This window comes from Stenotrophomonas oahuensis (assembly GCF_031834595.1).
Taxonomy (GTDB): Bacteria; Pseudomonadota; Gammaproteobacteria; order Xanthomonadales; family Xanthomonadaceae; genus Stenotrophomonas; species Stenotrophomonas oahuensis.
On record NZ_CP115541.1, the window covers coordinates 3,689,108 to 3,804,211 of the forward strand.

Here is a 115,104-nt window from a genome sequence, read left to right on the forward strand (position 1 = left end):
TCCGGATTCGGCGTCTTCATTCTGGGTCTGACGGCTGCGACGGGCACCGATGTCGTCCATCTCGCGCTGGTCGCGACGGTCTACCAGGACCTTTTCCTGGGCGCGATAACTGGCGGCAAGCTGTTCAAGCACGGCCTTGTCGCGGCTGGCCAGGATCAGGCGGGCGCGCTCGGCCTCGACCTTTTCGCGGTTGCTGTCCACGGTCTGGCTTTGCTGGGCGACGGCGCTGTCGAGCCGGTCGAGGAACGCGCGGCGATTGAGTAACTGTGCGGGGCTGGTCGCGGCCATCTGCGCGTTGGCGTATTCCTCGGCGTAGCGACGCAGTTCTTCCAGACGGGCCAGATGGGTGTCGAGCACGCGCTGGCGTTCGGCCAGGTCGCGGGCGACGGCGTCTTCATGGTCCTGGGCCCGCTTCAGCAGCGGGTCGATGCGCTTGGACTGGATCATGCTTGAGTCTCTCTTTCCACCAATTGCTTCAGTGCGGCCTGGCTGTGCGGCAGGTCGGCGGCTTTGCCGACGTCCTGGCCCAGGAATTCAACGATCTCCGACCAGCGCTCCAGCGCTTCGTCGGTGGCCGGGTCATTGCCGCGCTGATACGCGCCAATGGCGATCAGGTCGCGGTTGGCCGAGTACGCCGAGACCAGGCGTTTGAGTTTGCGGATGCGCAGGCGCCAGGGTTCGTCGGCGATTTCCGTGACCACGCGGCTGACCGACGATTCGACGTCGATGGCGGGGTACAGACCACTGTCCGCAACCCGGCGCGAAAGCAGGATGTGGCCGTCGAGAATGGCGCGGGCGGCATCGGCGATGGGGTCCTGCGGATCGTCGCCTTCGGTCAGCACGGTGTAGAACGCGGTGATGGAACCGCGGCCCTTGGCCCCGTTGCCGGCGCGCTCGACCAGGGCGGGCAGCTTGGCGAACACCGAGGGTGGATAGCCGCGGGTAGTGGGCGGCTCGCCGACCGACAAGCCGATTTCGCGCTGTGCCTGCGCGAAGCGGGTCAGCGAATCCATCAGCAGCAGCACGTTCAGGCCCTGGTCGCGGAACCATTCGGCGATGGCGGTGGCGCGGTAGGCACCGTGCAGGCGCGCCAGCGGTGGCCGGTCGGCCGGGCTGGCAACCACCACGGCGCGGCGCAGGCCTTCTTCGCCCAGGGTGCTTTCGACGAAATCACGGACTTCGCGGCCACGTTCGCCGATCAGTCCGACCACGATCACGTCGGCCGAGGTGTAACGGGTCATCATGCCGAGCAGGGTGGATTTACCGACGCCGGAACCGGCGAACAGGCCGACACGCTGGCCCCGGCCGATCGGCAGCAGCGCGTTGATCGCGCGGACGCCGACGTCCAGCGGCTGGGTGATGGGCTCGCGGGCCAGCGGATTGATCGCCACGCCGGCCATGCCGACGGTGCCCTCGGCGCGGATCGGGCCCTTGCCGTCCAACGGCACGCCGTCGCTGTCGATCACCCGGCCGAGCAGACCTTCGCCGACTTCAACACCGCCGCGGCCCAGTACGGGCACCACGCGGGCGTTCGGCAGCAGGCCGTGCAGTTCGGCACTGGGCATCAGGTAGGTGCGTTCGCCGGCGAAACCGACCACTTCGGCATCGACCCAGGCACCACCGGCCACTTCGACCTTGCAGCTGGCTCCCATCGGCGATTCGCAGCCGACCGCTTCCAGGGTGAGGCCGACCGCGCGGCGCAGCACGCCTTCGCGGATGAGGCCGCGACCATGCGTGGCATCGGGCTTGATCCCGTCGAGCCGGGCTGCCAGGCGCAGATTGCGGGCGGCGGCCCAGTCGGCCGGCGGCGGGGGCAGGGGTTCGGTGTTCATGCGCCGGCTCCAGTGGTGCGCAGCACGGCGTCCAGCGCACCGCGCAGACGCGCTTCCAGGGTGCCGTCCACACGCACGGCTTCGGCGTGCACGCGCAGGTCGCCGCGGCTCAGGCTGAGATCAGGCACCAGACGCTGCTGCGGGGAAAGCTGCAGCAGCGGTGCGAGCGCGGCAATGTCGTCCGGGTGCAGGCGCACTTCGACCTCGCGGCTGGCTCCGCCCACCGCGTCGACCGCTTCATGCACGAGCTGGCCGAGCAGGGCCGGGTCGGCCTCATAGGCGCGGCCGACCAGGGTGCCGGCGATGCGCACGGCGAGCTCGCCCAGCGCGGCGACCACCTCGTTTTCCAGCCGCACCAGCGGCCGGCTGAAGTTGTCGAGGATGCCTTCGATCTGCGCGACCAGGCGACGCACTTCGGCCTGGCCCTGGGCATGGCCTTCGGCATGGCCGCGCTCGAAGCCTTCCTTTTCGGCGGCGTCCTGGATCTGCTGGATTTCTTCCAGCGTCGGCGGTTGCAGGACCGGTTCGGGCTCGTGTTCGGGGTCGAGCCCGGTGAGTTCGAAGTCTTCGTCCTGCGGCAGCCCGGGTTGCGCCAGCAGGTCCGGGGCCATCCAGCGTACGGCATTGTTCACAGCATGGCCTCCGCGCTGCCACCCAGGGTAACGGTACCTTCATCGGCCATGCGCTTGACGATGGCCAGGATTTCGCGCTGCGCGGCTTCGACGTCGGACAGACGCACCGGGCCACGCGCTTCCATGTCTTCCAGCAGGATCTCGGCGGCGCGCTGGGACATGTTGCGGGTGATCTTGTCGCGCACCTTGATGTCGGCACCGCGCAGGGCCAGGCCCAGGCGTTCGCCGCTGACTTCGCGCAGCACCAGCTGCATTTCGCGGTCTTCCAGGTCGATCAGGTCGTCGAACACGAACATCTTTTCCTGGATGCGCGCACTGAGCGGGGCGTCGATGCGCGAGATCTCGCCGAGGATCGCCTGGTCCTGGCCACTGTCCATGAAGTTCAGGATGTTGGCCGCACACTGCACGCCGCCGATGTTGGACGACTTCAGGTTCTGGTTGCCGGCGAACTGGCGCTCCATGATCTCGTTGAGCTCATTGAGGGCGTTCGGCGGAATACCGTCCAGGGTGGCAATGCGCAGCAGCACGTCGACACGGGTACGCTCGGGCAGCAGCTTCAGCGCGTCGGCGGCCTGGTCGGTTTCCAGGTGGGCCATGACGATGGCGATGATCTGCGGGTGCTCGTTGCGAACCAGGTCGGCCACCGCGCGCGGGTCCATCCACTTCAGCGCGTCCAGGCCGGTGGTGTTGCGGCCGAGCAGGATGCGGTCGATCAGGTTGCCGGCCTTCTCGCTGCCCAGCGCCTGCACCAGCATGTTGCGGATGTAGTCGTCCGAGCCCACGCCGAGCGAGGTCTTGGAGCCCAGCTCGGTGTTGAACTGGTCCATCACACGTTCGACCTGCTCGCGGGTGATGTCGCTCATGGTCGCCATGGCGATGCCGATCTTCTGCACTTCCTTGGGTTCCATGTGGCGCAGCACTTCGGCCGCCTCCAGCTCACCCAGGGACAGCAGCAGCACGGCGGCGCGCTGCACGCCGCTCAACGATGCGGGCGTCTCAATCATTGGCCACCCACCCCTTGACCACCTGGGCCACGCGCTTGGAATCCGTCTTTACCGCTTCACGCGCCATGCGCAGTCGTTCCTCGTAGCTGTCCACCGGCAAGGCCAGCGGCTCGTTGCCGGACAGGTTGACCCGGTCGCCGGCCAGCAGCGGCAGGCCTTCGCCATCGTCTACCAGCTGCACGTCGGCGCTGTGCGGTTCCTGCGACAGTTCCTTGACCGGCTTGGCTGGACCGGTGATCGAGCGCAGCGCCGGGCGCAGCACGCCGAACAGCAGGGCCAGCACCACGATCGCCCCCAGCAGCAGGCGCAGGCCGTCCTGCACCTGCGGCAGTTCCCACCACTTCGGCGCTTCCACCGGGGTGGTCTCGCGAACGAACGGGGCGTTCATCACACTGACCGTGTCGCCGCGCTCGGCATTGAAGCCGACGGCTTGTTTCACCAGCGCTTCGACGCGGGTGAGTTCAGCCGCCGACAGCGGCTGTTCCACGGTCTTGCCGTTGGCACCGGGGCGCGGCACGTTGTCCAGCAGCACCGCCACCGACACGCGCTTGATCCGGCCAGCCGGCTGGCGGGTGTGCTGCAGGGTGCGGTCCAGCTCGTAGTTGCGGGTGGCGTTGCGCGAGGTTTCCGTCGGCGTCTGCGCGGTCGGCGGGGCGGCGGCCGCGCCCGGCGGGGTGTTGCTGGCGGCACCGGGGACGCCCTGCGGGCCGGCTTCGGTGCTGGTGTTTTCGCTGGTCTGCTCGCTGCGCAGCTTCTGCGGCTCGCCGTTGTACAGCTCACGCGCTTCTTCGGTGACCGAGAAGTCCATGTCCACGCTGACTTCCGGATTGACCCGGCCGGGGCCGGTCATCGGTTCCAGCAGTTCGCGGATACGCTGGTTGAACGAGGTTTCCTGGCGGCGCACCTGCTCGAACTGGGCGGCATTCACCGCCGCTTCGCTGTTCGGGTCGGACACGCTGAGCATGCGGCCGCTCTGGTCGACCACGGTCACGCGCTCGGCGGCGAGATCGGGAATGCTGGCGGCGACCATGTGCACGATCGCGTCGATCTGGCCGCGTTCCAGCTGCTGGCCGCCGCGCAGTTCCAGCACCACCGAGGCGCTGGCCACGTCACGCTGGCGGGTGAAAGCGCTGGGCTTGGGAATGGCCAGGTGCACGCGCGAATCGCGCACCGGGCGCAGGGTGTTGATGGTGCGCGACAGCTCGGTTTCCAGCGAGTGCTGGTAACGGGCGTTCTCCATGAACTGGCTGACGCCGAAGCCCGGGTCACGCTCCATCAGTTCGAAGCCGAGGCGGCCACTGTCAGTGAGGCCCGAGCCAGCCAGTTTCAGGCGGGCATCGTGCAGGTTCTTTTCCGGTACGGTGATGCCACCAGTGGCCGGATCGAGCTCGAACGGAATCTGCGCCGCGCGCAGCAGGTCGGTGGCTTCGGCCGTGGCCTTCTGGTCCAGCCCGGTGTACAGCGGCACCATGCCGGGCTTCTGCGACCAGAAGAACACGAACAGGCCTGCCGCCACAGCCACGGCGATCATCGCCATCAGGCCGAGCCGACGGGTGATCTGCAGGCTTTGCAGCCGGTCAAACCACTGGCCCGCCTTTTCGGCGTTCAGGGATTCCTTGGTGAGCGTCAGGGCCATGCGGGTCTATCCTTACAGCGGCATGTTCATCACGTCCTGGTAAGCCTGGACGAGACGGTTGCGGACTTCCACGGTGGCGCGGAAGGCGATCTGGGACTGCTGCGAGGCGACCATGACCTTGGCCAGGTCGGCACCGGGTTCGCCCAGTTCAAACGCGCGCGCCAGCGCGCCGGATTTCTGCTGGGCCTCGTTGACACCGGCCAGTGCACCCTTGAGGGTGTCGGTGAAGCTGGGAGCCTGTACGTCCTGGGTGCCGGCCAGCCCCTGCAGCGCATTGGTCTGCGGGGTTTCGGCCAGCGGGTTGACCGCGGTGGTCCCCATCTGGGTTTGATAGGTGCGGATCTGGGACAGGATCGAAGTGACGGAATGTGACATCTGGAGCGTTCCGAAAACAGGGATGGGGGAGTACACCCGGATACCTTGCAAGGCCCGTGCCGAAATCGCTGAGTGGTTCAGATTTGTGGTGATGTGAAGATGTGTGAGGCAGCGTACCGGGGCCAAGTCAGCGAGTTGGCGCGAAAATTGTGACGTAGTTCCGCTGCGACGCCCGGTCGCAGCCGGCGCGCCGGAACCCCGGCGTCGAAAATCTGGCGGTCACATACGTCGACGCCCGGGACGGGCCCGGGCGTCGAGGTTCCCCAACGGCGTGGATTACCAGGTGAAGCCGAGGCCACCAGCGTAGGTGCGCTCATTGCCGGCGCTGGACACGCCGAGCGAGCCGGCGACGCGTTCGGAGAAGCGACGCCGGTAACCGACCGCGATGGCCTGTTCGCCGTCGGTTGAGCCGACGCCCAAGCCCAGCCAGTTTTCACCAACATCGGGCATGCCCAGGCTGTGGGCTACGGCTGCCGCCATAGCGCCTTGGCGGCTGATGCGGCGATCAACTTTGCGAAGCTGCTCGTCAATGGCATCAAGGCGCGCATCGACGCCGGCGAATCGATCATCGACGCCGGCGAAGCGGTCATTCATCTCGGCGCGAAGTTGGTCCAGGTCAGCAGCCGCAACGCCACCACCACCGCCGCCGCCGAGCAGGGCGATCTGCTGGTCGGTGTAGCTGTTGGCCTGCTGCAGGGCACCGTCGGTATAGGTGTTGGCCTGCTGCAGGGTGGTCGCGGCGGTGTCATTGAGCTGGCTGACGTTGACGCCGTCGGTGTCGGCGGTGCCCGCGGCGACGTTGGTGACCCGGCGCTCGGCACCGGCGGCACCGACGGACACGGTGTTGTCCTGGTCGGCGACCGAGTTGGCACCGATGGCCACTGCGTTGGTGGCAGTGACGGACGTGTTGTAGCCCAGCGCCGTGCTGGCGTCACCGCTGGCGTTGGCGCTTCGGCCAAAAGCGCTGGCGAACTCGCCAGCCGAATTTGAGAGGACGCCAACTGCACTGGAGTTGACACCACTGGCCGTCGCCTGCGTGCCAAACGCAGCGCTGGTGCCGCCTGAGGCAACTGCGCCGTCGCCACAGGCATAATCACTGCCGCCGCTAGCGGTAGGCGCAACCCCACCGGTCTGGTCACACACAGACTGCGCCAATACTGGTGCGGCGCAGAACGCCAGGCCGAGGGCCAGGGTGAGACGAGTGGGGGAGAGGAAGGCGGCAAGCGGACGCACGCCGCGCGCAGAACGGGTATCCCTGGAACGTGCCATGGTCGAGGTCTCCGTCAGCAGCGCGCCCCGGCCTGTGTTGGGAGGCCGGTGTGGCTGCAAGAATCCCCCGATTCCCCGCAGACCGGACAGCAGCGGTAACGCCCCTGCCGGCATGCAGCTGTGGGCGACCGTAGTCGCCCTTGCGTCATGGTGCTGTGAAATCTGCGATTGGTATATGTGCGGTGTGTCGCAGATCAGCCGGCCAGTTCGGTCTGGTCGCGTTCGATGCCGTACTTGCGCAGCTTTTCCACCAAGGTGGTGCGGCGCAGGCCGAGAAGCTGGGCGGCGTGGGCGACCACGCCCTGGGTGCGTTCCAGTGCTTCGTTGATCAACGTCAGCTCGATGTTGGCCATGTGGTTGCGCAGATCCAGGCCGTCGTCGGGCAGGGCGGGTGTGCGTGCAGCGGCCGGATCCTGGGCGGACGGCGCGGTGCCGGTGCCGGTGCCCGGGGTATGGAACGAGAAACTGCGCAGGTCCAGGCGTTCGTCACTGCCGGCTGCCGGTGCCGGCGCAGCCACCGGTGCTGCGGGATTGAAATCGCCGCGGTAACGCGCCGGCAGGTCCTGCACCCGCACCGTGCCACCGGGATGCAGCACGGCCAGGCGCTCGACCAGGTTGGTCAGTTCGCGCACATTGCCCGGCCACTCGTAGGCGGCCAGCGCCTGCAGGGCTTCCGGGCTGAAACGCACTTCACCACGCCCGGTGCGCGCCAGCTGTGCGGCGATGGTGCCGACCAGGGCAGGAAGGTCTTCGGTGCGGTCGCGCAGCGAGGGCACTTCAATCGGGAACACGTTGAGGCGGTAGAACAGATCCTCGCGGAACTTGCCTTCGGCAATGCGCGATTCCAGATCACGGTGGGTTGCCGCGACCACGCGCACGTTGCAGCGGATGGTCTGGTTGCCGCCCACGCGTTCGAAGCTGCGCTCCTGCAGCACACGCAGCAGTTTCACCTGCATCGGCAGGCTCATGTCGCCGATTTCGTCGAGCAGCAGGGTGCCGCCCTCGGCCATCTCAAAGCGGCCTTTGCGCGCACTCAGCGCGCCGGTGAAGGCCCCTTTTTCGTGACCAAACAGTTCACTTTCCAGCAGATCTGCCGGAATCGCGCCACAGTTGATTGCCACGAACGGGCCGTCGCGTCGCGGCGAGCGTTGATGGATGGAGCGCGACACCACTTCCTTGCCGGTGCCCGATTCGCCGAGGACCAGCACCGTCGTGTCGAATGCCGCCACCTGCTCGATCATCTGACGCAGTTCGGTCACTGCCGCACCGTCACCGGTGGGGCCGTTGTCCTGTGCGGCACCGGCCTGGTGTTCGGCGTCCAGCCGCTTCAGGCTGGCGCGGCGGAGCAGGGCTTCCATCTGCGCGTGGCGCAGCGGCGCCTCCAGTGGCCAGACATTGGCTTCGTGCAGGCCGTGACGCTGCGCGAAAGCGGCGGTATCACCGTCGATCAGCATCACCGGCGGCGGCAGCGTGCCGTGGCCGGCCCATGCAAACAGCGCGTCGGTGGCAGGGCTCTGCTCGAGACTGCCGATGATGACGGCCATCCAGTCATTGCTGCGCTGGCGGCTGCTGTCGAAATCGCCGGCATCGACCACCCAGCGCGGATTGAAATCCATGAACTCCAGAAGGGCGACGGTGCGCTCGGCGCGCACGGCGTCGTTGTCCAGTACCAGGATGCGCGACTCGCTCATGCCGGTACTCCCTTCAGCCCCTCCAGTATCGGCATGACCTCCTGGATGTAGGACAGCTTGCTGACGAAGTTGTCCGCACCGGCGCGCAGGGCATGCTCGCGGTGCTCGGCGTCATCGAAGTGGCTGGCAATGACGATGTAGGGTGCATCGTCCTGGGTTTTGATCAGACGCGTGGCCTGCAGCCCGCCCATTTCGGGCATGGCCAGGTCCATCAGCACCACCTGCGGGCGCAGTGACTCTGAACTGGCAATCGCTTCCAGGCCATTTCCGGCGCTGCCCACGATCTCCAGCCAGTCGACCTTGCGGAAGTGGCGCATCGCGGCGTTGATGAAGCCCTCATGGTCGTCGACCAGCAGGACGGTGAGCTTGTTCATGGCGTGTACTTCCTTCAGCCCACCCGGGCCAATAGCGGGGACCGGGCGCCGGCCCGGCGGCGCTCGCGGGCCGGGGCAATGTCCAGTTGTTCGCGGTATTTTGCAACGGTACGGCGGGCAATGTTCACTCCCTGACGTGACAGAAGTCCCGCAATCGCTTCATCAGCCAGCGGGCGGCCTGCCGGTTCAGCATCGATCAGGCGGCGCACCATGGCTTTGACCGCCTGTCCGGAGACGCTGGCCCCTTCCAGGCGCACCGCGAAGAAGTGCTTCAGTTCCAGGGTGCCACGCGGGGTCTGCAGGTACTTTCCGGTGGTGATGCGCGAAACCGTGGATTCGTGCATGCCGATGGCGTCGGCCACTTCCTTCAGGGTCAGCGGGGCCATGGCCTCTTCACCGCGGGTGAGGAAGCCGGCCTGGCGCTCGATGATCACCGCGGTGGTGCGCAGCAGGGTGTCGTAGCGCATCGACAGACCGCGGGTCAGCCAGCGCGCTTCCTGCAGCATGTCACGCAGCGGCTGGGCGGCATCGCCGGCGTCGGCCAGCGCCTGTTCATAGCCCGGGTTGACGCTGAGGCGGCGGCTGGTGGCCGGGTTCAAGGCCACGCGCCACTGGCCGTCGGCATGCCAGGCGATGACATCGGGGATGACGGCACCGTTGCTGTCCGGCAGCAGGCTTTCGCCTGGGCGTGGCTGCAGCGAGAGAATCAGGCGCACCGCCTCATGGATGTCGGCGACCTCCGCGTCGAGCTGACGGGCCAGTGCGTCGTAGTCGTGACCGGCCAGCAGGGCCAGGCCGTGATCCAACACGCGCTGGGCCAGGTGACGGGCCGGGACGCGGCCATGCAGCGCCTGCAGCTGCGCCGACAGGCATTCGTGCAGGTCGCGCGCGGCCAGACCGGCCGGGTCGCCGTGCAGGATCTGCTGGCGTACGGCTTCCACCGCGGCCGTATCCATGTCGCTGCGGGCGCTGGCGAGCAGTTGCAGCTGTTCCAGCGGCGCAGTCAGGTAGCCGGCGTCGTCGCAGTGTTCCAGCCAGAAGCCGGCGACGTCGAGCTGGCGGGCGTCCAGATCCAGCGACAGGCGCTGCAGGGCGCGCAGCTGCGGATCGCTGGATTCGTCAGCGGCAATGCGCTGCATGCGGTCGTCGTCACCGTCGTTCCAGCTGGCCCCGGCCACGTCCCACAGGCCGCTTTCGGGCAGCTCGTCGAACGCGGCGACCTCGACCTGGGTGGTGTCGACTGTGGTGGGGGCGGCGTCCTGCTCAGGCGCTTCTTCCAGCTCCAGCAGCGGGTTGGTCTCCAGCGCACGGCGGATTTCCAGCTCCAGCTGCAGGCCATCGAGCTGCAGCAGTCGGATCGACTGCAGCAATTGCGGCGTGAGGTGAAGTTGCTGACCCAGCTGGGTCGACAGTGTCGGCTTCATGCGTGTTCCCCGTCGCACCGCGTCCCCGGTGCGTTCTGGAACACATCTTGCTTGTACCGCGTCAGGGGGGAAATCAGGGGGTTCCTGAGTGTGGTCGTTCAATTCCTGACGGGGTGTAGGGGTATTCCTTACATGAACGCGGCAATTTGACGCTGGTGGCGTCCAAGTGACTGATTCCGGGTGCGCGTGAAGAGGGTGAATCGTTCGGAATTCCGACGGTGAACGGTCGTGGCGGGCGTGTGCGTCGGGGAATTGTCGCCAAGCAGCGGGGCGAGCCCCGCTCTACCGCTATTCGAGTTCGTGCTGGTGGCGGGCGGCCAGCAGCAGCAGGTCGTTGGCGCGGCGGCAGCCCAGCGACTCCATCATGCGCGCGCGGTGCGTCTCGACGGTCTTCACGCTGATGCCGAGATCGGCGGCGATTTCCTTGTTGCTTTCACCTTTGCCGATCTGGCGCAGGATTTCGCGCTGGCGCGGGGACAGCGCGGCAATACCGACCGGCTTCTCCCGGCCCAGCATGGGCGCGAGCATCTTGGCCGAGATCTGCGGGCTGAGGAACACCTGGCCGGCATGGGCAGCGCGCAATGCCAGTTCCAGTTCCTGCGGGGCGGCGTCTTTGACAACGAAGCCGACTGCGCCGCGATCCAGCGCGTCGCGCACGTGTACGGCATCGTCATGCATGGTCATCATCACCACCCGGGTGCCGGGCGCGCGCATCAGGATGTCGCTCAACGCTTCCAGCCCGGTGCGGCCGGGCAGGGACAGGTCCATCAGGATCACATCGGGCGAGTGCTGCAGGGCCAGCTGCAAGGCCTGCTCGGCGTTGCTGGCCTCGGCCACCACGGCCACATCGGCGAAGGTCTGCAGCAGCCGGCCAAGGCCAGCCCGGACCAGAGTGTGATCGTCGACGATGAGAACGCGCACAGGAATGTGTGTGAGGAAAGGTGAGGACAAGTCCTTCACATTACCCGGTCGCGGCCGGCTCGCCAAGCGTACGTAATGTCAATAAGGACGTTTCTGTCAGGATTCCCGACCGCGACGGCTCTCTGCGATCTGGCGGCGGTGCAGTCGGAACAGGTGCCGTTCCAGTGCCATCTCCAGGGCGTCGCTGACTGGCTCAAAGCGCAGCCACAGGTAGTAGGCCCCGCTGCCGGTGGCGGCCTCGGCCAGGACCGAGACCGGTAGATCGATATGGTCGGGCAGCCAGTCGCAGGGCTGCAGGCGGATCACGCCCAGGTTGCCCGGGACAGCCGAGCTGCGATTGCCCAGTTCCAGACGGATGCCCCGTCGCGACCAGCGCAGCGGACGCAGTGGCAGGTCCTGGGCTCCCTGGCGGACCAGCCGGCCCAGCAGCACCATCACCAGGTCCAGCTTGGCTTCCAGCCGCAGCAGATGCTGGCTGGATTCGCCGCGTTCGTCGTGGCCATCGTCGCTGCGGCTGTCTTCGACCAGGGCGACGCTGCGCAGCAGGGTTTCGGCACTGCCCGGGCGGATGACCGCGCTGCCCAGACGGAACTCAGCGGGCAGGGCGACGTCGCAGCTCAGGGTTTCGTCGAACAGCGCGCTTTCGGCGGGATGCAGGACTTCGCTGGCGCGGGGGTCGTTCATGCCAGTGATTCTGCGCGCAGGTATGCGAGCGAGGCGCGAACGGCGCGTCGGCCGGCGGTGATGTGTTCGCCTGCCTCGTCGCGGCGGGCGGCCATGCGGATGCTCAGCTGCTGCTGGCGGGCGATCAGCCCGTGCAGGGCACCGGCGTCGATCTGCCCCTGGTCGCCGTCGAGCCAGGCGCGAACCTGGCCGTCGTAGCGGTCCATCAGGCGCTGGGTGAGGTCGTGGTCCTCACCTTCGACGGCGGCGGACAGCTCGTCCAGCGCTGCATGCAGCAGCTGCACGTCATCGATGGCGAGCGCGGCGTTCATCAGGCACCCACCGCAGCGGGCTGGCGCTGGTCATGCGGGATGGCGTTCCAGGCAGCGTCGATCTCGCTCAACAGCTGCAGCGACTCCTGCAGGGCTGTGGCATCGTTGTGCAGGTTGGCATGGGTCAGGCGCTGCATGACGTAGTCGTACAGGGCCGACAGATTGCCGGCGATGTCGCCGCCCGCCTCATGGTCAAGCGAGCCGTTGAGGTGGCCGACGATGGCGCAGGCCTCGCCGATGGCCTTGCCTTTGCGCGCCTGGTCGTTACGCGCCAGGCAGGCCTCGGCCAGACGGACGCGCTCGCAGGCCCCGGCCAGCAGCAGCGCAACCAGCTTGTGCGGGTCGGCGTCGGTGACGGCGGTGGCAACGCCCACCTTGCGGTACTGCTCTGCGTACTGACGGCTGGAACCGTACATTCGAAACTTCTCCTCTCTTACCGGAACCCGCATTGGCTGCGGTTCCTGGTGGTGCCGGGCGCTGCCCGGTCAGCCCCATCGCGCGGTAATGGCGGTGGGTGTTGCCCTCAATATCGGCGCTGATGGGTGCAAACTTGAGGAACGGTGTGAGAAACGGTGATCAGCTGCTGGTCTTCTTCGCCAGGGCCTGGGTGAGGCTGTCGCTGGTGGTCTGCATCTGGGTCACCAGCGTTTCCATGGCGGTGAACTGCTTGGTATAGCGGTCGGAGACCTTCTCCATGCGTGCATCAAGCGCGTCCAGGCGGCTCTCCAGGTCCTTGATCTGCTTGTCCAGTGAGTTCTTGCGCTGGGTAAGGGTGCCGGTTTCCTTGTCCAGGTTGCTCTTGATCAGGCTGTCCATGGACTTGCCGATGCTGCCCTCGGCCCCGAACAGCTTGGAGACGGCGTCCGGGTTCTTGCCGATCGCGGTTTCCATCTTGGCGCTGTCGAGCGTCAGGGTGCCGTCGGCGGCCATCGTGACGCCCATGTCCTTGAGCGCGTTGATGTTGGTGCTGAACTGGCTGCGCAGCTGCTGCTGCAGGCCGCGGACCATGGCATCGCCGGTCAGGGCGGAGGCGGTATTGGTACTGGTGTTGTAGGCGCTGGACGACTTCAGCGCGCTGTTCATGGCGTTGTAAGCGGCCACGAAGGCGGCCATGTCGGTCTTCAGCGACGTGTTGTCACGGGCTATGGTGAGGGTCTGGGTCTTGCCCGCCTCGGTACCGGCCTTGGTCAGGGTGAGGTTCACCCCGGGCACGATGTCGCTGATGGTGTTGGAGCTGGAGGTGCGGGTGAAGCCGTCGACGATGACAACGGCATCCTTGGGCTCCACGGTCTGGGTCATGCCCGAGCCGGCGGTGCCGTCATAGGTAAGATCGGCCAGTCCGCCGTTGCCGCCGCTGGTGCTGACGGTGATGGCACCGGCCAGGCCGGTATCGGTAGCACTGAGCACCAGGTGCTGGCCGTCGTCGGCGGTGATGACGCTGGCGGTGACGCCCTTGCCGCCGGCGGCCTTGTTGATGGCGGCGGCGATGTCGGACAGCTTGCTGTCCTCCTTGATGGTGACATCAAGGGTGGTCTCGCCGTACTTGAGGGTCAGGGTGCCGTCGCCGACCACGGTGTCCTTGGCGAAGCCCTTGGAGCTGAGCTTCTGGCCCTGCGCCAGCGATTTGACTTCCACCTGGTGGGTACCGGCAGCGGCGCTGGCGGCACCGTCAGAGGTGTCGATGCTGGCGCTGAAGTTGGAATCGGTGACGGTGGTGGCCTTGAATGCCGGCTTGTCGGCATTCTTCATCAGGCTGGTCAGGGTGGTCTGCAGGTTGGTCATGCCACTGGTGAGCGTGGCGATCGCCGACAATTTGGCGCTGGCAGCGGTGCCGGCGGCATTGATCTGGTTTTCCTGCGGCTCGCGCTCCTTGGCGACCAGCTGGGCCACCAGGGTGGGGATGTCGAGGCCGGTACCGATGGTTCCAATCGCCATGTCTGCAGTCCTGTATTCGTAACGGTGGGCACGCAACCGCCTGCTGTGCCTGCAGGGGGTATCGGCCCGAAACGGGAAGTCTTGAACCAGGCGGCTGTGGGCTGCCTGGTGATGCCGTGCTTGATGCAAGCCTTGTGCCATGGCTTGGTCGGCATTCGACGGTTTACGGGTCGCCGGGCGGTGCCCGGCTGCTGTTGGATTCGGGCGAGCAGCCGGTCGTCACGTGAATCCGTGTTTGGGCGTACCGGGGTGGGTTTGCGGGACCGTCAAAAACATCCATGTTTTTGACGGTCCCGCAAACCCACCCCGGCACGCCCCAGACAGAGGGTCGGTAGCCATGGGAAATGCCAGATCAACGGCGATCTCGATACGGGGTCATGCGTTACCGAATGTTGGCCGTTTCACGGCGATCGTCTGTCGACCGATCCCACCGAAGCTGCGAATGGGTTTTGATCTTCGATGGCCACCGCCGCACTGTCGTGGCGGCTCGGGGTGGGCTGGAGGGGGCATGAGCCGCATGGATGCGGCGACTGAGCCTACAGGGACGTACTTGCGGCGTCCCCCGGAACGCCCATTCCGAGCCGCCAAACCAGGGATACGAGGACCACCGGCTGTTCGCCCAAATCCAGCAGCAGCCGGGCGACGCCGGGCGACACGTAGATCGTCGAATGCCAACCAGCGACGAGCAACAAAAAACCCGGCCGAAGCCGGGTTTTTCGCATTACGCGTGAAGCAACAACTTACTGCAGCAGGCTCATCACGCTGGACGGCGACTGGTTGGCCTGGGCCAGCATCGCGGTACCGGCCTGCTGCAGGATCTGCGTGCGGGTCAGTTCGGCGGTTTCCTTGGCGTAGTCGGTGTCGCGGATACGGCTGCGCGAGGCCGACAGGTTTTCCGAGGTGGTGTTCAGGTTGGCAATCGTCGAGGTGAAACGGTTCTGGATCGCACCCATGTCGGCGCGCGAGCTGTTCACTGCGGTCAGGGCCTTGTCGACGATCGACAGCGCCTGCTGTGCACCGGCCACCGAGGAGATGTCGAGGTCGCTGGCGAAGTTGTTGGTCAGCGCGGCACCCTGGGCAGCGGTGGTGGCGGTGTAGGCACCCGGGGCGGTGACGCCGCCGGTATAGGTGCCCGCGGTCAGGCCGATGGCGTTGAAGGTACCTTCCGCATCAACGCTGTTCTGCACCGAGGTCATGTTGATCTTGCCCGCGGTGGTACCGTCGACCGAAGCGTACACGCCGGTCTGGTCCATCTTTTCGTTGATGGCAGCAGCAACAGCCGCGGCGGTCGCCTTCTGCGTGGCGGCTGCGTCGACGCCCGCCTTCACGTTGATCTCGCCCAGCGTGTACGACTTGCCGTCAGCACCGGTGATCGCCATGCCCGTGATCTTGACGTCGGCGTTGTTCGCGTCCGTCTCGGCACCGATGGTGAAGCTGTTGCTGTCGAACTTGGCACCGCCCAGCGCATTCGCGCTGGCGTTGACGATGCTGTTGATGCCGATGGTCTGGCCCGAATCAGCGCCGACCTGGAACAGCGCACCACCGAACGAACCGTCCAGCAGCTTGGTGCCGTTGAAGTTGGTCTGGCGGCTGACGCGGTCGATTTCCGAGACCAGCTGCTTCACTTCCGCGTTCAGTGCGTCACGGTCGCTGTCGGAGTTGGTGGCGTTGGCGGACTGCACCGACAGCTCACGGATACGCTGCAGGTTGTTGCCGATTTCGACCATCGCGCCTTCGGCGGTCTGGGCCAGCGAGATGCCATCGTTGGCGTTGCGCACGGCAACGTCCAGGCCGCGGATCTGGGTGCTGAAACGCTCGGAGATCGCCAGACCGGCGGCGTCGTCCTTGGCGCTGTTGATGCGCAGACCCGACGACAGACGCTGGATCGTCGTGGCCAGGCTGGAGCCGCTGGTCGACAGATTGCGCTGCGCGTTGAGCGACATCACATTGGTGTTGATGACTTGTGCCATTTTCATGCTCCTGGTGGCGAAGATGTTGTCGCCGGGGTGTGGAGGTGTTTCCTCTTGCAGAGGGGCCACGCAAGGTATTCATTTCGTGGCTGATATAGATAACGACGCAGTGTCAACAACCTTTAGTTTGCTGCATGAGGAAATGTCGTGTAGTTCACGTTTTTGGTGCGAAAAAAAACCCGGCCGGAGCCGGGTTTTTGCTTTGCATATGAAGCAGGAGCTTACTGCAGCAGGCTCATCACGCTGGACGGCGACTGGTTGGCCTGGGCCAGCATCGCGGTACCGGCCTGCTGCAGGATCTGCGTGCGGGTCAGTTCGGCGGTTTCCTTGGCATAGTCGGTGTCGCGGATACGGCTGCGCGACGCCGACAGGTTTTCCGAGGTGGTGTTGAGGTTGGCGATGGTCGAGGTGAAGCGGTTCTGGATCGCACCCATGTCGGCGCGCGAACTGTTCACCGAGGTCAGCGCCTTGTCGACGATCGACAGAGCCTGCTGCGCACCAGCCACCGAGGAGATGTCCAGGTCGCTGGCAAACTTGCTGGCCAGAGCGGCACCCGCAGCGGCAGTGGTCGGGGTGGCCGGGGTCGGTGCGGTGATGCCAGTCCAGGTGCCTGCAGTGACGGTGATGGCGTTGAACGTGCCGGTGTCACTGACGTTGTTCTGTACCGAGGTCAGGTCAAGACGACCGGTGGTGGTGCTGACGGTCGCGTAGACACCCGACTGGTCCATCTTCTCGTTGATGGCGGACGCCACTGCGGCGACGGTCGCCTTCTGGGTGGCGGCGGCGTCAACGCCGGCCTTCACGGTGATGTCCGACAGGGTGTAGGCAGTGCCGTCGGCACCCTTGACGGTCATGCCCTTGATGGTGACGTCGCCGTTGGTGCCCGGTGCGGCGATGTCCAGCGTGCTGGTGTCGAACTTGACGCCACCCAGTGCGTTGGCGCTGGAGTTGACGATGTTGTCGATGCCGATGGTCTGGCCCGAGTTGGCACCGACCTGGAACAGGGCACCCTGGAACGAACCGTCCAGCAGCTTGGTGCCGTTGAAGTTGGTCTGGCGGCTGACGCGGTCGATTTCCGAAACCAGCTGCTTCACTTCCGAGTTCAGCGCTTCACGGTCGCTGTCGGAGTTGGTGGCATTGGCCGACTGCACCGACAGCTCACGGATACGCTGCAGGTTGTTGCCGATTTCGACCATCGCGCCTTCGGCGGTCTGGGCCAGCGAGATACCGTCGTTGGCGTTGCGCACGGCAACGTCGAGGCCGCGGATCTGGGTGCTGAAACGCTCGGAGATCGCCAGGCCGGCGGCGTCGTCCTTGGCGCTGTTGATGCGCAGACCCGACGACAGACGCTGGATCGTCGTGGCCAGGCTGGAGCCGCTGGTCGACAGATTGCGCTGGGCGTTCAACGACATCACATTGGTGTTGATGACTTGTGCCATTTTCGTGCTCCTGGTGGCGAGGGTGAGGTCGCCGGGTGATGGAGATGTGGCTCCTTGCGGAGGTGCCACGAAAGGTGTTCATGTCGCGGCTGAGATCAATAACGACAAATTGTCAATAACCTTTAGCTGATTTTTATCGGAACGCTTGCAGCCAACAAAAAACCCGGCCGGAGCCGGGTTTTTGGGGTTGCACCTGGAGCGGCGGCTTATCCCTGCAGCAGGCTCATCACGCTGGACGGCGACTGGTTGGCCTGGGCCAGCATCGCGGTACCGGCCTGCTGCAGGATCTGCGTGCGGGTCAGTTCAGCGGTTTCCTTGGCGTAGTCGGTGTCACGGATACGGCTGCGTGAGGCCGACAGGTTTTCCGAGGTGGTGCCGAGGTTGGCGATGGTCGAGGTGAAGCGGTTCTGGATCGCACCCATGTCGGCACGCGAGCTGTTCACCGCGGTCAGTGCCTTGTCGACGATGGACAGGGCCTGCTGGGCACCGGTGAAGCTGGAGATGTCCAGGTTGCTGGCGTACTGTGCGGTCAGGCCGGTGGCGTCGGCAGTCGGGGTCGGTGCGGTCGGGGCGGTGGCACCGGTCCAGGTGCCCATGGTCACTTCGATGGCATTGAAGCTGCCATCGGCGGCGACGTTGCTCTGCACCGAGGTCAGGTCCAGCTTGCCGGCGGTGGCGGCATCAACCGAGGCATAGACGCCGGTCTGGTCCATCTTGGCGTTGATGGCGGCGGCGATGGCAGCAGTGGTGGCCTTGCGGGTGGCAGCGATGTCGACGCCAGCCTTCACTTCAATTTTGTCCAGCTTGTACGAGGTACCGTCGGCACCCTGGATTTCCATGCCTTCGATGGTGACGTCACCATTGGCGGCGGGAGCGGCGACCGTGAAGGTGTTGCTGTCAAACTTGGCACCGCCCAGTGAGCCGGCGCTGGCGTCTACGATGGCGTTGATGCCGATGGTCTGGCCCGAGTCGGCACCGACCTGGAACAGGGCACCCTGGAACGAACCGTCCAGCAGCTTGGTGCCGTTGAAGTTGGTCTGGCGGCTGACACGGTCGATTTCCGAGACCAGCTGCTTCACTTCGGCGTTCAGTGCCTCACGATCGCTGTCGGAGTTGGTGGCGTTGGCCGACTGCACCGACAGCTCACGGATACGCTGCAGGTTGTTGCCGATTTCGACCATCGCGCCTTCGGCGGTCTGGGCCAGCGAGATGCCGTCGTTGGCGTTGCGGACGGCGACGTCCAGGCCGCGGATCTGGGTGCTGAAACGCTCGGAGATGGCCAGGCCGGCGGCATCGTCCTTGGCGCTGTTGATACGCAGGCCGGAGGACAGGCGCTGAATCGTGGTGGCCAGGCTGGAGCCGCTGGTCGACAGGTTGCGCTGTGCGTTCAGCGACATCACATTGGTGTTGATGACTTGTGCCATTGCCGTTCTCCTGATGCGTATCTGGTGTTGCTTGGATGGGGTGCCCCGGGGGAGGCAGTAGGGCGATGTGCCCTGGTTGAAAACAATAACGACACGTTTCCGGGAACCTTTAGGGTTCGATTTCCGAAATTTCCGCGGGTGTCAAGTAGAGCCGGGCAAGGCCCGGCGACCCGTAGATCGTCGAATGCCAACCAACGACGAACAAAAAAAAACCCGGCCGGAGCCGGGTTTTTCGCGTTACACGGTGAAGGTACAACTTACTGCAGCAGGCTCATCACGCTGGACGGCGACTGGTTGGCCTGGGCCAGCATCGCGGTACCGGCCTGCTGCAGGATCTGCGTGCGGGTCAGTTCGGCGGTTTCCTTGGCGTAGTCGGTGTCGCGGATACGGCTGCGCGAGGCCGACAGGTTTTCCGAGGTGGTGTTCAGGTTGGCAATCGTCGAGGTGAAACGGTTCTGGATCGCACCCATGTCGGCGCGCGAGCTGTTCACCGCGGTCAGGGCGTCGTCGACGATCGACAGGGCCTTCTGAGCACCGGCGACCGAGGAGATGTCCACGCCACTGACGGTGTCGCGGGCCGTAGCATCGGCGTCGGCGATGCCGGCCAGGGCAATGGTCAGGCCGGTGGCGTCGGTGGTGGCGGCGGTGAACTCGAAGTCCTTGCCCGACTTCAGCGAGGTCAGTTCCAGCTTGCCGTCCTTATCCAGCGAGGCGTAGACGCCGGTCTGGTCCATCTTGTCGTTGATGGCGTTGACCAGCTTCTTGCTGACGTCGGCACCCTTGTCACCAATGGCCACGTCGATGTCGGCAATGGCCACGCCATTGATTTCCATGTCGGTCACGGTGCCGGCGGCGGTGGCAGCACCACCCATTGCGGCGGCCGTCGACGTCTGCTTGGCCGCGTACAGGCCGTTGCCCAGCTCCGAGGTGCTGGAATTGACGATGCTGTTGATGCCGATGGTCTGGCCCGAGTCTGCACCGATCTGGAACAGCGCGCCGCCGAAGGAACCGTCCAGCAGCTTGGTGCCGTTGAAGTTGGTCTGGCGGCTGACGCGGTCGATTTCCGAAACCAGCTGCTTCACTTCCGAGTTCAGCGCTTCACGGTCGCTGTCGGAGTTGGTGGCATTGGCCGACTGCACCGACAGCTCACGGATACGCTGCAGGTTGTTGCCGATTTCGACCATCGCGCCTTCGGCGGTCTGGGCCAGCGAGATACCGTCGTTGGCGTTGCGCACGGCAACGTCCAGGCCGCGGATCTGGGTGCTGAAGCGTTCGGAGATCGCCAGGCCGGCGGCGTCGTCCTTGGCGCTGTTGATGCGCAGGCCCGAAGACAGGCGCTGGATCGTCGTGGCCAGGCTGGAGCCGCTGGTGGAGAGATTTCGCTGCGCATTCAGCGACATCACGTTGGTATTGATTACTTGTGCCATGTATCTGTTTCCTGTGGGCAATGTCCGGCCGCGGCGTGCACCCGGAACGATGCAGTGGCTGCGTCAGGCGTCGACGCAGTGCTTGCAGGAGGGATAACGGCGTGGTGTGAGATTGCTTGAGGAAAAAAACGCCAAGAACATCAGCCCGGGCAGGGTGATGGTCGGCGTAAGCCTTGTGGCACAAGGCTTTCGGCGTGGTGACGCGCGATGCGCGTCACTCTGTCGCGATCAGCGGATGGCGTTGAAAAGACTCATCTGCTGCATCTGGGTGAAGATGGTCTGCGCGGCCTGCAGTGAGATCTGCTCCAGTTGGTACTGGCCGATTGCTTCCGCGTAATCCAGGTCGCGCATCGCCGACAACGTGGTCTTGAGTGTGACGCTGTTCGCATCTCTGAGCGCGCCGGCATCATCAATCGCCTTCAGCTGCGCACCACCGGCCGCGCGCGCGTCGATGAACTTCTCCGACGCACGGGCCACGTCACGGAGCGCCCCCTGCAGCACGTTCTGCTGGTGGGCGACGGCGGTTGGATCATCGGCGGCGGTGTCCAGCGCGGAGATCAGCCCATCGAGCGTGGCAAAGATGTCGCGCGAACTGGCTGCACCCACGCCGAAGCTGTCGCCCGCGGCGGGCTCACCTTCAATCCGCATGGAAACCCCCTGGAACGTGATGTCTTCGCCGGACTTGAAAGCACCGGTCTGAACCACGGTATTGGTGGCATCCACCACTTCGTAGGTATCGGCCGCAGTGAAACGCACGGTGTAGCTCTGGCCATTCCAGCTGCCCGAGGCAGCATGCTGGCCGAAGGTGGTCAGCACGCCGGTACCGGTATTGCCGGCGGCCGCACTGCCGTCCAGGCGGCCATCGCCGGTGGGAATGCGCAGGAATATCTCGCTACCGGGCAGCACATCCTTGACGAAGGTGTCCGGAGCCACCTCGATCTGGCGCTGGGTCTGGTCACCGCTGTAGGTGACCACGCCGTTGCTCAGCTTGAAGGGGGCTTCGGAGTCGTTGGTGCCGCCAAACAGGTAGCGGCCCGTGCCATCGGTGCTGTTGGCCAGCGCCAGCAGGCCTTCCTGGACGCTCTTCAGCTCCGAGGCGATGGCCTTGAGGTCGGAGGAGGACAGGGCAGGGTTGTTGGCCTGGATGGTCAGTTCGGTGATGTGGGCCATCATGTCGCCGGCCTGGGCCAGCGCGTTTTCCTGCAGGCCCAGGCGGTTCTGCACCACGTCGCCGTTGCGCTCGAAGCGTTCCAGTTCGGCCACGGCGCGGTCAAGCCCGACGGCGGTGCCGGCGGCGACCGGGTCGTCTTTGGCGCTCACCAGCTTCTTGCCGGTGGCGAGCTGCTGTTCGAGGTGGTTCATCTTGCTCTGTTTGGCCATCATCAGGTTGATGGACTGGTTGAACATCATCCCGGTGGAGATTCGGTTGTTCATCGCGATACGGCCCCCAGGATGGTCTGGAACATGGTGTCAGCAGTGGAAATGAGCTGTGAAGCGGCCTGGTAGGCCTGCTGCAGGCGGAGCATGTCGGCGGCTTCCTCGTCCAGATTCACCCCGGAAATGGAATCACGCGCGGCCTGTGCTTGGTCGGTGATGACCTGCTGGGCCTGCAGCGAATAGTCAGCGGCGCGTGCGGCAGAGCCGACCAGGGTGGTCAGTCCCCCCAGCGCGCCGTTGAGGGTGACGGTGCCGTCATTGAAGGCCTTGGCGTCCTCCACCTTGGCCAGCAGCAGCGCGTTGCTGTTGTCGCTGGAGCCGGCGGGGGTCGGCGTGATGTTGAAGCTGTCGCCGGTCTTGGGCGCACCGTCGAGTACGAAGCTCCAGCCGTTGGCACTGATGGTGCCGCCAGCGGTGTAGGTGAACGGCCCGGTGCCATCGATGGTGTACTCGGTAGCACTGGTGAAGACGATTGCAGCGGGGTTACGCAGATTGGCGTTGGCATAATCGGTCACCGCCACGCCGCTGACCTTGCCGGTACCGGTGTTGGTCAGGCCGGCAGCGGCCTTGACCGGGGCGGCGGCGGCAATGCGCGAGGTGTCGGTGATCGCCACCGACAGACTGCCGGCGACGCCGGCGGTCGGCTGCAGCAGGAAGCGGTCATTGTTGGCCGGGGTGCCGGACATCACCAGCTCCACGCCATTGATGACCAGTGGGTCGGCGGCGGTGCCGGTGCCGGTCATCGGAATGGCCGCGCCGGTGTCGGCGCGGGTCGCCTGCCAGGTGGTGCCGTTGAACTGCAGCATCACGTTCTGGCCGTCCAGCTTGGAAAGGTCGCCGTAGGCGGTGCTGAAGCTGGCGCTGCCGGTGTTGCCGGTATTGCCTGTGATGCGCGGACTGCCGAAGTTGAAGAAATCCGCACCCATCTGGCCGTAGAGATCCACGCCGTTGTGGTGGATCTCGTTGAAACTGCTGGCCAGGCCCACTGCCAGACGACCGAGTTCGGCCTGGGTCGGCGTGAGCACCGTTTCGCGGAACTCCAGCAGGCCGCCAATCTGGCCGCCGAGGTTCTTCGGGTCCAGGGTGATCTTCTGGCCCTGGGTCTCCAGCGCCAGCTGCAGGCGCTCGGGCTGGTACGGATCGGTGACGGTGGTGACCTTGGTCGCACTGGTGCCCACCACCAGGGCCTGGCCACCGGCGGTGTAGACATTCATGAAACCGCCGTCCTGCATCACCGCAGTGCCGCCGGTGTAGCCGATCAGGTTGGCGATCAGCTGGTCGCGGCGGTCCAGCAGGTCAGGCGCGGCGTTGTTGGCGTTGCTGCCGATGGCACCGTTTATCTGGGCGATCTCGGCGGCGAGGCGATTGACCTCGGAGGCACCGGCGATGAGACCGTTGTTGACCTCTTCGTTGAGGCTGTTGAGGTTCTCGTTGAGCTGCTTGAAGCGCTGCACCAGGTTACCAGCCGAGTCCAACATGTTCTGCCGGTCGGCGGTGCCGGAGGCGTTGGACGACAGTCCGCTGACCGTGTCGAAGAAGCTCGACCACACCCCGGACACGTTGGTCGCGGTGTCCGAGAACAGGCTGTCGACGCGGTCGGCGAGGGTGGAGAGCTGCTTCAACCGCGCCAGCTCGCCGCTGCCGTCGAGCAGGCGCGAGATCGCCAGCTGGTCGGCCACGCGGCGGATGTCGCTGATGCGGGTCCCGTTGCCGACGTCGCCATAGCCCAGGTTCTGCGGGGTGGCGGTGGCGAAGTCAACTTTCTGCCGGCTGTAGCCGGGCGTGTTGATGTTGGCGACGTTGTGGCTGGTGGTGGCCAGGGCGCGCTGGAAGGCGAGCAGGGCACTGGTGCCGGTGGAAAGTACAGACATGGGTTACCTCAACGTCGAATGACACCCAGCCCAGCCGGGCTGGAGGTGCTGGCAAAGGTGCGTCCCAGGCGCTGGCTGGCATCGTCCACGGCGGCCACGGCGCGCTCGATGGTCGGACCGCCGGCAATGGCGGCGATCTTGGCGGCGTAGGACGGGTCGGTGGCATAGCCGGCCTGCTGCAGGCCGCGGGCGAAGCCGCGCACGTCGGTGCCGGCCTGCAGGGCGTTCTGGTAGCGCGGGCTGTTCTTGAGCAGCTTCACGTAGTCGGCAAAGCTTTCGCCAACCGAGCCATAGGCGCGGAAGCTGGCGGTTTCGTTACGGCGTACGCCGTTGACGTACTCATGGGTGCCGGTGGTGGCGCGTTCACCGCTCCAGCCGGTGGCCTTGATGCCGAACAGATTGTGCGAGCTGCCGGCACCGCCGTTGCGCTGGATGAGCTTGCGACCCCAGCCGGTTTCCAGTGCGGCCTGGGCAACCAGCGCCTTGGCATCCACGCCGAGTTCGCGCGCGGCCTGCTGGGCGTGGCCCCAGATGCTGGCGACGAAGCCTTCCGGGGTGTGTGCGCCGAGCTGCGCGGCTGCGGTGCTGCCAGCCAGGGTATCCACGGCCGACGTTGCCGGTGCCGGTGCATTGACGCCGCTCCAGCGGTCGTCCGCCATCGCCGACCAGTCGGTGGTAGCGGTGTTGGTCGCCGCATACGGCTCGCTGCGGCCGATGGCCTCGTGCATCTGGCTGGTTTCGCGACCGGCAATGAGGTCCAGCGCGCGTTCCATCGGCTGCAGCACGGCGGAGGGATCGCGGCCGTTCAACTGCTTCAGCAGGTCGACTTCGCTGCTGGCCGGAGACGGAGCGGCATCGCTGGCAGGCAGGGTCATGGGTGCAGCCGCAGGGGCGTTCAAGCGATAGGCACGCAACGCCGCGCTGGCATCCAGACGGGTGTCGACCGGCTTGGCGGCATCCGCGTCGCCGCCACCGAGCTGGCGCGCGATCATCGCCGACAGCCCCAGGCCGCGTCCCTTGGTCATCGCATCCGCAATCTTCTGGTCGTACATGTCGCGGAACATGGTGTTCTCACCCGGCAGCAGCGAGTCGCCGAAGCTGGCGTCGCGCATGCTCTTGACCAGCATCTGCGCGAACTGTCCCTCGAGCTTCCGCGCAACCTCGTCGACCTTGGCCGGGCTGTTGGGCTGGGTGGGATTGAGTTCGAGTGCCGGTTGAATGCGCATCAGATCACCTCGAGCTCGGCGCTCAGCGCACCGGCCTGCTTGAGGGCTTCCAGGATGGCGATCAGGTCGCCCGGAGCGGCGCCCACGGCGTTGACCGCGTGCACGATCTCATCCAGCGTGGTGCCGCCGTTGAACTTGAACATGCGGCTGCCATCGGCGGTGGCGGTCACGGTGGACTGCGGGGTGACCACGGTGTCACCGCCGGCCAGCGCATTGGGCTGGCTGACGTTGAGGTTCTCGTTGATGGTGACGGTGAGCGAGCCATGCGAAATGGCGGCTGCGCCAACGCGGACCTGGGCCCCGATGACCACGGTGCCGGTGCGCGAGTTGACCACCACCTTGGCCGGCGCTGCGCCCGGGGTAAGTTCCAGGTTTTCGATACGGGCCAGCATGCCGATGCGCGCGCCCGGGTCGCTGGGCGACTGCACCGCCACGGTGACGCCGTCCACTGCACGAGCCGCGCCTTCGCCGAACGCGGCGTTCAGCGCGGTGACCATGCGCGAGACCGTGGTGAAGTCGTTCTGGTGCAGGTTCAACGTGATGTCACCGCCAGCGCTGAACACGTCGGGCAGGGCACGTTCCACAGTGGCGCCGTTGGGAATGCGGCCGACGCTGGGTACATTCACCGAGACCCGCGAGCCATCTTTGCCCTGCGCGCCGAAGCCGCCCACCACCAGATTGCCCTGGGCAATCGCGTACACCTGGCCATCCGCACCGCGCAGCGGGGCCATCAGCAGCGAGCCGCCACGCAGCGACACCGCGTTGCCGATGGACGACACGGTGATGTCGATCGGCTGGCCCGGCTTGGCGAACGGCGGCAGTTCGGCATGGATCGCCACTGCGGCCACGTTCTTCAACTGCGGATTGACGTTGGCCGGCACATTGACGCCCAGCTCGCCGAGCAGGTTCTTCAGGCTCTGCACGGTAAACGGTGCCTGGCTGGTGCGGTCGCCGCTGCCATCCAGACCCACCACCAGCCCGTAGCCCACCAGCGCGTTGCCCCGCACGCCCCCGACCTGGGCCAGATCCTTGATGCGCTCCGCCGAAGCGTTCGCAGCAAAACCAAGAATCCCCAGGATTGTGACTACGCTGTAGAGCCACGCTCTGCGTGGCTGCACAACCCGAACGAAAGAAATGTTCATGTCAGTACTCAGAACGGCGTCAACGCCGAGTTGAAGAACCGGCTCAACCAGCCCATCGCATTGGACTGCGCCACCGGCCCACGCCCGCCATACACGATGCGCGCATCAGCGACGCGGCTGGACGCAATCGTGTTGTCCGGCGTGATGTCCGCGGCGCGCACAATCCCCTGCACCTGCACCAGTTCATCGCCCTGGTTCAGACGCAGGTTCTTCGCGCCCTGCACGACCAGGTTGCCGTTCGGCAGGCGCTGGATCACCGTCACCGTGACGCTGCCCTGCAGGCGGTTGCTCTGCGCGCTGCTGCCCTTGCCGGTGAAGTCACGCGAACCGGTCGCGCTGGCACCGAGGATGTCCTTGCCACCCAGCGTTACCGGTGCACCGAAGATCGTCGGCGTACCCAGTGCCAGGTTCGATTCCTTGTCTGTGCTGGTATTGGCCGTGGTCGACGCGGTGGTGCTTTCGGTCAGCGTGATGGTCAGCAGATCACCGACATCACGCGCACGACGATCCGAATACAGCTGCAGCCCGGGGCCGGCGGCGTAGATCGCGCCAGCGGTCGGGGCCACCTGCGGTGCCATCACCGGCGTGACTGGAGCCATGGCCGGGTAGGGGCGGACATCGCCGGCAATCACGCAACCACCGAGTGAAGCGGTGATGGCGCTGGCCAGCAGGAGGCGAAGGGCAGGGCGCAGTGACATGGGAAAGTCCTGGTTCAGACCGGTCAGACGTTGGTGTTGAGGTAGCCGAGCATGGCGTCGGTGGTGGAAATAGCCTTGGCGTTCATTTCGTAGGCACGCTGGGTTTCGATCATCGAGACCAGCTCTTCGACTACGTTGACGTTGCTGCCTTCCAGTGCACCCTGGACCACGCTGCCGAGGCCGTTCAGACCGGGGTTGCCGTTCTGCGCGGGGCCGGAGGCGGTGGTTTCCAGAAACAGGTTCTCGCCGCGGGCCTGCAGGCCAGCCGGGTTGACGAAGTCGGTCAGGGTCAGCGCGCCGATTTCCACCGAGGCGGCGTCGTCGGCCATCTTCACGCTGATGGTGCCGTCGGTGCCGATGGTGAGCGATTGCGCGCCTTCGGGAATCTGGATGCCCGGCTGCACCGGGTAACCGCTGTTGGTGACCAGCTCACCGTTCTGGTTGCGCTGGAACGAGCCGTCGCGGGTATAGGCCGAGGTGCCGTCGGGCATCTGCACTTCGAAGAAGCCACGCCCATTGACCATCACGTCCAGCGCGCGGCCGGTCTGCTGCTGGCTGCCCTGTTCGAAGTTCTTCGAAGTGGCGACCACGCGCACGCCGGTGCCCAACTGCAGGCCGGTGGGCAACTGGGTCTGCGCCGAGGAGGAACCGCCGGGCTGACGCACCTGCTGGTACAGCAGGTCTTCAAAGCTGGCACGGTCCTGCTTGAAGCCGGTGGTGTTGGTGTTGGCGAGGTTGTTGGACACCACCGACATGCGCGTCTGCTGCGCGTCCAATCCGGTTTTTGCGATCCACAGTGCCTGGTTCATGGCGGTGTTCCTATCAAGCGGTTATCAGGGGTCATGCATGGCGCGTGCCAGAACTGCGCCGGAAAAACGTCACGGCTGCTTATCAGCCGCCCAGACGCAGCAGGGAATTGGCACTGCGGGCGTTTTCGTCGCCGTGCTTGATCACCTTCACCTGCATTTCGTATTGCCGCTGCAGCTGGATCATCTGCACCAGGGCACCGGCGGCATCGACGTTGCTGCCTTCCAGCTGACCGCTTTCCAGCGACTTGCCCTGGGCCTGCACGAACGGCTGCTGCGGATCGGTGTTGCGCATCAGGCCGTCCAGCCCGCGTTCCAGGCGGTCATCAGCGGCCTGCACCACGCGGATGCGGCCGATGTTGGCCATGGTCTGCGGGCCTTCACCCAGCGGGATGATCGAAATCGTGCCGTCATTGCCGATGTCCATCGCCTGGTGCGGTGGAATCGCAATCGGTGCACCGTTCTCGTCCAGCACCGCGTGGCCACCGGCGGTGACCAGCTGACCATTCGGGGTGATCGACAACGCAGCACCCCGGGTATAAGCCTCACCGCCGCCGGCCGGGGCCTGCACCGCCAGCCAGTTTCCCGCCTGAAGCGACAGATCCAGCGGATTGCCGGTGATCTGCTGCGCGCCCTGGCGGCGGTTGAAGCCGGCGTCCACGTGCAGGGCATCCACGCGCGAGGCGTAGCCGTCGCCCTTGATCGGGAAGGCCTCGGTGTTGGCGAGGGCTTCCTTGAATCCAGGCGTATCGGTGTTGGCCAGGTTGTGCGACAGCGTGCCCTGCGCCTGCAGGGAGGCGCGGGCGCCGGTCATCGCAACGTAGAGTGCCTTGTCCATGATCGTGTTCCCGTGTGACGGTCAGCAGCTCATCAACGGATGTTGATGATGGTCTGGGTGATCTGGTCCATCGTCGAGACCATCTGCGAGTTGGCCTGGAAGTTGCGCTGGGCGGTGATCATGTTGACCAGCTGCTCGGTCAGGTCGACGGTGGAGGCTTCCAGCGAACCGGCCTGGATCTGGCCGAGATTGGAGCTGTCCGGCGCTCCGGTGCGCGGCGTGCCCGAGCTGAAGGTTTCCACCCACAGGTTGTTGCCCTTGGCTTCCAGGCCCTGGTTGTTGTTGAACGTGGTCAGGGCGACCTGGCCCAGCGGCTTGTCGTCGCCGTTGGAGTAGCGGGCATACACGACGCCTTCTTCGCTGACCGTGATCTCATTGAGCTTGCCAGCCGCGTAACCGTCCTGCTGGGTGTTGCGCAGTGCGAACTTCTCGCCGTACTGGGTGGAGCCGCTCACGTCCAGGGTCATCGACAGGGTGCCGGCACCGGTGGTCGGGGTGAACGGATCCATCACGATCTGACCGGTGGCCGGCTGGGTCAGTGCGCCGGCATTGTTGAAGGTCAGGGTGGTCGGTGCGCCAGCGGCCTGGCCGTCGACGTAGTTGTAGACCTGCCATTCGTTCGGATTGGCGGTCTTCACGAAGTACGAGGTCTGGGTATGGCTGACGCCCAGCGAGTCGTAGACGGTGATGCCGCCGGTGGAGTGGTTGTAGCTCTTGGAATTGGTCGGGTCGAACGCGGCGATGGTCGGTTCTTCGGCATTCGCCGGCAGGGTGAACGCAGTGGTGACCAGCGCGGTCTGCTTCGGCGGGCTGTCGGTGGTGAGCAGCTGCAGATCGGTCAGGCGGCCGGCATCGAAGCTGGTGCCGTCGGCGTTCGGTGCGAACACCTGCAGACGGGCACCCTGCGGGTTGACCACATAGCCGGCCTGATCGGTCTGGAAGTTGCCGGCGCGCGAATACACGCGGGCACCGTTCATGCTCATGGTGAAGAAGCCCTCACCGGAGATGGCCATGTCCAGGCTGCGACCGGTCTGCTCGTTGTTGCCCTGCGAGAACTGCTGGGCGACGTTGCTCAGGCGCACGCCGGAGCCGACGGCGTTCTTGGACAGGCCGTAGCTGGTGGCCGAGAACAGGTCGGCGAACTCCGAGCGCGATTCCTTGAAGCCGGTGGTGTTGACGTTGGCGATGTTGTTGGCGGTGACGTTGAGGTCGGCGTTGGCGGCATTGATGCCGGACAGCGAAATGTTGAAGCCCATGGCGTTCTCCTTCGAATGCGGTACGGGTTGGATCAGCTGACGCGCAGCACGTAATCGAGCGGGGCAGTGCCCAGCCCCTTGAGGTTGAGGTACAGCCCATCGGAGCCGACCGTGACGCTTTCCACCGGCGCTTCCACGTAGGTGCTCAACTTGGTCTGGGTACCGCTGGTGTCGGTGTGGGTGGCGGTGAGGGTGTACTTGCCGGGATCCAGACGATTGCCGCTGGCATCTTTGCCATCCCAGTCGAAGGTGACTTCGCCGGCGGCCTTGGCTTCCACGCTGATCTGGGCCACCTTCACGCCATTGGCATCGGTGACGTCGACGTTGACGTAGCCGGCACCCGGTGCGGCCACCATGCCGGTGGTGTCACCTTCGCTTTCCAGCTGCCATTGCGTGGACGGCACCAACACCTCATGACCGACCAGCGCCGCACCGCGCAGGACCTGGTCGCCGGCCATCGCTTCCTGGAAGCCCTTGACGGTGGTGTTGAGGTCGGTGATGCCCTGCACCTGCGACAGCTGCGCCATCTGCGCGACCATCTGGGTGTTGTCCATCGGCTTGAGCGGATCCTGGTGCTGCAGCTGCTCGGTCATCAGGCGCATGAAGTCGGCCTGGTCGAGCGTGTCTTTCTTCTTGGTGGTGTCGCTGTTGGGCGCGGTCAGGCCCAGTGCGCTGTAGATGTCGGTGTTGCTGACGCCGCTGGTGGTGCTCATGACGGGGTGTCCTGCAGGAAGAAGGGTCAGCGACCTATGGTCAGGGTGGCCAGTGCCAGTTCCTTGGCGGTGGTCAGCATTTCCACGCCGGCCTGGTAATTGCGCGAGGTCGAAATGAGATTGACCATCTGCGCGACCGGATCGACGTCGGGCTGATAGATGTAGCCATCGGCGTCGGCCAGCGGGTGGCCGGGCTCATAGCGCTTGATCGGCGCGGCGTCGCTCTGGCTGATTTCCTTCACCTGCACCGTGGTGATGTTCGGATCGGTGCGGCTGGTGACGGCCTGGAAGATGGGCTCCAGCGGCTTGTAGACGGTATCGGCCGAGCCGGTGATGGAATCGGCATTGGACAGGTTGGAGGCCAGCGTGCTCATACGCACGGACTGGGCCTGCAGCGCGGAGCCGGCGATATCGAAAATGGGCAGGTTGCTCATGGCTTATTGCCCCGTGATCGCGGTGAGCATGGAGCGCACCTTGGATTCGACGAAGCTCAGCGACGCGCGGTACTCCAGCGCGGCGCGGCCGTAGGCGGCCCGCTCGGTATCCGGATCAACGGTATTGCCGTCCAGACTGGGCTGGATGCCTTCCTTGGTGATCTGGAACGGGTTCAGCCCGTTGCCGGTCAGGAAGTGCTGCTCATTGGTGGCCTGCATCAGCCCATTGCTGTCCAGCCCCTGGGCGTTGCGCAGGGCGGCATCGAAATCCAGGTCCTGGGCCTTGTACCCGGGCGTGTCGGCATTGCTCAGGTTGCTGGCAATCAGCTTCATCCGCTGCTCGCGCAACGGCATGGCCTGGGCATGGACCCCCAGATAGTCGGAAATCAAGTTGGGCATGACGCACTCCCACGGGATGTTGTGGGGAGTTGTGCAAGTGCCATGCCAAAACGGGTGGGAGCCGTAGTGACACGCCATGCGTGTCAGCTCTCCGCTCCGCGTTCATGAAGGCCTGAAGGGCGGCTTCGGACGGTCTGAACGCCGGCCAGGATGCCGCGGTCTGGTTGATGTGGCTTCGGACCCTTGTGCCGCGCTGCGCGCGGTTGACGCGCATGGCGCGTCACTACGAATTGCTACGTGCGCAGGATGATGGCGCTGTTCGCCCGGCTTGCGCCCGGCGGGCCTCAGGCCGCCAACGCCACCTTGCGCAACCGCTCCAGAACCAGGTCGGCCAGTTCGTGGGCGGAGTACTTGGCGACGAAGGCGTTGGCCCCGACGCGCTCGACCATGGCGTTGTTGAATACGCCGGAGAGCGAGGTGTGAAGGAGGACGTACAGGCCGGCCAGGCCCGGATGGCGACGGATTTCCGTCGTCAGGGTGTAGCCGTCCATGGCGGGCATTTCGATGTCGGAGATGACCATGGCGTAACGTTCGGCCGGATTCTCGCCCGAGGCGTGGATCTGCAGCAGGTGGTCCAGGGCCTGCTTGCCGTCCGAGAGCAGGGTGGCCCCCACGCCCAGCTGGTCCAGCACGCTGCGGATCTGCTGACGGGCCACGCGCGAGTCGTCCACCACCAGCACCTGCAGCTGCGGGGCATCTGCGGGAAGCGCCATCGACGGGTCCAGCACTGCTTCGCCGCGGATCTGGGCGATGTCGGCCAGCACGCTTTCCACGTCGATCACCTGGATCAGCTCGCCCTGGAAACGGGTGACCGCGGTGAGGTAGCTCGATTCCGCCCCCAGTTCCGGCGGCGGGTGGATGTCTTCCACCGCGATGTTCACGATCCGCTCCACGCCGCTGACCAGGAAGCCCTGGATGGAGCGGTTGAATTCGGTGACCACCAGATAGCCCGGGGCCTTGTCGGCGTCCGGTTCGCGCTCGGGATGGCCGATCGCCAGGCCCAGGTCCAGCACCGGCACCGAGCGGCCACGAACATCGGCCACGCCGGCGAACTGGCCGGGCAGGCCCGGGACCTGGAACAGGTCGGGCCGGCGCAGCACTTCCTGTACCTTGAAGACGTTGACGCCAAAAAGCTGACGTCCGCCCAGGCGGAACAGCAGCAAGGCAAGGCGATTGTGGCCAGCCAGACGCGTCCGCTGGTCGATGCGATTGAGCAGGTCATGTGACATGGAAGGGGTATCGGCGTGCCCGGCGATCCCTTGAGCGCCGATTGCGGCACGCCGCTTGCATGACCTCGCCCATGTGCCTTTCACGTGGAGTCGCCATGCGTACTCTTGTTACTACGGTCCTGTTCGCGCTGACCGCTGCCAGCCTGGCCCCGGCCATGGCCGCCGGTGCCTGGCAGCCGGTGGAATCCATCCGTGCTGCCGCGCTGTCCACGTTGTCGGCGGGCAGCGAAGGCGAGACCACGCTGGATTCCGCCCTGCGCCTGCCGGCCTGCGGACAGGCGCTGGTGGCACAGCCCACCGCCACCAGCACGGTCGAGGTCAGCTGCCCCGATGCGGGGGGCTGGCGGCTGTTCGTACCGGTCAAGGTGCGCCGCAACCAGACCGTGCTCATTCTCAATCGTGGGATTGCCGCTGGAGAAACCCTCGGCGTGGCCGATATCACCACTGCACAGCGTGACGCCGCCCGGATTGCCGGGGCGGCCCTGGCTGATCCAGCCGCAGCTGTCGGGCGGGTCGCCCGGCGCACGCTGGCCGCAGGCAGCCTGCTGTCGGCCAACGATCTGGTCGCGCAGCGGCTGATCCGCCGGGGCGACAGCGTCTCGCTGGTGTCTCGGCGGGGCGGGGTGGAGGTACGGGTGGCCGGCAAGGCCATGGCCGACGCCGGTGAAAATGAACGCGTCTCGGTCGAGAACCTGTCTTCACGGAAGATCGTGCAGGGTACGGTTGCCGCCAGTGGCGACGTTTTTGTGACGCGGTGAGCAGAAAACTGAATCCGGGGCGGAAAGTGGAAAAAAACCGCAAAAGCCCCTAAAGATGGCGGTCCCCGTGCCGTTATCCCTTGTGAACGCAATTCCCCAGGACAATTCCATGAGCCAGAAAATCGACGGCAACCTGCAGGCGACCGCCCATCTGCGCAGCATTGCGCCGGGAAACAAGCCCAGCGTCAGCACCGATTCCCCGGCGCGCCCGGTGGACGCGGCTGCCAGCGTGAAGCTGACCGGTGAAGCCACCAGTCTGCAGGCCCTGCAGCGCGAACTGAGCACCGCCCCGGCCATTGACGCGAACCGCGTGCAGGCCGTGCGCGAGTCGTTGCAGAACGGCACTTACAAGATCAACCCGGACGCGATTGCCTCGCGCATGCTTGAGCTGGACCAGCAGCTGCAGGGATGAAACCGGCGATGAGCGAGCCATTGCAGCGCCTGAGCGATGCCTTGGACGTCGAGCGCCAGGCATTGGTGGACCATGATGTGCAGGCCCTGATCCGCGCCACCAGCGCCAAGCTGGAGGCACTGCGGGCCCTGGAGGGCACTCCGCCGCTGGGCCATGCCGAGCGGTTACAGGAGCTGGCCGAGCGCAACCGCGCCAATGGCGTGCTGCTGTCACGCCGCCGCCGTGAAGTGAACTGGGCGCTGCGCCAGCTGGGTCGAAGTGAAGAATCCTCGGCCTACGACGCCAAGGGCCAGTCGCACACGCTGCACCCACGCCGCCCGCTGGCGGTGGCCTGAGCGGGCGCGGGTCGAAAACACCCGCACCATCTGAACGCGGTTATATTGGGCACCGGATTCAACTGCCCCCTTTGACCGTGCCCACACCCCAAACGTTTGTCACCGCGGCGCTGCCGCCGCAGCCGGTGCTGCTGGCCCTGTTCGAGCAGATCAACGAAGGCGTGCTGCTGTTCCGCGAGGACGGCAGCATTGCGCTGGCCAATGCCGCCGTGCGCGGCATGCTGGCCCCGGCCGAGCGCGAAGCCGGCTTGAACCCGGCCAACTGGCTGCGCCAGTTGTTGCCACCGGATGCGCTGGAGCATGCGCGCAGCCATGGCCATTGGAATGGCAGCCTGCCGGTCGGCGAGCGGATGGTGATCGCGCACGTCTATCACCACGATGACGCGGGCCAGCGCCACTATCTGGCCTTGTTCCGCCGTATCGAAGGCCAGGAAGACTACGAACGCGAACTGCAGCAGCGCCACGCGGAGCTGCGCCAGGCGTATTTGCGCTTGAACGGCACGCAGGAGAAGCTGCTGCAGTCGGAAAAAATGGCGTCCATCGGCCAGCTGGCGGCGGGCGTGGCGCACGAGATCAACAACCCGATCGGCTATGTGCACTCAAATCTGGGCAGCCTGCAGGAATACCTGCGCAGCCTGTTCACGGTGATCGAAGCGTACGAACGGGCGTTGCGCGCACCGGACCCCAAAGCGCTGATTCCGGAAATCGACGACATCCGCAACCGCTTCGATATCGACTTCATCAGCCGCGATCTGCCGCAGCTGATGGCGGAGTCCCGCGAGGGCATCGAGCGGGTGACGCGGATCGTGCGTGATCTGAAAGACTTCTCGTATTCGGGCCGCGATGAGTCGTGGAAGCTGGTGGACCTGCACGCGGGTCTGGAATCGACGATCAACATCATCTGGAACGAACTGAAGTACAAGGTCGACCTGAAGCGCGAATTCGGCCAGCTGCCGCTGGTGGAGTGCCTGCCCTCAGAGTTGAACCAGGTCTACATGAACCTGCTGCTCAACGCAGGCCATGCGATTGCCGACCGCGGCACGATCACGGTGCGAACGGGCGTGGACGGTGAAACGGTGTGGGTGGAGTTCGAAGACACCGGCGGTGGCATTTCGCCCGAACTGCGCCAGCGCATCTTCGACCCGTTCTTCACCACCAAACCCGTCGGCAGCGGCACCGGCCTGGGCCTGTCGATCTCCTACAGCATCGTCAACAAGCACCACGGCCGCATCGACCTGGACAGCACCCCGGGCGTAGGCTCGAAGTTCCGCCTGGTGCTGCCGATCAAGCAGCCGCGGTAATCGCGAACTGCTGCAGTTGCACGATTTACGTGTCGCCGGGCTTCGCCCGGCTGCTGTTGGTTCTGGGCGAACAGCACGGTGGTTCATCGGTTCCCGTGGTTGGGCGCGCCGGGGTGGGTTTGCGGGACACGCCGTAAACCCGTCCATGGGGGCTCGTAGAAAACATCCATGTTTTCTACGGTCCCGCAAACCCACCCCGGCACGCCCCAGGCAGTTGGCCGGTGGCCAGGGGAAATGCCAAATCAACGGCGATGTCGATTTGGGGTCATTCGTTCCCGGATGTTGGAGATTTCACGGCGATCGTCTGTCGACCGATCCCACCGGAGCCGCGAACGGGTTTTGATCTTCCATGGCCACCGACGCACTGTCGTGGCGGGTCGGGATGGGCTGCAGGGGGCGTGAGCCGCATGGATGCGGCGATCGAGCTTACATGGACGTACTTGCAGCGTCCCCCGGAACGCCCGTCCCGAGCCGCCAAACCAGGGATGCCGTGAACCGAGGGTTGTTCGCCCAAATCCAACAGCAGCCGGGCAAAGCCCGGCGATACGTAGATCGTGCAATCACAGGGAACATCAAGGCTCGTCTTCCGCAGCCACCGGCGGTGCGGTGTTGGCGCGGCGTTGTTCTTCGTGGGTGCGGAAGGCCTGGTGGATGTGCTTGCGCAGCTCGTCGTCGTTCCAGGGCTTGGTGAGGAAGCGGTAGATCGCGCCGCGGTTGATCGCGTCGGTGACCGTGTTGAGGTCGGTGTAGCCGGAAAGGACCAGCCGGATCGTGTCCGGGTAGAGCATCTTTACCCGGCCCAGGAACTCGGTGCCGCTCATGTCGCTCATGCGCTGGTCCGACAGGATCACCTGGACGTCGTTGATCGCCAGCAGGTCGAAGGCATCGCGCACGTTGCCCGCTGCCAGAATGCGGTAGCCGTCGCGGCGGAAAAGGCGGACCAGCGAGCGCAGCACGTTTTCCTCGTCGTCCAGCAACAGCAGCGTGCGGTCCGGACGGGTTTCCGCGAAGGCCTCCGGGCGCAGGTAGCGCCGGCGCAGGGTCATGCCGGCGGCGTCGGCCGACATCGGCTCGCCAAACAGATAGCCCTGGAACACATCGCAGTCGTTGCGACGCAGGAAGCCCAGCTGGGCCTGCGACTCCACCCCGTTGGCGATCACCGTCATGCCCAGCTGGTGGCCCATGGCGATGATCGCGCGTGCAATCGCCGCCTCGCGGTTGCCCGCCGGCGCGCTCTTGATGAAACTGCGGTCGATTTTCAGCTTGTCGACCGGGTAGCGCACCAGTGCGCTCAGGCTGGAGTCGCCGGTGCCGAAGTTGTCCAGGCTCAGGCTGATGCCTTCGTTGCGCAGGTTGACCAGGGTTTCGTGCACAAAATTGACGTTGTTGGTCAGCGCGCTCTCGTTGATCTCCAGCGTCAGCATGTGCGCCGGCACCCCCAGCGTCTGCATCATCGCCATCACCTCGGCGAAGAAGTTCGGTCGCAGCAGCTGCAGCGTCGATACGTTCACCGCGATGGTGAAATCGTCAAAGCCCTGGTCGCGCCATTGACGGGCCTGCTTCAATGCACCTTCCAGCACCCACGTGCCGATCTGCACGATGATGCCCAGCCGCTCGGCGGTGCGCATGAAGCGCTCCGGCACCAGCATGCCCAGGGTCGGGGACTGCCAGCGCAGCAGCGCTTCCATGCCCACCACATGGCCGTCGCGCGCGCTTACCAGCGGCTGGTAGCGCAGCTTCAGTTCGCCGTTGGGAATAGCATCGACGATCTGCCGCGCGATGATGCTTTCGCTGTGGGCGCTGGAGGGCGTATTCACCGCGTGGATGCGCACCGCGTTGCCGCCTTCACGTGCGGCCTGGTGCAGGGCGTCTTCAGCGTGGTCCAGCAGCCGTGACGGCTCGCTGGCATGCTCCGGGCACAGGCTCACGCCCAGCTTGCCGGTCATGAACAGCGTGTACGGCAGCACCGACAACGGCAGCTCCAGCTGCTGGCGGATCTCTTCGGCGAGGTCATCCGGCAGCGGCAGGTCGCCGGTGCGCGGCACCGCGATCAGGAACTCGTCGCTGCCATGGCGCCACAGTTTGCCGCGTCCACGCAGGTGGTGCTGCAGGCGCTGGGCGATCAACACCAGGGCCTGGTCGCCCACCTCCGCACTCATGTTCTCGTTGACCGAGGCGAAGTGGTCGATGTCCACGTGCATCAGCATCAGCGGCGTACCGCCGGAGGCGGCTTCATGCACCATGGCCTGCAGTTCGGGATTGCCTGCGCCCAGGCGTGGGGGCGCGTCCTCGATGCTGACCAGGGGCAGGGAAGGGTTCCACATGACTCAATGTTCCAATGATTCAGAAGGCACCGCACCGTCGCTGCGGTACGGCAGATAAAGGTCGATCAAGGTGCCGGCTCCGTGCGCCGACTCGATCTTCAGGGTGCCGCCCACGCTCTGCGCGCGTTCGCGCATGACGATCAGGCCGAGTCCGCGCGGGCCGTCCGGGTCGAACCCTTCGCCGTCATCGCGGACCTGCAGATGCAGGCCCTGGTCGTCCACGTCGTGCAGCTGCAGGTGGACCTGGCTGGCGCGGGCGTGGCGCAGCACATTGGTCAGGCTTTCCTGGGCGATGCGGAAACAGGCCTGCTCGATGTCGTTCTGTGGGCGGCGCGGAAGTGACTGGATGTCGGGCAGCAGTTCGATCGTGCCGGACCGGAACAGCATGCCCGCCTGCCAGCGCAGCGCGGCCTCCAGCCCCAGTGCATCCAGCTGCGGCGGCCGTAGCAGGGTGGAAATGTCGCGGACCTTGCCCACCGTGGCGTCGGCCAGATGGATGATCTGCTGCAGGTCCTCGCTGCGCCGCTGCGCGTCCTCTTCATCGCGCGCGGCAAAGGCGGACAGCTTCATCGCGGTGATCGCCTGACCGATGTCATCGTGCAGGTCGCGCGAGATCGCCCGCCGTTCATCCTCCTGCAGCGAGAACAGACGCCCGGCCATGGCCTGCAGTTCGCCGTTGCTGGTTTCCAGTGCCTCGCGGATGCGTTCGGGCTCACTGAGATCGCGGACAATCAGCAGCTTGCAGTTGCGTCCGCCGTAGCGCACGTCGCCCACGGCCAAGCCGGCCTGGAAGCAATGACCATCCAGCCGGCGCATGCCGATGACCTCGCCGGCACCGGTACCCGGCAACGGAATGGTGGCGAACAGCTGCGCGCGCACCCGGGCCAGGTCGCGCCCTTCCACCAGTGCGGACAGCGGCTCGCCCAGCAGGGTGTGCTGGCCGTATCCGAACTGCGCGGCCGCGCAGGCATTGGCATACAGCACGTGCTCATCGGACAGGATGACCACGCCATCGGGCAACACCCGCACCAGTTCGCGGAACTGCTCCTCGCGTTCGCGCAACAGCCGCCGCGACTGCTCGCGCTCGGTGACGTCCTGCAGGGTGCCGAGCACGCGCGGACGACCGGCATCATCGTGGCCGCTTTCGGCGCGGAGGTGCACCATCAATGCGCGACCGTCCATCGCCAGCACGGGCAGCAGCACGTCGATCTGCACCTGCTCGCCCCGCATGTCCTGCAACAGCTGTTCGCTGAGTGCGGCGGTGGAAGAGTCGGCTGGCACCAGCAGTTCGTCGAAGCGGTGCCAGCGCCGCGCGCCGGGCGCGCGGCGGCCGAGCAGGTGGTATACCTGGTCGGCGAAGCGACCCAGCCCGGTGGCCGGGTCCACTTCCCACGCGCCGATGCGCGCCATTTCGTGCGCTTCCTCGACCCGTGCCAGGGCCTGGTCGCGGCGGCGCAGGGCCTGGTCCTCGCGGGTGCGGTCGATTGCAATCAGCAGCCGGGCCGGGCGACCGTCGTAATCCAGGTAGTTGCTGCGCATCTCCATGCGCCGCGGGCTGCCGTCCTTCAGCACCAGATCGGCGGTGATCACGCACAGTTGTTCGGGCTGGGAGCGGATCTGCTCCAGCTTGGCATTCATGGTCGCTTCGTCGCCGGCTGGCCACAGCGCGGTCATCGGCAGGGCCAGAAACTCCTCGCGGCTCCAGCCGAACAGGCTGCAGGCGGCCGGGTTCACGTCCAGGACCTCCAGCGTCTCCAGGTCATAGACCAGAATCGGGCCGGGGTTGTCCTCGAACAGTTGCCGGTGCCGCAATGCGGACTGCGCCAGCCGCGCGTGCGCATCGAGCACATGCTGCGCCAGCGGGCGCAGCAGCAGATAGATGACGGCTGCGCTGGCGATGACGAAGAACGCGCCCTTGGCGGTCTGCCAGCGGGCAGCGTTGAGCGGGTTGACCGCCATCATCTGCACCGCGGCGTCACTGGTCAGAATCCAGACCAGCGCCAGCACCAGATAGCCGATCACCACCCGCCAGCGATCGCGCCGCAGGGCACGGGCCAGCGGTAGATCATGCGCGGAGGGCGGCGGCGAGCCGGACGGGACGTCGGTCATGGGCGGCGGGATAACCAGGGCAAGGCTGGGGAGTCCGTAGATAGTAGTGGGTCGGCACGCACATGGCACTCAACTATCGGCTGGGGCCGCCGCTAACGGTTACGTTCCCGGCTGTCGGGTGCGCTTTTCGGAGTCTTACCGCGTGGACCAAGGGATTATCGCGAGTCTGCTGCAGCACCCCCTGGCCTCGGCCCTGGTCATCCTGGACCGGACCGGGCGTCCGCTCGCGGCCAATCCGGCCGCGCGCGAGCATGGGCTGCCGGCAACCGTGGCAGCCTATGGTGACCTCCTGGAGTCGCTGCGCCTGCTGGCCGCCGATGGCGGCCTGGTGCCGTGCCAGCTGCCGGGCGGCCCGCGTGGCCGGTTTGATGGCTGGCTGCGCGCGGTGCATGACCCGGACGGCCAGCTGCTGGCGTTTACCCTCAGCGTGCCCGAACCGGTCGCCCCGTATGCCGGCAGCCGCTGGGAACTGGCGCTGGACCACGCTGGCCACGGCCTGTGGGACTGGGACCTGCCGCGCGATGCGGTGATCCGCTCGCGACGCTGGGACGACGTACCGCGGACGGACGACGAAGCGGCACCGGCCGGTGCGGGCAGCGCCTTGCTGTCGCAGGTCCACGCGGATGACCAGCCGGCCGTACGCGCCGCGCTGGATGCGCATCTGCGCGGTGAGGGTGAGGTCTACAGCGCGCAGTACCGCATCCGCCACCCCGAGGGGGGCTGGCGCTGGGTGCTGGACCGGGGGCGGGTGGTCGCCCGTACCGTGGACGGCCAGCCGCTGCGCATGGTGGGCACGCATACCGACATCCAGGTGCAGAAAGAGATGGAGTCGCTGCTGCTGGAGCAGCAGCTGCACCTGCGCGAGGCGCAACGCATTGCCAGCATGGGCAGCTGGTCATGGGACCCGCACAGCCGTGAATTCTGGTGGTCACCGGAGTTCCTGGCGCTGCTGGGCGTGGCCACCGCGCCGCGCAGCCGCCGACGCTGGTTGCGTTTGCTGTCCGCGCCGTCGCGTACCGAGCTGCAACGCGCCTGGCGACGCCTGCTGCGCGACGGCAAGCCGGCCACGCTGGACCTTGAGCTGCCGCGCGGAAGCGAGGGGATGTTGTACCTGCGCCTGTGGATGCAGCCGTTGCTGGGCCCGGATGGCCGCCTTCAGCGCCTGCTCGGGCAGGTGCAGAACATCACCGAACAACACCAGACCGATGCGCTGATCCGTTGGCGTACGGAACTGCTCAACCGCGTCTCGGCGCTGGGCCGCATTGGCGGCTGCGAGATCGAGGTGGGCACGCGTAACATGCAGTGGACCGAGGAGTGCTACCGCATCCACGGCCTGCGCAAGCAGCCGATCACGCTGGACCAGGCGCTGGCGCTGTACACCCAGGATTCGCGCGACAGCTTCGAGGCGGCGCTGACCCGCATTGCCGACGGCGGTCTGCCCGAGCAGCTGGACCTGTGTTTCTATCGCCACTCCGGCCTGCGGATCTGGGTACAGGTGCTGATCGAGCTGGACCATCGCGACGGCCTGCCGACGCGTTTTGTGGTGCTGTTCCGTGATATCACCCGCGAGCGTGAGGCCAACGAGCGGATCGAGCTGCTGGCGCACTACGACCTGCTGACCGGGTTGCCGAACCGGATGCTGCTGCGCGAGCAGACCGCCGAGGCCATCGAGGAGGCACGTGACCGTGGCGCGTCGCTGGCGATGCTGTTCATCGACCTGGACGGTTTCAAGACCATCAATGACACCTTTGGCCATGCGACCGGCGACACCCTGCTGAAGGCGGCCGCGGCACGGCTGCACCAGAGCCTGCGCAACGCCGACCTGTTTGGCCGCTTCAGCGGTGATGAATTCATCGTGGTGCTGCGCGACCTGGCTGACCCCGAAGATGCCGGGCATGTGGCGCGCAAGCTGATCGCTTCGCTGGCCGAGCCGCTGCAGCGCGGCGACATCACGCTGAAAGTGGGGGCGAGCGTCGGCATCGCAATGCTGGACGACACCCGCAACGACTTCGATTCGCTGCTGCGCGCGGCCGACGCGGCGATGTACGCCGCGAAGGAAGCGGGGCGCAATACCTACCAGTATTACAGCCAGGACGCGTTGGCCCGGATCCAGCGCATGCTGGAGCTCGAGCACGCGCTGCTGGGCGCGATCGAGCGCGAGGAGTTCAGCCTGGCCTACCAGCCGCTGATGCACGCGGCAAACGACCAGCCGCCGGCGATCGAGGCACTGCTGCGCTGGCACCGCCCGGGCATCGGCTACTGCAGCCCGGCGGAATTCATTCCAATTGCCGAGAAGTGCGGCGAGATCGTACGCATCGGCGACTGGGTGCTGACCGAGGCCTGTCGCCAGGCAGCCGCCTGGGACCGGGCAGGGCTGGTGTTCGACCGGATCGCGGTGAACGTGTCGGCGGTGCAGCTACGTGACCGGGGTTTTGCCGAGCGGGTGATCGAGATCTGCCACGCCCATGGCTGGCCACCGAGCCGGCTGGAGCTGGAACTGACCGAGTCGGCGCTGATCCGCGACACCGAGGTGCTGCGGCACTGCTTCGACGTGCTGGAGCGGCACGGCGTGCCGCTGGCGGTGGACGACTTCGGCACCGGTTTCTCGAACCTGCACTACCTCAACCGTTTCCCGGTCGGCCGCCTGAAGATCGACCGCAGTTTCGTCCAGGGCATGCTGAGCGATGCAGGGACTGCCGAAGTGACCCAGGCCATCGTGCACCTGGGCCACGCGCTGGGCATGAAAGTCGTCGCCGAAGGTGTGGAAACCGAGCAGGAAGAAGCCCTGCTGCGCCGCCAGGGCTGCGACGAGATCCAGGGCTACCTGTACTCCCGCCCGCTCACCCCGCGCGATCTTGCGCAGTTCCTGAAGGTGGGTGCGGCGACGGTCATTCCGCGCGAGGCTGTGGTACTGCCGTAAAGGTTTGCCCTCCCTTTGGCTGCGATTGCAAAGTATCCGTAGAGCCGGGCTTGCCCGGCTGCTGTTGGATTCGTGCGAACAGCCCTCGGCTGCTGATCTACGTGCTTGGGGCCATCGGATGGGGGGTACGGGACACGCCGTTAACCCATCCATGGGGGCTCGTCGAAAACATCCATGTTTTCAACGGTCCCGTACCCCCCATCCGATGACCCTTCGACACATGGTCGGTGGCCATGGGAAATGCCACGTCCAAATCAACGGCGATGTCGATCCTTAGTCATGCGTTACCGGATGTTGGGGATTTCACGGCGATCGTCTGTCGACCGATCCCACCAAAGCAGGTCCAGCGCATGGACAAGTAATGAGTTGCTTTTGATCTTCGGTGGCCACCGACGCACTGTCGATGGCGGGTCGGGGTGGGCTGGAGGGGGCGTGAGCCGCATGGATGCGGCGATCGAGCTTACAGGGACGTACTTGCAGCGTCCCCCGGAACGCCCATCCCGAGCCGCCAAACCAGGGATGCCGTGGACACCGGCGTTTCGCACAAATCCAACAGCAGCCGGGCAGAGCCCGGCGTTACGTAGCGTGCGCAATCACCGGAAGGGCGTCACGGGGTGCGCAACCGGATCGAACTCGTCGCCGCTCAGGCCCAGGTCCCAAGCGAGGCCGGCGTAGGCGGGGTCTGTCGTGGGGGAGGGCGAGGGTGCGGGCTGCGCGGCAATCAGGCGGGCCAGTTCCTGCTGGGCCAGCTGCTCCAGCACCGGCAGCAGCGCGCGGCCGTTCGGCGGTGGGGCCGGGGTGACGGGCAGGCGCGCGGCGTCAACCGGGAGCTCGGTAACGGTGCTGGCGATCAGTGCTGCATTGGGGGCGTTCAACAGCATGAGGTGTCATCTACAAAGCTGGGGGGAGCTGTGCATGCACAACGGCCCCGGGAGTACCGGGGCCGTTGGGGTTGCCGTTGCCGGCCAGGTGCATCCGGTCAGAACAGCTCGACCGCGCCGGCCGACATGTTCTGCTGTGCCACCGCCTTGTGCGGCGGGCGCTCCCACTCCACGCGCATGTCGCGCAGGCGGTTGCCGGTACGCTGCAGCGCGCTGACGATCTCCTCGTCGAACACGCCGCCATTACGGTGCAGTAGTTCCTGCAGGGCCAGCGCTTCGCGGTTGATCGAGGTCAGGCGGTCCAGGTGGGTGTGCACGCCGCCCAGCGCCTGGGTGGCGATGTCTTCGAACTGCAGGGCGCGGACCGCTTCGGCCACGCTGCTGTCGATGGCACGGCCGCAGTCCGAGATCTCACGCATGCCGTCACCCAGCGACGCATTGATCTGGGCCACGTTGTCCAGCATCGCCGCCGCTTCGTGGCGCGCTTCGCGGGAGCGGTCCATGTCGCGCGAGGCCATGTGCGAGACAGTTTCGCGGACCTTGGCGATGGCGTCCTTGGAGCTGTGTGCCAGCTTGCGGATCTGTTCGTTGAAGGTGGTCGAACGCTCGGACAGGTTGCGGACTTCGTCGGCCACCACCGCAAAGCCACGACCGGCTTCGCCTGCGCGGGCCGCTTCAATGGCGGCGTTCAGGGCCAGCAGGTTGGTCTGGTCGGCAATCGACTTCACGTCTTCCAGCAGCGCGAAGATGCCGTCCAGGTGCTGCGCCATCTGGTCGATGTGCTGCACGGTGGTGCTGCTCTGGCCGCTGACCTGTTCCAGCGCTTCCACCAGCTGTTCCATACGGTGGCTGGCGTGCTGGGCGAAACGGGCCACGTCAACGCCGGCACCGCCATCTTCACCGGCGCGGTCGACAATGCGGGCCAGCGCTTGGCTCTGCTGGCGGGACTTGCGGTTCATCGCATCGAAGCTGCTGCCCAGACCGCCCACCGCGTGGCGGATCAGGTCACGGGCGCGTTCCACTTCACCGCGCGAACCTTCAATTTCGTTGCCGACGAACTGGCGAAGCTCGGTCAGCAGCTGATCCTGTTCGCGCAGGATGCGGGCATGCTCGGGGGACCGCTGCGCCTGGGCGCGGGTGGTCCACCAGGCAAAGCCCAGCCAGCTGAGCGTCATCGTGGTCAGGATCGCCCAGCGCAGTGCGGCAGGCCAATCCAGGCCAATGGCCAGGGGGAGCAGGAGGGTCAGGACCAGGGGGGCGGCCAGACGGATGAAAATGCGTGAGTACATGGACGTTCTCGGGAGGTGCACGGTGAATGTATCGGCCGTACCCCCCGGAGCTTTAGCGGCAGTGCACAAATTGCCGCGGGTCAACGCAAACGGCGGTCCACGGCCTCGACCATCGCCTTGCGCGAGATCAGGAAGTCCCAGTACTGGCCGCCGGTCTGCCGCCACAGGACCGCCGAACGGACCGCAGCCAGCAGCAGGGCGCGGATCTCGGCAATGACCCCGGCCTGGCCCAGGTAATGCGGGTTGCCCTGGACCATCACCCGGGGTTTGAGGTGGCTGATGGTGTCGGCATACAGTGCCCCCAGCGCCCCCAGCACGTCCGGGTGGGCGCTGTCACCCAGTTCGGCGGCCTGGCGCTGGGCGCGGGCGATGCCCTCGCTGACCGCGCCAACCACGTCACCATTGCGCACGAAGGTACGTTCCAGCTGCAGCACCGCGAGCGCCAGGCGCGGCAGGATCTCGTCCTGGCCCTGGTTGCGGAAGTAGTTGTGCAGCAGGCGCAGCCCGGGAGCCAGCTGGGCGGCATTGCCGTAAATGGCCTGGGGGCTGTCGGCATCAATCCGGAACACGCTGTCGATGGCGGTGCGGACCACGCCGGCCTCCGAATGCCCGGTTTCGGCGATACGGCGCACCTGCTGCAGGGCCTGGGCAATACCGGCCAGCGCAAGCACACGGTCGTCGACGGAAAAACTCATGCAGCAGTTACCTCAAAAGGAGAAGGGGTGGTCCGCAGCCGCTGCTCCAGCGGGGCGTCGGTGGCGGCGATCACGGCACCGCCCAGGCAGACCTCGTTGTCATACAGCACCAGGGATTGACCGGGGGTGACGGCCCGCTGCGGCTGGGCGAAGCGGACGTTCAGGGTGCCATCATCGCGTACCTCCACCGTGCACGGCTCGTCCGGTTGACGGTAACGGGTCTGCGCGGTGCATTCGAACCGCCGGGCCGGCGGCGCGCCGGCAATCCAGTGCGCCACCTCCGAATGCAGGCGGGTGGACTGCATCCACGGGCTCTCGCGGTCCTGGTCCACGTACAGCACGTTGCTGGCCACGTCCTTGCCGACGACATACCAGGGCGCGGCCGGGCGACCGCGTACACCGCCGATGTTCAGGCCTTCGCGCTGGCCAAGGGTGAAGTAGAAAACGCCGGGGTGCTGGGCAATCACGTTGCCCTGCGGGTCGTGGATCTCGCCGCTGCGCGCGGGCAGGTAGCGGCCGAGGAACTCGCGGAAATCGCGCTCGCCGATGAAGCAGATGCCGGTGGAATCCTTCTTGGCATGGGTCGGCAGCCGCGCGTCGCGGGCGATCCGGCGCAGGTCGTTCTTCTGCAGGTCGCCAATCGGGAACAGGGTGGCGGCGAGCTGGGTCTGGCCCAGCTGGTGCAGGAAGTAGCTCTGATCCTTGCTGCGGTCGGCACCGCGCAGTAGGGCCCAGCGCCCGCCCACCTGGGCCACGCGGGCGTAGTGCCCTGTAGCGATACGCTCAGCCCCCAGCTCGCGGGCGGCATCCAGGAAGTGCTTGAACTTCACTTCGCGGTTGCACAGCACGTCCGGGTTGGGGGTGCGACCGGCCGCGTACTCGGCCAGGAAGTGCTCGAACACGCCCTGCCAGTATTCGCTGGAGAAATCGCGGAAATGGAACGGAATGTCCAGCAGGCCGCACACCGCCACGGCATCGCGGCGGTCGTCCTCGGCGCGGCACTCGCCGCTGCCGTCGTCGGCCCAGTTCTGCATGAACAAGCCGGCCACCGGCTCGCCCTGCTGGACCAGTCGCCAGGCGGCGACAGAGGAATCCACGCCGCCAGACACGCCTACCATGATGCGGGGCGTACTCATGCCGTTTCCTTCACCAGGGAAAGGGGATAGCGCTGGCCAGCGAGGTAGTCGCTAACGACCTGTTGCACCAACGGACTGCGCAGACGCCCGGGTGCGGCCTGCAGCTCGGCAGGCGTCAGCCACAACGCGCGCAGAATGCCTTCGTCCAGCGGCAGGGCCGGATCATGGGCGACCGGGTCGCCGGCAAAGGCGAAGCGCAGGAAGGCCGTTCCGTCCGGAGCGGTCCACTGGTAGCAGCCGATGAAGGCGGTCAGTTCGACCTGCCAGCCGGTTTCCTCCAGCACCTCGCGCACGGCAGCAGCGGCCAGGCTTTCACCCGGTTCGAGGTGGCCCGCCGGCTGGTTCAGTACGGCGTGGCCGTCGATGGACTCCTCGACCACCAGCAAGCGGCCGTCACGGACCACCACGGTGGCCACGGTCACATGGGGAGCCCAGCGCTGTTCGGTGGTGGCGCTCACGTCAATATTCGTCCTGCCCGGTCAAGGCCCGCTCCATTTCGTCGGCGGTATGCGTGGCGGCGTCGATCGCGTCGGCCAGGACCGGGCCGTCGGCATCGGCGTCCACCTTGACCACGAACATGGCCAGTTGCTGCTGCTTGACCCAGCCGCCCAGCTTGGCGCTCTGCGCATCTTCCAGCAGGCGGTTGGCGATCTCGGCGCTGAACTCCGCGGTGGGCGCGTTGTAACCCGGTGACCAGATCTCGCGGATGCGGTGGCTGCCATAGTCTTCGACCGCCGAGCGGACGAACACCAGCTGGGTACGGTCGTTGTCGACGTCGAAGACCATCTTGTAGTCGCCGTCCTCGTCCACCTCGTAGGGGTAGCCGAGTGCGTCCAGCGCCTTGGCAACGGTCGGATCGGGCGTGGCGGCGTGTGCGCCGAAGGCCGAGGCCATCAGCAGCAGGGCAAGGGTGGTCTTCATGAAAGCCCCGTGAAAGTCTTATGCATGAGCGAATTGTGACGGGCGCGGCCAGCGGCGTCCAATCCGGCGGAGCCGCGTTTATACTAGGCGGATGCCTCGCGAGCCTTCCCAAGAACCCCATCACGACCACGGTGTTGCCCTTGAACCGGCACGCCCGGAGGTTGCGCCGCCGCCGTTCTACCAGGTGATGCTGCTGAACGACGACTACACCCCGATGGATTTCGTGGTGACGGTTCTGCAGCACTTCTTCTCCATGGACCTGGACAAGGCCACCCAGGTGATGCTCCACGTGCACACCCGCGGCCGTGGCGTCTGCGGGGTGTTCACCCGCGAAGTGGCCGAATCCAAGGTCGCCCAGGTCAACGAATTCTCGCGCATGAACCAGCATCCGCTGCTGTGCACGATGGAAAAAGCGGGGTAACCCCCGCGGGTAGTGCCGGCCGCTGGCCTGCAACCTCCGCATGCATGCCGGCACGTGGCCGCTTCGCGGCCCTGTGCACGTCCTTTCCTGAAACAGCGCCAGGGAGCCGCCGGGGGGCGGAGGGCGCGCGAAGGGGCCATGACATTCTCATCACAGCCGGACGGCCAATGCTGGGCGCAGGTCCGGGCATCGGGCTGCGAGTGCCAACACTGTCTGAACGCACCCTTCCATCAGGGTGATGGAATTTCCGCCGCTAGGCCGCATATTGTTCTCAACTGCCGTCGGAGTAGAACATGTTCAGCAAAGACCTCGAACACACCATCGGACAGTGCTACAAGCGCGCCCGTGAGGCCCGGCATGAGTTCATGACGGTGGAACACCTGCTGCTGGCACTGTTGGACAACCCGTCCGCCCAGGCCGTGCTCAAGGCCTGCGGGGCCGATGCCGAGCGCCTGCGCCAGGAGCTGGAGCAGGCCATTGAAGCCTCTGTATCCCGCCTGGCCGACGATGATGGCCGCGACACCCAGCCGACCCTGGGCTTCCAGCGCGTGCTGCAGCGAGCGGTGTACCACGTGCAGTCCTCGGGCAAGAAGGAGGTCACCGGTGCCAATGTGCTGGTCGCCATCTTCGGTGAGAAGGATTCGCACGCGGTGTACTACCTCAACCAGCAGGACGTGACCCGGCTGGACATCGTCAACTATCTCTCCCATGGCATTGCCAAGATGGGCGAGGAGGGTGAGGTGCCGCCGTCGGGTGAGGCCGAGGGGCGCGCCGAAGGTGGGGAGGGCGAAGGCAAGGGCGATGCCCTGGCCGAATTCGCCAGCAACCTCAACGATGCGGCCCGCAGTGGCCGGATCGACCCGCTGGTCGGGCGTCGCGACGAGATCGAACGCACTATCCAGGTCCTGTGCCGCCGCCGCAAGAACAACCCGCTGTACGTGGGTGAGGCCGGCGTGGGCAAGACCGCCATTGCCGAAGGCCTGGCCAAGCGGATCGTGGAAGGCTCGGTGCCCGAGGTGCTGGCCGACGCGGTGATCTACTCGCTCGACCTGGGCGCGCTGGTGGCCGGCACCAAGTACCGCGGCGACTTCGAGAAGCGCCTGAAGGGAGTGCTGACCGCGCTCAAGAAGATGCCCAATGCGGTGCTGTTCATCGACGAGATCCATACCATCATCGGGGCCGGCTCGGCGTCGGGTGGCACCATGGACGCTTCCAACCTGATCAAGCCGGCGCTGGCCTCCGGTGAGCTGCGCTGCATCGGCTCGACCACCTTCCAGGAATACCGCGGCATCTTCGAGAAGGACCGGGCGCTGGCCCGTCGCTTCCAGAAGATCGACATCGTCGAGCCGACCGTGGGTGAAACCTACGAGATCCTGCAGGGGCTCAAGCCGAAGTACGAGGCGCACCACGGCGTGACCTACGCCGACGACGCGCTGCAGGCGGCGGTGGACCTCTCGGTCAAGCACATTGGTGACCGCCTGTTGCCGGACAAGGCCATCGACGTGATCGACGAGGCCGGTGCCCGCCAGCGGCTGCTGCCGGAAGGCGAGCGGAAGGAGCTGATCGACATCGAGGAAATCGAGACCATCATTGCCAAGATGGCGCGCATCCCGGCCAAGCAGGTCAGCGCGACCGACAAGGACGTGCTGCAGCATCTGGAGCGCAACCTGAAGATGGTGATCTTTGGTCAGGACCCGGCCATCGAAACGCTGTCGTCGGCGATCAAGCTGGCCCGTTCCGGCCTGGGCAACCCCGACAAGCCGATCGGCAACTTCCTGTTCGCCGGCCCCACCGGCGTGGGCAAGACCGAGGTGACCAAGCAGCTGGCATTGCAGCTGGGTATCGAGCTGGTGCGTTTCGACATGAGCGAATACATGGAGCCGCATTCGATCAGCCGCCTGATCGGTGCGCCCCCGGGCTATGTCGGTTTCGACCAGGGTGGCCTGCTGACCGAGAAGATCGTCAAGACCCCGCACTGCGTGCTGCTGCTGGACGAGGTGGAGAAGGCCCACCCGGACATCTTCAACATCCTGCTGCAGGTCATGGATCGCGGCATCCTTACCGACACCAATGGACGCGAAGCCAACTTCAAGAACGTGGTGCTGGTGATGACCACCAATGCCGGTGCCGCGCAGGCCTCGCGTCGTTCGATCGGCTTCACCCGCCAGGACCATGCGACCGACGCGATGGAGGTGATCCGCAAGAGCTTCACGCCGGAATTCCGCAACCGCCTCGATGCGGTGGTGCAGTTCCAGCCGCTGGGCTTCGAGCACATCCTGCGCGTGGTGGACAAGTTCCTGATCGAGCTGGAAATGCTGCTGCAGGAAAAGCACGTCAGCCTGTCGGCCACGCCGACCGCGCGCGACTGGCTGGCCCGCCACGGCTTCGACCCGCTGATGGGCGCACGCCCGATGGCCCGGGTCATCCAGGACAAGGTCAAGCGTCCGCTGGCCGACGAACTGCTGTTCGGCAAGCTGGTCAACGGCGGCCGGGTCAGTATCGACGTCCGCGACGACGAGCTGTTCGTGGAAGCCCAGGCCGAGCCGGAACGACGGCTGCCGGCCACGGTGGAATAAGACAAAGGCCCCGGTACCCCCGGGGCCTTTTCTTTGTCAGGTCAGCGGCGCGCGCGGGTGGCGAAGGCTTCCGCAGTGATCGGCTCCAGCGAGGCCACGTCACAGCTGTCCTTGTCAGTGCGCAGCTTGCTGGCGCGGGCACCGCACAGCTGGCCTTCGTTGCCGCGGGTGACAAAATCCAGCTTCCTTGAGACGCGAGCGCTGCTGCAGGAGTGGGTGAAATGCACGATGTAGTGGTCGCTGCCGTTGCGCAGCAGAATCGTGTTGTCAGCACCCCTGCGCACCAGTTGCTGGTCATCGGACAGGGTGATGCAGTCGCTGCCGGCTGCAGCCGGAGCAGGGGTCTGTGCCATGGCGGTGCCGGTGAGAGCGGCTGAGGCAAGCAGACACAGGGTAAACAGGGTCTTCATGTCGGGGGCCAATCGGGTGGCGGTCCGGAGTGGACCGGGTGCCAAGATGACGCTGTTCAGGCCCGTGCGAATCTGCTTCAAGACAGCCTGACCGATGTCAGGGTGAGGGCGGTCACAGTGACCAATGACCCAATGAGCTGAATTGCGCCCACGCAAAAAGGCCAGCGCAAGGCCGGCCTTCTATCGCAACCCCCGTAGGAGTTACGCCAACCGCTTACTTCATGCGGTAGGTGATGCGACCCTTGGTCAGGTCGTACGGCGTCATTTCAACTTTGACGCGGTCGCCCGTCAGGATGCGGATGTAGTTCTTGCGCATGCGGCCGGAGATGTGGGCGATGATTTCATGCCCGTTTTCCAGTCGAACGCGGAAAGTGGTGTTCGGCAGCGTTTCGCTAACGGTGCCTTCGAACTCGATGGAGTCGTCTTTCGACATGTAGTCCTGTGCAGTTCTGTAAACGGCCGATCTGGCCTCAAGGGCGGGCATTTTACGCGTCTGGGCCGGATGATGCAAAGGTATCGTTAATCTGCCGCGCGGGAATCACCCCAAATCGTTGCCGCCACGAGCCCACGAACCCCTCTTCACGCACCTGACGCCGGACCAGGGCCAGGAACTGCTCCCGGGGCCAGTGTTCGGCCCCCATGCGCAGCAGGTGGTCGTTCTCCACCTGGGCGTCCAGCAACGGCCAGCCCCAGCCGTGCAGGCAGCGGGCCAGGCCAGCCAGAGCGACCTTGGAGCCACCGCTGGCCGCGCTGAACATGCTTTCGCCGAAGAACATGCGGCCGATCGCCACCCCGTAGATGCCCCCCACCAGGGTGTCGCCGTCGAACACTTCCACCGAATGCGCATGGCCCAGCGCGTGCAGCGCTTCGTAGGCCAGCACCATGTCGTCGCTGATCCAGGTGCCATCCTGACCCGGCCGCGGGCTGGCCGCGCAGGCCCGGATCACCGTGCCGAAGCAGGTGTCAGCGCGCAGCGTCCAATCGCTGTGGCGCAGGCTGCGGCGGAATCGGGATGACAGGTGCACGCCGTCGGTACGGAACACCATGCGCGGGTCAGGCGACCACCACAGCGGCGGCTGGCCGTCCGAGAACCAGGGGAAGATGCCGCCCGCATAGGCATTGAGCAGGCGCACCGGGGAGAGGTCGCCGCCTACCGCCAGCAGGCCGTCCGGTTCGCGCAGCGCGGTCTGCGCCGGCGGGAACGGCGCGTCAGGGCGCGGGTCCAGTTGCCACGGGTAGCGACGGCTCATGCCGGCTCCCGTACCTTGAACGGGCTGTGCTCGGACAACGCCAAGGCGTAGCGGTCGACATCGGCGCGCTCCTGCTGGCACCAGCCGACCAGCGCCCCGGCGAAGTCGGCTTCGGCCAGCCAGTGCCGGCTGCGCACCCGCTGCGGCAGGAAGCCGCGGGCCAGTTTGTGTTCTCCCTGCGCCCCGGGCTCGAAGCGCGCCAGGCCTTCGCGCAGGCAGTAGTCGATGCCCTGGTAGTAGCAGGTTTCGAAATGCAGGCCCGCCAGCGGCGCGCCGCCCCAATAACGGCCGTACAGGGTGTCGCCGCCGCGCAGGCACAGCGCCCCGGCCACAGCTTCGCCGTCGGCCATGGCCAGGAAGATGACCAGCTGCCTGGGCATCGTGGTGGCGAGGTGCTGCAGGAAGGGCAGGGTGAGGGCGGGTGCGTTCCCGTACTCGGCAAAGGTCTGCAGGTAGAACCCATGCATGGTCTGCAGGTCGTCTGCGCTGGCCTCGTCGCCGTGCACGATGCGGTAGTGGATGCCGGTACGGGCCAACTTGGCGCGTTCCTGGCGGATGTTCTTGCGGTGCTTGTGGTTCATGTCCGTCAGGAAGCCATCGAAGTCCTTCCAGTGGCCGGGGTTGTGCCACTGGAACTGGATGTCCTCGCGCAGCAGCCAGCCCTCGTCGAACGCCGCGTCTTCGTCCTGCGGATGGAAATTGACGTGGGCGGAGGACCAGCCCATGCGCTCTACCTCGTCGCGCAACGCGCGTACCAGCGCGGCGCGATGGGCCCCGTCGCGCGCCAGCAGGCGAGGGCCGGTGACCGGCGAGTACGGCACCGCGCCGAGCCACTTCGGGTAGTAGTCCAGTCCGTGCCGCGCATAGGCATTGGCCCAGGCGTGGTCGAACACGAACTCGCCGTGCGAGTTGTCCTTCAGGTAGCCCGGCACAGCGCCGACCAGGGTGTCGCCCTCCCATAAGGTGAAGTGGCGCGGTCGCCAACCCCACTCCGGGCGCAGGCAGCCGTGCGCTTCCAGCCCGGCCAGGAAGGCGTGACTGACGAACGGGTTCGTCCCGTCGTGCAGGGCATCCCAGGCGTCGGCAGGGAGGTCGGTCAGGCGGTGCAGAAAACGTGACTCGGTCATGCCCGAAGGATAGGGCAGCCGTGGCGAAAAGGGGCGATCCCGCCGCACCCCGAGCCATCCACGACATTCCGTACGGACACGCCATGAGGGTCCAGCGCGAGCCAGCGATCGTCATTGTCCACGCGTGGCGCATAGGAAGCGATTTGCGCCATCTGTCACTTCGTCGATCCGCATCGGAACGCCCAGGCCAGGACACGGTTTCGAACGCCGTTCGCAAGTTCGACGCAGAAAAGCGTTGACAGCTTCAGAGGTCTGTTTTTCGCAAGAAAACGCTCATCCGTCATGCCCTGAAAAAGTGCGACGAAGTGCGCACTTTTGGCGCATCGCGAAGAGCAGAGTCCGCCGGCGCATCGCCCGATGCGCGAACGATATTGAAGGAGCATCAACATGATCAATAAGATTCCGCGCCTGGGAGCAGGAAACCGCGCGCTCATCTTGGGAGTAACGCTGGCAGTTTCTTCTGCCGCGAACGCGCAGACGTTCGGATATGAAGAATCGGAGAGCAGTGCTGAGCAGGCAAGAGATGTAGCGATCACGAAAGATCACAAAGACGGTGGGTCCCAGCAACGTCAGGCTGCCGTGATGGCCGGCGACGTGCGGAAAGAGGAGCGGGCCCCGGCTGTCACGGAGTCGCCCGATGTTTCGAGAACTCCGGCAACCGCGTTGATCGACAATGACAGCGAGTTCGATGCCATCGTGACCCAAGTGGCGCGACAAGCGGTAGACAGGGTCGCACTGCTTGACGGCCAGTCGCGCAGCCGGGTTGTCGCGGCCTCGGTCGATCTTGTGCAAAGGTTCGTCATTGTCCGCTTGGATGCCGGCTTCGTTCCGGCCACCTACGGTCCAGCGTTCGAAGACCAAGTGAGTCTGATCAATAACGCGATTCTGCATGTCGCTGAAAAGGTGGAGCCCCTCCGAGGGGTGAAGTACCTCTATGGTGGCTACGACATCCATCACTACTTTCCCGAAATAAAGGCTGCCGACGACAAGGCGCGCCGAGCGGGCGAGCTGCGAAGAATGGCAGAGGAAAGCCGTGCCGCCAGAAGGGAAGCGGCGGCCGCATCAGATGGGAACGTCGACAAAGAGTTGATTCATCTTCTTGAGAGGGAGGCGTCAAGGAAGGTGTCTGCCCACGTTCAAGCCAACAACGTGCTTCGTGTGATCGGTGTAAAAGTAACTATCGATGTTTCCAGGCAGCGGATCCTCGCAGACATCGGAGAGGGCTACAGGCCAGAACCCGATGGTGACGAGATGTTCCTGCAGGAACTGGCTGTGACGCTACGTCACCATACGGAAAAGACAGGACTGGCGATATCCGGCGTGGATATTCACTTCCAGGGTAAGCCGCTCGAGTACTACTATCCAGATGAGCTACGTGTTCCGGAGCAGGCGCTACGTCGATCCGTGAACCAGAGCGCCTTGGTGTCTTCGGGGCACGGCCTTGTTCGGGTGCATCCTCACTTGTCTTGGGAATGGCAGCGCCCCGACGCATTCGGCTCGCGGGAAGACATGATCACGCCGCCTTTCGGCGATGAACTCCAGAGACTGCTGGAGGCGCGTAGTGGCCTGACAGTCCATCGAGCCAGGAGCCGGTCGCTGGATCTTCATCCCGAGTCTGACCGCCCTTGGGAGCAGATGTCGTCCAGGTATCATCTCAAGGACGTGCTTCCCCAGCGCGCAGACATATGGAACTCGCTTCCCAACGACATGAACAATGATCGGGAAGTGAGAGAGGACATTCGAGCTCGCCCACTGTACGCGAATCATCTCGATGCAGGGACGATGATAAGCCTGCATACCAACGGACACGAAACCAACGTGCCACGAGGCCTTGAAGTCTACTACCACTTCAGCAAAGCGCAGGATCGCCCATTGGCCGAAAGTGTGCTTTGCAACATGCGGGAAATCATACGTGCGCAGCCGGGCTACGAGCAGTTTCCGGTTCGGAACACTGCCAGTGACGGGCGGCACGGTGAGAATCGGATCGCTACGATGCCATCCGTGCTGGTCGAGATCGCCTATCACTCCAATCCAGATGACTTTGCAGCGCTGCAGGACCCGGTTTTCCGCACCGCTTCGATGAAAGGTGTAGAGAAAGGCGTTCGTCTATTCCGTGAGGGTAAAGTCTGCGAGCCTTTCAAGCTGAACCGGTTGCCAGATGTTTCCATGGTGGTGGGGTCGTCTCAGGAGCTGCCGATGACGTTTCTGGGCAACCCTCAGTACCCGGTGACCATGGAGTTCACAATTGCCAACTGCAGCACGCCGGGGGCGTGCAAGGCGACCCAGACAGTGTTTGACGATCCGGCCGAGCCCATCAAGGCCAACATGCGGTGTCGTGGTGTGCTGGCGGGAATCGCCCGCTGGAGCGTGGTCCTTCGCGACGTCGACGGCGTCGTCACCGCCCCGGTGGAGTTCCAGCAGACCTGCCACAAGCCCGGAGCCGCGTAGCGACGCGCCATGCGCGTCGGCGGGAGCCGCAGAAATAAAAAGGGGACGCGCCAGGCGCGTCCCCCAGATGGCCAGAGGCCAATCGGAACCTCAGGCCAGCGCGCCCTTGGCATCCAGGTAACGCTCCGCATCCAGCGCGGCCATGCAGCCGAAGCCGGCCGAGGTGATCGCCTGGCGGTAGTGCTGGTCGGCCACGTCGCCGGCGGCGAACACGCCTTCCACCGAGGTCTGGGTGGCGTTGCCGCCCAGGCCCGAGCGGATTTCCAGGTAGCCGTTGTTCATGGCCAGCTGGCCATCGAACAGGGCGGTGTTCGGGTGGTGGCCGATGGCCACGAAGAAGCCGTGGGCACTGATGTCGCGGGTGCTGCCGTCCTGGGTGGACTTCACGCGCACGCCGGTGACGCCGGCGTCGTCGCCCAGCACTTCCTCGATGGTGTGGTGCCACACGGTCTCGATCTTGCCGGCCGCGACCTTGGCGAACAGCTTGTCCTGCATGATCTTTTCCGCCTTCAGGGTGTCGCGGCGGTGGACCAGGTAGACCTTGCGGGCAATGTTGGACAGGTACAGCGCCTCTTCCACGGCGGTGTTGCCGCCGCCGACCACCACCACGTCCTGGTCGCGGTAGAAGAAGCCGTCGCAGGTGGCGCAGGCCGACACGCCGCGGCCCTTGAAGGTTTCCTCGGTCGGAATGCCCAGGTACTTGGCGGTGGCACCGGTGGCGACAATCAGCGCGTCACAGGTGTACTCGGCGCTGTCGCCGATCAGCTTGAACGGGCGCTGCGACAGGTCGGCGGCATGGATGTGGTCGAAGATGACCTCGGTCTCGAAGCGCTCGGCGTGCGCCTGCATGCGGGTCATCAGGTCCGGGCCCATCAGGCCGTGGGCATCGCCCGGCCAGTTGTCCACTTCCGTGGTGGTCATCAGCTGGCCGCCCTGCTGCAGGCCGGTGATCACCACGGGCTTCAGGTTGGCGCGGGCGGCGTACACGGCGGCGGTCCAGCCGGCCGGGCCGGAGCCCAGGATGACCAGCTTCTGATGACGGGAAGGCTTGGAATTGCTCATGTAGACTCGCGTAAAGAAGAGTGGGGCGGGGTGCCGGGGGTGATTGCCGGTGCCCATGTTCACGCCATAGAGTGGCGGCACGGGCGAGGTGATTCAAGGCGACCGATGGAACGCGGCAACCTGTGGGGGACAGGGTCGGGTCTACCAAGGTGCCCAGGCAGGGCTTGTACGGCCCGGCCTGAAAACTGCGCCGCAGTCGTTTATTATCAAGCACTAACAGAGTATTCCCAAGGTCTGGTCTAAGGTGGCGAAACAGGTCCCGGAGCGATCCAAGTCAACCGACAGCAAGGCGTCTTCGCGCCGGGCTGCGCCAGCGCCGGCCGCGGACAATCCGCGCCGCCAGCGGCTGTGGCGTGACCTGGGGCTGATCGCCATTGCCCCGGCGCTGCTGTATCTGGTGGCCAGCCTGTTCACCTATTCGGCGACCGACCCGGGCTGGTCGCACACCGGCAGCGTGGTGGCTCCGATCCACAACATGGGCGGCCGGGTCGGTGCCTGGATCGCCGACGTGCTGCTGCAGTTGTTTGGTTACATGGCGTTCGTGCTGCCCATCGTGCTGGGCGCGGTGGCCTGGTTTGCGATGTTCGGCCTGAAGCGCGGCGAGAACGCCTCCGAGCATGACCTCGACCCGGCGCTGCGGCTGGTCGGGCTGGTGGGCTTCCTGATTGCCGGCACCGGCTTCCTGCACGTGCGTCTGTTCACCGGCGATGTGGCCCACGCGGGCGGCATTCTGGGCCGATTGGTCGGCAATTCGCTCAGCGCGGGCTTTGGCGCACTGGGCGCGAACCTGTTCGTGCTGGTGCTGCTGCTGGCGTCGATCACCCTGGCCACCGGGTTGTCCTGGTTCGCGGTGATGGAAAAGATCGGTCGCGCTATTCTGGCTATTCCGCCGCTGCTGGAACGCAAGAAAGAACAGGCCACCGACTGGCAGCAGACCCGCGCGATGCGGGTGGAGCGCCAGGAAGTCCGCAAGGTCGACGCCGAGGTTCGCGCCAAGCGCGAGCCGGTGAAGATCGAACCGCGCCCGGAACCGGTGCTGGAAAAGAGTGATCGCGCCAAGCGCGAAACCCAGATTCCGATGTTCCGTGGGGTCAATGGCGATGGCTCGGACCTGCCGCCGCTGGCGCTGCTGGATGATCCCAAGCCGCAGCCCAAGGGTTATGACGAAGAAACGCTGGAGACCTTGTCGCGGCAGATCGAGTTCAAGCTGAAGGATTTCCGCATCGAGGCACAGGTGGTGGGGGCCTATCCGGGCCCGGTGATCACCCGTTTCGAGATCGAGCCGGCCCCAGGCGTGAAGGTCAGCCAGATCAGCTCGCTGGACAAGGACATCGCGCGCGGCCTGTCGGTGAAGTCGGTGCGCGTGGTCGACGTGATTCCGGGCAAATCGGTGGTGGGTCTGGAGATTCCCAACGTCACCCGCGAGATGATCTACCTGTCCGAGCTGCTGCGCTCGAAGGAATACGACAAGTCCGCCAGTGTGCTGACCCTGGCGCTGGGCAAGGACATCGCCGGCCGGCCGACCGTGGCCGACCTTGCGCGCATGCCGCACCTGCTGGTGGCCGGTACCACCGGCTCGGGTAAGTCCGTGGCGGTGAACGCGATGGTGCTGAGCCTGCTGTACAAGGCCTCGCCGAAAGACCTGCGCATGCTGATGATCGACCCGAAGATGCTCGAACTGAGCGTCTACCAGGGCATTCCGCATCTGCTGGCCCCGGTGGTCACCGACATGAAGGAGGCCGCCAACGGCCTGCGCTGGTGCGTGGCGGAGATGGAACGCCGCTACAAGCTGATGAGCGCGGTAGGTGTGCGCAACCTGGCCGGCTTCAACAAGAAGGTGAAGGACGCCGAAGACGCTGGCCAGCCGCTGATGGACCCGCTGTTCAAGCCCAACCCGGAGCTGGGCGAAGCCCCGCGTCCGCTGGAGGCGCTGCCGTTCATCGTCATCTTCATCGACGAATTCGCCGACATGATGATGATCGTCGGCAAGAAGGTGGAAGAGCTGATTGCGCGTCTGGCGCAGAAGGCGCGTGCCGCCGGCATCCATCTCATCCTGGCCACCCAGCGCCCGTCGGTGGACGTGATCACCGGCCTGATCAAGGCCAATATTCCGACCCGCATCGGCTTCCAGGTGAGCTCGAAGATCGACTCGCGCACCATCCTCGATCAGTCCGGCGCGGAAACCCTGCTGGGCCACGGCGACATGCTGTACCTGCCGCCCGGTACCGCGCTGCCGGACCGCGTGCACGGCGCGTTCGTGTCCGACGAGGAAGTCCACCGGGTGGTGGAGCACCTCAAGGCCAGCGGTCCGGCTGATTACATCAGCGGTGTGCTCGACGAAGTGCAGGTGATGGGCGATGGCGTGGTGGTCGGCCCGGGTGGTCTGCCCGAGGCCAGCGCCGGTGCCGGCGACGAATCCGACCCGCTGTATGACGAGGCGCTGCGCATCGTCACCGAGACCCGTCGGGCCTCCATTTCCGGCGTGCAGCGCCGGCTGAAGATCGGCTACAACCGCGCCGCCCGGCTGATCGAGGCCATGGAAATGGCCGGCGTGGTCAGCCCGCCCGAGCACAACGGCGACCGCAGCGTGCTGGCCCCGCCACCGCCCAAATAAGCAGCCGGTTGCGCCCCATCGCAACCGACCTACCCGGTAGCGCCGGCCATTGGCCGGCCCTCGGCACCCAAGGAACCTCGATGACGCTGAAGCAATGGATGATGCTGGCTGCTTTCTTCCTGCCCGTGGGTGCGAATGCCCAGGTGCCAGCCCCATCCCCGGCCGCACCCACACAGCCCTCAAGTGCACCGGCCAGCGACGCCCAGGCCAGCAACAACTACAGCTTCGTCCGCTACCGTGCCGACTACGTGGTGCGTCCTGACGCCGGAAATGTGCAGACCGAGGAATACGAGATCCTGCTCAAGACCAAGGCGGCAGTGGAGCAGTTCAGCCAGGTCCGCCTGAGCTACAGCGAAAAAATGGAAACGCTGGAGGTGCTGTCGGCCTACACCATCACCGCCGACGGGCAACGCCGCGAGGTGCCGGCCGAACGCATCTACACCCAGGAGAGCTATTCCAGCGCGGCTGCGGCGATGTATGCCGACCGCAAGGTGCGGGTGGTGGTGTTTCCCAATCTGGCCCCGGGCACCCGGCTGGTGTACCAGACCCGTCGCACCCAGACCCAGCCGTACTTCCCGGGCTACTTCGGCCTGTGGGAAACCTTCAGTGTGTTCAACCAGTACGACGACGCCCGGGTGACCCTGACCGCGCCGGCCAGCCTGCCGATGCTCGTGGAGCAGCGGGGTGTGCAGGGCAGCACCCGGCCGAAGCGGCGCGGCGACCTGGCGCAATGGGAGTGGCGCTACCAGCGCAGCACGCCGATGCCGGTGCAGAACTGGACGGCGGCCGCCTGGGAATTCAGCCCCACCATCATGGCCAGCACCTATCGGGACTGGTCCGAGCTGGCGCGCGCCTACCAGGCCAAGGCCGGCGTGGCCTCGCAGGTGACCCCGGGCATCCAGGCGCTGGCCGACCAGATCACCCACGGCATCGACGACCGCCGCGCGCAGGCGGATGCGCTGTATCGCTGGGTGGCGCAGAACATCCGCTACGTGGCGGTGTACCTGGGTAATGGCGGTCTGGAGCCGAATCCGGCGCAGAGCATCCTCGATAACCACTACGGTGACTGCAAGGACCATGTGGTGATCCTGGAGGCGCTGCTGGCCGCCCGCGGCATCGACAGCACGCCGGTGCTGATCGGGGCTGGCGGTGGTCCTGCCTTGCCGGCAGTGCCGATGCTGGGGCGGTTCAACCACGCCATCACCTACGTGCCCGAGTTCGATCTGTATCTGGATTCAACCAGCACCTATGCCCGCTTCGGGCAGCTGCCCGAGGGCGATCTCGGCGTCCCGGTGCTGCACACCCGCACCGCCGCGCTGGCGCGCACGCCGGCCAATGACAGCGCGCGCAACGGGGCGGGCTTTGCGGTCAGTTTCCAGTTCGACCGCGAAGGGAATCTGCAGGGACGCACCGAACAGGACCTGCGCGAAGTCGGCGAAATCGGGCTGCGCGCCGCGTTCGCGCGCCTCAACGCACAGAACCGCAACCGGGTAGAGGAGTCGATCATGGCCTCGTCCGGATTTGACGGCAGCGGCCAGCTCACCCTGCTCGGCGACCCGCAGGACCTCGGCCAGCGCTTCAACTATCGCTACGACTTCCACGCCCGCGACTATGTCGACTTCGGTGTGGTCGGCGGCATGCCGCTGCCGGATGCGCCGGGCGGTGAGTCGTTCCGTGACATCTACAGCAACACCTCGGCCGAGCAGAACGCCACGCCCTTCTATTGCAACGACAATCTGCGTGAGGAGCGCTACCGGCTGGAATTTCCTGCCGGCGTGCCGATCGTGGCGATTCCGCGCGACCTCGACTTCCGCAATGCGGCTGGCGAGTACCAGCTGCACTGGAGCCGGGAAGGGCAGGTGATCGTGGCGCAGCATCGTCTGCATCAGCGTGCGGTGCGCGGCGCGCAGGCACTGTGCCAGCCCGCCGACTACCCTGCGTTCCGTGAGCTGTATCAGCAGGTACGCCGGGGTTTCCGCGGTCAGGTGTTGTATGGCGACCTGCGCACGGTGCAGGCCGATCTATAATGCCGGCTGTCTGGCGGCAGCCGCTGCACCGCCCATTCAGCTTTAGCCGGGCACACTTCGTCCATCCTTCAATTCCGCCTGGATACCCGCATGCAGACCTCTTTCCGCCGCCACCTTGTTGCCGCTGCCCTGGTCTGCGCCAGCGCCGTTTCGGCCAGCGCCTGGGCCGGTGGGCGCGATGAGCTCAACCGCTTCACCCAGGGCCTGAAGGGCCTGGATGGGCAGTTCAGCCAGCAGGTGTTCGACAAGAACGGCAAGGTCAAGGAAGCCACCAGCGGCCGGGTCGCACTGTCCACCCCGAGCCAGTTGCGCTGGGAGTACCAGAAGCCGCACGTGCAGGTGATCGTCGCCGATGGCAAGAAGGTCTGGGTGTATGAGCCGGACCTGGAGCAGGCGACCGTCCGCGAGCAGGGCGCAGAGGAAAAGAACAGTCCGCTGATTGCGCTGGTCACCCCGGCGCTGCTGGACAAGCAGTACGACGTCAGTGAGGAAGCCGCGCCGCGTGATGGCCTGCAGTGGCTGTCGCTGAGCCCGAAGCGTGAAACGGAGACCGCCTTCCAGTACGCCGCGCTGGGCTTCAACGCGCAGGGTCTGGCCCGGATGGAAGTGCTGGATGCGGTCGGCCAGCGCACCGTGATCAAGTTCAGCGGCTGGAAGCGCAATCCGGCCTTCAGCAAGGACACCTTCACCTTCACCCCGCCGAAGGGCACCGACGTCATCGGCAATTGATCGCGCCGTCATACAATAGGGCGTGGCCAGAAACCGAACGACATTCAATGGTCCCGATCTACTGACCGTGGATCGGGACCACCTGCACCCGCTCGCCGAGCGGATGCGCCCCCAGACCCTCGATGAAATGGTCGGGCAGAAGCGTCTGCTCGCACCGGGCAGTGCGCTGCGCCGCGCGGTGGAATCGGGGCACGTGCACTCGATGATCCTGTGGGGGCCGCCCGGCTGCGGCAAAACCACCCTGTCACTGCTGCTGGCGCATTACGCCGACGCCGAGTTCCGCGCGATTTCGGCCGTGCTGTCCGGCCTGCCGGAGGTAAGGCAGGTGCTGGCAGAGGCAGCGCAGCGCTTTGCCGAAGGCCGTCGCACGGTCCTGTTCGTTGACGAGGTGCACCGTTTCAACAAAGCCCAGCAGGATGCGTTCCTGCCGCATATTGAGCGCGGCACCATCGTGTTCGTCGGGGCCACCACTGAAAATCCCTCGTTCGAACTGAATTCGGCACTGCTGTCACGCTGCCGCGTGCACGTGCTGGAGGCGGTGTCGCCGGCCGATGTGGTCGAGGCGCTGCAGCGGGCGCTGCAGGACCCAGAGCGGGGCCTGGGTGCGGAACCGGTGCAGGTGAGTGCGGAGGCGTTGCTGGAAATCGCCACCGCCGCCGACGGCGACGTCCGCCGGGCGCTGACCCTGTTGGAAATCGCAGCGGAGCTGGCAGGCGGCGACAACGGCGTGATCACCCCGGAGATGCTGCAGCAGGTGCTGGCCGACCGCACCCGCCGCTTCGACAAGGGCGGCGAACAGTTCTACGACCAGATCTCGGCGCTGCACAAATCGGTGCGCAGCTCCAATCCCGATGCGGCGCTGTACTGGCTGACCCGGATGCTGGATGGCGGCTGTGATCCTGCCTACCTGGCGCGCCGGTTGACCCGCATGGCGATCGAGGACATCGGCCTGGCCGACCCGCGCGCGCAGAGCATGGCGCTGGAAGCGTGGGACATCTACGAACGGCTGGGCAGCCCGGAAGGTGAACTGGCGTTCGCGCAGCTCGTGCTGTATCTGGCCAGCACGGCCAAGTCCAATGCCGGCTACGCCGCCTTCAATCTGGCCAAGGCCGAGGTGCGCGAAACCGGCACCCAGGAAGTGCCGTTGCACCTGCGCAACGCGCCGACCAAGCTGATGAAAGAGCTGGGCTATGGCAAAACCTACCAGTACGACCACGATGCCGAGGGCGGCATTGCGCTGGACCAGACCGGTTTCCCGGATGCCATGGGCGAGCGCGTGTACTACGAGCCGGTCCCGCGTGGACTGGAGATCAAGCTGAAAGAGAAGCTGGACCGCCTGCGTGCAGAACGTGCGCAGGCCCGTGCCGCCAAGGGGCAGGCATGAGCCTGCTGCCGGGTGCGTGGTGGCAGCAGCTCGGGCTGGTCATGCTGGGCGGCGCGCTGGGCGCGTCGCTGCGTTTCATCATCGGCGACGCCATCCTGCGCCAGTTCGGCACCGGTTTCCCGTGGGGCACGCTTACGGTCAACCTGATCGGGGCCTTCGCGGTCGGTTACGTGATGGTCTGGCTGCAGACCAAGGGGGCCGCGGCTCCGTACTGGCGGGCCTTCATCATCGTCGGCATCATCGGCGGGCTGACCACGTTTTCGTCGATGATGCTCGAGGCGGTGTTGCTGGTGCGCAACGGGCACGGCTGGGTGATGCCGGTGTATCTGGCGGTCAGCCTGCTGGCGGGCTTCGCGCTGGTCTGGGTAGGGGCCCGGGTGGCCGAATCCAGTGCCTGACGTGGTATCTTTCGCGCCCCCGTTTTTCCTCCCGATCCGTCATGCGTGATGAAGATGACCCCGGCACCCTGGAGCTGATGCTGCCGCGCAAGCGCGGTCGGCCGCCCACGTTCGGATACGCAATGACCGATGCCCAGCGGGCAGCCCGGTACCGGGCGCGCCGGGCCGGGCAGGCCGGGCACGCTGACGTGCGCACCTGCAGCGACATGGTGCTGCTGGACAAGATCCGCGCTTCGATCACGTCCAAGGATCCGGAACTGACCGGGTTTCTGGTCCATGTGCTGTGGCAGCGCTACCCGTTGCAGCTGAAGTAGGGCAGCTGCGCGTCAACAGCGCCAGCGCCGGGCGCAGGTAGCCCAGCAGGCGCTCCACCTCCAGCCAGTCGGCGGGTTCCTCAAGGTCCAGTTCGTGCAGGTCGGAGGCGATGCCCGCCAGCGACGGCTGCCCCAGCATGCGCAGCACCCCGGCCAGGCGATGGGCGTGGTGGCGCAGAGGCTTGCCATCGTGGGCGCGCAGCGCGTCATTGATGGCCTGCTGCTCTTCCAGTACGGCCTGGAGATAGTGCAGCCACATCGGATCGTCGCTGGCGGTCGGCGACGCATCCGCAACGCCTGTGGGAGAGCTGCCCAGCCCCAGCAGTGACAGCAGCTGACGCGTATCCAGCGGTTTGTACAGCACCGCATCCATGCCGCAGTCGCGACAGCGTTGCACATGTGCCGGTGCGTCATTGGCGGACAGCGCGATCAGCATGGCGGGCAGACGTTGTTGCTCCAGTTCCTGCCGGCGCAGCAGCCGGGCCAGGTCGTAGCCGTTGATATCGCCCAGAACACAGTCCAGCAGCACCACCCCGCAGGGCTCGCTGGCCTGGACCTGCAGCGCGGCCGCAGCGTCGGCGGCGGTGCTGACGGATGCGCCGAGCGCCGCCAGCTGCCGGCTGACCACGGTGCGGTTCATCGCATGGTCTTCGACCAGCAGCAGCGAGCGCCCGGCCAGGGGCTGGCCGACCGGCCCACTGTCGGGGGCTTCAATGACCACCGGCAGCAGGACCTCGAAACTGCTGCCCTGGCCGGGCACGCTGCACAGGCTCACCTGGCCGCCGAGCGCCTTGACCAGATCGTTGCAGATTGCCAGCCCCAGGCCCGAGCCGCCGGTCGGATGGGTGTGCGCGTCGTGCACCTGGGCGAACGGCTTGAACACAGCGTGCTGCTGGTCGAGCGCGATGCCGATGCCGGTGTCGTGGACGCCCAGCAGCAAGGTGGCGCGCTCGGGTTCCAGCCTCAGTTCCAGCAGGATCTCAATGCCGCCGCGATCGGTGAACTTGAGCGCGTTGCCAAGCAGGTTGTTCAACACCTGGCGCAGCGCGTCGGCGTCCACCCACATGCGAGGCAGCGGGTCGGTCAGTTGCCGCACGGTGAGGGTCAGCCCTTTGTCCTCGGCGCCGGGGCGGTGGGTCGCCGCGCACTCCAGCGCCAGTTGCCGCATGTCCTGCCAGGCGGGGCGTGGCTGGTACTCGCCGGCGGCAAGGCGCGAGTAGTCCAGAGCATGCCCGAGCAGCTGGCGCAGCCCGCTTCCGGCGACCCGGGCGGCATCGGCCAGCTGCTGTTGGCCCTTGTCCAGGCCGGACTGCTGCAGCAGGTCCACCGAGGCCACCAATGTCTGCGCCGCGTTGCGCACCTCATGGCTCATCGTGGCGATGAACCGGGCCTGCTGGCGCTCGCTGCGCTGCGCGGCCAGCTGTGTGCGGCGCAGCCAGAAGCCGGCAGCCAGCAGCGACAGCACGGTCAGGCCCATGGTCACCAGTTCCCAGCGGAAGTGCTGCGACAGCACGGCAATCGAAGGTCCACTGAAATAGGTGGCGCGGGTCCAGCGCTGCATCAACAGCGCATGTTCCTGCGGGCTGATCGATCGCATCGCCTGGTGAATCTGGTCCAGCAGTGCGTGGTCCTGCTGCCGCACCACCCAGGTGCAGGCTGCCCGGCAGATTGCCGGGCGCGCCGTGCAGCAGCAGGCTGTCGCCGTGATCGCGGCGCACCAGCGGCCGCATGGCCACGTCCAGCTCCAGCGCCACGTCGGCAACACCGGTTTCCACCGCCGCCAACGCCTCGCGCAGCGTGGGCACGGACATCGTCTGCAGGTTCGGGTGATGGCTGGCCAGCCACTCGGCGTAGCGGCTTCCGCCGATTACCGCAATGCGGCGCAGATGCGTCAGCTCAGGTGGGTTGGGGTGGGTGTGACGGCTGGCCAGCAAGGCCTGGCCACGGTAGTACGCGGGCGAGGCGACGAGCGTGTTGCAGGGTGCGCCCTCCAGTCCACCCAGCAGCAGCATCAGGTCGGCCTGACCGTCACACAGTGCCTGCAGTGCGGCGCGCGCGGACTCCACCCGCTGCTCACGGAAGCTGAGTCCGGTTTCCTGGCTCACCAGCTGGGCATAGCTGCTGACCAGGTTGGCGTCGCGCGCCGCCCGGGTTTCCGGAGTGAGCAGACGATGCTGTGACGGGTCGGCCGCCACGCGGATCAGGCGGTTGCCGTCGGACGCATGGGCGGTGAGCGCCAGCAACCAGACCGTCAGCAGCGCTGCGCCGCAGCAACGCGCCGTGCTCACAACACCGCCAGTTGATGGCGCAGCGTGAACAGGTCGCGGTCGGTGCGCAGCCCCAGCTTGCGGAAGGCGGCGTGCTTCTGTGTGCTGATGGTCTTGATGCTGCGGTTGCGGACCGCGGCGATTTCGGTGACGGTCATGCCGCTCAGGCACAGCTGCAGCACTTCCCGTTCGCTGGGGGTCAGCCGATGTTCGGCGTGCTCATCGCGATAGCCCTCGGGCAGGTGGATGTGGCCGGCGGCCACGCGGCCGACGGCGCGCGCCAGTTCCTCCAGCGACTGGCTTTTCGACACCACGCCCGCGGCACCGGCGGCGATGGTGTTGGAGATCATCACATGGTGGACGTTGGCCGAGAACATCAGCAGACGCACCCGCGGGAATCGCCGGCGCAGCATGCGCAGCAGCTCCATGCCCTGCAGGTCGCCTTCGGCGAGCGCATAGTCGATGACCGCCACGTCGACGTGGCAGCGGGCCAGCGTGGCAATCAGCGCGCTGCTGCGTGCATGGTTGCCCACCACTTCAAGCCGGTTGTGGTTGGACAGATGGACGCAACTGCCATGACGGACCACGTCGTGGTCATCGAGCAGGGCAATCTTGAGAACGGACGGAAGGCATTTTCCGCACACGGGACCTGGATGGCGCTTGGACAAGGGAGGCACGCAATCGTGGGATTTGCGCCATTCTTACTGCTTGAACGCGTCACAAGGTTCTTCTGACGTCAGATTAGGATGATTCCTATAAGCGGGGCGGGGGCGAGCGGCGCTTCGGCGTCGTCTGCCAGAACGTCGTTTTTTCAACCAACCGCGCCGGGAGCGTGAACGCGCAACGCGCTCAGCGCTGACCGCGATCCAGCAGTCGCGCGAACTGCGTGGCGAGGTCCACGATGATCGGCTCGGCGGCTGGTCGGTGCAGCAGCGCCACCTCGAAGCCGTCCATCGGGGAGAACCCCTGGCGTGCGCCGAGCACGCGATGGTCGCGGGTGACGGCGCGGGCCGGCAGCAGACTGATGCCCATGCCATCGGCCACCGCCCCCTGGATGCCGCTGAGGCTGGAGCTGGTGAAACTGATCCGCCAGCGCTTTCCCTGGCTCTCCATTGCCGCAATCAGCTCATCACGGTACAAGCCACGCGGTGGGAAGGTGACCAGCGGCACCGGGTCCTCCTGCAGGCACGGCGTACGGGCACTGTCCACCCAGCGCATCGGCTCGGGCCAGCAGGCCATTGCGGGCCGGCTGGCGCGTCGCTGCTTGACCACGGCAAGGTCCAGCTCGCCGTGGTCGAAGGCCTGTGCCAGGTCGCGACTCAAGCCGCTGGTCACTTCCAGTTTCACGTGCGGGTGGCGGCGGTTGAAGCGGCCAAGCAGGGTGCTGGTGCGGCGACTGACGAAATCCTCCGGCACGCCCAGGCGCACGGTGACCGCCACGGTGGCACCGGCCAGTACCTCGCGCATCTGGTCGTTGAGCGCCAGCATCTGGCGGGCGATGCCGAGCAGCGCATGGCCGGCATCGGTGGGATGAACATCACGATTGGCGCGCACCAGCAACGGACGCCCGGCAATGTCTTCAAGACGCCGGATCTGCTGGCTGACCGTGCTCTGGGTGGAGTGCAGCCGCGCTGCCGCTGCGGTGAAACTGCCGCAGTCGGCGACCATGACCATGGCGCGCAACAGGTCCAGATCGAACAGCGTGCGTGGGGAATTAGCGCGGGCAGTCATGTCCGCCCAGCATACGCCACCCCGCGCAGCAGGCGCGCACTGGTGTCGCGTAGATGCTGCTGCAGCTCGGGTGGTCCCAGCACTTCGAACTCCACCTCCAGCATGATCAGCCAGATCTCCAGCAATCCTGGGGAGTATTCAGCGCAGCGCAGCAGGCAGCTGTCCGCGTCGCGCGGTTCCAGTGCGCCCAGGCTGGGCGGCACACGCTGTCGCATCGCGGCCAGCGGCGCATGCAGCACCACCTGCGCTTCTACGGCGTGGCTGGGTAGCGCGAGGATCTGCTTGACGTAGCGGCCCAGGTCGCCATCACCCGGCGACGGACGCGGCCGGAAGTGCACGCCAACCTGCGGTGCTGCGGTAATGCGGTCGATGCGGAAGGTGCGCCAGTCCTGTCGTGCGGTGTCCCAGGCGACCAGGTACCAGCGGCGTTCGGCTTGGACCACGCCTTGCGGCTCGACCTGGCGATGACTGCCGACGCCGTTGCGGTCGGCGTAGTCAAAGTGCAGTTGCAACTGATCGCGGCAGGCGGCCGCCAGGGTTCCCAGCAGACCGGCATCGACCACCGGACCGCCGGGGTGGGTCGGCACGATTGCGGTGCGCAATGCATCCAGGCGGCGGCGCAGGCGCAATGGCATCACCTGCTCCAGCTTGACCAGGGTGGTGATCGCGGTCTGTTCGATGCCGCTGATGGTCCCGGTCACAGCGGTGCGCAGGGCCAGCGCCGCAGCCAACGCCTCCTCGTCGTCCAGCAGCAACGGCGGCAGGGCCCTGCCTGCACGGAATGCGTAGCCGCCGGCAACGCCGCTGCTTGCCTGGATCGGGTAGCCGAGCTCGCGCAGGCGATCAATGTCACGGCGCAGTGTGCGCGCATGCACGCCCATCTCGGTGGCCAGTGCAGGGCCGGACCAGTGCGGCCGCGACTGCAGCAGCGACAACAGGCGAAGCAGGCGGGACGAGGTGGTCAGCATGAGCGCAGGATCGCCACAATCGAGGACAGGAACTGTCCGCAATGGTCGCTAGCCTGTGTCCATGGTGCAAGCCCCGGTGGCGGCACCGCGACGTCCCTCAACACAAAGGAATGCACATGTCTTTGGTCTTCTATTGGCACCCGATGTCCAGCGCCACGCCGATTGCCTGCGCGCTGGCAGAACTGGCGGTTCCCCACGACCGCGTCCGCATCGACATCCGCAATGGTGAGCAGCGCACGCCGGAATACCTGGCCATCAACCCGAATGGCAAAGTGCCCTGCCTGGTGGTGGATGGCACACCCATCTTCGAAGCGCTTGCCATCCACCTGTGGCTGGGCGCGCGCTTCGGTGTCGCCCAGGGCCTGTGGCCGGCGGAGGGCACGCCCGAGCGCCTGCAGGCGATGTCCTGGTGCGCCTGGTCGTACGTGACCTACGGACCGGCCATCAATCGACTGCGGCTGGCCAGCAGCGGGGGCGAGCTTGAGAACGCGGCGCATGCCGAGGCCGCGCGTGCATTGCTGCAGGAGCTGCTGGACATCCTGGAGGCACGGCTGCGTGCGCAGGACTGGATGGTGGGCCCGGCGTACTCCCTGGTCGACCTGGTCGTGGCGCAGGTGGTGGGCTATGGGATGCATGTGGGCGCGAGGGTGGACGGGCACCCCGCCGTTGCGCGCTGGCTGGGCGAGGTCATGGCGCGTCCGGCGATGCAGGCCGACGCCTGACTGGTATTTATTACATTAATGCGGGTCATGGCGAAATTTAACTGGTGAATATCGGCCCCTGCGCCGTATGGTGCAGGGGTCTTCCCATTGCGACCTGCCATGAAGCGTTCCGTAGTGCTGCTGTCCCTGTTGCTGGCGATGTCGCCGGCCGTCTCCGCCGCCGAGCGGGCCGACCTGATCATCCGCCATGCCACCGTGGTCGACGTGGAGCAGGCGACCACGCATGCTGACCAGGCGGTGGTGGTGCGCGGTGATGCCATCGTGGCGGTGGGTGCAGATGCCGCCATTGCAAAGGCATGGAAGGCCGAACGCAGGATCGACGGCAGCGGCCGCTATCTCATTCCCGGCCTGTGGGACATGCATGTGCATTTCGGCGGTGGCCCCGAGCTGGTAGAGGAGAACAAGGCGCTGCTGCCCTTGTACATCGCCCACGGCATCACCACCATCCGCGACTGCTCCGGCGACCTGCCAGGACAGGTGCTGCAATGGCGCGACGAGATCGCGCACGGCACGCTGGAAGGCCCGCGCCTGTTCACCTCCGGAGCCAAAATCGAGGGCATCAAGCCGGTCTGGAAGGGCACCATCGAGGTCGGCAGCCGCGAAGACCTGGACGCCGCCTTCAAGCGCCTGCGCGAAGACCGGGTGGACTTCGTCAAGATCACCGACAGCACACTGACCCCGGATCTGTTCCTGCAGGCGGTGAGCGGTGCGCGTGCCAACGGACTGCGTGCGTCGGGTCATATTCCGATGGCCTTGACCGTGCAGCAGGCCGTTGATGCCGGCATCAGTTCGATTGAACACCTGGATTACGCCTACAAAGCCGGGGTCAAGGATGAAGCCGCCATTGCCGCCGATTTCGCTGCCGGGCGGATCAACCGCGCTGAAGCGAACCAGCGTCTGGATGCGGGCTTCGACCGCGACACCGCACTGACGGCGTATCGCGGCTTTGCCGCCAAGGGTGTGTACGTGACGCCCACGCTCAATGGTGGGCGCATTCTGGACTTCCTTGACCAGGACGATCACGCCAACGATCCGTACCTGCAGTACATCGGGCCCAAGCTGCAGGGCACCTACGCGTGGCGTGTCGAACGTGCCGCCAAGGCTACGCTGGCACAGATTGAAGCCCGCCATCAGCAGTATCACCAGGTGGCGGCGGTGCTGCCGCTGCTGCAGCAGGCCGGTGTCACCATCATGGCCGGTACTGATGCCGGCTTCCTCAACTCGTTCAACTATCCCGGCATCGGGCTGCACGACGAACTGAGCCTGTTCGTCAAGGAAGGGTTGACCCCGGCGCAGGCGCTGTCAGCGGCCACCCGTGCCGGCCCCGCCTGGTTTGGTCAGCTCGACCGCTATGGCAGCGTGAGCCAGGGGCGTGCAGCGGACCTGGTGCTGCTGGATGCCAATCCGTTGCAGGACATCCAGGCAACTCGTCGCATCAACACCGTGGTGATGCGCGGGCAGGTGTATGACCGACAGGCACTGGATGCCTTGCTGGAACGCACGCGTGCCCAGGTGGCGGCATGGCGCACAGCCGCGACACCCTGATCCAACCATAGGTGCACCACCACAACGCCCCGTCTGACGGGGCGTTGTGCGTTTCGGATATGCATTCTGCAAGGATTCCTACGCCGCCTTGAAACAAGTTGCATGGGGTGAGGCGGGCAGGCGCGCCTACTCTGCGCGTCCTGTTTGGTGTGCGGCGACGACAGCCGTGCACAGAGCGCTTCGCCGTGGGATCTGTTGTGATGAAACGACTGCTGTGGCCGTTGCTGTTGTCTTTCGCGTTGCCTGTCATCGGCAACGCGGCTGCCCCGAGTATCCAGGTGGGGGCGATGTATGAGTACCTGGAGTCCGACCAGGCCAGCCTGCTCAAACGCGTGCACAACCGTGGAACCGCCACGGCCTTCGTCCGGGTCGTGATCAGCGAGGTGGTCTATGACGATGACCAGCGTGCACACGAGCACGCGGTGGATGCCAACGCAGCGGGTGGGGACGGGCTGATCGCCAGCCCTGCACGGCTGATCATTCCAGCGCAGGGGCAGCAGGCCGCACGTCTGGTGTTCCTGGGTGATCGCAGCCGCGAACGTTATTACCGCGTGCGGTTTGTCCCGGTGCTGCCGAAGGCGGCGGATGAGTTCGCGCTGACCACCGAGGAAGCACGGGAGTACGACGCGCAGCTGTCCGCCGGGGTCAACGTGCTGGCCGGTTACGGTGTGTTTGTGATCGTCCATCCGGACAGCGCGCACTACGAAGTCCGCACCGAGCATGGACCCGACCATGTGCTGCTGCACAACGTTGGCAACAGCACCGCCGTGCTGGATGACCTGCGTACCTGCGTTGGCAGCGGTCGTGCGGAAACCTGCAGTCCGGCCCAGCGCATCCACCTGCTGCCGCAGCGGCAACAGCGTCTCGATCATGACCAGGGCCAGCGCCATCGACTGCGGCTGGTGGAAGGCGAGCGCCGCCGACCGCTGCAGCTGCCCTGACATTTTCCGTTGTTCAAGCCCGGCCGCGCGGGTTCCGTGACGCGGCATCCGTTACAACCTTCTGTGGAGATGACGTTATGCGTTTGATGATGATCCCGCGTGCCCTGACGGGTGCATTGCTGCTGGCCCCGCTGGGTGCGATGGCGGCGGTTGAGCAGTATCCCCTGCAGGTGACCGTGGAGGCGGTGGTGCCTTCGCCCACCGGCCTGCAGATCTCGCCGGTGGGCGACTGGGCCGGCCGCGTGCAGAGCATGCGCTGGAACCTGGCCACCGAGCGGCTGGACCCGATCCGTCAGCAGCTGGACATGAAAAGCGGGCTGGGCGCGATTGTGGCCTACCTCAGCAGTGAGGCGCTGTTGACCAGTGCCGGCAACCAGATTGGCCTGACCGTCACCGTGGCAGGCCAGGAACTCGGCGTCGGCGCGGCGGCCGCCGCCGAGGTAGCCAGTGCCACGGAAGCGGCGGCCAGCAAGCGCGCGGCGGTGGAGATCCTGGCGGCGGCTCCCGCCGTGGGCGGCTATGCGCAGGGTAACTACCAGGGCAACGTTTTCATGATGTTCGAAAGCGGCACGCCCTGATTCTTACCACGCTGTGCCGGTGCCGTGCGGCACCCAGCCGGTTCCGCACGGCACCCGTCCGCGTGTGCCGCTTCTGATTCACTCCGCTGGAATTCTCATGTCGCGCCTGCTTCCGTTGTCGACGGCGATGCTGCTGTCCTGTCTGCCTGCGTCCGCCAGGGCGGCTCCCGTGGTGCTGGACAGCCTGCATCTGCTGGAGCAGGCCGGCAAGTTGCCGGATGATTTCCAGCATCACTTCTTCGACGCCCCGCTGATCCTTCGCGTTGAAATCGATGGCCGCTACCTCGGCGACGCGCGGGCCGTGCTGTCGCGCGACAACGCTGTTTCGCTGCTGGAGTTCGTGGAGCACGCAGGCAGCCGTTTACCAGAGGCGGAACGCGCACGCTGGCAGGCCGCACTGACGATGCCGCATCGACTGGGTCCGTGTACGCGTGACTGTCCCGAAGGCTTGGCCCGGCTGCACTACAGTCTGGAAAGCTCGCTGCTGTCGATTGCCAGTTCCGCCGCCGACGCGGTGGACGTCACCGCGCCCCGACATCACGCATTGCCGCAAGGGGGAAGCCGGGGGCTGATCCTGCACCACCAGCTCAATGCCTACGCCAGCGAAGGTGCGAGCCATGCGGGCCGCTATGCGTTGGACGCCCAGGCCAGCATCGGCAACTGGAGCGTGGACGGACATTACCAGGTGGATCGGGGGAGCGATGTCGGCAGTGGGCTCCGGCACGTGGTGCAGAGCCTGTACGCGCAGCGGGAATTCAACGACCACTTTCTCCTGGCAGGCTACTTCATGCCGAATTTCCAGGGCGTCACCCGACAGCCGCGCTCCGCCAGCAGCCGGGTGTTCACCACCGCCGGCCTCATGGCCGGTTCGTCCGATAGCCTGCGCGTGGACGGGCAGGCGTCGAGCCTTTACCCGGTATACGTCACCGCCAACCGCGAAGGCCGGGTGGAGGTCTACCGCGACGGCGCGCTGATCCAGAGCCAGCCGGTGCGCCCAGGACTGCAGCGACTGGACACGCAGCGTCTTCCCGGCGGCATCTACGAGGTGGAACTGCGGGTCATCGAGGATGGGCGCGAAACCAGCCGTGAAACCGCGGTGATCCACAAACCGACGCATTGGCGGGACCCCAGCCGACGCTGGCGTTACAGCGCCTTTGCCGGCGTGCAGCGCAGCCTGCTGGACAGCGTGGAGGACCCGCAGGCCGGTGAGCTGGGTGCGGGCGGGGTGATCAACTACCTGGCCCACGCCCGTGCCGTGCTGGGTGTGGCCGTGCAGCAGATCGGGAATGCGCGGGCCGCGGCCGGTTCGCTGGACTGGCAGCTCAACGACCGCGCCAGCCTGTACACCAATGCGTACACGTCCAGCGCCGATGGCCACGGTGTCGATCTGCAGGGGTTGATCCGCTATCGGACTGGCAGCGTGATGGTCTCGCACAACCGAAGCTGGCAGGAACGGCGGCCGCTGGACGCTCCCTGGTACGCAGCAGACGATGGGGTCGACCTCCGCGCAGGGTGGCTGCAGACCAGCGCGATCGGACTCAACCACCGCGTGGGCGACAGCGGTCATCTTGCCGCGCGTGTCTCGCACCAGCGCGGAGTCAGTCGTGGTGTCGGCGTGGACCTCTCTTTCAGCCGGCGGCAGCGGCTGTGGGGCAGTGATGCCAGCTGGCGCGTTTCGCTGTTCGACCGGCCGGGCAGCGCCAGCACAGACCTGCGGCGCAATCGTGGCGTCGACCTCAGCATGAACATCGCTCTCGGACGCGACCAGCGCCGCGTCAGCGGCAGCCTGGGTTCGCGCGCAGGTCGGCAGGGCGGACGTGACCTGTACGCGAGTCTGGGCGTGCAGCAGGAATTCGAACAGGGCCTGCTGCAAGGGGCAGGCGTGCAGGTGACCGCAGACCGGGACGGCGTCGGGGCCAGCGGCAACGCACAGTTCGAGCATCCGGCGCTGCGCGGTGACGCCTATCTGCAGCGGTCATCGCTGCACGGCGAGCGCAGTGGCGGCGTGAACCTGGAAAGCACGCTGGCCGTCGGCGGCGGGCGGCTGGCGATGACCGGGGCCGGTCACCTCGGCGGTACGCGTACCGGGATGATCGTGGACGTACGCTCGGATGTTCCCGGCGTCGCACTGCGTGCGCATGATCGCAACGGCGGCAGCTACGTGCTGCGCCCGGGCCGCAACCTGCTGCCGGTGCCCGCGTACCGGGCCGGCGCGCTGCAGATCGACTTCGAGGGACGCCGTGCGCCAGCCGCCAGCATCCAGCCGTCGGTGCTGCCTTATCACCTGAACCGTGGCGGCGTCCTCCATGGCGAAGTCGAGGTGCTGCAGACGGTGACCGTGCTGGGGCAGGTGCGCGATGCGCGGGGACGACCGTTGACCGGTGCCCGCGTGGTCAACCACGCCGGGCGCAGTGTCGCCGAAGCCGACGGTTTCTTCGCGCTGGAAGTGAGTCGCCGCGCGCCGACCCTTGAGGTGCAGCACCCGGAGGTGAGCCAGTGCCAGTTCGCGCTGGACGGCAAGGTCACGCGGTCGCAGGGGGATGTGTGGATGGCCGGCGTGCTGAAGTGTCCGCCGACCGGCATTGCACAGCGTCAGGCCGCGCCGGCGGGAGAAGCACCATGACGTTCAGAACGTTGAGCGTGGCGCTTCTGGGACTCGTTCTGGCAGGCACCGCTGGCGCGGCGGATGTGCACATCACGGCCGAGTTCAAGCCCGATCTGAATGACCCCAGCGTGCGCACCTTCACCAACACCACGCCGTGGACCGGCGTGTGTGCGCAGGGACACATGGAACGCTGCCGGCAGAACAACTGGTGGAGCATCGACACCACGCTTCGCGGCAGCAAGGACGCCGTGCGCGTGACCGACTGGGGGCCGGATGGGTTCTACATCCGCATGCCGCCACCGCGGACGGTGCAGGTCACCTCGGAAGACGGGGCGAGCACGTTCGACCTCGACCTGCGCATCATCGGTGCGGCGATGCGCTACACCGACGAGGAGGGCGATGGCGCGGAGAACATCGCGTCCAGCGGCGGCGCGCGCGGCTGCGACTTCGGCATCATCGGGCACGGTCCCTACACCCTGATGCGCATGCTGCTACGCCGCGATGGCGGACAGGGAACCGCAACCTGCTCGCTGCACTGGGTGAACACCAACAACTACGCCATTCCCATGCTGGATTTCGTGTATGCACTGCACACGCCGGCACCGCTGGACATGCGCAGTGGCATTTACACCGGCTCCACCGTTTACAGCTTCGGGGGTACGGGGGAGGGCACCGACTTTGATCTTGGTAACGGGATAGCCCTGACAGATCGCCTGGTGCATGTGCATTTCCGGCTGGATGTGCAGCATGCGTTCCGGCTGGACATTCCGCCCGGAAGCGAGCGGGCGCTGCTGGTGCCGAAAGGCGGCTGGCGAGGATGGACCGAGCAGGGCATCGTGCCGGCGGCGCTGGAGCGGGAGCTTGCCTTCGGCGTCAGCAGCAGTGGCCGCTTCAGCGTCTCGCTGCAGTGCCAGTATCCGCAGCCGGATGGGCGCTGTGGTATCCGCAATACCACGGTCGATGCCGAAGATGCACCTTTGGATGTCACTGTGACCCTGCCGGGTTTCCGCGATGTTGCCAGTGGTGCGGCTGCGGTGGCGGTGGGGCTGAACAGCCTCGGCGCGCCTCCGGTGTTCGGGGCGGACACCGTGGTGATCGGGCGACCGGCACGCCTGCATCTGGCGGTGCAGGGGGCACCCGTGCAGGCGATGCTGGCGAACCCGGGCACGCGCTATCGGGGCGATGTGACCGTGGTGTTTGACGCCGATCCGTGAACTGCAGCCGGGCAAGCCCGGCTCTACAAGTGATACCCATTCGCATTTGAGATACACTGGGTCGATTGTGATCCCCGGTCTTGCATTTGTGTCCAGCCGCTTACCTTCCCCCTTCGCCGTCTTGGCCATGCTGTGCATGCTTGCCATGAGCAGTGTCCACGCCCAGCAGCGCAATCCGCTGCAGAAGATCGGCCAGACGGTGCTGGATGAGCCGGCGCAGTCCTACCGGTTCGAACGTTTCGTGATCGACAGCGCCGACCATTCGCGCCGCTGGCGGGTGAATGTGGGCGTTCCGGTGGCACCGGGCAAGGTGCCGGCCCCGGCGCTGTACATGCTGGACGGCAATGCCGCCGCGATGGTCCTGGACCAGGCGATGCTCGGCGAGCTGGCGGCCAAAGCGGCCCCGGTGCTGGTGTTCATCGGCTACGACAACGACCTGCGGGTGGACTCCGCGGCCCGCACCCAGGACTACACCGCGTGGATCGACGTCGCCGACGATGAAAGCGGCAAGACCGTGTCCAGCGGCGGCGGTGCGTTCCAGTTCCTGGACATGATCGAGCGTCAGATCAAGCCCGAGGTGGAAAAACGCGCCCGTATCGACCCGCAGCAGCAGTCTTTATGGGGGCATTCGCTGGGCGGCCTGTTCGTGCTCAGCACCCTGTACACCCGCCCGGCGGCGTTCCAGCACTACATCGCAGCCAGTCCGTCGCTGTGGTGGAGCCAGGGCGCACCGCAAAGGGACATGGAAAAGCAGTTCATCGACAACCGTCGCGGCCAGCCGGCACAGCTGACGGTGATGCTGGGTGGCGACGAACGCAGTGGCAACCGCGGCGTGCGCGACATGACCAACCCCCGCGTGGTGGCACACCTGCGCCGCATCGGCGGCGCCACCCCGGATGCCGCCTGGCAGCTGAGCCAGCGCCTGGGTGAACTTCCCGGCCTGCAGGTTGGCTACCGTGAGTTTCCCGGCCTGGGCCACGGACCGATGCTGCCGGCCTCGCTGAAGGCCACCCTGAGCCAGCTGTATGGCATTGCCGACCGCAGTGCCTCACCGACGGCTGCCGACCGCGCCGCAGATTGATCCCTTTCCCTTACCCAGGTAGTGCGTGGCACCGAGCCACCGCCGCGCGACAGCGGCCATGCCGAGGCAACCCATGTGACACCGCGCGGCAACGCGCGTCCCCAACAGAAGGAGTCTGACATGTCCCGTTTCACCGCACTGACCCGTACCGCGCTTGCGGTTGCCCTTGCCGTCGCCAGCAGCAGCGCGCTTGCCGAACCGGTGTTCGATACCCCGGCCAACGGCTTCCGCGGCCAGGTGAGCGCCCGCAATGAAAACGTGGTGCCGGGCAGCGACGCCCAGGTCACCGGCCGCCAGTTCGTGCCCGGCCAGCAGATCACCCTGCTGCGTGGTGACACCGTGCTCAACGCCACCCCGGTGGTGGTCGACGCGCAGGGCAACTTCAAGGCCACGGTGACCGTACCGGCCGATGCCGTGCCGGGCCAGCATCCGGTGGTGGTGCGCGCCAGCCAGCCGGCCGCCGCTGCGGTGGCGACCCTGCGGGTGTCGCCGAACCTGCCGCTGAGCGGCGAGAAGGCGTTCAACCTCGCCTCCGGCAAGCTGGTGCAGGGTCTGTACCAGAGCGCCTACAGCCCGGCCGCCAATGCGCTGTACGTCACCTCGGCGGTGGGCCGCCCCCCGGTCACCCAGTCGCAGCTGCTGAAGGTGGACCCGAAGTCGTTGAAGGTGGTCAAGGCGATCACCCCGGCGCAGGTGCCGGATGCCAAGGGCGGCAGTGTCTACGCGGTGTACGGCGTGGGCGTGGATGATGCCAATGGCAACGTGTGGGTCAGCAACACCCGCCAGGACACGGTGGCGGTGTACCGCCAGTCCGATCTGGGCCTGGTGCATCAGTTCCCGGTCGGCACCGTGCCGCATGCCCGCGACGTGGTGATCGACAGCCAGCGCGGCAAGGTGTTCGCTTCTGCCACCGGTGAAGACCACCTGTCGGTGTTCGATGCAAAGACGCTGAAGGCCCTGGAGCCGATCACCGTGGAATCGGGCGTGGACGACGGCAAGTTCGTGCCGATGAGCCTGACCCTGGATGCGGCTGGCGGCAAGCTTTACACCGTCAGCATGGGTACCCCGGAAGCGGCGGTGATCGACGTGGCCAGCGGCAAGGTCGACAAGGTGATCGACCTCGGCAACGCGGTCAGCGCCTCGGGCGTGGCCGTGGATGCGAAGAACAACCGCCTGTTCGTCGCCTCGCAGGGCAGTGACAACCTGCTCATCGTGGATATCGCCAGCGGCAAGGTGCTGCACGATGTGGCGGTGGGTGCCGGTGCGCTGAACGTGGCGTTCGAACCGGTGTCCGGCTTGGCCTACGTGACCAACCGCGGTGCGGGCACCGTCACCGTAGTGGATGGCAATGGCCAGGTGGTCGGCAACCTGGACGGTGGCACCTTCCCCAACCACGTCACTGAGGACGGCAAGGGCAACGTGTTCGCGGTCAACAAGTCGCGCGGGGCCGAAGACCCCAAGGGCGACCGCGTGACCCGTATCGCCAAGCGCCGTTGAGTGAAACCCGCGCACGGGGCGCTTGCCTCGTGCGCTTATCTGGAGAACCGTGATGCGTCTTTCGATCAACCTGCCTCACTCGCTGCTGGCGCTGGCCCTGATGGGCGCGTTGAGCGCCTGCGGCGACAAGCCGGCCGCACCAGAAAGCGCGTCGTCCGCGCCGGCAACGGTCGCGGCACCGGGGGAGGCGAAGGCCGATGCGCTGCCGGCAGGCTGGCAGCGTGTGGCAGGGACCGATGTGCCGAGCGTCGAGGGAATCACGCCGGTGCTGCCGGTGACCCTCACCTCCGACGACGGTGCCTCGGTCACAGTTTCCGATACCTCGAAGATCGTCGCCGGTGGCGACGACGTCATTGCGGTGATTGAAGCGCTGGGCATGGGCGCGCAGGTGTACGCCGCGCCGCTGCGCTCGGCCACCGAGTCAGGGCGCAATGCACCGAAGCAGTTCCTGTTCAACCGCACCACCGGCGTCGAGGGCGTGCTGAGCCTGGAAGGCTCGCTGTTCCTGGGCAACAGCCTGCGCCGGCATACCGAGCTGGCGAAGAAGCTGCGTGGCGCAGGCGAGGCGGCCGTGGTCGTGGACGACCTGCAGCCGGCCCCGGACAAGGTCCGCAAGGTTGCCGCCGCGCTGGGCGCTGGGGAGGCCGGCGAGACGCTGGCAACGCAGGTGCAGGCGCAGCTGGATGAAGCGGCCGCAGTGGCAAAGGCCAGTGCGCAACATCCGCGGGTGATCCACCTGTCGGCCACCGGGGCCGGCGGCGCGCCGACGGTAGCGGGGGCGGACAGCGCGTCGGGCAAGCTGATCGCGTTGGCCGGCGGCGTGAACATCGGTACCGAAGCCGGCGTGCAGAACTATTCGGCGCTCAGCAATGAAGGCGTGGTCGCGGCGGCACCGGATGTGATCCTGGTGACCGAGAACGATCTGCAGCTGTTCGGCGGCGAAGCGGGGCTGTGGAAGGCCTATCCGACCCTGAAGCAGACGCCGGCGGGTGCCGCCAATCGCGTATGGGTGATGCCCGACGTGCAGCTGAAATCCACCAGTGTGGGCTCGGGCAGTGGCGCGCTGGCGCTGGCCAAGGCGTTGGCGGCGTTGCCGGCACCGTGATGACCGGTCGTACCCGTCGCACGGCCGGGGGCTGGGTGCTGCTGGTCATGGCGCTGGCACTGCTCGGCGCGATTCTGGCGTCGTTTGCGGTCGGCCCGTTGCGTCTGCCGCCGCTCGAAGTGGTGCAGGCAATCGGGGTCAAGCTGGGCTGGGTGGACCCGTCGCAGGTGAGCACGCGCGATCTGGCGGTGGTGTGGAACCTGCGCATTCCGCGTGCCCTGCTGGGCGCGCTGGTGGGGGCATCACTGGCAATGGCCGGTGCCAGTCTGCAGGGCCTGTTCGGCAATCCGCTGGCCGACCCGGGCATCGTGGGGGTGACCCAGGGTGCCGCGTTGGGCGCGGTGGCGGCGATCGTGCTGGGGGCGGGCAGTGTCGGCGGTTGGACCTTGCCGCTGGCGGCGTTTGCCGGCGGTGCCGCGGCGATCAGCCTGACCTACGCGCTGGCGCGGCCGGGCCGCAACAGTGGTACGGCCACGCTGTTGCTGGTGGGCATTGCCATGGCAGCGTTCTGTTCGGCGGCGATTGGTTTCCTGACCTACATCGCCAGCGAAAGCGAACTGCAGTCGCTGGTGTTCTGGCAGATGGGCTCGCTGGCGCAGGCGGATTGGGCGGACGTGGCAGCGGCAACACCGGTGTTCGTGCTGGGGACGCTGGCGCTGCTGCGCCTGGCCACACCGCTGGACATGCTGGCGCTGGGGGAGCGTCAGGCGCAGCACCTGGGGCTGGATGTGCAGCGCACGCGCTTGAAGCTGATTGCGTTCAGCGCACTGCTGGTGGGGGGGGCGGTGGCGTTTGCGGGGTCGATTGGCTTCGTGGGTCTGGTGGTGCCGCACGTGGTGAGAATGCTGGTGGGTCCGGGGCATCGCTGGCTGCTGCCGGTGTCGGCAGTGACGGGCGCACTGCTGATTGTGGTGGCCGACACCGCGGCGCGGACGCTGGATCCGCCGGCGGAAATTCCGCTGGGCCTGTTCTCGGCAGCGCTGGGGGCGCCGTTCTTCCTGTGGCTGGTGTTGCATCAGCGGCGGAGCGGGGCGGTATGAGCGCGCCCTTCCTGCACTTGAAGGGGGTGGGCCTGCGCTATGGGGAGCGCGCGATCCTGGATGACATCACGCTGGGCTTTGCGCCGGGGACGCTGACCGCGCTGGTGGGGCCGAACGGCGCGGGGAAGTCGACGCTGCTGGCGGTGGCGGCGGGGGACGTGGCCGCGGATGCAGGGCAGGTGATCCTGCACGACCAGCCGATCGCGCACTGGAAGGCAAAGGCGCTGGCACGCGAGCGGGCGGTGATGCCACAGGACCATGCGGTGCGTTTTGCGTTCACGGTTGACGAAGTGGTGGCAATGGGACGGCTGCCGCATCCAGCGGACCCGGCGCGCGATGCAGCGCTGATCGAGTCCGCGCTGGACAAGGCGGAAATGCAGGGATTGCGCGCGCGCGAAGTGCGCACGTTGTCCGGTGGCGAGGCCGCGCGTGCGACCTTCGCCCGTGTGCTCACCCAGGACACGCCGCTGCTGCTGCTGGACGAGCCAACTGCGGCACTGGACCTGCGCCACCAGGAACGCACGCTGCGCGCGGTGCGCGAACTGGCGAACAACGGTGCCTGCGTGATCGTGGTGGTGCACGACCTCAATCTGGCGGCTGGCTACGCAGACCGCATCGTGCTGCTGGAGCAGGGCCGGGTCGCGGCGGACGGCACGCCCGACGAAGTACTCACCCGCGAGCACATCGAGCGCGTGTATCACCAGGCTGTATTGGTCCTGCGCCATCCGCAGCGCGACGTGCCGCTGGTGGTGGTGGCGGATTCCTGAAAGTTGGGGGTGCGCCGACAGCTCAGATTGCATGGTGCACGTAGAGCCGGGCTTGCCCGGCTGCTGTTGGCTCTTGGCGAACAACCCTCGGCTGCGGGTCTACGTGCCTGGGGCCATCGGATGGGGGGTACGGGACACGCCGTTAACCCATCCATGGGGGCTCGTCGAAAACATCCATGTTTTCAACGGTCCCGTACCCCCCATCCGATGGCCCCTCGATACATGGTCGGCGGCCATGGGAAATGCCACGGCCAAATCAAAGGCGATGTCGATAAGGGATCATGCGTTACCGGATGTTGGGGATTTCACGGTCGTCGTCTGTCGACCGACGCTACCGGAACTACGTGTTTTTGATTTTCCTTGGCCACCGGCCAACTGTCTGGGGCGTGCCGGGGTGGGTTTGCGGGACCGTCAAAAACATGGATGTTTTTGACGAGCCTACAGGGATGTATTCACGGCGTGTCCCGCAAACCCACCCCGGCGCGACCGAATACGGAAGCCAGTGACCGCCGGCTGTTCGCCAAAAACCAACAGCAGCCGGGCAAGCCCGGCTCTACGTAGTGCATGCAATTGCAGTGCGCATGTCCGCGGCAATCACGCGATCAGATCACCAGCCGAACGTCGCCGTCGCCATCACCGTGCGGCCGCTGCCGTAGTAGCAGGACGAGACGCCGGTGCAGGTGGAGACGTAGCGCTTGTCGGAGAGATTGCTGGCGTTGAGGGCAAGTTGCACGTGGGTGCTGCCCAGCTGGCCCAGATCGTAGCGGATGGCCGCGTCAAACAGGGTGTAGGACGGAATGCGGTACAGGTTGGCGCTGTCGCCGTAGCTTTCGCCGTTGTAGCGCGCGCCGGCGGCCAGGCTCAACCCGCGCAGTGCGCCGGCCTGGAAGGTGTAGTCGGCCCAGAACGAGGCCGTGTAGTCCGGCACCATCGCCAACTGCTTGCCGGCGTAGGCGCTGGAACGGATCATTTCCGAATCCATCCGCGAGGCTGCACCGATCAGGCTGAAGCCTTCGAACGGGGTGATGCGGCCTTCCAGTTCGATGCCGCGCACGCGGCCTTCGTCGCCCTGAATCGAACACACCGTCGTGCCCGTGCTGCCGCAGTTGCGGTGCGCCGGATTCGGGTCGTCCACGATCATGTTCTGCTGGCGCAGGTCGTATGCCGCCAGCGTCAGCAGGCCATCGACATTCGCGGGCTGATACTTCAGACCTGCTTCCCACTGTTCGCCGGTGACCGGGTCGAACGCGTTGCGTGTGAAGCTGTCCAGCGGTGACTTGGTCGACGGCTGGAACGACTCGGCGTAACTCACGTACGGCGTCAGCCCGTTCTCAAATACATACAGCACGCCGGCACGGCCGGTGAACGCCTCGTTCTTGATCACATTGTGCGGGCCTGGCTGGGAAATGCCGGTGGCAATGTTACGGGTCGCGCTCAGCGTGTCGTCCTTGGTCCAGTCATAGCGACCGCCCAGGGTGAAACGCCAGTTCGCCACCGCCAGCTGGTCCTGCAGGTACACGCCGCTTTGGCGGTTCACGCCCGCCGTCGGGGTTTCCGTGCTCACCGTGGGCTGGTAGTTGTAGTACACCGGGTTGAACACATCGATCGCGCGCGGGTTGGTCATCGCACTGCGCACGCCTTCCCAGTCGGCCCGTTGCCAGTCCCAGCCCAGCAGCACGGTATGGTCCACCGCACCGGTGCTGAAGCGCGCCTGCAGACGCGTGTCGAAGGTATCGCCGTCCGAATCACCGGTGCCCTGCACGCCGCGGCGGTTCTGGGTGCGGCCATCGGCGTTCAGCGCACCGAAGGTCACCACGCCCCGGTACAGCGAATCGACATGGGTGCGGCGCGCGTTCTGGATCAGGGTCAGGTGGTCGTTGAACGCGTGTTCGAACATCCAACCTGCTGTCCACAAGGTACGGTCGAAGGTGTTCCAGCCTGGCTCGCCGATGAAGGTGGTGTTCTTCATGTAGCCGTACTGCGTCGGCTGCAGTGTGCTGGCCATCGGCAGGAACTGGTAGGTCGAGCCGCCGTCGTCCTTCTGGTACATGCCCAGCAGGGTCAGGCGCGTGCGCTCGGCAATCTGCCAGGTGTAGCTCGGGGCCAGGAACCAGTGTTCCTGTTCGGTATGTTTGATCTGGGTGTCGCCGTTGCGGTACAGGCCGACCAGCCGGCCCAGGTGGGTGTTGTCAGCAGTGCCGGCACCGATGTCGAAGGCCGCGCTGTATTGCCCGTTTGCATCCACGCCGAGGCGCAGCAGCTGTTCCTGGTCCGGCGTCGGGGTCTTGCTTACCTGGTTGACCATGCCGCCGGGGGCCATTTGTCCGTACATTACTGCGGAAGGACCCTTCAATACTTCCACGCGGGCGAGGTTCCAGCTGTCGAACATGCTGCGGTTCCACTGGCTGCCCTGCGGCGCGCGCATGCCGTCCAGCGTGACATTGTTGGCCCAGCTGCCGGCATCGAATCCGCGGATGCGGAAGTCATCCACGCGGTTGTCGATGCCGCTGCTTTCCAGGCTGACGCCGGCCACGTAACGCATGGCGTCATTGAGCGACTGCACGCCGCGCGCGTCCAGTTCCGCACGTTCGATCACCGACACTGACTGTGCGGTTTCCGCAATCGCGGTGCTGGTCTTGGTCGCACCACTGGTGCTGTTGGTGGTGCGGTAGGCGTTGACCTGGACGCTGTCGAGATCGGTCGCGTTCTGGGCGAAGGCGACCGGTGCGGCCACGGCCAGTACGCAGGCAAGTGCAAGCCGGTTGGGGTTCAACCGAGGGGAACGGGCAGGGGAGAAAGACATGGGGCACTCGATGTTCGGAAGGGGCGCAGGCGCTGGCCTGTGCGCGCGAACCGAAGCGGCTACCAGCGTCGAAACCGTCGTGTGTACGACGTTGCGTGACGTATTTTAAAAGTTAAATCGGCATGATGCAATTGCGACCTATTCGCATATACAAAAAGCTGGCACCGGCTGGCTGTTGCATCTGCTACGCCTGTCAAGCGAACTGATTGCCTGTGTTCCATAGATGGATGCAATGATCGCTTGCATCCCTCAATTAGAGGTCTAGAATGCGCTCCATACCCCGGACCTGAACCGAAATGACCTTGATGCCGCTCCTGACGTTTTTTACCCAGAACCGCGTTCGCGCGGAACGGGCGCGTCTGCCTTGCGGCTCAGGCGGTTGACCGGATAGCCGGTCACCCCTCAGATCCCAGACAGAGCGCCCACCGGGCGCTCTTTTCGTTTCAGTCCCACCGTTTCATAGATGACCAAGGAGAACGTGCCATGCACCTGATCGCCGAGCCCCAAACCTGGCCGCACGCCCGATAGCCAATGACGGCGTGCGGCTCTTCCAACGTTGGCAACGAGATCGCATTCCATGAACACCCAGAACACCCTCAACCTCCGGCGCAACCTTGGCATCATTGCCCATATCGACGCCGGCAAGACCACGCTCACCGAACGTCTGCTGTGGAAAACCGGCGAGATCCACCGCGTGGGCGAAGTCCACGACGGCGCAACCACCACCGATTTCTCGGCGATCGAGCGCGAGCGCGGCATCACCATCGGTGCCGCCGCCGTGCAGGCGCATTGGGCCCCGCGTGACCAGCCCCTGCATCACCTGACCCTGATCGACACCCCGGGCCATATCGACTTCGCCATCGAAGTGGAGCGCTCGCTGCGCGTGCTGGATGGCGCGGTGGCGGTGTTCTCCGCCGTGGACGGCGTGCAGCCGCAATCGGAAACGGTGTGGCATCAGGCGCGTCGCCATGGTGTGCCGCTGATCGCGTTCGTCAACAAGATGGACCGCATCGGCGCGTCGTTCGAGCGTGTGCTGGACCAGCTTCAGGACAAGCTGCAGGCGCGGCCGTGGGCGCTGGGCGTTCCGATCGGTGCCGAAGCGGCCTTCACTGGCTGGGTCGACCTGGTGGATCGCAGCGTGGTGCGCTGGGACGAGGCCGGTACGCCGACCCGTACCGGCTGGAGCCCGGACGAACACGCGCAGTGGGAGCCCGAGCGCGCGCGCCTGGTCGAATCGGTGGCCGACCACGACGAGCTGCTGGCGGATCTGTGGCTGGGGGGCGGTGACATCGGTGCGCCGGCCCTGCGTGCAGCGCTGCGCCGGGCCACGCTGGCCGGTGCCGGCGTGCCGGTGCTGGCGGGTGCGGCGTTCAAGAGCAAGGGGATTGAAACCCTGCTCGACGCCATCGTCGATTACCTGCCGGCACCGGAAGATCGGCCGGCGGTGGTCGCTGAAGACGCCCAGGGTGAGGTGGTGCTGCCGCCGGAGGCAACCGGTCCGTTGGCGGCGCTGCTGTTCAAGATCACCCACCAGCATCACGGTGCGCTGAGCTTCGTGCGCCTGTACTCGGGCACGCTGAGGGTGGGCGATACGCTGGCCAGTTCGCAGCATCCGCAGGGACGGCGGGTGAGCCGGCTGGTGCGCGTGCAGGCCGACCAGACCCACGACATCCAGCAGGGCGTGGCCGGCGACATCGTGGCCGTGCTTGGCTGGAAGGATGCAGTGAGTGGTGAAACGCTCAGTGCGCCGACCCATCCGCTGCGGCTGGACGCGATCCAGGCGCAGCAGGCGGTGCTGGCGTGGCGTCTGACCGCGGAGAAGGCGTCTGACCTGATCCGCATCAGCCAGGGTCTGGCCAGCCTTGCGCAGGAAGACCCGTCGTTCCGCGTCGGCACTGATGCGGACACGGGTGAAACCCTGGTCTGGGGCATGGGCGAGCTGCACCTGGAGGTGATGGTGGAACGCCTGCGTACGGAGTGGAACGTCAATGTGCGTACCGGCGCGCCACGTGTGGCCTATCAGGAAACGCCGAAGCAGGTCGTGCGTGCGGTGGAAGGCAAGGTGGTCAAGCAGACCGGCGGTTCGGGTCAGTTTGCCCGCGTGGTGATCGATGTGACCCCGCGCGATGATGGCGAGGTCGGTTTTGAAGATCGCACCGTGGGCGGGGTGATTCCGCGAGGGTTTGTGGCGGCGGTGGAGAAGGGCGTGCGTGCAGCGCTGTCGGAAGGCCCGCAGGGTCACCCGGTGGTCGGCCTCACGGTCACCCTCACCGATGGCCAGACGCATGCCAAGGACTCCTCCGCCATGGCCTTCCATCGCGCCGGTGTGGAGGCGGTCAAGGCCGCGCTGGCCCAGGCCGGCACGCGTCTGCTGGAGCCGGTGATGGAGATCGCCATTCATGTGCCGTCGGTGCATGTCGGTGACGTGGTCGGCGACCTCAACCGTCGCCATGGGCGGGTGTCGTCGATTGATGACCTGGGCGGTCGTGCCGAGGTGGTCGGACTGGCACCGCTGGCGCAGTTGTCGGGTTACACCACGGCGCTGCGCTCGTTGACCCAGGGACGGGCGTCGAGTGATATGCGTTTCACCGGGTATGAAGAGGTACAGGCCGCATGAAGCGGGGAGGGGAGCCGGGTTGCCGGCTCCCCTTTTTGTTTGGGGTTCCGACGACACGCATGGCGTGTCGTTACAATGGGGCAACACTGCAACTGGAACATCGCTCAATGGCCACTTCGCATTTCTATCCGGTGGGTACGCCCGGCCAGCCTTGGGGCGACGACGAACGCACGCAGTGGCGGCAGCGACAGATCGTCCAGCGCAGCCATGCGCGTGATGTGGTTGAGGTGCTGCAGGATCTGCCTGGCACGCTTGAGGTGGTGCAGTACGGTGAGCTGGAAACTGGCCCCGACCGTTACCCGCTGCTGGCCGTGGTCAGCCGTGACTGGGACGAGGCGTTGCCGACCGCGCTGGTCACCGGTGGCGTGCACGGCTATGAAACCAGTGGCGTGCATGGTGCGCTGCAGTTTCTGCAACAGCACGCCGGCGATTACTCGGGCCGGCTCAATCTGGTCGTGGTGCCGTGCGTGTGTCCCTGGGGCTACGAGCGTATCCAGCGCTGGAACCATGATGCGGTGGATCCCAATCGCAGCTTCCGTAATGGGGGGCTGATCGTGGAGTCCGCCGCGCTGATGAACTGGATCGATGCGCAGGGCGTCAAGCCGCTGGTGCACCTGGACCTGCACGAAACCACCGACAGTGACGCACATGAGTTCGATCCTGCACTCGCTTCGCGTGATGGCAAGGCCTGGGTGCCGGAGACCATTCCGGATGGGTTCTACGTCATCGGCAACAGCGAGAACCCCGAGCATGCGTTCCAGAAGGCATTGATTGCCGCAGTGGAGCCCATTACCCACATTGCACCGGCGGACTCGCAGGGGCACCTGGTGGGGCTGCCGCTGCAGTCGCACGGGGTGGTCTGGGGCGAATCGCGCTCGATCGGGGCCTGCGCCGGTTTCACCGATGCCCGCTTTGCCACCACCACCGAAGTCTATCCGGACAGCCCACGCACCAACGCGGCCGAATGCAATGCGGCGCAGGTGGCGGCGGTGCGTGCCGGACTGGATTTCGCGCTGGCGGCGCGCTGATTCGTGACCGCCCGCACTGCGAACGGTGCCACCCCGAATCCGGCGGCGGCCGACGACGGTGACGCGCTGCACTTCTGCAGCACCTGTGCCTTTTCTGAAGCCTGCATGTCACAGGGGTATGACAAGCAGGCGCTCGGTGAGCTGCACGTGCTGGTGGACCACGTCGGGCCGTTCAAGGCCGGCGAGTATCTGTTCCGCGCCGGTGATCCCTTTGATGCCATTGCCGCAGTACGTGCGGGCATGGTCAAGACGTTTCTGGTCGACAGTCAGGGGGTGGAGCAGGTGCTGGGCTTCAGCCTGCCGGGCGAGGTAATCGGGCTCAACGCCATTCATGGTGCCCGCTATCCGTGCAATGCGGTCGCGTTGGATACCGTGTACCTGTGCCGCTTCTCGTTCCCGAAGATGAGCGTGCTGGCCGGCCGCATGCCGGGGCTGCAGGCGCGGTTGTTCAGCCTGCTCAGCGCGGAAATCGGCAAGGTCACCACGCTGGCGGCCAATCACCGGTCGGATGCACGCCTGGCGGCGTTTCTGCTGGATCTGTCCGCGCGTTATGCGCAGCGCGGCTTTTCGGCTACGCGTTTCAACCTGACCATGACCAAGCTGGACATCGCCAACTACCTGCGCATGGCCCCGGAAACCGCCAGCCGGGTGCTGCGTCGGTTCAGTGACGAGCAGCTGATTGCGGTGAACCAGCGCGAGATCGTGCTGCTGCAGCCCGAGCGCCTGCACGCGCTGGCAGACGCGGCCCCGTAGAGCGGGGCTTGCCCCGCTGCTTCTCGCGGTATCGCCAAGAGCAGCCGGGCAAGCCCGGCTCTACATGTCCCCGCCATCGTCGCCACTCCGTTGGCAGTCGGGCAGGTCAGTAAAGCTCACAGTGCAATCGGCCCTGCTCGCGCAGCAGACCCCATGTATCGGCCTGCCCGAACGCCGCCGCACCCAGCTGATTGATGGTCTGCTGCAAGGCACCGTCCAGATGCCGCTTGTTGCCGCACAGGTACAGGTGCGCACCACGCTCAATCAGATCGACCACCGATCCGGCCTGCTCAGCCAACGCGTGCTGCACGTAGTATTTCTCACTGCCGTCGCGTGAGAACGCGGTGTGCAACCGGGTGATCCAGCCTCGTTCCTGCCAGGCCTGCAGCTGCGGCTGGTACAGGAAGTCCTGGGCGCGATGCTTCTCACCAAACACCAGATGCACTTCACGCGGTGTTCCGGCGCTGACCAGTTCCTCGACCAGTCCCATCAGTGGCGCGATGCCCGTCCCGGTGCCGACCATCAGCAAGGGGGCTGCGCTGTCCGAAGCCAGATGGAAGCCGGGATTGGAGCGGCAATACACCTTCGCCGTGACGCCGCCGTGCACGAGACCGGACGTGGCGGTGCCCACGCGCTCGCGCCCGTTGCGCAGATAACGCACCTCGCGGATGCACAGACTGACGCTGTCGCCGCCGGATGAGGCAATGGAGTACGCACGCGGCAGACACGGCGACAGCCGTTCCAGCAGCGCCGCCAGCGGTACGCTGTCGGGAGTGGCGTGGTCGCTCAGCACGTCCAGAAGGTCGGCACCGTGCAGATAGGCCTCCAGCGCGGTGCGCTGGCTGGATTTGAGCAGGTCTTTCAACATCTCGCTGCCGCTCATGCGGGCCAGATCGCGCAGCAGGCCCTTGCCCAGCTGCCGCAGCTCACGATGGCGCAGCAGCTCGACAGCAGCGGGGTCGCCGTACCAGTCCGCCAGCGCCTGCAGCAACGCCGGGTCGTTCTGCGGCACCACATGCAGGGTGTCGCCGGCACGCCAGTGCATGCCGCTGCCCCGCAGGTCCAACTGCACCTCCCACGCGGCGGGATCACTGAGGCTGAGCCGCCGGCGTTCGATGATCGGTGCCACAAACGCATCGTCGGCGTTGTAGGCGCTGACCTGCAGGTGCAGGTCGCGACCCGCGTCCGGGACACCATTGAGCACCTCGCCCAGCACCGGTGCCCACTTGGCGAAGAAGCCTTCATACCCGGCATCCGCATCCACACGCTGCAGCAGCGGTTGCGCCTCTTTTTCACCCAGAAGGGCATCGAGTGCCTTGGTGAAGCCGCAGAACCGGGGGTAGCCGGTGTCGCCCAGGCCGAACACCGCATAGCGCAGCCCGCGCAGTGCAGGATGCTGACGCAGCGCGTCGGCAAAGCGCTCCGCGTTGGCCGGCGGCTCGCCGTCACCGAAGGAGCTCGACACCGCCAGCAGCACGTCGCCCGCGCCCAGCCCGGCGACGTCGATGTCGTTGAAGGGCAGCACCTGCGGCGCGTGTGCGGTCAAGGCCGGAAACGTGCCCAGGCGCAGCGCCAGGGCACGGGCATTGCCGGACTCGGAGCCGTAGCCCACCAGTACGCGGCGGATCGAAGACATGGTCAGGCGGCCTCGTAGAAGTCGTCGAACTTTTCCTTGCTGAACTCCACCGCATCGAACTGCGCCATCAGGTCGTTCACCACCCGACGGATGCTGATGTAGCCGTTGATCCGACCCGCGTCGTCGAACAAGGGCTGTACTGTTGTGTCGACGACATACAGCACGCCGCCCTTGCCGAGGTTCGGCACGATGCCAGTCCATGTCTTTCCGGCTTTGATGGTGTCCCACATGTCCTTGTACACGGCCTTGGGCACATCGGGATGGCGCACCATGCTGTGCGGCTGGCCGATCAGTTCTTCACGCTTGAAGCCGGTCAGGGTGCAGAACAGATCATTGGCATAGGTGATGTTGCCCTGCAGATCGGTGGTGGAGATGACCATCACGTTCTGTACGGCATCTAGCAACTGAGCGGTGCTGGGTTGATAGGACATCGGATCTTCCTCGGGGGTGGACAGTGATTTCGGTGGCATCAGCATGCGCAGCCGGCCGCATCGACGACATGACATTGGTCAAGCCGGTCCCAGCCTGGCCTGCGGCACGGTGTCGCAGGGGCGCTACCGTAATTTCCTGCGTAGAACTACTGACGCCGCGCGGGGAGGGTTCCTGCATGATCGGCAGGACGTCCTTGCTGAATACCGGTGGCTGCCATGAATTCCACTGTCGTCAAGATGACGCGCGCCCAGCTCACGGCCATGGTGGTGGGTGGCATGATCGGCGCGGGTATCTTCTCCCTGCCACGCACCTTTGCCGGCGCAACCGGGCCGCTCGGTGCGGTGGTGGCCTGGCTGATCGCCGGGCTGGGCATGTACACGCTGGCCCGGGTGTTCCAGATGCTGGCCGAACGCAAGCCGGCGCTGGATGCCGGCGTGTTTGCCTATGCCAAGGAAGGATTCGGCGACTACCCCGGCTTCCTGTCCGCCTTTGGCTACTGGATCGGCAGCTGCATCGGCAACGTGTCCTACTGGGTGCTGATCAAATCCACGCTGGGGGCGTTCTTCCCCGTGTTTGGCGACGGCAACACCGTGGTGGCCATCCTGGTCGCCTCGGTTGGCATCTGGCTGTTTCATTTCATGATCCTGCGCGGCGTGCAGCAGGCGGCGGCGATCAACAAGATCGTCACCATCGCCAAGGTGATTCCGATCCTGGTGTTCCTGGCGATCATGGCGTTCGCCTTCAAGATGGATATGTTCCAGTTCAACTTCTACGGCGGCGACCTCACCGGCAGCATCTTCGAGCAGGTGCGCGCCACCATGCTGGTCACGGTGTTCGTGTTCCTGGGCATCGAAGGGGCAAGTGTCTACTCGCGCTACGCGAAGGACCGCTCCGACGTGGGCGCTGCCACCGTAACGGGTTTTCTGGTGGTGACCACGCTGATGGTGCTGGTCACCCTGCTGCCGTATGCGGTGGTTCCCCGGGCGGATATTGCCGCCATGCGGCAGCCCTCGATGGCGGCGCTGCTGGAGGCGGTGGTCGGGCATTGGGGGGCGGTGTTCGTCAGTGTGGGCCTGCTGGTCTCGGTGCTGGGGGCCTACCTGACCTGGTCGCTGATCTGCGCGGAGGTGCTGTCGGCGGCTGCGCGTACCCGTGACATGCCCAAGGTCTTCGCGCGTGAGAACGCCAACGGGGTGCCATCGGCCGCCCTGTGGGCGACCAACATCATCATCCAGCTGATTGTGATCAGTACGTACTGGTCGCGCGATGCCTTCTCGCTGATGCTGAACCTGACCAGCGCGATGTCACTGATTCCGTTCCTGCTGGTGGCTGCATATGGCCTGCAGGTCACGCGGCGGGGCGAAACCTACGACGTACGCCCGCAGGAACGCAACCGCGACCTGATACTGGCCGTTGTGGCCACGATCTACACCGTGTTCCTGCTGTACGCGGGCGGCATTGAGTTCATCGTGCTGTCGGCGGTGCTGTATGCACCGGGCAGCCTGCTGTACCTGTGGGCGCGGCGCGAGCAGGGCGCGCGGGTGTTCAACAAACCGTCCGACGTGGTGATTCTGGCGCTGGCGGTGATCGCGGCAGCAGTGGGCATCTACTGGATCGCCACCGGCTACATCCAGATCTGACCCCGCACACCGGTCCCTGTCACGGCGATGAGCCCGCCCTCCGACCGCCGTACCTTGAGCCTGCTCGAGCTGACCGCGCTGGTGGTCGGCTCGATGATCGGGTCGGGCATCTTCGCGCTGCCGGCTGCATTCGCCACCCGCACCGGCATCTATGGTGCGCTGCTGGCGTGGGCGATTGCCGGCACCGGCATGCTGATGCTGGCGCTGGTGTTCCAGTCGTTGTCACGGCTGAAGCCGGAGCTGGATACGGGCATCTATGCCTATGCGCGGGCCGGCTTTGGTGATTTCGCCGGGTTGCTGTCGGCGGTGGGCTACTGGCTGGGGTGCTGCCTGGCGGATGTAGCCTGCCTGATTCTGATCAAGGCCACACTGGGGCTTTTCTTTCCGGCGTTCGGCGACGGCAGCAATGTGCTGTCGATCGTGTGTGCGTCGCTGCTGCTATGGGGGTTCCACTTCCTGATTCTGCGTGGAATCAAGGAAGCGGCATTCCTGAACACCATCGCGACGGTGGCCAAGCTCGTCCCACTGGCGGTGTTCGTGGTGTTCGTGGTGCAGGGCGTCCGCGCCGATGTGTTTGCATGGAACCTGTGGGGCGGGGACGCGCCCGGGGCGGACACCCTGCTGCGACAGGTGCGCGGCACGCTGCTGCTGACCGTATTCGTGTTCGTCGGTATTGAAGGGGCCAGCGTCTACTCACGCTACGCGCGACGTCGCGAGGATGTGGGCATTGCCACAGTGGCCGGGTTCCTGGGTGTTCTGTGCCTGCTGGTGATGGTGACGGTGTTGTCCTACGGCATCCTGCTGCGCCCGGATCTGGCCGCGCTGCGCAATCCCTCGATGGCCGGGGTGATGGAGGCGGTGGCGGGGCGCTGGGGCGCGGTGTTCATCAGCATCGGGCTGCTGGTGTCGGTGCTGGGCAACTACCTGTCGTGGTCGTTGCTGGCCGCAGAGGTGCTGCATTCGGCCGCGCTCAACGACGCCATGCCGCGCGCACTGGCCGGTGAGAACCGGGCCGGGGTGCCGAGCACCGCGTTGTGGCTGACCAACGGGGTGATCCAGCTGTTCCTGCTGGTCAGCTGGTTCGCCGAATACGCGTTCACCCTGGCCCTGATGATGACCAGTGCGATGACGCTGGTTCCCTATCTGCTGGTGGCGGCGTATCAGTTGAAGCTTTCCGCATCCGCCTCCCGCATGCGCTGGATCGCCGGCGGCGCGACCTTCTACACCGCGGCGATGCTGCTGGCCGGGGGCAGTCGCTACCTGCTGCTGTCCAGCCTGCTGTATCTGCCGGGCGCGCTGCTGTTCTGGGCGTGGCAGCGGCATCGCGGCATGGTATTCCGCCCCGCCGAGACACTGGTGCTCGGGCTGCTTGCCGGCATGGCAGCCGTGGCGGCGTACGGGTTGGTCAGCGGACGGCTGCAGCTGTGAACGTGCCGGCGCGGACGCGCGTGCCCTCCTGGCTGGCAAACGCGGTGCGACCGTGGCGCGGGCCGTTATGCCGTACCGGAGAGGTCCTGGGTGCCCTGTGTTTCATGGCCTCATTGACCCCCAGCCTGGTGCCGCGCGGCTACATCGCGCAGGGGCTGCTGAGTGGTGTGTGTTTCGCGATGGGCTACCTGCTGGGGGTCGGACTGTCCGGTGGCTGGCGTTTGTTGCAATTGCCGGAGCTGGGGCAGGGTCGACTGCAGCAGGTGTTGCGATGGTTGCCGCTTGTCTGTCTGCTTGGTTGTGCGGTGCTGGTGTGGTGGGTGCGCCCGTGGCAGGACGCGGTGCGTGCGGTGATGGGGCTGGCTCCCATGGAGCAGACTTACTCGCTGCGGCTGTTGCTGATCGCGCTGCTCACCTTCGCGGTGCTGTTGGCGGTGGGGCGGGCCTTTGTCTGGGTGGCGCGCCGTGTCGGCAGGGCCGCACGTCGGCGCGTTCCGGGACCCGTGGCCGGCGTGCTGGGCATCAGCGTGGCGGCGGTGCTGTTCTTCTTCCTGGCCAACGGCTTGTTGCTGCGTGGGGTGCTGCATCTGGCCGATGCGTCCTTTCGCCAGGCCGATGCGTTGATCCCGCCCGATCAGCGCGCCCCGACCGATGCGCTGCAGACCGGCGGACCGGGTTCCTGGGTGAGCTGGGAGCAGATGGGCCGTGCCGGCCGCGACTACGCCAGTAGTGGCCCCTCGGCGTCGGAGATAGCTGCCTTGATGGGGCGGCCGGCACTGCGCCCGGTGCGGGTGTACGTAGGCCTGCCAGCGGCGGACACGGCGCAGGCGCGGGCGCGGTTGGCGCTGCGCGAGCTGCAGCGGCAGGGCGGTTTCCAGCGCGGCACCTTGGTGGTGATCACGCCGACCGGAACGGGCTGGGTCGACCCGGCCGCGGTGGACAGCCTGGAGGTGCTGCTGCGCGGTGACGTGGCCAGCGTGGCGGTGCAGTACTCGTATTTGTCCAGCCCGCTGTCGCTGCTGGTGGAGCCGGAGTACGGCCAGGAGAGCGCGCAGGCGCTGTTCGCGGAGATCTACGGTTACTGGCGCACACTGCCGGAGCAGCAGCGGCCACGCCTGTACGTGCATGGGTTGAGCCTGGGCGCGATGAATTCCGAGCGCTCGGTGAACCTGTTCGATATGATCGATACCCCCATCCACGGCGCGCTGTGGAGCGGACCACCGTTCGCCACGCGCTACTGGCGGCAGGTCACCGACAGTCGGGTGGCCGGCTCTCCGGAGTGGCGGCCAGAGTTCCGTGACAGTCGCAGCGTACGCTTCATGAACCAGGAGGGCAGCGCGGTGCCGGCTGCTGCACCCTGGGGGCGCATGCGGGTGGTGTACCTGCAGTATGGAAGCGATGCGATCACCTTCTTCAGGGCGCAGGATGCGTGGCGGGAGCCGGAATGGATGGACGCGCCGCGGGCCCCGGACGTCGCGCCCGCCGTGCGCTGGTACCCGCTGGTGACCATGCTGCAGCTGGCGCTGGACATGCTGCTCGCCGACCGTACCCCGATGGGCTACGGACATGTATTCGCGCCCGCGCACTATGTACTGGGCTGGCGGGCCGTGCTGGGACTGGAGGACATGGATGCCGATACGGTCACGCGGCTGCAGCAGCAACTGGACGCGCGGCGGCGCGCGCAGCGCGATCAGACCGGGGGCGGTGGCTGAGTGGGTGCGTCGCGGTGCGTGCCGGGCAGGCGTGCAAGACGGTCGGTGACAGACAGCACCACCGCGGACAGCAGCAGCACGCAGTGCAGGATGGCCATCCAGCGAAGCACCTCCGGGTCCACCGGCTTGCCTTCCTCCAACTTCATGAAGATACGCAGCAGCGCGATCGCCGAAATGGCGGTGATCGAGCCCATCAGCTTCATCTTCATGCCGCTGAAATCGACCGTACCCATCCACGCCGGGCGCCGCTCATGGCCGGATTCGATGCGGGCCACGAAGTTCTCGTAGCCCGCCAGGATGACAATCAGGAGCAGGTTGGCGATCAACGACAGGTCGATCAGGGCCAGAGCCAGCAGCACGGCGTCTACCGGTCCGAGCGAAGCGATCCGCAGCAGGTGTTCGAACAGCTCGTGCAGAAACACCCACAGCAGCAGCAACAGTGCCACCACCAACCCGAAGTAGAACGGTGCCATGATCCAGCGGGCGTCGAACAGGCTGCGCGACATGGATCGGGCCAGCAGCCGACGCACCGCTCCCATCATGGCTCCGAGGTGGGCAGGTAGTCGCCGGGCCGGTCACTGACATCCGGACCGGTGTCCTCGACCACATCGGCGGGGCGATCAGAGCGTACGGTCGCCCGCATTTCCCGTCGCGCATCACGCAGACCGGTGCCGTCCAGAGGGCGGATGCGCATGATGCGACAGGACTGTGGCATCGCGACACTCACCGTACGCGGGATCACACTGTCCCACCGCGCGTTGACCGTTCCAAACGAGTTGGTGATCTGGACGGTGTGGGCAATGGCCAATCCGGTGCAGCGGCCGCGCAACTGCAGCAGGTAGCCACGGCTCTGGCTGATCCATACTGCCAATGCCCGGTCGCCGAGTGGCGTCCACTGCGTATGTCGGACGAACCGCGTCAGGCGGAAGGACTGCACCGGCGGACCCGCATGCTCGAAGTACAGCGCGATGCGCTGATCGGTGGTCATCGAAGGCGTGGTCGAGCACCCGACCAGCGCCAGGGTCATGCCTGCCAGAAGCGTCCGGATACGCATGGCCGTCGGCTCCGTTCAGCGACTGATGCGGGTGGTGACGCCGTCGCTGGAGACGCGGACGCGGTCGCCGACCCGGTAGTCCGCGGAACTGCCGTCCTGGGCCACGGCTACGGTGCGGCCGTTCTCCAGCTGCACGGTGATCTCGACGCCGTTGCGGGCCGAACGGGACAGCGCGTTACCCGCAGCACCGCCTGCGGCAGCACCGGCAATGGCACCCACCGCGTTGGCACGGCGCCCACCGCCGATGGTGCTGCCGGCGATGCCGCCAATGGCCGCGCCAGTGACGGTGGCCACGCCGCGCGAGTCGTTCTGGATCTGCACGTCACGGATGGCCTGGATCGTGCCCCATTCCACAGTCTGCGCACGACCCACCTCGGATCGGTTGAAGGTGCTGGGAGTGGTATGGGTGGAGCATGCGCCGGCCAGCAGTGTGGCGGCCAGCAGCGCGGGAAGAGTGATGGGGCGAAGCTTCATGATGCGTCTCCTGGAGCAGGGGAGAAAATGCGCGGTGCGTACACCGGCTGCCTTGGTGAAGGAGTATGCGCGTGGATCGGGCAGTGCGAATTCAGTGTTTCAGGCAGCCCCTCTCGGTATTTCTACTGCTTTCTACCTAAACGCGATCGCTTGCGCGTCTTCGGCGACTAGGATCAATTCATCTACCGTCGCGGAGAAGCTCACATGTCCAACGCCCCCGTCTATGGCGTCCACTCCGAGGTTGGAACCCTGCGCAAGGTGATGGTATGTGCGCCCGGGTTGGCGCACATGCGGCTGACACCGCGCAACAAGGACGACCTGCTGTTTGATGATGTGATCTGGGTCGACAACGCCAAGCGCGACCACTTTGACTTCATGTCGAAGATGCGCGATCGCGGTGTAGAGGTGGTGGAGATGCACAATCTTCTCGCCGAGACGGTCGAGATCGAAGAAGCACGCAACTGGATCCTGGACCACCAGATCAACGCCAATGAAGTGGGCGTGGAGTTCATGTCCGAGGTCCGCTCCTACCTGCAGGGGTTGCCTGCGCGGAAGCTCGCCGAAGTGCTGATCGGTGGCCTCAGCGTGGTCGACCTGCCCGAAGATTTCAGTGGTCCCACGCTGCAGGCCGTGCGCGAGGTGCCTGACCTGGTGGGCTACCTGCTGCCGCCGCTGCCGAACACGCTGTACACCCGCGACACCACCTGCTGGATCTACCAGGGCGTGACCCTGAATCCGCTGTATTGGCCGGCGCGGCATGAGGAGACCATTCTCACCACGTCCATCTACAAGTTCCATCCGGATTTCGCCTCGGCTGATTTCCCCATCTGGTTCGGCGACCCCACCCAGGACCATGGCAACGCCACCCTGGAAGGTGGCGACGTGCTGATTGCCGGCAATGGCATCGTGCTGATCGGCATGAGCGAACGCACCTCGCGCACCGCCATCACCCAGCTGGCGCAGTCGCTGTTCAAGAACAAAGCCGCCACCCGGGTGATCGTCGCGGTGATGCCGAAACTGCGCTCGGCGATGCATCTGGATACGGTGTTTACTTTCGCCGACCGCGATGTAGTGACGGTGTTCCCGGGCATTGTCGACCAGATCCATCCGGTCTCGCTGTACCCCAGCGACAAGGAACCCGGTTTCGAGATCGTGTTCGAGAAGGGCCACTTCAATGATGTGGTCGCCCAGGCATTGGGCTTCAAGAAGCTGCGCATCGTCGAATCCGGTGGCGACCGCTACGCCGCTGAACGCTCGCAGTGGGACAGCGGCAACAACCTGGTGGCGATGTCGCCCGGCGTCGTGGTGGCCTACGACCGCAGCACCGCCACCAACACCGGCCTGCGCAAGGAAGGCATCGAGGTGATCAGCATTGTCGGTGCCGAACTTGGACGTGGGCGCGGCGGCGGGCATTGCATGACCTGCCCGTTGATCCGCGACGCGGTGGCTTTCTAACAGCGGGAGTTGCCTGCGATGGGTATCCGTCGATCCAGGGCACAGTGCTGGCCGTGGTTGATCGTGTTGACCGTGGCGCTGGCCGGTTGCGGACGTGAGGACGGGCCAGCCGCCGGTCAGCGCCCCCCTGTGCGGGTGGACGTTGAAACCGTGACCGCGCAGGCGGTGCCCAATCTGGTGGAGCTGCCTGGCCGGGTTGAGGCCGCGCGTTCGGCCGAAGTGCGTGCGCGCGCCGACGGCATCGTCGAACGCCAGCTTTACGTGGACGGCACCGATGTGGCCGCCAACGCGCCCTTGTTCCGGATCGACCCGCGTGACCTGCAGGCACGGCTGCAGCAGGCGCGTGCCTCGCTGGCGTCGGCCAAGGCCGCGCGCGCGCAAACGGCCGCACTGCGTGCGCGGTTGTCGGCGCTGGTGCAGCGCAAGGCCGTCAGCGTGCAGGAGTACGAGTCGGCGCAAGCGTCGTTCCGGCAGGCGGATGCGGCACTGCTGGAAGCGCAGGCAGCGGTCGATCGCGCCACTCTACAGCTGGACCACGCCACCGTGCGTGCGCCGATTGCCGGGCGTGCCGGTCGCGCGCAGGTCAGCGAGGGGGCACTGGTCAGCGCCGTCGGGGCCACGCTGCTGACCCGGATCGACCAGCTCGACCCGGTGTTTGTGATCTTCAATCCCTCGCACATCGCCATGAACGAACTGGAGCGGGGCATTACGGCGGGACGCGTGGTGCTGGCCGATGACCGCAAGGTGGCGGTGACGGTGCTGCTGGATGACGGCACGCCCATTTCTACGCCGGGTGTGCTGGACTTCAGCGAAACCGCGATCGATCCGGCTACCGGCAGCCGCACCCTGCGTGCACGCCTGCCCAATGCCGAAGGGCGTTTGCTGCCGGGCCAGTTCGTGCGCGGCATCCTGACCGTTGGCACGGTACCGAACGGGATCAGCCTGCCGGAACGTGCCATCCAGGTGGGCGAAGACGAATCCAGCGTGATGGTGGTCACCGACGACGGCATCGCGATGCGGCGGCCGGTGATGCTGGCGGGGCAGTCGGGCGGGCGCTGGGTGGTGCAGTCAGGGCTGAAGCCCGGTGAGCGGGTCATCGTGGATGGCTGGCACAAGATCCAGCCGGGGCAACCGGTCAGCGTGGCGTCGCCCAAGGAAGCACCGCGATGAACCGCTACTTCGTCGACCGCCCGGTACTGGCCTGGGTGATCGCCCTGTTTGCGATCCTGTTCGGCACCATCGCGCTGAGCCGCCTGCCGGTGGAGCAGTACCCGGATGTGGCCCCGCCGTCACTGAGCATTTCGGCCACCTTCGTCGGGGCCGATGCACAGACGCTGGACCGCACCGTGACCTCGGTGATCGAGAATGAACTCAATGGCGTGGACGATTTTCTGTTCATGTCATCCACCAGCCGTGCGAATGGCACGGCGCAGATCCGGGTGACCTACCGCAGCGGCACCGACCTGGACGTGGCACGCGCGCAGCTGCAGGACCGTCTGGCACGGGTGGAGCCGCGTCTGCCCGACGAAGTGCGGCAGATGGGGGTGCGCGTCACCCAGGCCAGCAACGGATTCCTCATGTTGATCGCGCTGCAGTCGGAAGGCGACCAGTACTCGGCACTCGAGCTGGGTGACTTCGCCGCCAACAACGTGGCCGATGAACTGCGTCGCCTGCACGGCGTCGGCGACGTTTCCCTGTTTGGCTCCAGCTATGCCATGCGGATCTGGCTGGACCGCGAAAAGCTGCTGAGCTATGGCATCGCCCCGGGCGAAGTGATGGCCGCGATCCGTGAGCAGAACGCGCAGACTGCCGGTGGCGGGCTGGGCCTGCAGCCCACCACGGCCGAGACCGAAACCACCGCGCAGATCGTGCTGCGCGGCCGCTTCAGCACGCCCGAACAGTTCCGCCAGGTGATCCTGCGCGCCACGCCCGGCGCTGCCACTGTACGCGTGGGCGACGTGGCCCGGGTCGAGCTGGGGCAGGACACCTATGCGTTCAACCTCAGTCTTAATGGCCGTCCCACCGCCGGTCTGGCGGTGTCGCTGGCATCTGGGGCCAATGCGCTGTCGACCGCGACCGCCGTGCGTGAACGCCTGCAGCAGCTGGAGGCCAGCTTTCCCGAGGGCATGGTGTGGGTAACCCCGTTCGACACCACGCCGTTCATCACCGAATCGGTACGCGGCGTCGCCCTGACCATGGTGCAGTCGATGCTGCTGGTGTCGGTGGTGGTGCTGCTGTTCCTGCAGAGCTGGCGGGCGATGTTCCTGCCGACCCTGGTGGTGCCGATCTCGCTGCTGGGGGCCTGTGTCGGGCTGCTGGCACTGGGCGTGTCGATCAACCTGCTGTCGCTGTTCGCGATGGTGGTGGCGATCGGCATCCTCAACGACGACGCGATCGTGATCGTCGAGAACGTCGAGCGGATCATGCGCGAGGAAGACCTTCCCGCGCCCGATGCGACCGCGAAGGCGATGGGTCAACTGAGCGGGGCGATCATCGCCACCACTCTGGTGCTGCTGGCGGTGTTCATTCCGATGGGGTTTTTTCCGGGTTCGGCCGGCGGCATCTACCGGCAGTTCGCCGTGACATTGAGCGTGTCGCTGGTGGTATCGACCGTGCTGTCGCTGACCCTGGCTCCGGCAATCTGCGCGGCGATGCTGCGGCCGCGCGCCGAAACAGCGCGAAAAGGCCCGGTGCAGCGCGTGTTCGCATCGATCAATGCGGGCCTGGAGCGCAGCAGCCAGGGCTACGCCAGTGGCGTCGGGCGGATGTTGCTGCGGCCTTGGCTATGGATCGCGGTATTCGTGATCGTGGTGGTGATCACCGCGCTGCTTTACCTTCGACTGCCCGGTGGCTTCTTGCCGGACGAGGACCAGGGTTACCTGTTCGTGGCCTACAACGCCGCGCCGGGTGCCACCATGGCACGTACCCGCGCCGCCGCGGAGCAGGCCGAGGCGATCCTTCGTCGCCAGCCAGAGGTACGCAACGTGGCCACGGTGGTCGGCTTCAGCTTCTTTGGTCAGGGCCAAGCGGTGGGCATGTCGTTCGTCGACCTGCATCCGTGGGCCGAGCGCGGCGGGCGGGAGCAGGGCGCGATGGCGTTGGCGCAACGGATGAATGCGGCGTTCTCACAGATTCCGCAGGCACAGGTATTCGCACTGAACCCTCCGGCGATCCAGGCATTAGGCAACGCCTCGGGCTTCAGCATGAAGCTGGAAGATCGCGCCGGTGTCGGCAGCAGCGGGCTCAATGCTGCGGCGATGACGATGACCGCGCAGGCGGCCGCCAGCCCGCTGCTGGCCGGCGTTCGCCCCGAAGGCATGCCGCGCGCACCGCAGCTGTTCGTGGACATCGACCGCACCCAGGCGCGCGCGCTAGGGGTGCCGCTGAGCCAGGCCAACCAGGCACTGGGCATTCTGTTCGGGTCGGCGTACGTCAATGACTTCGTCCGCCAGGGCAATGTGTTGCGGGTATTCGTGCAGGCCGATGCCGCGCAGCGCATGCGCGCCGAGGATGTCAGCGACCTGCGCGTGATCGGCAGCCAAGGGCAGTCGGTTCCGCTCTCGGCGTTCGCGCGTACGCGTTGGACGGTGGGGGAGCAGCAGGTAGAACGCTATAACGGCTTCCTGTCCGCCACGGTATCGGGGCAGGGGGCACCGGGTGTCTCCAGCGGCGCAGCGATGCGGGAGATGGAGCGCATCGCGGGCGACGTGCTGCCGGCAGGCGTGCGCTTTGAATGGACCGGTACCGCACGCGAAGAGCAGGAAGCGTCTGGCCAGGTCGGGTTGCTGCTGGGTCTGGCCTTTGTGGTGGCGTTCCTGCTGCTGGCCGCCTTGTACGAAAGCTGGATCACCCCGGTGATCGTGCTGCTGGTGGTGCCGCTGGGCATTCTGGGGGCGGTGCTGTTCACGGCCGCGCGTGGCATGTCGGCGGACGTGTACTTCACTGTGGGGCTGGTGACCATCATCGGCCTGGCGGCCAAGAACGCCATTCTGATCGTGCAGTTCGGGCTGGATGAGGAGGCGCAGGGCGTGCCCCCGCGCGAGGCGATTCTGCGCGCCGCACACCAGCGCCTGCGTCCGATCCTGATGACCAGCCTGACCTTCATCGTCGGCATGGTGCCGCTGGTGATTGCCACCGGTGCGGGTGCCGCCAGCCGACAGGCGGTGGGCACCGGTGTGCTGGGCAGCATGCTCAGTGCGACCGTGCTGGGCATCTTCTTCACGCCGCTGTTCTACTACCTGCTGCGACGCAGGTCGGCGGAGAAGGCCGATGCGTAGCCGGCCTGCACGTGCCTGGATATTGGCGCTGGCAGCAACCGCGCTGTGCGGCTGCAATCTTGCGCCGCCGTACGTGCGCCCCGAGGTTGCGGTGCCGGCGTCCTACCTGACCTCGGGCGAGGTGCCGGTGCAGGACAGCGGCACGAACGCGCCGGCCATCGGCTGGTCCGCCTATTTCCAGGACCCGGTGCTGCAGGGCCTGATTGAACAGGCGCTGCGCAACAACCGGGATCTGGCCGCGGCCGTGGCACGCATGGAACAGGCCCGCGCACAATTCCGCATCCAGCGCAGCCAACGGCTGCCTGGACTGGAAATCAGCGGCTCAGGCCAACGCCTGCGCACCCCCGTGAGCGCAGCGGATGGCGCGGCCAGGGTGACCGTGGACAGCTATGCCGTGCAGGTGGGCATCCCCGCGTTCGAGCTGGACTTCTGGGGACGCGTGGCCAATCTCAGCGAAGCCGCGCGCCGCCAGTACCTGGCCACTGCTGAAGCGCGTGATGCGGCCGCGCTGAGTCTGATCGCGACCGTGGCCGCCACTTACTACGCCGTGCGCGCCAGCGAAGCCGGGATCGTGCTGGCCGAGCGCTCACTGGCCAGTCGGCAGGAAACGCGTGAACTGGCGCAACTGCGCATGGATGCCGGCCTCACTTCTTCGGTGGACTTCAACCAGTCGTATGCATTGGTGACACAGGCCGAAGTCCAGCTGGCTGAGCTGCGACGCAGCCATGGCCAGGCGGTGCAACTGCTGCAGTTCCTTGTGGCCACTCCGCTACCTCCGACGTTGCCTGCAGGACGGCCTCTGGAGCCGGATGCGCAACTGGCCCGACTGCAACCCGGGCTGCCATCGGAGCTGCTGGAGGCACGCCCGGACGTGCGCCTGGCCGAGCAGCAGCTGCGCGCTGCCAATGCCAACATTGGTGCGGCGCGCGCCCTGTACTTTCCGCTGATCGCGCTGACCGGGGCAGGGGGCTACGCCTCCAGCGATCTTTCCGGGCTGGTGTCGGACAGCAACCGGGTGTGGTCGTTCGGGGCCGGCGCGGTGTTGCCGCTGCTGGACTGGGGCGCACGCCGGGCACGCGTTGACGCAGCGGTAGCCACCCGCGACGAACGCGAAGTGAGTTACCAGTCCACGGTGCAGAACGCCTTCCGCGAGGTGGCCAGCGGCCTGGTCGCCGCCGAACAGAACGACCGCCAGATCGCGGCGCAGCTGCAGGCGGTGCAGGTACAGCAGGCCTTGGTGGAGACCGCACAGGATCGCTACGAGGTGGGCCTGACCCCTTATCTGGAGGTGCTGGATGCCGAGCGCAACCACTTCACCGCCGAACAAGCGCTGCTGCAACTGCGTGCAAGCGCCTTGCAGGACGCTGTGAACCTCTATGCCGCACTGGGTGGCGGCCAACTGACGAGGAGCCCCTGATGCGCCTTCCACTCTTCCTGCTGTGCCTGGCCAGCGTTGCATTGCCCGGCACCGTTGCAGCCCAGACCCGCGATGCCGACCAGGATGCGGAGATCCAGCGCCTGCGCCAGACCGTTGAACAGCTGACCGCGCGGATCCAGGCGCTGGAAGGGGGGCAGACCACGAGCACACCCTCGGCAGCGCCGGTTGGCGTGGCTGCGGCACCCGGCGCCGCCAGCGCGCCAGCGGTGGTGCCGGCCGCTCCAGCTGCGGTGGCCACGCCGACGGTGTTGAACGTCAGCATCTCGCCGCTGCCGCCACGCGATCCGTTCGACGAGGACGATCAGGCCGCTGCACGCATGGACAACGAGGTGCCACCGGGTGATGAACTGGAAGGCTTCTTCGCGTTGCCGGGCACCTCCACCTGGTTGCGCCTCAGCGGCTACGCCAAGCTGGATGCGATGTATGACGACGGCGATGCGGGCGACAGCGATATGTTCATTACCTCTGAGATCCCGGTCGACGGCGGTCGTGACAAAGCACGCTTCAACATGCACGCACGGCAGACCCGGTTCACCATCGAAGCGCGCCGCGACACCGGTGCCGGGCCGCTGCGCTTCGTGCTGCAGAACGATTTCTTCGGCTCTGGCGGCAGCTATGGTTACCGCCTGCGCCATGCGTACGGGCAGCTGGGCAATACCTATGCGGGCTTTGGCTGGTCGGCGTTCATGGACCTGGACTCCGGCCCGGACACCCTGGACTTTGCCGGCCCCGGTGCTTCGCCGTCGGCCCGTCTGGCCAGCATCCGCCAGTACATTCCGTTGCGCGGCGGCAACCAGCTGATCATTGCCGCCGAACACCGGCCGCCCGAGCTGCAGCTGGACGGCGCGACCCAGCAGTCGCGGACCGCCGCACCCAACCTGGTGCTGGCCGCACGGCACGAAGCCGACTGGGGCAGCGTGCAGCTGGCCGGGGTGCTGCGTTACCTGGCGTTCGATTCGGCGCGCAACAGTGGCGAAGGCAGCGACAGCACCACCGCCGGCGGGCTGGCCTTCAGTGGCACCTGGGGAGGCAGCAGCGGCAGCTATTTCGTGTTCGGCGCGGTGGGCGGGCAGGGCATCGCCGCCTATCTGGGCGACCTGGGCGGGTTGAACCTGGACGGGGTGGTGGACGCGGACAACCACCTGCAGACTCTGCAGCAGTACGGCGGCTGGGTGGGCTACACGCACCGCTGGTCGCAGCGTTGGCATTCCACCCTGACCTGGAGCCGGCTGTACCTGGAGCGCGATGCGTTGCTGGATCCTTCCGTGTTCCGGCGCAGCGACTATGCCGCGGCCAATCTGATCTGGCAGCCGGCCCCGAGCTGGAGCTGGGGTGCGGAAGTGCTGTACGGCAAGCTGGAGGAACAGGGTGGTGCCAGCGCCGATGTGTTCCGTGTACAGACCGCGTTGAAGTACGACTTCATCAAGTAGGAGGGTGTCATGAGCAGGCAGTGCACCGGACGCTGGCAGCTGTTGGCATGGGCGGTCGCGGTGGGCTGCGTCTCACCGGCGCTCGCCCAGGACGCCATGCTCGGCACGCTGCTTGAGGAACCCGGCAGCGCTGGGCTGGGGTTCCTGATGCGGGTGGAGTCGTCGCCGTACAAAGGGGCGGATGACCGCGTCGACCTGCTGCCGCTGTATCTGTATGAAGGCGAGCGCTTCTTCTTGCGCTCCAATGCCGCCGGCGTCCGCCTGGCCACCCAGGAAGACCAGGGGATGGAGCTGTTCGTCGAGCGAAGGCTGGAAGGCTACCCCGAAGACGAAACGCCGGAGATTCTTGAAGGACTTCGCACCCGCAATGGCGAAGCCGACCTTGGCGCGCGTTACTACTGGAAGCAGCAGGGCCACACCTGGGATCTGAGTGTACGCCAGGACATCTCGAGCACCTCCAAAGGAACGGAACTACGTGCGGGCTATGGCTATCTGTGGCGTGGCCAGCGCTGGGACGTGCAGCCGGTGCTGAGCCTGGAATGGCGCAGTTCCAAACTCAATGATTACTACTTCGGCATTGAGCCGTATGAGTCCACGGCAGAGCATCCTGCCTATGCCGCCGGTTCCGGCCTCGACGTGACAGCTGGCCTGTACGCGCGCTATCGCTTCCTCCAGCACTGGAGCCTGCTCGGTGGGGTATATGCCACCCAGCAATCCAGCTCGGTCCGCAACAGCCCGCTGGTCGATGACCGCGTGCAATGGGGGGCGCTGCTGGGCGCGGCGTACGACTTCGGCAACGGCCAGGTGCGCTGGGACGAACCCACGTCGCCCACCTACGTCAAAGTGTTCTACGGTCGCGATTCGGCCGACGGCTGCCACATGGTCAAGATCATGACCTTCAGCTGCACCGACCTCAACGACGTCGACCCGACCGACATCTGGGGCGTGCATGTGGGCAGACCGTTTGTTTCTGAATTGAACGGCTGGCCGCTGGACCTGGTCGGCTATGTGGGCGTGCTGCGCCACGACGAGAAGGGCCATCAGCCGGATTCCTGGCAGATCGATGCTTACATGAAGGGGTTCTACTACGGCTTCCCGTGGTCACATCGGGTCAAGACCCGGATCGGCTTCGGCTTCGGGCTCTCCTATGCCGAGCGGGTGCCCTATGCCGAAGTGCAGTCGCAGGCACGCCGCGAACGCAATACCTCCAAGCTGCTGAACTACCTGGACCCCAGCATCGACGTCAGCCTGGGTGACATCTTCGGCAGCCGGCGCTGGCACGACATGTATCTGGGCGTGGGCATCTCGCACCGCTCCGGCATCTTCGGCTCGTCGCAGATGCTGGGCACGGTGGATGGCGGCTCCAACTACATCTACGCCTATCTGGAGGCCGCGCTCTAGCGCGGCACTGAATCCGGCTTCGGGTCGCGCTCGTGACGGGCCAGCAGGGCGATGGCGATGTAAGCCAATCCCATCGCCAGCATCGCCAAACCGACACCCCATGACGCCGCGGCCCGCCCGGCCCAGGCAACACCGGTGACACAGATCACTGCGGCGACCAGTGCGATTACCCCGGAGACCAGCGAGATCCAGCGTCGGCCACCGTCACTGAATCCAAACGCGAGGCTGAACTGGGCCAGCGCCTGGACGGCCAGTACCGCGGCAACCGTGGTGGCAACCGCATAAGCTGCCCATTCCGGGTGGGTGTAGATGGCAATGCCGCCAATGATCTGTGCTGCACCGAGCGCAATGGTCATGGCAAAGCTGGGCAGGCCGCGCAGCAGGAAGGCCTGCGACAGCTGCAGGGCACCGGCAATGACCAGCAGCGCGGCGACCAACACGGTCATCGTGCGTACCAGCAGGGAGGCGGCATACAAGCCCACGATGCCGACCAGAACCAGCAGCACCCCCAGTATCAGCAAACGGCGCCAGTGCACCTTCATGGCCACGCCAATGGAACCGGGTTCGCGGCCGAGGCGGGAGAAGACGGTCATGCCGGTGCTCCAAGCGATGGACTGAGTGCCATTAGGGCGCTGCATTTACGTGGCTGCAAGCGCGTTGCGTCATTCACTGGCGGTCAGTCGGTAGAAGTACTGAGTGTTGACCATGCCTGGCGGTCGGAGGCGGGTATACCGTGAACGGGTCTGGATCGAGGCGTTGCTGCCATGCCGCACCATCTGCTCCGTTTGCTGGCCCACGCGCTGGCATGCATCGGTGTATTGATCGCGATGCCCATTGCTGCACAGCAATCCGCCTCGCCGGAGGTGGCCCCCGCCACGCTGTTTACCAACGTGCGCATATTCGATGGAACCCACGCCCAGCTGACGCCACCGCGCCACGTGCTGGTGGAAGGGAACCGCATCAGCCGCATCTCCGCCACGCCGTTGGAAGCTGCTGGTGCACGCCGTATCGAGGGCAACGGGCGCACCCTGATGCCCGGCCTGATCGATGTGCACTGGCACAGCATGTTTGCCGCCGTTCCGATCCAGACGGCGATGAGCGCGGACAACGGCTACCTGAACATCGTGGCGGCCGCTGAATCCCGCCGGACGCTGTTGCGCGGCTTCACCACGGTGCGCGACGTCGGCGGTGCCGTGTTTGGATTGAAGGCCGCGATTGATGCCGGGCAGGCGGAAGGCCCGCGCATTTTTCCGTCTGGCGCGATGATCACGGTCACCAGCGGCCACGGCGACTTCCGTGATGCTTCAGACCTGCCGCGCGCGGTTGGGCAACCCGGCTCGCGCCATGACGTGGTGGGCGACAGCGCGATTGCCGATACCCCGGATGAAGTGCGGGTTCGCGTACGCGAAATGCTGATGCGGGGTGCCAGCCAGATCAAGCTGACCGCCGGCGGTGGCGTGTCATCCCCCCACAGTCCGCTGGACGTGGTGTCATTCAGTGAGCCCGAGCTGCGCGCCGCCCAGGATGCGGCGCGGGACTGGGGCACCTATGTGACCGTCCACGCCTATACGCCCGAAGCGATCACGCGTGCCATCCGTGCCGGCATCCCCTGCATCGAACATGCCAGCCTGATGGACGACGCCACCGCACGCCTCATGCGCGACCGGGGCATCTGGTTGAGCACGCAGCCCCTGCCACCGGAGCTGGCCAATGCGTTCCCGCCCGACTCGGACCAATGGCACAAGGCCCAGGAAGTGTTTGCCGGCACCGAACAGACCTATGCACTGGCGAAGAAGTACCGCCTGAAGACCGCGTTCGGCACCGACGTGCTGTTCTCCCGGGCCCTGGCCGCGCGACAGAATCATATTCTGGCCAGCCTGACGCGCTGGTACACGCCCGCGGAGACGCTGATCATGGCAACCGGCACCAATGCGCAACTCTTGACGCTCTCAGGCAAGCGCAGCCCTTACGCGGGTCGCCTGGGCGTGGTGGAGGAGGGGGCCCTGGCCGACCTGCTGCTGGTCAATGGCGACCCCCTGAGCGATATCAGTGTGATCACCGACCCGGCGCGCAACTTCGAGGTGATCATGAAGGACGGGGTGCTGGTAAAAGGGTTGCCGTAGCGCAGGTCAGCTGCCGACCGACATGCCGAATCCGCCGCTGGCTTTGAAGCTCAGCACCAGCTGGGCGACTCGCCAGGAGATGAATGCGTAGGTGCAGCAGAGGACGATCTGAAGGACCAGATGCCACTTGAGGCGACTCAACCGCCAGATCCCGTCGAACAGGTTGAGCAGAAGCAGGCAAACGCCGATGGCGGTCACCACGTAGCCCACCGCGGTCGGGTGCGCCAGATCCAGCTCGGCTGGACCGGTACGGACCACCTCCAGCCCCGCCGCCGTTACCAGCGAGGACACGGCCAGGTTGCGTGTGTTCTCAAAGATCAGACGCAGCACGCCATCGTCAAAGAGCAGCGTCGCAATGCGCCTCAGGGGGGCTGGCAGCATGGGCAGCACCTTCGATCAGGAACCATCGGAAATACAGGGTTGCGTGCCTGACATTAAGCCGGTGTGGAGTGCCTGGTCAGCATTGGGTGACTGCGTCGTTCACTGGCACATCACCCGTAGAACTACTGACGCGATGAGCTGGGCCATTGCGCATGCTCAGCTTTACACGCCACCGGCGCGACACTCCCTGCACGGGTGCCTTCATGGATCTTCCCGCCAGCTATCCAACGCTGCCTCCTTGGCTGCTTACCTTGTGTTTCCTGCTGGCGCTGCTGGTCGCGCGTGAGATCGGCGCGGCGGTATCGCGCCGGCAGCGGCGACGGCACCCGGCGCGGACGTCTGCGCCGGAGGAGGGCAAGGACGACGACGCATTCGCGATGACGTCCGTGCTGGGGTTGCTGGCGCTGCTGATCGGCTTCACGTTCTCGCTGTCGCTCGGGCGCTATGACGAGCGCCGTCAGCTGGTGGTGCAGGAAGCCAATGCGCTGGGAACCACGTGGCTGCGAACCGATCTGCTGGATGGCAACGACCGGACCCGAATGCAGGACGTGCTGCGGCGCTACGTGGATGCACGTGTCGACTTTGCCAATGCGCGTACCGGCGAAGAAGAGGTCCAGCAGAACGCCCGTTCAGTGGCACTGCAGGATGAGCTGTGGCAGGCGTTGGTCGCCGGCACCCAGAGCTTCCGTGATACCCCGCGCGCGTCGCTGTTGTTCACAACGACCAATGAATCCATTGACCTGGCCGCCGAACGCTTCGCCGCTCGGCAGGACCACATTCCGCCCCGCATCCTGCGCATGCTGCTGCTGTTCGCGGTACTCGCAGCGGGGCTGGTGGGGTACGAACGCCCGCACCAGCGACGCAGCACGTTGCTGCTGCTTCTGCTGCTGACATTGGCGGTCGGACTGATTCTGGACCTTGATCGGCCCAGCACCGGTATCACCCAGGTGCCGCAGGAGCCGATGCTGGACCTGCAGCGCAGCCTGCGTGACGGGGAGGCACCGTGACGCACGCCTCGTGCCTTGGCGTTCTGCTAAGCCTGCTTGGGACGGTCGCGGCTTGTCCGGTTGCCGCGCAGGAGCACAGCGCCGACGAGCTGGCCAAGAAACTGTCCAACCCTGTCGCGGCCCTGATCAGCGTTCCCTTCCAATACAACTATGACCAGACCTATGGTCAGGATGGCTACAGGCACAACCTCAATATCCAGCCGGTCGCTCCGTTCTCGATGGGTGAACACTGGAACGTCATCTCGCGCACCATCCTACCGGTGACCTATCAGAAGGATGTGGTGCCGGGCACCGATCAGGCCGGCATCGGCGACATCACCCAGAGTTTCTTCTTTTCGCCCAAGGAGGCCGGTTCATCCGGGGTGATCTGGGGCATCGGGCCAGCGCTGTTGATACCCACCGGCACCGACGACCTGGGCGCAGATACGTGGGCCGCCGGACCGACGGTAGTCTTGCTGAAGCAGGAAAAGAGCTGGACGTACGGGGCCCTGATGAATCACCTGGCCGACGTGGCGGGCACCGGCAGCCGTCGTGCCGACATCAGCTCGACCTTCCTTCAGCCGTTTCTGTCCAAAGCCTACAGCGGCGGCCGCACGCTGACCTTCAACGTGGAATCGACCTACGACTGGAAGGCCAGCCAATGGACCGTGCCGCTGAACATTCAATATTCCAAGGTGAGCAAGCTGGGCAACCAGATGCTCAGTTTCCAGGGCGGCGTACGGGTGTACCTGGAAACGCCACGTGGTGGGCCGGACTGGGGTCTGCGGCTGGGAATCACCTTGCTCTTCCCGCGCTGAAGAAGCGCTCCGGGGCCCGCCCCGTCTGGCACAGGAGTTGTCATCATGGCTGCAAAGAAACGACCGTCGACCGGCAGTTCGCGCAAGCCGAAGACCCCAAGCCCTCCCAGCCGGCCGAATGTGCTGGTGATGTGGGGGGATGACATTGGCCAATCCAATCTGAGCTGTTACACCAAAGGGGTAATGGGTTACCGGACCCCCAACATCGACCGCATCGCACACGAAGGCGTGATCTTCACGGATGCCTATGCCGAGCAGAGCTGCACGGCCGGCCGTGCGTCGTTCATTACCGGTCAGTGCGGCCTGCGGACAGGGCTGACCAAGGTCGGCCTGCCAGGAGCATCCCTGGGACTGAAGGCAGAAGACATCACCATTGCCGAGGCTCTGAAGCCGCTGGGCTACCGCACCGGCCAGTTCGGCAAGAATCACCTGGGTGACCGCGACGAACACCTGCCGACCGCGCACGGTTTCGACGAGTTCTTCGGAAATCTCTATCACCTCAACGCCGAAGAAGAGCCTGAGGAGGTGGACTACCCCAACCCCAAGGAGTTTCCGGAGTTCCGCAAGAAGTACGGCCCGCGTGGTGTGCTCCACTGCTGGGCAGACGGGAAGGGTGGGCAGAAGATCCAGAACACCGGACCGCTGACGCGCAAGCGTATGGAAACAGTGGATGAGGAGTTCCTGGCTGCGGCCAAGGCATTCATACAGGCGGCGCACGATGCTGGGGAACCCTTCTTTGTCTGGTTCAACACCACGCACATGCATGCCTGGACCCACATCAAACCGGAGAGCCGTGGCCAGTCGGGCCGCTGGCAGTCTGAATATCACGATGTAATGATCGATCACGACCGGTGCATCGGGGAAATGCTGGATTTTCTTGACGAACTGGGAATCGCAGACAACACCTTCGTGCAATACAGCACGGACAACGGTCCGCACATGAACACCTGGCCCGATGCGGGCATGACTCCGTTCCGGTCGGAGAAAAACACCAGCTGGGAAGGCGCGTATCGGGTGCCCTGCATGGTGCGCTACCCGGGTTACATCGAAGCGGGCACGGAGAGCAATGCAATCGTCAGTCATCTGGACTGGTTCCCGACCATCCTGGCCCTGGCCGGTGATGCCACCATCGCGACGAAACTGAAGAAGGGTCTGAAGATCGGCAGGAAGACCTTCAAGGTGCACCTGGACGGTCACAACCTGCTGCCGTACCTGACCGGCGAGGTGGAAGAGTGCCCGCGCAAGGGCTTCATCTACTTCACGGACGAGGGTGACGTTGCCGCACTTCGCTACGACAACTGGAAGATGCTGTTCCTGGAACAGCGTGTGGAGACGACCCTGAAGATCTGGCTGGAGCCGTTCATCGTGCTGCGCACGCCTTACATCTTCAATCTGCGCATGGATCCGTATGAACGGGCACAGCAGACATCCAATACGTTCTATGACTGGATGTTCCGGCACATCTTCCTGCTGGTGCCTGCACAGGCCGGGGTGGCGGAGTTCCTGGGTACGTTCAAGGAGTTCCCGCCCCGGCAGAAGGCGGCCAGCTTCAGTCTTGACCAGGTCCTGGCCAAGATGACGGAAGCCTCGACCGGAGGCTGAGCACCGGCGGGCACTACAGCGGCGGGCACCGGCGCGCGGTGCCCGCCTAGTGGTCGGTGAACAGCCACACCGCCGTAAGCCCGCCGAGCAGCAGCAAGCCGAGGCTGAACAGCGTCGTGGCACGGTGACGGGTGACGATCACTCCGCGCTCGATATCGCCGCTGACCTGCCAGTAGCGCACCAATGACCAGACCAGCAATGCCAAGCCCAGCAGCACCATGCCAAAGCCCGCATTGCTGGCGTCGTGCAGCAGCAGGCGGCCACCGGCCGGAGCCTGGTCGTTCTGGATCAGATAGGTGCTGAAGCGGTTGATGGTGATGCCGAACCCGATCAACGAAACAGTGGTACGCAGATAGGCCAGATGCGTGCGCTCATTGGCCATGTGGGTGCGTCCACGTGCCAGGTCGTTGGACAGCGAACCGGTGGACGGGGCGGGGTGCTCAGGATGTGAACCGGGTGTGGACATGGCGTGGACGCTGCAATCCGTGACCTCCGCAATCTAACGAAACGCTGCTGCAGCGTCCTGAGTAAAAGTACCTATCCTCATGGCCGGACCGCGATTTCACGTCGGACCGACCCGTACGCGCCTACAACAGGGCATCGTCCTGCAAAGAGATGCGGCATGGCTCGACCAATCTGGACCGGCTCGCTTTCATTCGGGTTGCTGAACGTCCCGGTGTCCCTCATGTCCGGCGAGCGTCGCATGGACCTCAGCTTCCGCATGCTGGATTCGCGTGACAAGAAGCCGATCCGCTACGAGCGGGTCAATGCGGACACCGGTGAAGAGGTGCCGTGGAAGGATATCGTCAAGGCCTTCGAGTACGACAAGGGCAGCTATGTGGTCATTGAGAAGGAAGATATCGCTGCCGCCGCACCGGAAACGCACGAGTCGATCGATGTGGAAGCCTTTGTGGATGCCGAAAGCATCGACCTGCGCTATTACGAAAAGCCCTACATCCTGATTCCCGGAAAGAAGGCCGAGAAGGGCTATGTGCTCTTGCGCGAAACTCTGAAGGACACCGGCAAGGTCGGCATCGGCCGGGTGGTGATCCGCACCCGCGAATACATCTGTGCGGTGATGCCGGAGGAAGACGCGTTGGTCATGATCCTGCTGCGCTACCCGCAGGAGCTGGTGGCGCTGGACGAGTACAAGCTGCCCAAAGGCAGTGCCAAGGACTACCGGGTGGCCCCCAAAGAGCTGGAAATGGCCCGGAAGCTGATCGAGAGCATGACCTCCAACTGGGATCCAGCTGAATACCAGGATGAGTTCCGTGAGCGGTTGTCGGACATCATCAAAAAGCGGATGAAGCAGGCCGG

The 115,104-nt window shown here is 65.9% G+C and carries 100 protein-coding genes (2 of these 100 only partly in view); 42 read left to right on the top strand and 58 right to left on the bottom strand.

Annotation, left to right across the window (positions count from 1 at the left end):
• From fliJ to PDM29_RS16655, 31 genes are all read right to left on the bottom strand, one after another.
• Nucleotides 1-447: the 5' portion of a flagellar export protein FliJ gene (gene fliJ, locus PDM29_RS16505; RefSeq protein ID WP_311191143.1), read on the bottom strand. 12 nt of this gene lie to the left of the window's left edge; only the first 447 of its 459 coding nucleotides appear in the window; its start codon is at nt 445-447; its stop codon lies off the left edge, out of view.
• Nucleotides 444-1,832, bottom strand: coding sequence for a FliI/YscN family ATPase (locus PDM29_RS16510; RefSeq protein WP_311191144.1), 1,389 nt, complete (start codon nt 1,830-1,832; stop codon nt 444-446). Before PDM29_RS16510 ends, fliJ begins: the two co-directional genes overlap by 4 nt.
• Nucleotides 1,829-2,464, bottom strand: coding sequence for a FliH/SctL family protein (locus PDM29_RS16515; RefSeq protein WP_311191145.1), 636 nt, complete (start codon nt 2,462-2,464; stop codon nt 1,829-1,831). The genes PDM29_RS16510 and PDM29_RS16515 overlap by 4 nt, the downstream gene beginning before the upstream one ends.
• Nucleotides 2,461-3,447, bottom strand: a complete 987-nt coding sequence (gene fliG / locus PDM29_RS16520; protein WP_311193812.1) for a flagellar motor switch protein FliG — start codon at nt 3,445-3,447, stop codon at nt 2,461-2,463. The genes PDM29_RS16515 and fliG overlap by 4 nt, the downstream gene beginning before the upstream one ends.
• Before the next feature lie 13 nt (nt 3,448-3,460).
• The gene (gene fliF / locus PDM29_RS16525; RefSeq protein ID WP_311191146.1) at nt 3,461-5,104 is read right to left on the bottom strand and encodes a flagellar basal-body MS-ring/collar protein FliF; all 1,644 of its coding nucleotides are present in this window, start codon (nt 5,102-5,104) and stop codon (nt 3,461-3,463) included.
• Nucleotides 5,105-5,116: 12 nt separating this feature from the next.
• Nucleotides 5,117-5,479 carry a flagellar hook-basal body complex protein FliE gene (fliE, locus tag PDM29_RS16530; RefSeq protein WP_311191147.1) on the bottom strand — a complete coding sequence of 121 codons (363 nt, stop codon included), beginning with the start codon at nt 5,477-5,479 and terminating at the stop codon, nt 5,117-5,119.
• A gap of 276 nt (nt 5,480-5,755) precedes the next feature.
• The gene (locus PDM29_RS16535; RefSeq protein ID WP_311191148.1) at nt 5,756-6,748 is read right to left on the bottom strand and encodes a YadA-like family protein; all 993 of its coding nucleotides are present in this window, start codon (nt 6,746-6,748) and stop codon (nt 5,756-5,758) included.
• A 194-nt stretch (nt 6,749-6,942) separates the two neighbouring features.
• On the bottom strand, nt 6,943-8,439 hold the full coding sequence (locus PDM29_RS16540) for a sigma-54 dependent transcriptional regulator (RefSeq protein ID WP_311191149.1): 1,497 nt from the start codon (nt 8,437-8,439) through the stop codon (nt 6,943-6,945).
• Nucleotides 8,436-8,813 (bottom strand): response regulator, encoded by a 378-nt coding sequence (locus PDM29_RS16545; protein WP_311191150.1) that lies wholly within the window; start codon nt 8,811-8,813, stop codon nt 8,436-8,438. The genes PDM29_RS16540 and PDM29_RS16545 overlap by 4 nt, the downstream gene beginning before the upstream one ends.
• 14 nt (nt 8,814-8,827) lie before the next feature.
• The gene (rpoN, locus tag PDM29_RS16550; protein WP_311191151.1) at nt 8,828-10,237 is read right to left on the bottom strand and encodes an RNA polymerase factor sigma-54; all 1,410 of its coding nucleotides are present in this window, start codon (nt 10,235-10,237) and stop codon (nt 8,828-8,830) included.
• Nucleotides 10,238-10,525: 288 nt separating this feature from the next.
• The gene (locus tag PDM29_RS16555; RefSeq protein WP_311193813.1) at nt 10,526-11,158 is read right to left on the bottom strand and encodes a response regulator; all 633 of its coding nucleotides are present in this window, start codon (nt 11,156-11,158) and stop codon (nt 10,526-10,528) included.
• Between the two features lie 96 nt (nt 11,159-11,254).
• Nucleotides 11,255-11,842 carry a PilZ domain-containing protein gene (locus tag PDM29_RS16560; RefSeq protein WP_311191152.1) on the bottom strand — a complete coding sequence of 196 codons (588 nt, stop codon included), beginning with the start codon at nt 11,840-11,842 and terminating at the stop codon, nt 11,255-11,257.
• Nucleotides 11,839-12,153, bottom strand: a complete 315-nt coding sequence (locus PDM29_RS16565) for a hypothetical protein (RefSeq protein ID WP_311191153.1) — start codon at nt 12,151-12,153, stop codon at nt 11,839-11,841. Before PDM29_RS16565 ends, PDM29_RS16560 begins: the two co-directional genes overlap by 4 nt.
• Nucleotides 12,153-12,569 carry a flagellar export chaperone FliS gene (fliS, locus tag PDM29_RS16570; protein ID WP_311191154.1) on the bottom strand — a complete coding sequence of 139 codons (417 nt, stop codon included), beginning with the start codon at nt 12,567-12,569 and terminating at the stop codon, nt 12,153-12,155. The genes PDM29_RS16565 and fliS overlap by 1 nt, the downstream gene beginning before the upstream one ends.
• A 160-nt stretch (nt 12,570-12,729) precedes the next feature.
• Nucleotides 12,730-14,088, bottom strand: coding sequence for a flagellar filament capping protein FliD (fliD, locus tag PDM29_RS16575; protein ID WP_311191155.1), 1,359 nt, complete (start codon nt 14,086-14,088; stop codon nt 12,730-12,732).
• A 740-nt stretch (nt 14,089-14,828) separates the two neighbouring features.
• The gene (locus tag PDM29_RS16580; RefSeq protein WP_311191156.1) at nt 14,829-16,058 is read right to left on the bottom strand and encodes a flagellin; all 1,230 of its coding nucleotides are present in this window, start codon (nt 16,056-16,058) and stop codon (nt 14,829-14,831) included.
• A gap of 221 nt (nt 16,059-16,279) precedes the next feature.
• Nucleotides 16,280-17,497 (bottom strand): flagellin, encoded by a 1,218-nt coding sequence (locus PDM29_RS16585; protein WP_311191157.1) that lies wholly within the window; start codon nt 17,495-17,497, stop codon nt 16,280-16,282.
• Between the two features lie 206 nt (nt 17,498-17,703).
• Nucleotides 17,704-18,921, bottom strand: a complete 1,218-nt coding sequence (locus PDM29_RS16590; protein ID WP_311191158.1) for a flagellin — start codon at nt 18,919-18,921, stop codon at nt 17,704-17,706.
• 257 nt (nt 18,922-19,178) lie between these two features.
• The gene (locus tag PDM29_RS16595) at nt 19,179-20,348 is read right to left on the bottom strand and encodes a flagellin (protein ID WP_311191159.1); all 1,170 of its coding nucleotides are present in this window, start codon (nt 20,346-20,348) and stop codon (nt 19,179-19,181) included.
• A 228-nt stretch (nt 20,349-20,576) separates the two neighbouring features.
• Nucleotides 20,577-21,782: a flagellar hook-associated protein FlgL gene (gene flgL / locus PDM29_RS16600; RefSeq protein ID WP_311191160.1), complete on the bottom strand. Its 1,206-nt coding sequence runs from the start codon at nt 21,780-21,782 to the stop codon at nt 20,577-20,579.
• On the bottom strand, nt 21,779-23,656 hold the full coding sequence (gene flgK, locus PDM29_RS16605; RefSeq protein WP_311191161.1) for a flagellar hook-associated protein FlgK: 1,878 nt from the start codon (nt 23,654-23,656) through the stop codon (nt 21,779-21,781). The genes flgL and flgK overlap by 4 nt, the downstream gene beginning before the upstream one ends.
• Nucleotides 23,657-23,664: 8 nt before the next feature.
• The gene (flgJ, locus tag PDM29_RS16610; RefSeq protein ID WP_311191162.1) at nt 23,665-24,882 is read right to left on the bottom strand and encodes a flagellar assembly peptidoglycan hydrolase FlgJ; all 1,218 of its coding nucleotides are present in this window, start codon (nt 24,880-24,882) and stop codon (nt 23,665-23,667) included.
• Nucleotides 24,882-26,024 carry a flagellar basal body P-ring protein FlgI gene (locus PDM29_RS16615; RefSeq protein ID WP_311191163.1) on the bottom strand — a complete coding sequence of 381 codons (1,143 nt, stop codon included), beginning with the start codon at nt 26,022-26,024 and terminating at the stop codon, nt 24,882-24,884. The genes flgJ and PDM29_RS16615 overlap by 1 nt, the downstream gene beginning before the upstream one ends.
• Nucleotides 26,025-26,032: 8 nt before the next feature.
• Complete coding sequence (gene flgH, locus PDM29_RS16620; protein ID WP_311191164.1) at nt 26,033-26,722, bottom strand: flagellar basal body L-ring protein FlgH; 690 nt, start codon at nt 26,720-26,722, stop codon at nt 26,033-26,035.
• Nucleotides 26,723-26,745: 23 nt separating this feature from the next.
• Nucleotides 26,746-27,531, bottom strand: coding sequence for a flagellar basal-body rod protein FlgG (flgG, locus tag PDM29_RS16625; protein WP_125359118.1), 786 nt, complete (start codon nt 27,529-27,531; stop codon nt 26,746-26,748).
• A gap of 82 nt (nt 27,532-27,613) precedes the next feature.
• A complete protein-coding gene (locus tag PDM29_RS16630; RefSeq protein WP_311191165.1) occupies nt 27,614-28,366 on the bottom strand; it encodes a flagellar basal body rod protein FlgF in 753 nt (250 codons plus the stop codon).
• A 32-nt stretch (nt 28,367-28,398) separates the two neighbouring features.
• Nucleotides 28,399-29,622, bottom strand: a complete 1,224-nt coding sequence (flgE, locus tag PDM29_RS16635) for a flagellar hook protein FlgE (protein ID WP_311191166.1) — start codon at nt 29,620-29,622, stop codon at nt 28,399-28,401.
• 32 nt (nt 29,623-29,654) lie between these two features.
• Nucleotides 29,655-30,335 (bottom strand): flagellar hook assembly protein FlgD, encoded by a 681-nt coding sequence (locus PDM29_RS16640; RefSeq protein ID WP_311191167.1) that lies wholly within the window; start codon nt 30,333-30,335, stop codon nt 29,655-29,657.
• Between the two features lie 26 nt (nt 30,336-30,361).
• Nucleotides 30,362-30,769, bottom strand: a complete 408-nt coding sequence (gene flgC, locus PDM29_RS16645; protein WP_311191168.1) for a flagellar basal body rod protein FlgC — start codon at nt 30,767-30,769, stop codon at nt 30,362-30,364.
• Between the two features lie 3 nt (nt 30,770-30,772).
• A complete protein-coding gene (gene flgB / locus PDM29_RS16650) occupies nt 30,773-31,168 on the bottom strand; it encodes a flagellar basal body rod protein FlgB (RefSeq protein ID WP_311191169.1) in 396 nt (131 codons plus the stop codon).
• 284 nt (nt 31,169-31,452) lie between these two features.
• Nucleotides 31,453-32,397 (bottom strand): chemotaxis protein, encoded by a 945-nt coding sequence (locus PDM29_RS16655; RefSeq protein WP_311191170.1) that lies wholly within the window; start codon nt 32,395-32,397, stop codon nt 31,453-31,455.
• A gap of 95 nt (nt 32,398-32,492) precedes the next feature.
• On the opposite strand from PDM29_RS16655, the gene flgA reads away from it, so the two are divergent.
• The 4 genes from flgA to PDM29_RS16675 all read left to right on the top strand — a co-directional run bounded on the left by flgA (nt 32,493) and on the right by PDM29_RS16675 (nt 35,203).
• Nucleotides 32,493-33,155 (top strand): flagellar basal body P-ring formation chaperone FlgA, encoded by a 663-nt coding sequence (gene flgA, locus PDM29_RS16660; RefSeq protein WP_311191171.1) that lies wholly within the window; start codon nt 32,493-32,495, stop codon nt 33,153-33,155.
• Nucleotides 33,156-33,264: 109 nt separating this feature from the next.
• Nucleotides 33,265-33,567 (top strand): flagellar biosynthesis anti-sigma factor FlgM, encoded by a 303-nt coding sequence (gene flgM, locus PDM29_RS16665; protein WP_311191172.1) that lies wholly within the window; start codon nt 33,265-33,267, stop codon nt 33,565-33,567.
• A complete protein-coding gene (locus tag PDM29_RS16670) occupies nt 33,564-33,902 on the top strand; it encodes a flagellar protein FlgN (protein WP_311191173.1) in 339 nt (112 codons plus the stop codon). Before flgM ends, PDM29_RS16670 begins: the two co-directional genes overlap by 4 nt.
• Nucleotides 33,903-33,979: 77 nt before the next feature.
• Nucleotides 33,980-35,203: an ATP-binding protein gene (locus PDM29_RS16675; RefSeq protein ID WP_311191174.1), complete on the top strand. Its 1,224-nt coding sequence runs from the start codon at nt 33,980-33,982 to the stop codon at nt 35,201-35,203.
• Between the two features lie 572 nt (nt 35,204-35,775).
• On the opposite strand, the gene PDM29_RS16680 is transcribed toward PDM29_RS16675, so the two are convergent.
• Complete coding sequence (locus PDM29_RS16680) at nt 35,776-37,527, bottom strand: EAL domain-containing protein (RefSeq protein WP_311191175.1); 1,752 nt, start codon at nt 37,525-37,527, stop codon at nt 35,776-35,778.
• Between the two features lie 3 nt (nt 37,528-37,530).
• Nucleotides 37,531-39,636, bottom strand: a complete 2,106-nt coding sequence (locus PDM29_RS16685) for a sensor histidine kinase (protein WP_311191176.1) — start codon at nt 39,634-39,636, stop codon at nt 37,531-37,533.
• 142 nt (nt 39,637-39,778) lie between these two features.
• Between PDM29_RS16685 and PDM29_RS16690 the strand changes: the two genes are divergently transcribed.
• Nucleotides 39,779-42,556 (top strand): bifunctional diguanylate cyclase/phosphodiesterase, encoded by a 2,778-nt coding sequence (locus tag PDM29_RS16690; protein WP_311191177.1) that lies wholly within the window; start codon nt 39,779-39,781, stop codon nt 42,554-42,556.
• A 593-nt stretch (nt 42,557-43,149) separates the two neighbouring features.
• Here PDM29_RS16690 and PDM29_RS16695 read toward each other — a convergent pair.
• The 6 genes from PDM29_RS16695 to PDM29_RS16720 form a co-directional block, all read right to left on the bottom strand.
• On the bottom strand, nt 43,150-43,437 hold the full coding sequence (locus tag PDM29_RS16695; protein WP_311191178.1) for a hypothetical protein: 288 nt from the start codon (nt 43,435-43,437) through the stop codon (nt 43,150-43,152).
• A 98-nt stretch (nt 43,438-43,535) separates the two neighbouring features.
• On the bottom strand, nt 43,536-44,726 hold the full coding sequence (locus PDM29_RS16700; RefSeq protein ID WP_311191179.1) for a methyl-accepting chemotaxis protein: 1,191 nt from the start codon (nt 44,724-44,726) through the stop codon (nt 43,536-43,538).
• A gap of 80 nt (nt 44,727-44,806) precedes the next feature.
• The gene (gene hflD, locus PDM29_RS16705; RefSeq protein WP_311191180.1) at nt 44,807-45,421 is read right to left on the bottom strand and encodes a high frequency lysogenization protein HflD; all 615 of its coding nucleotides are present in this window, start codon (nt 45,419-45,421) and stop codon (nt 44,807-44,809) included.
• Nucleotides 45,418-46,557 carry a tRNA 2-thiouridine(34) synthase MnmA gene (mnmA, locus tag PDM29_RS16710; protein ID WP_311191181.1) on the bottom strand — a complete coding sequence of 380 codons (1,140 nt, stop codon included), beginning with the start codon at nt 46,555-46,557 and terminating at the stop codon, nt 45,418-45,420. The genes hflD and mnmA overlap by 4 nt, the downstream gene beginning before the upstream one ends.
• A complete protein-coding gene (locus tag PDM29_RS16715) occupies nt 46,554-47,015 on the bottom strand; it encodes an NUDIX hydrolase (protein ID WP_311191182.1) in 462 nt (153 codons plus the stop codon). The genes mnmA and PDM29_RS16715 overlap by 4 nt, the downstream gene beginning before the upstream one ends.
• A 1-nt stretch (nt 47,016) precedes the next feature.
• A complete protein-coding gene (locus tag PDM29_RS16720) occupies nt 47,017-47,478 on the bottom strand; it encodes a hypothetical protein (protein WP_311191183.1) in 462 nt (153 codons plus the stop codon).
• A 91-nt stretch (nt 47,479-47,569) separates the two neighbouring features.
• Here PDM29_RS16720 and clpS point away from each other — a divergent pair, with 91 nt between their 5' ends.
• Together clpS and clpA are read left to right on the top strand one after the other, a co-directional pair.
• Nucleotides 47,570-47,899, top strand: coding sequence for an ATP-dependent Clp protease adapter ClpS (clpS, locus tag PDM29_RS16725; RefSeq protein ID WP_311191184.1), 330 nt, complete (start codon nt 47,570-47,572; stop codon nt 47,897-47,899).
• A gap of 293 nt (nt 47,900-48,192) precedes the next feature.
• Entirely contained in the window at nt 48,193-50,475 is a 2,283-nt protein-coding gene (gene clpA / locus PDM29_RS16730; protein WP_311191185.1) for an ATP-dependent Clp protease ATP-binding subunit ClpA, read from the top strand.
• Between the two features lie 41 nt (nt 50,476-50,516).
• On the opposite strand, the gene PDM29_RS16735 is transcribed toward clpA, so the two are convergent.
• From PDM29_RS16735 to PDM29_RS16750, 4 genes are all read right to left on the bottom strand, one after another.
• A complete protein-coding gene (locus PDM29_RS16735) occupies nt 50,517-50,885 on the bottom strand; it encodes a hypothetical protein (RefSeq protein ID WP_311191186.1) in 369 nt (122 codons plus the stop codon).
• 214 nt (nt 50,886-51,099) lie between these two features.
• Entirely contained in the window at nt 51,100-51,318 is a 219-nt protein-coding gene (gene infA, locus PDM29_RS16740) for a translation initiation factor IF-1 (RefSeq protein WP_005409596.1), read from the bottom strand.
• Between the two features lie 52 nt (nt 51,319-51,370).
• Complete coding sequence (aat, locus tag PDM29_RS16745; RefSeq protein WP_311191187.1) at nt 51,371-52,135, bottom strand: leucyl/phenylalanyl-tRNA--protein transferase; 765 nt, start codon at nt 52,133-52,135, stop codon at nt 51,371-51,373.
• Nucleotides 52,132-53,262, bottom strand: a complete 1,131-nt coding sequence (locus PDM29_RS16750) for a GNAT family N-acetyltransferase (protein ID WP_311191188.1) — start codon at nt 53,260-53,262, stop codon at nt 52,132-52,134. Before PDM29_RS16750 ends, aat begins: the two co-directional genes overlap by 4 nt.
• 387 nt (nt 53,263-53,649) lie before the next feature.
• Here PDM29_RS16750 and PDM29_RS16755 point away from each other — a divergent pair, with 387 nt between their 5' ends.
• Complete coding sequence (locus PDM29_RS16755) at nt 53,650-55,710, top strand: N-acetylmuramoyl-L-alanine amidase (RefSeq protein ID WP_311191189.1); 2,061 nt, start codon at nt 53,650-53,652, stop codon at nt 55,708-55,710.
• A 90-nt stretch (nt 55,711-55,800) separates the two neighbouring features.
• Here the strand turns inward: PDM29_RS16755 and trxB are convergent, their stop codons facing one another.
• Nucleotides 55,801-56,772, bottom strand: coding sequence for a thioredoxin-disulfide reductase (gene trxB, locus PDM29_RS16760; RefSeq protein ID WP_311191190.1), 972 nt, complete (start codon nt 56,770-56,772; stop codon nt 55,801-55,803).
• A 244-nt stretch (nt 56,773-57,016) separates the two neighbouring features.
• Between trxB and PDM29_RS16765 the strand changes: the two genes are divergently transcribed.
• The 6 genes from PDM29_RS16765 to PDM29_RS16790 all read left to right on the top strand — a co-directional run bounded on the left by PDM29_RS16765 (nt 57,017) and on the right by PDM29_RS16790 (nt 64,238).
• Nucleotides 57,017-59,386, top strand: a complete 2,370-nt coding sequence (locus PDM29_RS16765) for a DNA translocase FtsK (protein WP_311191191.1) — start codon at nt 57,017-57,019, stop codon at nt 59,384-59,386.
• A gap of 80 nt (nt 59,387-59,466) precedes the next feature.
• On the top strand, nt 59,467-61,413 hold the full coding sequence (locus PDM29_RS16770) for a DUF3857 domain-containing protein (protein ID WP_425508683.1): 1,947 nt from the start codon (nt 59,467-59,469) through the stop codon (nt 61,411-61,413).
• Nucleotides 61,414-61,503: 90 nt separating this feature from the next.
• A complete protein-coding gene (gene lolA / locus PDM29_RS16775; RefSeq protein WP_311191192.1) occupies nt 61,504-62,142 on the top strand; it encodes an outer membrane lipoprotein periplasmic chaperone LolA in 639 nt (212 codons plus the stop codon).
• Between the two features lie 103 nt (nt 62,143-62,245).
• Nucleotides 62,246-63,526, top strand: a complete 1,281-nt coding sequence (locus PDM29_RS16780) for a replication-associated recombination protein A (RefSeq protein ID WP_311193815.1) — start codon at nt 62,246-62,248, stop codon at nt 63,524-63,526.
• The gene (gene crcB / locus PDM29_RS16785) at nt 63,523-63,924 is read left to right on the top strand and encodes a fluoride efflux transporter CrcB (RefSeq protein WP_311191193.1); all 402 of its coding nucleotides are present in this window, start codon (nt 63,523-63,525) and stop codon (nt 63,922-63,924) included. The genes PDM29_RS16780 and crcB overlap by 4 nt, the downstream gene beginning before the upstream one ends.
• Nucleotides 63,925-63,965: 41 nt before the next feature.
• On the top strand, nt 63,966-64,238 hold the full coding sequence (locus tag PDM29_RS16790; protein ID WP_311191194.1) for a hypothetical protein: 273 nt from the start codon (nt 63,966-63,968) through the stop codon (nt 64,236-64,238).
• Here PDM29_RS16790 and PDM29_RS16795 read toward each other — a convergent pair.
• The 5 genes from PDM29_RS16795 to PDM29_RS16815 all read right to left on the bottom strand — a co-directional run bounded on the left by PDM29_RS16795 (nt 64,162) and on the right by PDM29_RS16815 (nt 69,204).
• Nucleotides 64,162-65,715, bottom strand: a complete 1,554-nt coding sequence (locus tag PDM29_RS16795) for a hybrid sensor histidine kinase/response regulator (protein ID WP_311193816.1) — start codon at nt 65,713-65,715, stop codon at nt 64,162-64,164. The two genes, PDM29_RS16790 and PDM29_RS16795, sit on opposite strands and share 77 nt — an antisense overlap.
• Nucleotides 65,600-66,526: a type 2 periplasmic-binding domain-containing protein gene (locus tag PDM29_RS16800; RefSeq protein ID WP_311191195.1), complete on the bottom strand. Its 927-nt coding sequence runs from the start codon at nt 66,524-66,526 to the stop codon at nt 65,600-65,602. Before PDM29_RS16800 ends, PDM29_RS16795 begins: the two co-directional genes overlap by 116 nt.
• Nucleotides 66,523-67,149: a response regulator gene (locus PDM29_RS16805; RefSeq protein WP_311191196.1), complete on the bottom strand. Its 627-nt coding sequence runs from the start codon at nt 67,147-67,149 to the stop codon at nt 66,523-66,525. Before PDM29_RS16805 ends, PDM29_RS16800 begins: the two co-directional genes overlap by 4 nt.
• A 205-nt stretch (nt 67,150-67,354) precedes the next feature.
• On the bottom strand, nt 67,355-68,236 hold the full coding sequence (locus tag PDM29_RS16810) for a LysR substrate-binding domain-containing protein (RefSeq protein WP_311191197.1): 882 nt from the start codon (nt 68,234-68,236) through the stop codon (nt 67,355-67,357).
• Nucleotides 68,233-69,204, bottom strand: a complete 972-nt coding sequence (locus tag PDM29_RS16815; protein WP_311191198.1) for a helix-turn-helix transcriptional regulator — start codon at nt 69,202-69,204, stop codon at nt 68,233-68,235. Before PDM29_RS16815 ends, PDM29_RS16810 begins: the two co-directional genes overlap by 4 nt.
• Nucleotides 69,205-69,320: 116 nt before the next feature.
• Here PDM29_RS16815 and PDM29_RS16820 point away from each other — a divergent pair, with 116 nt between their 5' ends.
• The 11 genes from PDM29_RS16820 to PDM29_RS16870 all read left to right on the top strand — a co-directional run bounded on the left by PDM29_RS16820 (nt 69,321) and on the right by PDM29_RS16870 (nt 82,299).
• Nucleotides 69,321-69,926: a glutathione S-transferase family protein gene (locus tag PDM29_RS16820; protein ID WP_311191199.1), complete on the top strand. Its 606-nt coding sequence runs from the start codon at nt 69,321-69,323 to the stop codon at nt 69,924-69,926.
• 99 nt (nt 69,927-70,025) lie between these two features.
• Nucleotides 70,026-71,471: an amidohydrolase family protein gene (locus PDM29_RS16825; RefSeq protein WP_311191200.1), complete on the top strand. Its 1,446-nt coding sequence runs from the start codon at nt 70,026-70,028 to the stop codon at nt 71,469-71,471.
• 200 nt (nt 71,472-71,671) lie between these two features.
• On the top strand, nt 71,672-72,412 hold the full coding sequence (locus PDM29_RS16830) for a CS1 fimbrial subunit B flags: Precursor (protein WP_311191201.1): 741 nt from the start codon (nt 71,672-71,674) through the stop codon (nt 72,410-72,412).
• 77 nt (nt 72,413-72,489) lie between these two features.
• The gene (locus PDM29_RS16835) at nt 72,490-72,990 is read left to right on the top strand and encodes a CS1 type fimbrial major subunit (RefSeq protein ID WP_311191202.1); all 501 of its coding nucleotides are present in this window, start codon (nt 72,490-72,492) and stop codon (nt 72,988-72,990) included.
• A gap of 97 nt (nt 72,991-73,087) precedes the next feature.
• Nucleotides 73,088-75,613, top strand: coding sequence for a TcfC E-set like domain-containing protein (locus PDM29_RS16840; RefSeq protein ID WP_311191203.1), 2,526 nt, complete (start codon nt 73,088-73,090; stop codon nt 75,611-75,613).
• Nucleotides 75,610-76,809: a hypothetical protein gene (locus tag PDM29_RS16845; RefSeq protein WP_311191204.1), complete on the top strand. Its 1,200-nt coding sequence runs from the start codon at nt 75,610-75,612 to the stop codon at nt 76,807-76,809. The genes PDM29_RS16840 and PDM29_RS16845 overlap by 4 nt, the downstream gene beginning before the upstream one ends.
• 145 nt (nt 76,810-76,954) lie before the next feature.
• Nucleotides 76,955-77,890, top strand: a complete 936-nt coding sequence (locus PDM29_RS16850; RefSeq protein ID WP_311191205.1) for an alpha/beta hydrolase — start codon at nt 76,955-76,957, stop codon at nt 77,888-77,890.
• A 120-nt stretch (nt 77,891-78,010) separates the two neighbouring features.
• Nucleotides 78,011-79,387 (top strand): YncE family protein, encoded by a 1,377-nt coding sequence (locus tag PDM29_RS16855; RefSeq protein WP_311191206.1) that lies wholly within the window; start codon nt 78,011-78,013, stop codon nt 79,385-79,387.
• A 52-nt stretch (nt 79,388-79,439) separates the two neighbouring features.
• A complete protein-coding gene (locus PDM29_RS16860; protein ID WP_311191207.1) occupies nt 79,440-80,492 on the top strand; it encodes a heme/hemin ABC transporter substrate-binding protein in 1,053 nt (350 codons plus the stop codon).
• Nucleotides 80,492-81,532 carry a FecCD family ABC transporter permease gene (locus tag PDM29_RS16865; RefSeq protein WP_311191208.1) on the top strand — a complete coding sequence of 347 codons (1,041 nt, stop codon included), beginning with the start codon at nt 80,492-80,494 and terminating at the stop codon, nt 81,530-81,532. Before PDM29_RS16860 ends, PDM29_RS16865 begins: the two co-directional genes overlap by 1 nt.
• Nucleotides 81,529-82,299, top strand: coding sequence for a heme ABC transporter ATP-binding protein (locus PDM29_RS16870; protein ID WP_311191209.1), 771 nt, complete (start codon nt 81,529-81,531; stop codon nt 82,297-82,299). The genes PDM29_RS16865 and PDM29_RS16870 overlap by 4 nt, the downstream gene beginning before the upstream one ends.
• Before the next feature lie 607 nt (nt 82,300-82,906).
• Here PDM29_RS16870 and PDM29_RS16875 read toward each other — a convergent pair.
• On the bottom strand, nt 82,907-85,102 hold the full coding sequence (locus tag PDM29_RS16875) for a TonB-dependent siderophore receptor (protein ID WP_311191210.1): 2,196 nt from the start codon (nt 85,100-85,102) through the stop codon (nt 82,907-82,909).
• Nucleotides 85,103-85,679: 577 nt separating this feature from the next.
• Here PDM29_RS16875 and fusA point away from each other — a divergent pair.
• The 3 genes from fusA to PDM29_RS16890 all read left to right on the top strand — a co-directional run bounded on the left by fusA (nt 85,680) and on the right by PDM29_RS16890 (nt 89,500).
• Nucleotides 85,680-87,719, top strand: coding sequence for an elongation factor G (gene fusA, locus PDM29_RS16880; protein WP_311191211.1), 2,040 nt, complete (start codon nt 85,680-85,682; stop codon nt 87,717-87,719).
• 107 nt (nt 87,720-87,826) lie between these two features.
• Nucleotides 87,827-88,747: a M14 family metallopeptidase gene (locus PDM29_RS16885; protein WP_311191212.1), complete on the top strand. Its 921-nt coding sequence runs from the start codon at nt 87,827-87,829 to the stop codon at nt 88,745-88,747.
• A 3-nt stretch (nt 88,748-88,750) separates the two neighbouring features.
• A complete protein-coding gene (locus PDM29_RS16890; protein ID WP_311191213.1) occupies nt 88,751-89,500 on the top strand; it encodes a helix-turn-helix domain-containing protein in 750 nt (249 codons plus the stop codon).
• A 106-nt stretch (nt 89,501-89,606) separates the two neighbouring features.
• Here PDM29_RS16890 and PDM29_RS16895 read toward each other — a convergent pair whose 3' ends face one another.
• Together PDM29_RS16895 and PDM29_RS16900 are read right to left on the bottom strand one after the other, a co-directional pair.
• Nucleotides 89,607-91,136: a flavodoxin domain-containing protein gene (locus PDM29_RS16895; RefSeq protein ID WP_311191214.1), complete on the bottom strand. Its 1,530-nt coding sequence runs from the start codon at nt 91,134-91,136 to the stop codon at nt 89,607-89,609.
• A 2-nt stretch (nt 91,137-91,138) separates the two neighbouring features.
• The gene (locus tag PDM29_RS16900) at nt 91,139-91,567 is read right to left on the bottom strand and encodes a PAS domain-containing protein (RefSeq protein ID WP_311191215.1); all 429 of its coding nucleotides are present in this window, start codon (nt 91,565-91,567) and stop codon (nt 91,139-91,141) included.
• 216 nt (nt 91,568-91,783) lie between these two features.
• On the opposite strand from PDM29_RS16900, the gene PDM29_RS16905 reads away from it, so the two are divergent.
• The 3 genes from PDM29_RS16905 (at nt 91,784) to PDM29_RS16915 (ending at nt 96,348) form a co-directional block, all read left to right on the top strand.
• Nucleotides 91,784-93,208: a basic amino acid/polyamine antiporter gene (locus tag PDM29_RS16905; protein WP_311191216.1), complete on the top strand. Its 1,425-nt coding sequence runs from the start codon at nt 91,784-91,786 to the stop codon at nt 93,206-93,208.
• 27 nt (nt 93,209-93,235) lie between these two features.
• Nucleotides 93,236-94,636, top strand: a complete 1,401-nt coding sequence (locus PDM29_RS16910) for a basic amino acid/polyamine antiporter (protein WP_311191217.1) — start codon at nt 93,236-93,238, stop codon at nt 94,634-94,636.
• Nucleotides 94,637-94,740: 104 nt separating this feature from the next.
• Entirely contained in the window at nt 94,741-96,348 is a 1,608-nt protein-coding gene (locus tag PDM29_RS16915) for an alpha/beta hydrolase (RefSeq protein WP_311191218.1), read from the top strand.
• On the opposite strand, the gene PDM29_RS16920 is transcribed toward PDM29_RS16915, so the two are convergent.
• Genes PDM29_RS16920 through PDM29_RS16930 form a run of 3 tightly spaced genes read right to left on the bottom strand, consistent with a single transcriptional unit; the run spans nt 96,327 to nt 97,876 of the window.
• A complete protein-coding gene (locus PDM29_RS16920) occupies nt 96,327-96,854 on the bottom strand; it encodes a YqhA family protein (RefSeq protein ID WP_311191219.1) in 528 nt (175 codons plus the stop codon). The two genes, PDM29_RS16915 and PDM29_RS16920, sit on opposite strands and share 22 nt — an antisense overlap.
• A gap of 32 nt (nt 96,855-96,886) precedes the next feature.
• Complete coding sequence (locus tag PDM29_RS16925) at nt 96,887-97,402, bottom strand: DUF6491 family protein (protein WP_311191220.1); 516 nt, start codon at nt 97,400-97,402, stop codon at nt 96,887-96,889.
• 15 nt (nt 97,403-97,417) lie between these two features.
• Nucleotides 97,418-97,876, bottom strand: a complete 459-nt coding sequence (locus PDM29_RS16930; RefSeq protein ID WP_311191221.1) for an outer membrane lipoprotein — start codon at nt 97,874-97,876, stop codon at nt 97,418-97,420.
• 204 nt (nt 97,877-98,080) lie between these two features.
• On the opposite strand from PDM29_RS16930, the gene arcA reads away from it, so the two are divergent.
• Genes arcA through PDM29_RS16960 form a run of 6 tightly spaced genes read left to right on the top strand, consistent with a single transcriptional unit; the run spans nt 98,081 to nt 107,877 of the window.
• Nucleotides 98,081-99,331, top strand: a complete 1,251-nt coding sequence (arcA, locus tag PDM29_RS16935; RefSeq protein WP_311191222.1) for an arginine deiminase — start codon at nt 98,081-98,083, stop codon at nt 99,329-99,331.
• A gap of 18 nt (nt 99,332-99,349) precedes the next feature.
• A complete protein-coding gene (locus tag PDM29_RS16940; RefSeq protein WP_311191223.1) occupies nt 99,350-100,501 on the top strand; it encodes an efflux RND transporter periplasmic adaptor subunit in 1,152 nt (383 codons plus the stop codon).
• On the top strand, nt 100,498-103,608 hold the full coding sequence (locus PDM29_RS16945; RefSeq protein ID WP_311191224.1) for a multidrug efflux RND transporter permease subunit: 3,111 nt from the start codon (nt 100,498-100,500) through the stop codon (nt 103,606-103,608). Before PDM29_RS16940 ends, PDM29_RS16945 begins: the two co-directional genes overlap by 4 nt.
• A complete protein-coding gene (locus PDM29_RS16950) occupies nt 103,601-105,025 on the top strand; it encodes an efflux transporter outer membrane subunit (protein ID WP_311191225.1) in 1,425 nt (474 codons plus the stop codon). Before PDM29_RS16945 ends, PDM29_RS16950 begins: the two co-directional genes overlap by 8 nt.
• On the top strand, nt 105,025-106,476 hold the full coding sequence (locus tag PDM29_RS16955) for a DcaP family trimeric outer membrane transporter (protein ID WP_311191226.1): 1,452 nt from the start codon (nt 105,025-105,027) through the stop codon (nt 106,474-106,476). Before PDM29_RS16950 ends, PDM29_RS16955 begins: the two co-directional genes overlap by 1 nt.
• Nucleotides 106,477-106,485: 9 nt before the next feature.
• Nucleotides 106,486-107,877 (top strand): MipA/OmpV family protein, encoded by a 1,392-nt coding sequence (locus tag PDM29_RS16960; protein WP_311191227.1) that lies wholly within the window; start codon nt 106,486-106,488, stop codon nt 107,875-107,877.
• Here the strand turns inward: PDM29_RS16960 and PDM29_RS16965 are convergent.
• Nucleotides 107,874-108,470: a DUF308 domain-containing protein gene (locus PDM29_RS16965; RefSeq protein WP_311191228.1), complete on the bottom strand. Its 597-nt coding sequence runs from the start codon at nt 108,468-108,470 to the stop codon at nt 107,874-107,876. The genes PDM29_RS16960 and PDM29_RS16965 overlap by 4 nt on opposite strands.
• Before the next feature lie 171 nt (nt 108,471-108,641).
• Here PDM29_RS16965 and PDM29_RS16970 point away from each other — a divergent pair, with 171 nt between their 5' ends.
• Nucleotides 108,642-110,000 (top strand): metal-dependent hydrolase family protein, encoded by a 1,359-nt coding sequence (locus tag PDM29_RS16970; protein WP_311191229.1) that lies wholly within the window; start codon nt 108,642-108,644, stop codon nt 109,998-110,000.
• A gap of 6 nt (nt 110,001-110,006) precedes the next feature.
• Here PDM29_RS16970 and PDM29_RS16975 read toward each other — a convergent pair whose 3' ends face one another.
• Nucleotides 110,007-110,381: a hypothetical protein gene (locus tag PDM29_RS16975; protein WP_311191230.1), complete on the bottom strand. Its 375-nt coding sequence runs from the start codon at nt 110,379-110,381 to the stop codon at nt 110,007-110,009.
• Between the two features lie 203 nt (nt 110,382-110,584).
• Here PDM29_RS16975 and PDM29_RS16980 point away from each other — a divergent pair, with 203 nt between their 5' ends.
• The 3 genes from PDM29_RS16980 to PDM29_RS16990 are packed head-to-tail and all read left to right on the top strand — an operon-like array spanning nt 110,585 to nt 113,787.
• Nucleotides 110,585-111,388 (top strand): bestrophin-like domain, encoded by an 804-nt coding sequence (locus PDM29_RS16980; protein ID WP_311191231.1) that lies wholly within the window; start codon nt 110,585-110,587, stop codon nt 111,386-111,388.
• Complete coding sequence (locus PDM29_RS16985) at nt 111,385-112,185, top strand: transporter (protein ID WP_311191232.1); 801 nt, start codon at nt 111,385-111,387, stop codon at nt 112,183-112,185. The genes PDM29_RS16980 and PDM29_RS16985 overlap by 4 nt, the downstream gene beginning before the upstream one ends.
• 45 nt (nt 112,186-112,230) lie before the next feature.
• Nucleotides 112,231-113,787, top strand: coding sequence for an arylsulfatase (locus PDM29_RS16990; RefSeq protein ID WP_311191233.1), 1,557 nt, complete (start codon nt 112,231-112,233; stop codon nt 113,785-113,787).
• A gap of 46 nt (nt 113,788-113,833) precedes the next feature.
• Here PDM29_RS16990 and PDM29_RS16995 read toward each other — a convergent pair whose 3' ends face one another.
• Nucleotides 113,834-114,253, bottom strand: coding sequence for a YidH family protein (locus PDM29_RS16995; RefSeq protein ID WP_311191234.1), 420 nt, complete (start codon nt 114,251-114,253; stop codon nt 113,834-113,836).
• A 156-nt stretch (nt 114,254-114,409) separates the two neighbouring features.
• On the opposite strand from PDM29_RS16995, the gene ku reads away from it, so the two are divergent.
• Nucleotides 114,410-115,104, top strand: the 5' portion of a protein-coding gene (ku, locus tag PDM29_RS17000) for a non-homologous end joining protein Ku (protein ID WP_311191235.1). The gene runs 226 nt beyond the window's last position; only the first 695 of its 921 coding nucleotides appear in the window; the start codon lies at nt 114,410-114,412; its stop codon lies off the right edge, out of view.

Bases quoted from the DNA above. Each gene is read 5' to 3' on its own strand.
- PDM29_RS16510 (WP_311191144.1), bottom strand. From the start codon at position 1,832: ATGAACACCGAACCCCTGCCCCCGCCGCCGGCCGACTGGGCCGCCGCC.
- fliF (WP_311191146.1), bottom strand. From the start codon at position 5,104: ATGGCCCTGACGCTCACCAAGGAATCCCTGAACGCCGAAAAGGCGGGC.
- fliE (WP_311191147.1), bottom strand. From the start codon at position 5,479: ATGTCACATTCCGTCACTTCGATCCTGTCCCAGATCCGCACCTATCAA.
- PDM29_RS16535 (WP_311191148.1), bottom strand. From the start codon at position 6,748: ATGGCACGTTCCAGGGATACCCGTTCTGCGCGCGGCGTGCGTCCGCTT.
- PDM29_RS16540 (WP_311191149.1), bottom strand. From the start codon at position 8,439: ATGAGCGAGTCGCGCATCCTGGTACTGGACAACGACGCCGTGCGCGCC.
- PDM29_RS16545 (WP_311191150.1), bottom strand. From the start codon at position 8,813: ATGAACAAGCTCACCGTCCTGCTGGTCGACGACCATGAGGGCTTCATC.
- rpoN (WP_311191151.1), bottom strand. From the start codon at position 10,237: ATGAAGCCGACACTGTCGACCCAGCTGGGTCAGCAACTTCACCTCACG.
- PDM29_RS16560 (WP_311191152.1), bottom strand. From the start codon at position 11,842: ATGAACGACCCCCGCGCCAGCGAAGTCCTGCATCCCGCCGAAAGCGCG.
- PDM29_RS16565 (WP_311191153.1), bottom strand. From the start codon at position 12,153: ATGAACGCCGCGCTCGCCATCGATGACGTGCAGCTGCTGCATGCAGCG.
- fliS (WP_311191154.1), bottom strand. From the start codon at position 12,569: ATGTACGGTTCCAGCCGTCAGTACGCAGAGCAGTACCGCAAGGTGGGC.
- fliD (WP_311191155.1), bottom strand. From the start codon at position 14,088: ATGGCGATTGGAACCATCGGTACCGGCCTCGACATCCCCACCCTGGTG.
- PDM29_RS16580 (WP_311191156.1), bottom strand. From the start codon at position 16,058: ATGGCACAAGTCATCAACACCAATGTGATGTCGCTCAACGCGCAGCGC.
- PDM29_RS16585 (WP_311191157.1), bottom strand. From the start codon at position 17,497: ATGGCACAAGTCATCAACACCAATGTGATGTCGTTGAACGCCCAGCGC.
- PDM29_RS16590 (WP_311191158.1), bottom strand. From the start codon at position 18,921: ATGGCACAAGTCATCAACACCAATGTGATGTCGCTGAACGCACAGCGC.
- PDM29_RS16595 (WP_311191159.1), bottom strand. From the start codon at position 20,348: ATGGCACAAGTAATCAATACCAACGTGATGTCGCTGAATGCGCAGCGA.
- flgL (WP_311191160.1), bottom strand. From the start codon at position 21,782: ATGAACAACCGAATCTCCACCGGGATGATGTTCAACCAGTCCATCAAC.
- flgK (WP_311191161.1), bottom strand. From the start codon at position 23,656: ATGTCTGTACTTTCCACCGGCACCAGTGCCCTGCTCGCCTTCCAGCGC.
- flgJ (WP_311191162.1), bottom strand. From the start codon at position 24,882: ATGCGCATTCAACCGGCACTCGAACTCAATCCCACCCAGCCCAACAGC.
- PDM29_RS16615 (WP_311191163.1), bottom strand. From the start codon at position 26,024: ATGAACATTTCTTTCGTTCGGGTTGTGCAGCCACGCAGAGCGTGGCTC.
- flgH (WP_311191164.1), bottom strand. From the start codon at position 26,722: ATGTCACTGCGCCCTGCCCTTCGCCTCCTGCTGGCCAGCGCCATCACC.
- flgG (WP_125359118.1), bottom strand. From the start codon at position 27,531: ATGAACCAGGCACTGTGGATCGCAAAAACCGGATTGGACGCGCAGCAG.
- PDM29_RS16630 (WP_311191165.1), bottom strand. From the start codon at position 28,366: ATGGACAAGGCACTCTACGTTGCGATGACCGGCGCCCGCGCCTCCCTG.
- flgE (WP_311191166.1), bottom strand. From the start codon at position 29,622: ATGGGCTTCAACATTTCGCTGTCCGGCATCAATGCCGCCAACGCCGAC.
- PDM29_RS16640 (WP_311191167.1), bottom strand. From the start codon at position 30,335: ATGAGCACCACCAGCGGCGTCAGCAACACCGACATCTACAGCGCACTG.
- flgC (WP_311191168.1), bottom strand. From the start codon at position 30,769: ATGAGCAACCTGCCCATTTTCGATATCGCCGGCTCCGCGCTGCAGGCC.
- flgB (WP_311191169.1), bottom strand. From the start codon at position 31,168: ATGCCCAACTTGATTTCCGACTATCTGGGGGTCCATGCCCAGGCCATG.
- PDM29_RS16655 (WP_311191170.1), bottom strand. From the start codon at position 32,397: ATGTCACATGACCTGCTCAATCGCATCGACCAGCGGACGCGTCTGGCT.
- flgA (WP_311191171.1), top strand. From the start codon at position 32,493: ATGCGTACTCTTGTTACTACGGTCCTGTTCGCGCTGACCGCTGCCAGC.
- flgM (WP_311191172.1), top strand. From the start codon at position 33,265: ATGAGCCAGAAAATCGACGGCAACCTGCAGGCGACCGCCCATCTGCGC.
- PDM29_RS16670 (WP_311191173.1), top strand. From the start codon at position 33,564: ATGAAACCGGCGATGAGCGAGCCATTGCAGCGCCTGAGCGATGCCTTG.
- PDM29_RS16680 (WP_311191175.1), bottom strand. From the start codon at position 37,527: ATGTGGAACCCTTCCCTGCCCCTGGTCAGCATCGAGGACGCGCCCCCA.
- PDM29_RS16685 (WP_311191176.1), bottom strand. From the start codon at position 39,636: ATGACCGACGTCCCGTCCGGCTCGCCGCCGCCCTCCGCGCATGATCTA.
- PDM29_RS16695 (WP_311191178.1), bottom strand. From the start codon at position 43,437: ATGCTGTTGAACGCCCCCAATGCAGCACTGATCGCCAGCACCGTTACC.
- PDM29_RS16700 (WP_311191179.1), bottom strand. From the start codon at position 44,726: ATGTACTCACGCATTTTCATCCGTCTGGCCGCCCCCCTGGTCCTGACC.
- hflD (WP_311191180.1), bottom strand. From the start codon at position 45,421: ATGAGTTTTTCCGTCGACGACCGTGTGCTTGCGCTGGCCGGTATTGCC.
- mnmA (WP_311191181.1), bottom strand. From the start codon at position 46,557: ATGAGTACGCCCCGCATCATGGTAGGCGTGTCTGGCGGCGTGGATTCC.
- PDM29_RS16720 (WP_311191183.1), bottom strand. From the start codon at position 47,478: ATGAAGACCACCCTTGCCCTGCTGCTGATGGCCTCGGCCTTCGGCGCA.
- clpS (WP_311191184.1), top strand. From the start codon at position 47,570: ATGCCTCGCGAGCCTTCCCAAGAACCCCATCACGACCACGGTGTTGCC.
- clpA (WP_311191185.1), top strand. From the start codon at position 48,193: ATGTTCAGCAAAGACCTCGAACACACCATCGGACAGTGCTACAAGCGC.
- PDM29_RS16735 (WP_311191186.1), bottom strand. From the start codon at position 50,885: ATGAAGACCCTGTTTACCCTGTGTCTGCTTGCCTCAGCCGCTCTCACC.
- infA (WP_005409596.1), bottom strand. From the start codon at position 51,318: ATGTCGAAAGACGACTCCATCGAGTTCGAAGGCACCGTTAGCGAAACG.
- aat (WP_311191187.1), bottom strand. From the start codon at position 52,135: ATGAGCCGTCGCTACCCGTGGCAACTGGACCCGCGCCCTGACGCGCCG.
- PDM29_RS16750 (WP_311191188.1), bottom strand. From the start codon at position 53,262: ATGACCGAGTCACGTTTTCTGCACCGCCTGACCGACCTCCCTGCCGAC.
- PDM29_RS16755 (WP_311191189.1), top strand. From the start codon at position 53,650: ATGATCAATAAGATTCCGCGCCTGGGAGCAGGAAACCGCGCGCTCATC.
- trxB (WP_311191190.1), bottom strand. From the start codon at position 56,772: ATGAGCAATTCCAAGCCTTCCCGTCATCAGAAGCTGGTCATCCTGGGC.
- PDM29_RS16770 (WP_425508683.1), top strand. From the start codon at position 59,467: ATGACGCTGAAGCAATGGATGATGCTGGCTGCTTTCTTCCTGCCCGTG.
- lolA (WP_311191192.1), top strand. From the start codon at position 61,504: ATGCAGACCTCTTTCCGCCGCCACCTTGTTGCCGCTGCCCTGGTCTGC.
- PDM29_RS16780 (WP_311193815.1), top strand. From the start codon at position 62,246: ATGCGCCCCCAGACCCTCGATGAAATGGTCGGGCAGAAGCGTCTGCTC.
- crcB (WP_311191193.1), top strand. From the start codon at position 63,523: ATGAGCCTGCTGCCGGGTGCGTGGTGGCAGCAGCTCGGGCTGGTCATG.
- PDM29_RS16790 (WP_311191194.1), top strand. From the start codon at position 63,966: ATGCGTGATGAAGATGACCCCGGCACCCTGGAGCTGATGCTGCCGCGC.
- PDM29_RS16795 (WP_311193816.1), bottom strand. From the start codon at position 65,715: ATGGGCCTGACCGTGCTGTCGCTGCTGGCTGCCGGCTTCTGGCTGCGC.
- PDM29_RS16810 (WP_311191197.1), bottom strand. From the start codon at position 68,236: ATGACTGCCCGCGCTAATTCCCCACGCACGCTGTTCGATCTGGACCTG.
- PDM29_RS16815 (WP_311191198.1), bottom strand. From the start codon at position 69,204: ATGCTGACCACCTCGTCCCGCCTGCTTCGCCTGTTGTCGCTGCTGCAG.
- PDM29_RS16820 (WP_311191199.1), top strand. From the start codon at position 69,321: ATGTCTTTGGTCTTCTATTGGCACCCGATGTCCAGCGCCACGCCGATT.
- PDM29_RS16825 (WP_311191200.1), top strand. From the start codon at position 70,026: ATGAAGCGTTCCGTAGTGCTGCTGTCCCTGTTGCTGGCGATGTCGCCG.
- PDM29_RS16830 (WP_311191201.1), top strand. From the start codon at position 71,672: ATGAAACGACTGCTGTGGCCGTTGCTGTTGTCTTTCGCGTTGCCTGTC.
- PDM29_RS16835 (WP_311191202.1), top strand. From the start codon at position 72,490: ATGCGTTTGATGATGATCCCGCGTGCCCTGACGGGTGCATTGCTGCTG.
- PDM29_RS16840 (WP_311191203.1), top strand. From the start codon at position 73,088: ATGTCGCGCCTGCTTCCGTTGTCGACGGCGATGCTGCTGTCCTGTCTG.
- PDM29_RS16845 (WP_311191204.1), top strand. From the start codon at position 75,610: ATGACGTTCAGAACGTTGAGCGTGGCGCTTCTGGGACTCGTTCTGGCA.
- PDM29_RS16850 (WP_311191205.1), top strand. From the start codon at position 76,955: ATGAGCAGTGTCCACGCCCAGCAGCGCAATCCGCTGCAGAAGATCGGC.
- PDM29_RS16855 (WP_311191206.1), top strand. From the start codon at position 78,011: ATGTCCCGTTTCACCGCACTGACCCGTACCGCGCTTGCGGTTGCCCTT.
- PDM29_RS16860 (WP_311191207.1), top strand. From the start codon at position 79,440: ATGCGTCTTTCGATCAACCTGCCTCACTCGCTGCTGGCGCTGGCCCTG.
- PDM29_RS16865 (WP_311191208.1), top strand. From the start codon at position 80,492: ATGACCGGTCGTACCCGTCGCACGGCCGGGGGCTGGGTGCTGCTGGTC.
- PDM29_RS16870 (WP_311191209.1), top strand. From the start codon at position 81,529: ATGAGCGCGCCCTTCCTGCACTTGAAGGGGGTGGGCCTGCGCTATGGG.
- PDM29_RS16875 (WP_311191210.1), bottom strand. From the start codon at position 85,102: ATGTCTTTCTCCCCTGCCCGTTCCCCTCGGTTGAACCCCAACCGGCTT.
- fusA (WP_311191211.1), top strand. From the start codon at position 85,680: ATGAACACCCAGAACACCCTCAACCTCCGGCGCAACCTTGGCATCATT.
- PDM29_RS16885 (WP_311191212.1), top strand. From the start codon at position 87,827: ATGGCCACTTCGCATTTCTATCCGGTGGGTACGCCCGGCCAGCCTTGG.
- PDM29_RS16895 (WP_311191214.1), bottom strand. From the start codon at position 91,136: ATGTCTTCGATCCGCCGCGTACTGGTGGGCTACGGCTCCGAGTCCGGC.
- PDM29_RS16900 (WP_311191215.1), bottom strand. From the start codon at position 91,567: ATGTCCTATCAACCCAGCACCGCTCAGTTGCTAGATGCCGTACAGAAC.
- PDM29_RS16905 (WP_311191216.1), top strand. From the start codon at position 91,784: ATGAATTCCACTGTCGTCAAGATGACGCGCGCCCAGCTCACGGCCATG.
- PDM29_RS16910 (WP_311191217.1), top strand. From the start codon at position 93,236: ATGAGCCCGCCCTCCGACCGCCGTACCTTGAGCCTGCTCGAGCTGACC.
- PDM29_RS16915 (WP_311191218.1), top strand. From the start codon at position 94,741: ATGGCCTCATTGACCCCCAGCCTGGTGCCGCGCGGCTACATCGCGCAG.
- PDM29_RS16920 (WP_311191219.1), bottom strand. From the start codon at position 96,854: ATGTCGCGCAGCCTGTTCGACGCCCGCTGGATCATGGCACCGTTCTAC.
- PDM29_RS16925 (WP_311191220.1), bottom strand. From the start codon at position 97,402: ATGCGTATCCGGACGCTTCTGGCAGGCATGACCCTGGCGCTGGTCGGG.
- PDM29_RS16930 (WP_311191221.1), bottom strand. From the start codon at position 97,876: ATGAAGCTTCGCCCCATCACTCTTCCCGCGCTGCTGGCCGCCACACTG.
- arcA (WP_311191222.1), top strand. From the start codon at position 98,081: ATGTCCAACGCCCCCGTCTATGGCGTCCACTCCGAGGTTGGAACCCTG.
- PDM29_RS16940 (WP_311191223.1), top strand. From the start codon at position 99,350: ATGGGTATCCGTCGATCCAGGGCACAGTGCTGGCCGTGGTTGATCGTG.
- PDM29_RS16945 (WP_311191224.1), top strand. From the start codon at position 100,498: ATGAACCGCTACTTCGTCGACCGCCCGGTACTGGCCTGGGTGATCGCC.
- PDM29_RS16950 (WP_311191225.1), top strand. From the start codon at position 103,601: ATGCGTAGCCGGCCTGCACGTGCCTGGATATTGGCGCTGGCAGCAACC.
- PDM29_RS16955 (WP_311191226.1), top strand. From the start codon at position 105,025: ATGCGCCTTCCACTCTTCCTGCTGTGCCTGGCCAGCGTTGCATTGCCC.
- PDM29_RS16960 (WP_311191227.1), top strand. From the start codon at position 106,486: ATGAGCAGGCAGTGCACCGGACGCTGGCAGCTGTTGGCATGGGCGGTC.
- PDM29_RS16965 (WP_311191228.1), bottom strand. From the start codon at position 108,470: ATGACCGTCTTCTCCCGCCTCGGCCGCGAACCCGGTTCCATTGGCGTG.
- PDM29_RS16970 (WP_311191229.1), top strand. From the start codon at position 108,642: ATGCCGCACCATCTGCTCCGTTTGCTGGCCCACGCGCTGGCATGCATC.
- PDM29_RS16975 (WP_311191230.1), bottom strand. From the start codon at position 110,381: ATGCTGCCAGCCCCCCTGAGGCGCATTGCGACGCTGCTCTTTGACGAT.
- PDM29_RS16980 (WP_311191231.1), top strand. From the start codon at position 110,585: ATGGATCTTCCCGCCAGCTATCCAACGCTGCCTCCTTGGCTGCTTACC.
- PDM29_RS16990 (WP_311191233.1), top strand. From the start codon at position 112,231: ATGGCTGCAAAGAAACGACCGTCGACCGGCAGTTCGCGCAAGCCGAAG.
- PDM29_RS16995 (WP_311191234.1), bottom strand. From the start codon at position 114,253: ATGTCCACACCCGGTTCACATCCTGAGCACCCCGCCCCGTCCACCGGT.